Raw genomic sequence first — 112,329 nt, 5'->3', positions numbered from 1 at the left:
TGAATTCGTGGATGCTGATGGGAAGCTGGTTGGAAAAACGGTTGCTGAAATCTTCGCGCTCGAGCATCCGGGCGACGGTGTACTTGGAGGCGAGTCCGATCATGTCGGACGCGGAGAGCTTGCCTAACCATTCGGAGTTGAAGACCACCTTGGTGAGCTTGGGATCGAGGATCTTGAAGACCTGCTCCTTGTAGGTCTCGGCGTTCTTCAACACGTCCTCGCGGGTCAACACCTTGCGGGTTTCGGACTTGCCGGTGGGGTCGCCGATCATGCCTGTGAAGTCGCCGATCAGGAAGTGGACTTCGTGGCCAAGCTTCTGGAACTGACGCATCTTGTGCAACAGCACGGTGTGCCCCAGATGCAAATCGGGCGCGGTCGGATCGAAACCGGCCTTTATCTTGAGCGGCACGCCGGTCTTGACGGATTTCTCGAGCTTTTCAACCAGCTCTTTCTCCACCAGAATCTCTACGGCTCCCCTCTTGATTATTTCCATCTGCTCTGCAACGGTCATCACTTTCCCTCCAGATTTATTTCAAAAATGCCCTCACCCTGTCCCTCTCCCGCCGGGCGACGGGACGCGTCAGCCGCGTATTCAAGAGAGGGATTGATGCATCTACCCGCAGGCGATGTTGATTCTCTCGATACCCAAGGCCAAGCCGGTCATCTCGTCTACTTCGATGGCGACCGCGTTGATGCGTATATCCTTTTTCGCCACCTCGAATTTCGACGGACGCTGGCTCACGAATTTCAGGATGGCCTCTTCCTTTTTCACGCCGATTACCGAATCGAACGCACCAGTCATGCCGGCGTCGGTCATGTAGGCGGTTCCGGCGGTAAGGATGCGCTCGTCCGCGGTCTGCACATGGGTGTGGGTGCCGATGACGGCTGAGACGCGACCGTCGAGGTACCAGCCAAGGGAAACCTTCTCGCTGGTCGCCTCGGCGTGAAAATCCACCAGGATGACCGGCGTCTCTTCCTTCAGCTTCGCTATCTCGCGATCGGCACAGCGGAAGGGACAGTCGAGGTTGTTCATGAAAACGCGACCTTCCAGATTCAGGATGCCGACCTTCACTCCGCCCGGGGTCTTGACTATGGTAGTACCACGGCCGGGGGTCCCCTCCGGATAGTTCGCGGGGCGCACGATCCGCTCTTCCCTCTTGATGTACTCGAGCGCGTCCTTCTTGTCCCAGATGTGGTTTCCGGAGGTGATCATCTGGACGCCGCACTTGAACATGTCCTGAGCGGTTTCCTCGGTCAGCCCGAACCCGCCTGCCGCGTTCTCGCCGTTGGCAATGACCAGGTCGACCATGTGGCGGTCTACGATCCGGTGCAACTCACGGGAGAGGGCCTCGCGCCCCGGCTTCCCGATGACGTCACCGATAAAGAGAAGCTTAACGGGCATATTCGGTGGCCCTGGTTTCCCTGATCACGTTCACCTTGATCTGTCCCGGGTAGGTCATCTCGGTCTCGATTTTCTTGGCGATGTCCTTGGCCAAGACCAGCGCACGGTCGTCGGTCACCTGCTCGCTGGAAACCATGACGCGGATCTCGCGGCCTGCCTGGATGGCGAAGGAGGTCAGGACGCCGTCGAACGAGGTGGCGATCCTCTCCAGGTCGTCCAGACGCTTCACGTAGGTCTCCATCATTTCGCGGCGGGCGCCGGGGCGGGCTCCGGAGAGCGCGTCCGCTGCCTGCACCAGGACGGCGAGCACCGTCGCCGGCTTCTCGTCCTCGTGGTGCGCCATGATGGCGTGCACGATCTTCGGGGACTCGCCGTACTTTTTGGCGATGTCGGCGCCGATGACGGCGTGGGAGCCTTCGATCTCGTGGTCGACGGCCTTGCCGAGGTCGTGCAGAAGGCCGGCCCTCTTGGCCTGCTTCACGTTGATGCCGAGTTCGGCGGCCATGATGCCGCAGAGGAAGGCTACTTCCAGCGAGTGCTGGTAGACGTTCTGGCTGTAGGAGGTGCGGTATTTGAGCCTGCCGATCAGCTTGAGGATCTCGGGGTGAATGCCGTGCACGCCCAGGTCGAAGGCAGCCTGCTCGCCGGCTTCCTTCATCGCCTGCTCTATTTCCTCCTGAGACTTGGCAACGACCTCTTCGATGCGCCCCGGATGGATCCTGCCGTCGGCGATCAGTTTCTGCAGCGACAGCTTGGCGACTTCCCTTCTTACCGGATTGAACCCGGAAAGGATGACCGCTTCAGGGGTATCGTCGATGATAAGGTCGATGCCGGTGGCAGCCTCAAGGGCTCTGATGTTGCGTCCTTCGCGGCCGATGATGCGCCCCTTCATCTCGTCGGAGGGAAGGGTCACGACGGAGACGCTCCGCTCGGCGACGTACTCGCCAGCGTAGCGCTGCATGGCGAGGGCCAGAATCTCCTTCGCCTTCTTATCCGCGGTCTCTCTTGCTTCTTCTTCCATCGCCTTGATCAGCTTGGCGACGTCGAGTTTTGCCTCGTCCTCCATTGAGTCCATGAGGAACTTCTTCGCTTCGGCGGAGGTCATGCCGGCGATCTGCTCCAGCTTCGCCTTCTGCTCGCCGACCAGTGCGTCGAGCTTTTCCTCCTTCTGCCCGAGCGTCTGCTCTTTGGTAACCAGGGACTGCTCGCGAACGGCCAGCGCCTGCTCCCGTTTCAGGAAATCCGCGTCACGCTGGTCAAAAAGGTTGGTCTTCTTGTCGAGATTTTCTTCTTTTTGCTGCAGCCTCTTCTCCAGAGCCTGAAGATCCCGGCGTTTTTCGCGTGTTTCCTGTTCGAACTGTTTCTCCAGCTCTTCTTTTGCCTGGTACACCGCGTCTTTTGCCTGAACGGCGGCCTCCATGGCCATAACTTCAGTCTGCCGCTTGGCGTCCTCGATCATCTTGGCGGCCAGCGTCTCGGCGTCGGTCACCAGGGAGTTGGAGAGTTTTTTGCGCAGCACGTTCCCTATCGCGTAACCGATACCGGCCGCCACGAGCACGAGGATTATGGTTATCGTAATGTCAATACTCACTGTTATTCCCCCTCACATATATTTTTATTAACGCGAACCACCCGAAGCTCGGTGACGATCAAGTCCATCGTCACATCGTGCGGTTCGCCGGCTATCTCTTCAACCAGCTGAAAATCGTAACTAAACGCCGCCAGCCTGCCGCTTCTTTCCAAACGGTGCAGCGACCGGTCGTAATACCCCTTGCCGTAGCCGATCCGCCTGCCGCAGAGGTCGAAGGCGACACCGGGGACCACGATAAGGTCGGCGCCAGCAGGATCGACCGCGTCTCCCTGTGGCTCCAGTATCCCGAACTTGCCGGGAACCAACCGGTCCAGCCCGCAGACCCTGCGAAACTCCAGATCGTTGCCGACGACAGCCGGGTAAAGCAGCGTCTTCCCGGAGTTAAGTGCCGCCATGGCAACGGCGTCAGTCTCAACCTCATGATGGATGGGAGCATAAAGCGCCAGCACCTTGGCGGATTGGAACTCCGGGAGTCCAAAGAAGCGCTGGTGCAAGGCGAAGCTCAGGCTCGCCACCTGCTGCCGCGTCAACTCCCGCCTGCGGGCGAGGGTCGCGGCTCTAAGGCTGCGTTTGGGCATCTTTTCTTATCCGTGACAGGTGCAGAAAGGCAGACGGCAGGGGCCGTCCTAAAGACAGGTACTCTTGGTGGGGGACGCGGATGGTGTAACGGGTGCTGCGTTGACAGGTACGATAGAAAGGGCCGCGTTCAAGTGAGGCGCCATTGAACTTGTATATAATGCAGCCATTAACCCCAGGACATGCTGCTAAACGTCTTTAGGCTACTATCAACAAACACGGGGCAGGGAAAATGGGACCCCGCGCAGGTTCTGGCAAAGCCGTGCAACCGTACAACCGATCTGCTATATGTTGAATCTCCCGCAAGAGACCTGAAACTCTAAACCTGCTGCCGGTTCAAACGTCCGATGAGCCCGGCGATCCGCTCACTGCAGTTATGTCGCTCTTCAGCCAACTCTTTCTGAGCGCCCAACAGGCCCTCGGCCAGGTTCATTAAGGCCAGGATCACGACCACCTGGGTGTCGCCGCCACTTATTGCGGCTTCCGCTTCAGCTAATTTATCATTAACGAGGGCCTCGACCTGCGCCACATGCTCGGGGGACGAAACGCTCTTTACCTGGAGATCCCTCCCCAGAACCCTTATGCTGTGTGTCGAGATCAAGCTGTCAGACCCCTTCCAACTTCTTGAGAATGGAATCGATTCGGGATTTGAATCCCGCCCGCTCTTCGCAAAGCCTGACGTTCTCCTCTTTCAGCCTGACGTTTTCGAGTTTCAGCTCGGCGACGACATTCATTAGAGAAACTACCCGGCCCTCCAGCTCATCAAACAAGTCGTTACTCATTATTGCACCTTTTGCGGCGAAATCTTATGCAATAAGTACTCAAAAGTCAAGGCAATTATTGGAAAAGAGCCTCCACGAACTGGGCCGGATCGAACTCCCGGAGGTCATCGACCGACTCCCCCACGCCAATGAATCGAACCGGAAGCGCGTACTCATTACTCACCGCCACCACAACTCCACCCTTGGCGCTGCCGTCGAGTTTGGTGAGAACCACGCCGGAGACGAAAGCGGCCTCCTTGAAAAGCTTCGCCTGGGACAGGGCGTTCTGGCCTGTGGCCGCGTCCAGCACCAAAAGAGTCTCGTGCGGGGCGTCGGGGATCTCGCGGGTGAGCACCCGGCGGATCTTCTTCATCTCCTCCATGAGGTTCACCTTGGTGTGCATCCTTCCCGCCGTGTCGATGATGAGGACATCGGTGCCGCGCGCAACGGCCGCCTTGCAGGCGTCAAAGACGACGGCGGAGGGATCCGCCCCCTCCTTGTGGCGCACGATGTCGGCGCCGACGCGCTGCGACCACAGCTCAAGCTGTTCGGCGGCAGCAGCACGGAAAGTGTCAGCTGCGGCCAGGAGAACCTTCTTCCCCTCCCCAGCGTAGCGGGCAGCAAGCTTCCCGATGGTCGTGGTCTTGCCGACGCCGTTCACGCCTATCACCAGGATCACGAACGGTTTCTTGTCGGTCACCACAAGGGGCGCGGCATGGGCCATCAGGCGCAGTTGGATTTCCTCCTTCAGCGCTTTCTTCAGAGCCTCGCCGTCCTGCAGTTCGTCCCTCTTCAGCCGCTGCTCCAGGGTCCGGATCAGATCCACGGTGGTCTTCACCCCGAGGTCGGCCGTAATCAGGATCTCCTCGAGCTCCTCAAGGGTGTCCGTATCGATCTGCTTCTTGCCTAAAAGCAGCGTGTCCACCCGGCCGACGATGCTCTCGTGGGTCTTGCTCAGGCTTTTTTTCAGGCGCTCGAAGAAGCTGGGCTTGGCGGCCTCGGGCTCGGGGGGGGGCGGCACCGCGACGGCAGGTTCATGCCACGCAGGGCGCGACGCCGGCGCAGAGGGCTCGACCCATGGGGTGCGTGCCGGCTCCGCCGGTGCGGGGGGCTCGGGCGGCGCAACCGGTGCTGCCTGCTCCTGCTGCTGCGGCTGTACCGGGACCTGCTGCTCCTCGGCCGTCGACGCCTGGCCGGACCCGCCTTCTTGTTTCGCGTCCTCATCAGCGGGAACGGGTTCCTCTGCGGACCCCACACCGAGTTTCTTCAGCAGTCCCTTGAAAAAGCCCCTGTTGTCCTCGGCCATCAATAGATCTCCTTATGCAAAAGCGCCGCGGTCTCCCGGAACTTGTTGAGCGCCAGGAGCGGCAGTGCGTTTTTGTTCATGGTCATGACCAGGGAATAATCGTCACCCACCGCCCCGACGATCACGTGCTGCTGGTCCGTCGTTATCACGCTTTGCTGCACCGGCCCGGTCTCGTACTTATGGTGCAGCTCCTTGAAATGAGCCAGCAAGATGCCCCAGTGAGCGGCAGCCACCTTGATCTCGAAAGCGTCGCCATGGGTGTGCTGCTCCACGGCCTCCCCTTCCCAATCCGCGAGGATAGCCCCACTAGCACCCGGCACAGCCTCGACCAGTGAAGTCAGCAGTTTCTTGAACGGCACGTCAAGCTCCTAGGTTAAATAAGATAAGGTAGGTCCGGCGCCCCATGAAGGGGCAGCTAACGGTTGAGCCGTACCGATACCAGCTTCGAGACGCCCGGCTCCTCCATAGTGACCCCGTAGAGGGTATCGGCTACTGCCATGGTGGCGCGGTTGTGGGTGATGATGATGAACTGCGAGTTGGCGCTCATCTCGCGCACCATGTCGTTGAACCTGCCGATGTTGGCATCGTCCAGCGGCGCATCTACCTCGTCCAGCAGACAGAAGGGCGAGGGCTTGATCAGGAAGATGGAGAAGATCAGCGCGACGGCGGTGAGCGCCTTTTCGCCGCCGGAGAGAAGCGACACGTTCTGCAGCTTCTTGCCCGGAGGCTGGACCACGATGTCGAGCCCCGTATTGAGCAGGTCCTCCTCGTCGGTCAGGCGTAGCTCTGCGTGGCCGCCGCAAAAGAGCCTCGGGAAGATGGTTTGGAACTTCTCGTTCACCATCTGGAAGGTTTCGAGGAAGCGTTTGCGCGTGGTGCGGTTGATGCGCTGGATGGCCTTCTGCAGGGCGTTCATCGACTCTTCCAGATCGTCCTTTTGGCTGGAAAGGAAGGAGAAGCGCTCCTCCATCTCCTTGAACTCCTCGATCGCCATCAGGTTAACCTCGCCCATCTCGTTGATCGCCTTTTGCAGCTCGGCCTGGCGCACGGCGCGCTCCTCCTCGTCCCACTCCACCTTGGAGTAGTTCAAAAGGGCGTCCGCGATCTCCATGCGGTGCTTCTCGCGTAGAGTCTCCTCCAGGTGGGAGAGCCGCATGCTGACCTCGGTGAGCCGCATGCTCTTGGCGTTTAGCTGGTCCCGCAAAAGCGACGCCTCGCTGCGGGTCCCCTTCAGGCGCAGCTCCTCCTCCTGCACTGTTGCCGCCTCGGTCTCGTAGCGCTCCTTCACCAGGAGGAGCGCCTGCTCGCTTCGAAGCTGCTGCTTCACTATGTCGCGCAGCGCCTCCTCGCCGGCTGCGATGGCGTCAATCAGGCGGGTGCGCTCGGCGCCCGAGCCCTCAAGCTCGTTGCCGCGGGAGGAGATCCGGCTGGCAAGGTCGGCGCAAAGCGCCTCCACGCGCTGGTAAGCGCGCTGGGTCGACTCCCCCTTCTCCTTGAGCGCGGCGACCCGCACCTTGAGGGAGGTGACCATCTCGCGCGCCTCTTCCATCTCGAAACGAGATCCTTCCAGGCGTCCCTGCAGCGCCTCGACGTTCTTCTCCAGGGCCAGCTTGCGCTCTTCGGCTTCGCCCCGCCGGTTTTCCGCCTGGGAGATTTCTTTGGCGACCAGGTCCTGCTCTTCGGAGAGCTGCTCCTCCTCCATTTCGCGGACGGCGGCATTCTCCTCGAGCCTGCGGCACTCGGCCTGGGCGGACTGGAGATCCTTTTCCGCGTTTAGCACCCTGATCTCCAGGCGATGCAGCGACTGGCGCAGTTCGACCCGGTGCGCCTCGGCCTCGGCGATCTCGACCCTTCTGGTTTCTCGGGCCGTCGCGAGCTGCTGCACCTCGCCGGTGAGGCGCTCCACGTCGGCTCCTAGCCCCTTGATCTCGCGCTTTTTGTGGATGATCCCCTGCTGCGCGGGTTCGGCGGAGCCCCCGTTCAGGATGCCGCCGCCGTGGACCAGGTCACCGTCGACCGTGACGAAGGTAGCGTGGGGGAAGGAGGCTGCAAGTTCCAATGCGTGCGCAAGGTCACGCGCGAGATAAGCGCCCGACAGCAGCGGCTCGACCAGCTGCGCGTGCTTTGCGGGGACGGTGACCCGCTCCAAAAGTGGCGCGGCGCCGGAAGGCGTTGCACCTGGGTGATGCCAGGGTGGGGCGGTGATGAAACTGCAGCGCCCGCCGGAGTTCCCCTTGAGGTGCCGGACCGCGTCGAGAGCCAGGTCCGGCGAGCCGCAGAGAAGGTACTGCAGACGCTCACCCAGCACCGATTCGAGCGCCACCTCGAACTCCTCCTCGACCTCAATGGCATCGGCCAGCATGGTAAGGGATGCCCCCTTGAACGAGTCGGCCAGGAGCAGGTTCTTCACCCCCTGCCCGTACCCGGCGAACTGGGCCTCCAGTTCCTGCAGCGATTTGAGCCTCGACGACGCGGAGGAGAGCTGGTCGCGCAGCTGTTGCAGCAGCTTGTCCCCCGCCTCCTGCGCCTGTTTGAGTTCCGCCTCGCGGCTTCCGGCAAGCGTCAGTTCCTCGTCCAGCAGTTCTTTTTCCCGGGCCAACTGTTCGCGCTCGGCCTTGAGCGCGTCCACCTTCCCGTTCGACTCGAAGAGGCGCTCCCCGAGGAGCACGCGCTCCCGTTTACTTGCCTGCAGGCGCTCGTCGACGGAGGCGAGCCTTTTGACGGCAGCGGCATGCTGGTTGTTCGCCTGCGCCCCCTCGGAAAGTGCCGCGAACATTGCGCGGCGCGCCTCGTCGAGTTCACGGGTAACACCCGCCTCGCTCGCCGCCATTTCCTCCAGCAGCGCCTCCCGGTGCTCTAGCGCCTCGCTCTCGCGCGCGTGCTCTTCAAGAAACGATGCCTGCTGGGTCTCAAGCGAGACGAGTTCACGCTCGGAGGCAGCCAGCTGGTCCCTGAGCCCCTGGAGTTCCTCCTCGAACCGCGCGCCGTGGCGCTCCTGGTTGGCAAGCTCCCGCCGCTGGAATTCAAGCTTGTTCTCCCCACCCTGCAGCTCGCTCTTCCAGCGGAAGATCTCCTCCTGGGCGGCGGTCAGCGCGCGCTCGGTCTCCAGCAGGGTTATCCGCTTCCCTTCAATGGAAAGCTCTGCCTCGTTGAGCCGGGCGGTTATGTCGACCAGCTTGGACTCGAGTTCCGCGATCTCGCGCTCCAGCCCCTGCCGCTCCTTCTGCACCGAGCCGTACCCCTTGGCGGCGAAAAGCAGCTCGATCTCCTTCAATTCGAGCCGTATCTCCCTGAAGCGCTCGGCCTTCTTCGCCTGGCGCTGCAGACCGTTCATCTGGCGTTTGATCTCGGAGATGATATCGCCTAAGCGCAGCAGGTTCTGGCGGGTCGCCTCCATCTTCTTCATGGCGACGACCTTGCGCGCCTTGAACTTGGTGACACCTGCGGCTTCTTCGATCAGGAAGCGGCGCTCCTCGGGCTTGGCGTGCAGGATCATCCCGATCTTCCCCTGCTCGATGATCGAGTAGGCCTTGGCGCCGATACCGGTGTCCATGAAGAGCTCGGCGATGTCCAAAAGCCGGCAGGGGGTCTTGTTCAGCAGGTAATCGCTGTCGCCGTCACGGTAGAGGCGACGGGTGACCTGGATCTCGGAAAAGTTGAGGTATTTCGCGGGGACGCGGCCGTCCTCGGTGGAAAAGAACAGGGAAACCTCCGCCATGCCGAGCGGTTTCCTGAACTCGGTGCCGCCGAAGATGATGTCCTCCATCGACTTGCCGCGCAGGTTCTTGGCGGACTGCTCCCCCATGACCCAACGGATGGCGTCGACGACGTTGGACTTGCCGCAGCCGTTGGGGCCGACTACCCCGGTTATCGGCTGGTTGAAGTCCAGGACAGCCTTGTCCTGAAAGGATTTGAAGCCGTGTATTTCCAGTCTCTTGATCTTCATGAACTGGGCATATTATCAGAGAGGTGGTTTTAATGTAAAGGATAAGATGGGGGGATGGCGCCTGAGCAAAGGCATTTAACAGGGATGAAGGGGATGGAAGGGATAGAGCAGGGACAAACCCAAAGGGAGAAGGTTTTGGATCTGGGGTGATCGACCCTCAGGAGAGGGAAAACGGCTGTACGCCGCCTACACGAAAAGGGGCGCGGTTTCCCGCGCCCCTTTCATGTTTCAGTACCACCTGGGGCTTACGCCTCGGTGGTTTCTTCTGCTGCCGGAGCCTCGGCTACCGGTGCTTCTTCTGCCGGAGCAGCGGCAACCGGAGCTGCCTTGGCGGCCTTAGGCGCCTTGGCCGCCTTGGCGGCTGCTTTCTTCGATTTCATCTCGGCTTCCACCAGTTCGAGCACCGACACCGGAGCATTGTCACCCGGACGGATGCCGAGCTTAATGATCCTGGTGTAGCCGCCCGGACGCTCGGTGTAACGCGGAGCGATCTCGGTGAAAAGCTTGGTCACGACTTTCTTATCGCGGATGTAGGCGGCTGCCTGCCTGGTCGCGTGAAGGTCACCCCTTTTGCCCAGGGTGATCATCTTCTCGGCGATGGAGCGAAGCTCTTTCGCCTTGGCGTCGGTCGTGGTGATCTTTTCGTGCTGGAGAAAGGATGTCACCATATTCCTGAACATGGCGATCCTGTGGCTCGTGGTCCTGCCTAATCTTCTACCCGCGCTATTGTGACGCATATCTTTTCACTTCCTTTCTATCTATAAATAAAGTCTTGAGGACTATTCTTCTTTCTGCTCGCCGCGCAGGCGTCTCATGATCTCGGGATCCGGGAAGTTATCCAGTTTCATGCCGAGGGTGAGGCCCATGTCGACGAGGATGTCCTTGATTTCGTTCAGAGATTTCCTGCCAAAGTTCTGGGTTTTCAGCATCTCGGCCTCGCTTCTGGAAACGAGTTCGCCGATCAGCTTGATCCCCGCGTTCTTCAGGCAGTTCGCGGAGCGAACCGAGAGTTCCAGCTCGTCCACCGAACGGTACAGGTTCTCGTTGAAACGCTCGCGCTCCTCCTCCGGCTCCGCCTCCTCCTGGGGCTCCACGTCCTCATCGAAGTTGATGAAGATGGAAAGCTGGTCCTTGAGGATCTTGGAAGCGTAGGCCACGGCATCCTGCGGCTTCACGCTGCCGTCGGTCCAGACCTCGATGGTGAGCTTGTCGTAGTCGGTGATCTGACCTACGCGAGCGTTGGTTACGGTGAAGTTAACCTTGTGGACCGGGGAGAAAATCGCGTCGATGGGGATGGTCCCTACCGGCGCCTTCTCGTCGCGGTTGCGGTCAGCGGGGACGTACCCTTTGCCGACTTTCACCATGAGGTCCATCTCGAGGTTAGCGTCCTTGGAGCAGGTCGCGATGTGGTGCTCGGGGTTCAGGATCTCCACGTTGTTGTCCGTGATGATGTCCTTGGCCTTGACCACCCCTTCGCCCTTCTGGACGATCCTGATCATCCTGGACTCGTTGCCGTGCACCTTGAGGCGCACACCCTTGAGGTTCAGGATGATGTCCGTCATGTCCTCGGTGACGCCCGGGACTGCGGAGAACTCGTGCAGTACGCCCTTCGCTTTCACGGAGACGATGGCCGCCCCCTGCAGGCTCGAGATGAGGACCCGACGCAGACCCGTTCCCAGGGTGGTGCCGAAGCCTCTTTCGAAGGGTTCGGCAAAGAACTTCCCGTATGTATTTGTGAGCGATTCCGTCTCAACCTGGAGCTTCTTAGGTCTGATCAGATCGCGCCAGTTTCTATACATTTAGATCCCCCTGTATCGGTTGTAGTCAGCCTTTACTTGGAGTAGAGCTCGACAATTAACTGTTCCTGAATCGGCATGGTGATGTCCTCGCGTACCGGCATAGCCTTGACGGTGCCTTTGAACGCATCCTTTTCCAGTTCAAGCCATTGCGGGATACCCCTGCGTACTACGCCTTCGAGAGATTCGGAGATGGCGGCAACTTTGCGGCTCTTCTCGCGCAGTTGCAGGACATCGCCTGCCTTCACCTGAAGGGAAGGAATGTTGACCTTCTTGCCATTCAGGGTGAAGTGTCCGTGACGTACCAGCTGGCGTGCCTCGTCGCGCGAGGTTGCGAAGCCAAGGCGGTAAGCTACGTTGTCGAGCCTTCTCTCCAGGATGAAGAGGAGGTTCTCGCCCGTCACGCCTTTCATCCGGTCGGCCGTCTCGAAGTAACCGCGGAACTGGTTCTCGAGGATGCCGTAGATGCGACGCACCTTCTGCTTTTCACGCAGCTGAACACCGTAATCTGATACCTTTATGCGGCCCTGGCCGTGCTGCCCCGGGGGATAGCTTCTTCTCTTAATGGCACATTTGTCGGTGTAGCAACGCTCGCCTTTAAGAAATAGCTCCGAACCTTCCCGTCTGCACAGCCTGCATGAGGGCCCTGTATACCTAGCCAATTGAAGACCTCCTTGATCCTAACTGATTGTTCCGTAACTCCAGGCTTGATTGAAGCCTAGACTCTTCTTCTCTTCGGGGGACGGCAGCCGTTGTGCGGGATCGGCGTGACGTCGCGGATGAAGCTGACGGCGAAGCCGGCGGCCTGCAGCGCGCGCAGAGCGGACTCGCGGCCTGAGCCGGGACCCTTCACGTACACCTCGATGCTGCGCATACCGTGCTCCTGGGCCTTCTTGGCAGCGTCCTCGGCAGCCATCTGCGCTGCGAACGGCGTGCTCTTCCTGGACCCTTTGAAACCCTTGGCACCGGAGGTGCACCAGGCTACCACGTTACCGACCGGGTCGGTGATGGTGATCATGGTATTGTTGAACGTCGCCTGGATGTGCGCGACGCCGTTGGGAATATTCTTCTTCTCTTTTTTCTTCTTAACGACCTTCTTAGCCGGGCTCGCCATTATCCCTCCAGAATCTTATTTCTTCTTGCCAGCGACCGTACGAGCCGGCCCTTTGCGAGTGCGTGCATTGGTCTTGGTCCGCTGTCCGCGGCAGGGAAGACCTTTCCTGTGACGAAGGCCGCGGTAGCAGCCGAGATCCATCAGACGCTTTATGCTCATGGAAATGTCGCGGCGCAGGTCGCCTTCGACCTTCACGTTCTTATCGATATACTCCCTGATCTTGGTGACTTCCGCCTCGGTCAGGTTGTCGCAACGGGTGTTCATGTCAACACCGGCTGCCGTGAGAATTTCCTGGGACAGAGATCTGCCGATGCCGTAGATGTAGGTGAGTGCGATCTCTATTCTCTTATTTCTGGGTAAGTCTACCCCTGCGATACGTGCCAATGCCCGCTCCTCCTAATGGTTACTCTTAACCCTGTCTCTGTGAATGCTTGGGAGTCTCGCAGATAACGCGGACGATGCCCTTGCGCTTGACTATTTTGCATTTAACACAGATCTTCTTAACCGATGCCCGAACCTTCATAGTTCACTTCCTTTTGAAGACGTATTGCTGTTCTAAATTTGTGTAAGTATCAACGGACCGTTGTCCGTTACTGCCACCGTGTGCTCGAAGTGCGCCGAGAGCCCGCCATCCGCGGTGACCGCGGTCCAGCCGTCCTCCAGCACCCGCACGTCGTATCCCTTTTCGTTGATCATGGGCTCGATGGCGAGCACCATGCCCGGCTTCAGCTTGGGCCCCTTTCCGGCAACGCCGAAGTTGGGGATCTGCGGCCCCTCGTGCAGTTCCTTGCCGATGCCGTGCCCGACAAAGTCGCGCACCACGGAAAAGCCGCGCGCCTCGACATAGGCCTGCACCGCGTGGGAGACGTCCGAGAGGCGGTGCGAGGCGTCAGCGACCTCGATCGCCTTGTAGAGCGACTCCTCGGTGACCTTGATCAGCTTGGCCGCGGCCTGCGATATCTCGCCCACCGGAACCGTGATCGCCGAATCGCCGTAATAGCCGCCGTAGACGACTCCGAAGTCTAAACTGACGATGTCGCCTGAGACCAGGACGCGCTGCGTGGCAAACCCATGAACCACCTGCTCGTTCACCGAGCAACAAAGCGAAAAGGGGAAGCCGCTGTAACCCTTGAAGGCTGGCTTCGCCTTCCTCTTCAGCGTTTCCCTCTCCGCGAATGCGTCAAGTTGTGCCAGGGTAACCCCCGGCACCACTTTTTCCCTGAGCCCGGCCAGGATCTCCGCTACGATCCTTCCGGCAGCCGCCATCTTCTCGATCTCAGCCGGGGACTTTAGTACGATCACCGCTAGGCCCGTATCGCCGCGAGGATGCCCGACTGGACCCCTTCTACGGTCCCGAGGCCATCGACGGAGCGGAGCAACCCTGCCGCCTGATAGTAGGCGATCAAAGGCGCGGTCTGCGCTTCGTAAACCGCCAGGCGGTTCAGGATGGTTTCTTCCTTGTCGTCCTCACGCTGGACCAGTTGGCCGGAGCAGGCATCGCAGACGCCTGCCACTTTGGAGGGGGCGAAGTCGACGTGGTAGCCGGCGCCGCAATTGGCACAGGCGCGACGCCCGGTAAGCCGCTTCAGAAGCTCTCCCTTGTCCACCGAAAGCGAGACCACATGATCGATCGACTTCCCCATGCCGGAGAGGACCTGACCCAATGCGTCCGCCTGGGGTACCGTGCGGGGGAAACCGTCCAGGATGAATCCCTTCTGGCAGTCCGCCTGCGCCAGCCGCTCCTCGACGATGCCGATCACGACTTCGTCCGGAACCAGCGCGCCGGAGTCCATATATCCCTTGGCCTTGGCTCCCATGGGAGTCAGCTCTTTAACGGCAGCCCGCAGTATATCACCTGTCGATATCTGCGGGATACCAAATCTATCTATGAGAAGTTTTGCCTGGGTCCCCTTGCCGACGCCCGGGGGTCCGAGGAGGATGAGATTCATGATAACCCCTTACCTTCTGCCCTGGATGCGCACGCCCTTCATGAACCCTTCGTAGCTTCGGGTAATCAGGTGCGCCTCTATCTGCGACAGAGTGTCCATGCCGACACCGACGGCGATCAGCAGGGAAGTGCCGCCAAAATAGAAGGGGAGGTTGAATTTCCCAATCAGAATCGAAGGAAGCACGCAGACCGCGGAGATGTAAATGGCGCCGGCGAAGGTCAACTTGGTCAGCACCGCGTCGAGGAAGTCGGAGGTCTCCTTACCGGGACGGATCCCGGGCACATACCCCCCCTGTTTCTTGACGTTATCGGCGACATCAACCGGGTTGAAAGTCACAGCCGTGTAGAAGTAACAGAAAAAGACGATAAAGGCAACAAATAAAACCTCGTAAAGCAACTTTCCGGGGGCCAACTGCTTGGAGGCCGCCTGCACCCAGGGGACGTCGATGAAGTTGCCCACCGTGGCCGGGAACATGATGATCGACGAGGCGAAGATCGGCGGGATGACGCCGGCCATGTTCACCTTGAGCGGCAGGTGCGAGCTCTGCGCGCCTACGGTCTTGAGCCCCACCACCCTCTTGGCGTAGTGGATCGGAATCCTGCGCTGGCCGCGCTCCATGAATACCACCGCCGCGATCACCGCGAACATCACCGCGGCGATCAGGAGCAGCACGAACAGGGAGAGCTCGCCCGTCTTGATCAGACGGAAGCTGTTGCCGATCGCGGTCGGGATGCGGGCCACGATGCCGGCGAAGATGATCAGGGAGATGCCGTTGCCGATACCCTTCTCAGACATCTGCTCGCCGAGCCACATGATGAAGGCGGTGCCAGCCGTGAGGGTGATCACCGTCATCAGCCTGAAGCCCCAGCCGGGGTTCGGAACTACCAGCTCGCCGGCCGGACCGCGCATGGCCTCAAGGCCGATGCTGATGCCGAACGCCTGAACCACCGCCAGCACGATGGTGCCGTAGCGGGTGTACTGGATGATCTTCTTCCTTCCAGCGTCACCTTCCTTGGAAAGCTTCTCCACGGCCGGAAGCACAACGGTGAGGAGTTGGAAGATGATGGAGGAGGAGATATACGGCATGATGCCGAGGGCGAAGACGGTGAGCTTCTCGAGAGCCCCGCCAGAAAACATGTCGAACATACCGAGCAGCGTGCCCTGCGCAGCCTTGAAGAACTGGGCGAGGGCCTGGGCGTCGATGCCCGGGGTAGGGATATGACACCCTATCCGGTAGACGGCCAGCATGGCCAGCGAAAAGAGAACCTTCTTTTTAAGCTCGGGGATCTTGAAAATGTTCTGGAAGGCTTCTATCAAGACTAGATCTCCTCGATGGAACCACCTGCCGCAGTTATTTTTTCGCGAGCAGAGGCGCTGAATTTGTGGGCCTTGATGGTCAGTGCACGGGTGATGTCACCCGTCGCCAGCACCTTGATGCCGTCGCGCACGCCGGAGATGATCCCGCTTTTCAGCAGCGCTTCAGCGTCGATGACGCTCCCCGCCTCGAATACTTCGAGCTGGCAGAGATTCACCAGGGCGTAGTCCTTCTTGGAGAGCGGGGTGAAGCCGCGCTTGGGAAGCCTTCTGTGCATCGGCATCTGGCCGCCCTCGAAGCCGGGCTTCACGGAGCCGCCGGAGCGCGCCTTCTGGCCCTTGTGACCCTTGGTGGCGGTCTTGCCGTGACCGGAGCCTACGCCCCTGCCGATACGCTTTCTATTCTTGGTCGACCCAATGGCCGGTTTGATGGTATTTAATTGCATTTTTATCACCTTTAGGGGGATTACTCTTCGACTCTTACCAGATGGGCCACCTTGGCGATCATACCGCGGATCTCCGGGGTGTCCTGCAGGGTCACGGTCTTCTCACGCTTGGTGAGCCCCATGCCGAGCAGACGACCTTTCATTTTCTCGGACTGGCCGATGGCGCTCCGAACCAGGGTTATCTTCAGTTCTGCAGACATGTTCAACTCCTTAAATGCTATTCGGTGATGCCGCGGCGCGCCATCAGCTCTTCCGCAGTCTTGAGACGGGAGAGACCCGCGAATGCGGCCTTGACCACGTTGTGCGGGTTGTTGGAGCCCAGGCACTTGGCAAGGATGTTGTGCAGGCCTGCCGACTCGAATACCGCGCGGGCGGCACCGCCTGCGATAACGCCGGTACCCGGGGAAGCGGGCATCATGAGAACCTTGCCTGCGCCGAAGCAGCCGAGGATCTCGAACGGGATGGTCTGCCCGGCCACGATGGGAACCTTGATCAGGTTCTTCTTGGCCTGCTCGACCCCTTTGCGGATTGCTTCCGGCACTTCGTTGGCCTTGCCCAGGCCGTAGCCCACGCAGCCGTTACCGTCGCCTACCACCACGAGGGCGGAGAAGCTGAACCTGCGGCCACCCTTCACCACCTTGGCTACGCGGCTTATGTGGACGACCCTATCGGTAAGATTCATTTCACTGGCATTGATCTTAAGCAAACTAATTCCTCCTTACCTGCCCTAGAAGGACAGACCGTTTTCGCGTGCGGCGTCAGCCAGAGCTTTGATCCTACCGTGGTAGAGGAAGCCGTTGCGGTCGAAGACCACGGCGGTGATTTCCTTCTCCAGGGCCTTCTTGGCAATCGCAGCGCCCACCTTAGCGGCGGCTTCGGCGTTGCCGGTGTAGCTGAGCCCCTCGGCAACGTCGCCCGCCAGGGTGGAGGCCGAGGCGAGGGTTGCGCCGGTGGTGTCGTCGATCAACTGAGCGTATATGTGGCGTGCACTCTTGAAGACGTTCAGTCTCGGGCGTGCCGGCGATCCGGTAATTTTCTTCCTGACCCTGGTCTGTCTCTTAAGACGAGCTACCTGTTTTTGGGCTAAAGAACTCAAGGCACTTCTCCTTAGCAATTGCTATTTTTTACCGGTCTTGCCGGCTTTTCTCAGAATCGTTTCGTCAGCGTACTTGACACCCTTACCCTTGTACGGCTCGGGCGGACGGAACGCGCGGATCTTGGCGGCGGTCTCGCCGACCACTTCCTTGTCGATCCCCATCACTTTGAGCTTGGTCATCTTCTCGACCTCGACCGTGATGCCGGTCGGCAGCTCGAAGTTGACCGGGTGCGAAAAGCCCAGGGCCAGGTTCAGCACGTTGCCCTTCACCTCGGCGCGGTAACCGACGCCGTTGATCTCGAGCAGGGTCTCGAACCCTTTAGAGACGCCGATCACCATGTTGTTGATCAGGGTCCTAGTCAGGCCATGGGCCGAGCGGGACTTGATGGTGTCGTCGTGCCTGGTCACCGTTACCGCCTGCGCGGTCACGTCGATGGCGACGCCTTCCCCGATGTTGCGGGCGAGTTTCCCTTTCGGGCCCTCCACCTTGATCTCCGGGGCGTTGTATATGACTTTCACCCCCGCAGGAATCGCGATGGGAAGTTTTCCTATTCTAGACATGCAAAGCTCCTTAAAGCGAAATGACTACCAGACCGTGCAGAGAACTTCCCCGCCGATGCCCATTTCACGGGCGGTCTTGTCGGTTACCAGCCCCTTCGAAGTCGAGAGGATGGCGACGCCCAGTCCGTTCTTCACCTGCTTGATCTTGTCGGAGTTGACATAGACCCGGCCGCCCGGTTTGCTGATCCTCTTGATCTCGTTGATGACCGGTTCCTTCTCGTCGATGAACTTGAGGTAAACCCGCAGGATCCCCTGCTTGTTGTCCGCAATCACCTTGAAGTTCTTGATAAACCCTTCGGCGCGCAGCACCGTGGCGAGGCTCACCTTGAGGTTCGACGAAGGAATGTCAACTTTCTGGTGCTTTGCCATACCAGCGTTCCTGATTCTGGTCAGCATGTCGGCAACTGGATCTGTCATGCACATACAAACTACTCCTCTTTCCTAAATCGGAATCTTATTACCAACTGGACTTTATCACACCGGGAACCTGACCGAGGTTGGACAGCTTCCTCAGGCAGATCCTGCACATGTCAAATTTCCGGTAGTAAGCTCTGGGGCGGCCGCACAAAGGGCAGCGATTGCGCTCGCGCACCTTGAACTTGTTCCCTCTCTGAGCCTTTATGATCATAGATGTCTTAGCCACGGAGTTCCTCCAAACCTGTATTAGTTCCTGAACGGCAGACCCATCAGCTTGAGCAGGGCTTTCCCCTCAGCGTCGGTCTTTGCCGTGGTCACGATCGTGATATTGAGACCCTTGATCTTGTCGACCTTGTCGTAATCGATCTCGGGGAAGATCAACTGCTCCTTGACGCCCAGGGAGTAGTTACCCTTGCCGTCGAAGGCCTTGCCGGAGATCCCCTTGAAGTCGCGCACGCGCGGCAGCGAGACGCTTACCAGGCGGTCGAGGAACTCGTACATCTTCTCGCGGCGCAACGTCACGGCGCAGCCGATAGGCATCCCCTGGCGCAGCTTGAAGCCCGCGATGGACTTCTTCGCCTTGGTGATGACCGGGCGCTGCCCGGTGATGGCGGCGAGCTCTTCGGCTGCGGAATCCAGGATCTTGACGTTCTGGATCGCTTCGCCGAGGCCCATGTTGACCACGATCTTCACCAGCTTGGGGACTTCCATGATGTTCTTGTAGTTCTGGTCCTTCATGAGGGCCGGAACCATCTCTTTATTGTAAAGCTCAGCTAGCCGTGCCATTGCAATCCTCCAAACTATTTATCGAAAGACTCGCCGCATTTTACGCAGCAGCGCGCCTTTTTACCGTCTTCGAGTACGGTGGTTTTGGTCCTGACCGGCTTGTTGCACTTTCCGCAGAGCAGCATGACGTTGGAGATGTGCACCGGAGCTTCCTTCTCCAGGATGCCCCCCTGCTCGGACCCGCGGGGCTTCTGGTGGCGCTTGACCACGTTGACCCCTTCGACGATGACCCCGTCCTTCTTGGGATGGATGGAGATCACCTTGCCGCTTTTGGAGCGATCCTTGCCCGCGATGACCACGACGGTGTCGTTTTTCTTAACATGTAATTTTTTGCCCAGCATCTCTTATTCTCCAGGATCTTGTCTAAAGTACCTCGGGGGCGAGGGATATGATCTTCATGAACTTCTTGGCGCGAAGTTCCCTGGCGACCGGCCCGAAGATACGAGTGCCGACCGGCTCCTTGGCGTTGTTGATGACCACGCCGGAGTTGGTGTCGAAACGGATGTAGGAGCCGTCAGGACGTCCCACAGCCTTGGCGGTGCGCACCACGACAGCCTTCACCACGTCGCCCTTTTTCACCTTCGAATTGGGGAGAGCTTCCTTCACGGAAGCGACGATGATGTCGCCAATTCCGGCGTAACGGCGCTTGGAGCCGCCGAGCACTTTAATGCAAAAGAGCTTCTTCGCGCCGGAGTTGTCCGCCACGTCCAATAGTGTCTGCATCTGAATCATTGTTTAACTCCCGGCGAGCCCTTAACCCTTGGACTCGATAATCTGTCTGATTTTCCAGCGCTTGTCCTTGGAAAGCGGACGCGTCTCGACGATGAGGACGCGGTCGCCGATCTTGGCGGCATTGTCCATGTCGTGCGCCTTGTACTTGGCGGAGCGCTTGATGTACTTGTTGTAGACGGGGTGCTTCACCAGACGGTCGACCTTCACTACCGCGGTCTTGTCCATCTTGTCGCTGACGACCACACCGACCTGAGTTTTCCTGTTGCCTCTTTCGCTCATATATATCTCTTAGCCTCTCTTTTCACGGAGTATGGTCTTCACGCGGGCGATATCCTTCCTCAGGTTGGAAACCTTGGAAGTGTTTTCCAGCCGCCCGGTGTGAAGCTGAAACTTCACGTTGAAGAGTTCCTTGGTCAGCTCCGTGCCTTTGGCCTCGAGCTCAGCAGCCGTCGCGTTTTTTAGTTCATTAGCCTTCATTGATTTCCGTCCTTGTGATGAACTTGCTGGCTACGGGGAGCTTGTGCGCCGCGAGCCTGAATGCCTCGCGCGCCACTTCCTCGGTGACCCCTTCCATCTCGTAAAGGATCCTGCCCGGCTTAATGACGCAAACCCATGAGTCCGGGGATCCTTTCCCCTTACCCATACGGGTCTCGGCGGGTTTCGAGGTGAGTGGCTTGTCCGGGAAGATGCGGATCCAGATCTTGCCGCCCCTCTTGATATAACGGGTCATAGCGATACGGGCCGCTTCGATCTGGCGGGAGTCCAGCCAGCCGCACTCGGTAGCCTGCAGGCCGAAGTCGCCGAAGGCGAGCTCGACGCCGCGCTGCGGAGTACCGGTCATGCGCCCCTTCATCTGCTTTCTATACTTAACTTTCTTGGGCATTAACATCGCAAAAAACTCCTGTTCCTATTTTTTAGCGGAGAGTACTTCACCCTTGAAGAGGAGCACTTTTACGCCGATGATCCCGTAGGTGGTCTTCGCCTCGGCAAAGCCATAGTCGATGTCCGCGCGCAACGTGTGCAGCGGCACCCTTCCCTCGCGGTACCATTCCGTCCTGGACATCTCTGCGCCGCCCAGACGGCCCGAGCAGGTAATCCTGATACCCTTGGCGCCGAACTTGAGCGTCGAGGTGACGCTCTTTTTCATGGCACGGCGGAACGCGATACGGCGCTCCAGCTGCATGGCCACGTTCTCGGCGACGAGCTGTGCGTCCAGCTCGGGCTTCCTGACTTCCTGTATATTAAGGTAGACCTCTTTGTCGGTGAGCTTGGCCAGCTCCTTCTTCAGAGTCTCGACCTCCGAGCCCTTCTTACCGATGATGAGGCCCGGACGAGCGGTGAAGATGTTGATCTTCGCCTTGCCCGCAGCGCGCTCGATCTCGATCTTGGAGACGCCCGAATGATACAGCCTTTTTTTAAGGAAATTGCGCAGCTTCAGGTCTTCGTGAAGAAGCTTTGCATAATCTTTTTCCGCGTACCATTTCGAATCCCAGGTTTTAATAACCCCGAGTCTGAACCCGATAGGATTTACTTTCTGACCCAAAACATCACCTCCGACCCGTTTCTTATTTCTTTTCCGCAAGGACCACGGTAATGTGGCTCGTCGGTTTTCTGATCTTGCTGGCCCGGCCCATGGCGCGGGGGGTGAAGCGCTTAAGTACTGCGCCGCCATCGACGAAAATCGTCTTGACGAAGAGCTTGTCCACATCGGAGCAACCCTTCTGCTCGGCATTGGCCACGGCAGAGGAGAGGAGCTTCGAGATGAGCTTCGCCGACGGTTGCGGTGAGAAACGCAGAGTGTTCAGCGCAGTCTGAATGCCCTTGCCCCTGACGAGATCCACGACCAGGCGTGTCTTTCTCGGAGAGAGGCGGACAGAGGATAATTTAGCCGATGATTCCATTACAAAACTCCTTTAGGGACCTTACTTCTTCTTGAGCTTGCTCTTCTTGTCAGCAGCGTGGCCGTAGAAGGTCCTGGTGGGTGAGAACTCGCCCATCTTGTGGCCGACCATGTTCTCGGTGACGAACACAGGGATGAACTTCTTGCCGTTGTGCACCGCAAAGGTGAGCCCGATGAACTCAGGGATGATAGTGGACCTGCGGGACCACGTCTTGATCACCTTCTTGCTGCCGGCCTGTTCTGCCTGGGCTTTCGCTTCGAGATGTCCGTCGACGAAAGGCCCCTTCTTTATAGATCTTGCCATCTTTTAAAATCCTCTATCCAGATGATTTATTTGGTGCGCTTCTTCACGATGAACGGGGTGGACCGCTTGTTGGTGCGCGTCTTGTAACCCTTGGTCGGGATGCCCCACGGGGTTACCGGATGACGGCCGCCGGAGGTCCTGCCCTCGCCACCGCCGTGCGGGTGGTCGACCGGGTTCATTGCGACACCCCTTACGTGGGGGCGTACGCCGAGCCAGCGGGAGCGGCCAGCCTTGCCGATGGAGACGTTCTCGTGATCCGCGTTGCCCACCTGGCCGATGGTAGCCTTGCAGTCCATCAGGATCATGCGGACTTCGCCGGAGGGGAGCTTCACCTGACCGTACTTCCCTTCCTTAGCCATCAGCTGCGCGAAGGTACCGGCGGAGCGCGCCAGTTGTGCGCCTTTGCCGATCTTCAGCTCGATGTTGTGGATGATGGTACCCAGCGGGATGCACCTGATGGGGAGCGCGTTGCCAGGCTTGATGTCGGCCTGCTCGCTGGAGATAACGGTATCACCCACTTTCAGGGAGAGAGGAGCCAGGATGTAGCGCTTCTCGCCGTCGGCGTAGTTCAAAAGGGCGATGCGTGCGCTGCGGCACGGATCGTACTCGATGGTGGCGACCTTCGCCGGAATCTCGGTCTTGTCACGGCGGAAGTCGATGATCCTGTACTTCTGCTTGTGACCGCCACCAACGTTCCTGGAAGTGATGCGGCCGTTCGAGTTCCTGCCGCCGCTTTTCTTGAGGTTCTCGACGAGGGACCTCTCGGGCTTGCAGGCAGTGATCTCCTCGAAGGTCGAGCAGGTCTGCGCCCTTCTACCCGGAGAAGTAGGTTTGTAAGTTTTTATAGCCATTATCTAAATCCCCACAGATATTTTTATGCTTCGAAGAAATCGACGTTGGAACCCTCTTTCAGGGTCACATATGCCTTCTTCCAGTTAGAACGCTTGCCGATGCCCTTGGCGGTGCGCTTGGTCTTGCCGGCGACGTTGACGGTATTCACGGCGGAAACCTGCGCGTTGAAGAGCTTCTCGACGGCCGCCTTTATCTCTATCTTGTTGGCCGCGCCGTTCACCACGAAAGCGATGACGTTCTTGTCGTCTTTCTCAACCGTGGTCTTCTCAGTGATGAGAGGTTTCTTTATGACGTCATAAATGTTCATGACTGTAATGCTCCTTCAACACGACGAACGGCTGCCTCGGTAAAGACGACGCTCTGGTATTTCATAATGTCGAAAATATTGAGACCTTCAGGACCCAGCACCTTGACGTGTTTCACATTGCGGGCGGACAGTTCTAAAGTGGGAGTCGCAGTATCAGTGATAACGAGCGTCTTGTCAAGGTTAAAAGCAGTTAGTACCTCAACAAATGCCTTTGTCTTGATGGAGGGAAGCTCCAGACTGTTTACCACAGTGATTGCGTCCTTCTTGTAGAGCATCGAAAGAGCGCTTCTCAGTGCCGCCTTCCTCGCCTTCTTGTTCATGGAGAGGTTGTAGTCTTTCGGCTGCGGACCGAAGGCTACGCCGCCGCCCGGGTACTGCGGAGCCCTGCGGCAACCCTGGCGGGCCTGGCCGGTTCCCTTCTGCTTGAACGGCTTCTTGCCGGAACCTGCCACCAGGGCGCGGTTCTTGACGGCAACGGTACCCTGCCTGCGGTTAGCGAGCTGGATCTTTACGGCCTCGTGGATCAGGTACTCGCGGACGTCGTCGTTGAAGACTGCGTCGTCGAGCTCGATCTCACCGACCTTTGCTTTCTTGATGTCAAATACGTCTAGCTTTGCCATAACTATCTCCAGCCCCCGTTATTTCTTCGCCTTGACGGAGTCCTTGATCAGGACGACGCCGTTGGCGGAACCGGGGATCGCTCCACCGAGCAGAATCAGATTGTCAGCAGCGTCAACGCGAACCACCTTGAGGCGCTGCACGGTCACCTTCTCGTTACCGAGCTGGCCCGGCATCTTCTTGTTCTTGAAAACCCTGGAGGGGGTCGCGGAGCAGCCGATGGAACCCGGGGCGCGGTGGAAACGGGAGCCGTGGCTCGACCGCCCGCCTTTGAAGCCCCAGCGCTTGATGACGCCGGCAAAGCCCTTACCGATGGAGGTGCCGGTCACGTCGACCAGGTCGCCTTCCTCGAAAACCGCAGCCTCGATCACGTCGCCCAATTTGTAGGCGTCCGTGTTGTCCATGCGCAGTTCGCGGTAGTGGGTGAACACGCCGGCGCCGGCGCCTTTGCAGTGCCCGACCTGTGCTGCGTTCGCCCTGGAGGCGTCCTTCGCTCCGAAACCGACCTGTATGGCGGAGTAGCCGTCCTTTGCCACGCTCTTCTTCTGGACGACGACGCACGGCCCAGCCTCGACGACGGTCACAGCGATGCGCCTGCCGTCTTCGGCGAATATCTGGGTCATCCCCAGCTTTTTCCCAATCAATCCCTTATTCATGGTCGACTTCCTATCCTTGTATTAAAGCTTGATCTCGACGTCCACACCTGCGGAGAGGTCGAGTTTCATCAGAGCGTCAACGGTCTGCTGAGTCGGCTCGAGGATGTCGATCAGGCGCTTGTGGGTCCTGATCTCGAACTGCTCGCGCGACTTCTTGTCGACGTGCGGTCCACGAAGCACGCAGTACTTGTTGATCACGGTCGGCAACGGAATCGGGCCGGCAACGCGTGCGCCGGTTCTTTTCGCGGTGTCGACGATCTCGCCAACAGAGGTATCAAGCAGCTTGTGGTCGTATGCTTTCAAGCGAATTCTAATTTTCTGACTAGGCATCTCTTCCTCGTGATGAAACAAGTTTTCAGTTTACAGCCGAAGTTTCCGGCGGGACGCAGGAGCGGCCCGCCGGAAACCGGATGAAAACCGTATGTTTTTTCTATTCTTATTCGATGATGGAGGCTACGACACCGGCGCCGACGGTACGGCCGCCTTCGCGGATTGCGAAGCGCAGACCTTCGTCCATGGCGATCGGGGTGATCAGGTTGACGGTCACCGAGACGTTGTCGCCCGGCATAACCATCTCGACGCCTGCCTCGAGGTCGACCACGCCGGTCACGTCGGTGGTCCTGAAGTAGAACTGCGGACGGTAGCCGTTGAAGAACGGGGTGTGACGGCCACCTTCCTCTTTGGAGAGGATGTAGGCTTCTGCCTTGAACTTGGTGTGCGGGGTGATGGAGCCCGGCTTGGCCAGAACCTGGCCGCGCTCGATGTCCTCACGCTTCACGCCACGCAGCAGCGCGCCGATGTTGTCGCCTGCGCGACCTTCGTCGAGGAGCTTACGGAACATCTCGACGCCGGTGACGGTGGTTTTGGTGGTGGTCTTGATGCCGACAACCTCGACTTCCTCGCCGACTTTCACGATGCCGCGCTCGACACGGCCGGTTGCGACGGTACCGCGACCGGAGATGGAGAACACGTCCTCGACCGGCATCAGGAACGGCTTGTCGATGGCGCGAACCGGCTCCGGGATGTAGGTGTCGACAGCTTCCATCAGCTTCATGATGGCCTGCTCGCCCAGCTCGCCGGTGTCGCCTTCGAGCCCTTTGAGAGCGGAACCCTTGATGATGGGGATATCGTCGCCCGGGAAGTCATAGGAGGAGAGGAGTTCGCGAACTTCCAGCTCGACCAGCTCGAGGAGCTCCTCGTCGTCCACCATGTCGGCCTTGTTCAGGAACACGACGATGTAGGGGACGCCGACCTGACGCGCGAGCAGGATGTGCTCACGGGTCTGCGGCATCGGGCCGTCTGCTGCGGAAACAACCAGGATGGCGCCGTCCATCTGCGCCGCACCGGTGATCATGTTCTTTACGTAGTCGGCGTGGCCCGGGCAGTCGACGTGAGCGTAGTGACGCTTGTCGGTCTCGTACTCGACGTGGGCGGTAGCGATGGTGATACCACGCTCGCGCTCTTCCGGTGCGTTGTCGATCTGGTCGAACGCCTTGAACTCGGCCTGGCCTTTGCCTGCGAGTACCTTGGTGATTGCCGCGGTCAGGGTAGTCTTGCCGTGGTCGACGTGGCCGATGGTGCCGATGTTAACGTGCGGCTTGGTTCTTTCAAATTTAGCTTTTGCCATTTCGGAATCCTCCTCGATAGGGAAATTGAATAATTAGCCTTTGACCTTCGCTACTATTTCCTCGGCGACCGACTTCGGCACCGGCTCGTAATGATCGAAGGTCATGGAGTACGTTGCACGACCCTGGGTTGCGGAACGCAGGTCGGTGGAGTAGCCGAACATCTGTGCCAGCGGCACCATCGATGCGACCACCTGTGCGCCTGCGCGCCCTTCCATGCCCATGATGCGGCCGCGGCGGGAGTTCAGGTCGCCGATGACGTCACCCATGTACTCCTCCGGAACCACGACTTCCACCGACATGATCGGCTCCAGGATGATCGGGGAGGCCTTCTGGCAGCCTTCCTTGAAGCCCATGGAACCTGCGATCTTGAACGCCATCTCGGAGGAGTCGACCTCGTGATAGGAACCGTCGACCAGGGTGACCTTGATGTCGACGACCGGGAAGCCGGCCATGACGCCGTTGTCCAGCGCTTCCTTGATCCCCTTGTCGACCGCCGGGATGTACTCGCGGGGAACGACGCCGCCCTTGATGGCGTCGACGAACTCGTAGCCCTTCCCTGCTTCCTGCGGCTCGACCTCAAGCCAGACGTGGCCGAACTGACCGCGACCGCCGGACTGGCGCACGAACTTCCCTTCCGCCTTGACCTTCTTGGTGATGGTCTCGCGGTAGGCGACCTGCGGCTTGCCGACGTTCGCCTCTACCTTGAACTCGCGGAACAGACGGTCGACGATGATCTCCAGGTGCAGCTCGCCCATGCCGGAGATGATGGTCTGGCCGGTCTCCTCGTCCGTCTTGACGCGGAAGGAGGGGTCCTCGGAAGCGAGCTTGCCGAGCGAGAGGCCCAGCTTCTCCTGATCGGCCTTGGTTTTCGGCTCGATGGCGATGGAGATGACCGGCTCGGGGAACTCGATGGACTCGAGGATAACCGCATGGTCCTCGGCGCAGAGCGTGTCGCCCGTGGTGGTGTATTTCAGGCCTACCGCGGCGGCGATGTCGCCGGCGTAGACTTCCTTGATCTCTTCACGCTTGTTGGCGTGCATCTTCAGGATGCGGCCGATCCTCTCGCGCTTGCCCTTGGTGGCGTTGTACACGTAGGAGCCGGACTGGATCACGCCGGAGTAGACGCGGAAGAAGCAGAGCTGGCCTACGAACGGGTCGGTCATGATCTTGAAGCCCAGAGCAGCGAACGGCTCGGAGTCGGAAGCATGACGCTCGATCGGCGCGTCGGTGTTGGCGTCGACACCCTGGATAGCGGGGATGTCGGTCGGAGCCGGCATGTAGTCGAGGACGGCGTCCAAGAGGTGCTGCACGCCCTTGTTTTTGAATGCGGAACCGCAGATGACCGGGCAGATCTTGATGTCGAGGGTAGCCTGGCGGATGGCCGCCTTCAGTTCGGCGTTGCTGATCTCTTCGCCGCCCAGGTACTTCTCCATCAGCACGTCGTCGTGGGAAGAAACTTCCTCGATCAGCGCCTCGCGGTACTCCTGAGCCTGCTCGAGCAGGTCGGCCGGGATCTCGATGGTGTCGAAAGTAGCGCCCATGCTCTCGTCGTTGAAGACGATGCCCTTCATCTCGATGAGGTCGACGAGGCCCTTGTAGTTCTCTTCGCTCCCGATCGGGATCTGCAGCGGAACAGGGTTCGCCTTAAGCCGATCCTTGATCATGGCGATGCCGCGGAAGAAGTCTGCGCCCACGCGGTCCATCTTGTTGATGAACGCGATGCGGGGAACGCGGTACTTGTCAGCCTGGCGCCAGACGGTCTCGGACTGGGGTTCTACGCCACCGACCGAGCAGAACACGGCGACAGCGCCGTCCAGAACACGCAGGGAGCGCTCGACCTCGATGGTGAAGTCGACGTGACCCGGGGTGTCGATGATGTTAATGCGATGGTCTCTCCAGTTGCAGGTGGTAGCAGCGGAGGTGATGGTGATGCCACGCTCCTGCTCCTGCTCCATCCAGTCCATGGTAGCGGCGCCGTCGTGGACTTCGCCGATCTTGTGGGAAACACCGGTGTAGTAGAGGATACGCTCCGTGGTGGTGGTCTTCCCTGCATCTATGTGAGCCATGATCCCGATATTACGGGTCATTTCCAACGAAACCTGACGTGCCACTTACAATCTCCTTCGAGTTGCTCTCTAACCCTTAATGTGTGCCGCCGAAAACTACCAGCGGTAGTGGGCGAAGGCGCGGTTGGCCTCTGCCATCTTGTGGGTATCCTCGCGCTTCTTCACCGCGGAACCGCGGTTGTTGTACGCGTCGAGGATCTCACCGGCCAGCTTGTCGGTGACGGTCTTCTCGCTCCTGGTGTTGGAGTACTTCACCAGCCAGCGCATTGCCAGGGAGACGCGGCGCTCGGGGCGCACTTCGACCGGAACCTGGTAGGTCGAACCGCCGACCCTGCGGGACTTGACTTCGAGCATCGGCTTGATGTTGTCCAGGCACTTCTTGAGCACCTTGACCGGCTCTTCGCCTGCCTTGCCGGCCGCGATTTCCATCGCTCCGTACAGGGCCTTCTCTGCGGTCGACTTCTTGCCGTCCAGCATGATTATATTGATGAGCTTGGCAACTACCCTATCCGCATATTTAGGATCCGGAAGAATTACCCGCTTGGCTACTTCTCTTCTTCTTGGCATGTCAAACCTCTCACTTTAATCGGTTACTTGGGTCTTTTGGCCCCGTACTTCGAACGACTCTTCATCCGACCCTTGACGCCGACGGAGTCGAGCGTGCCGCGGACGATGTGGTAACGAACACCCGGAAGGTCCTTGACCCTGCCGCCCCTGATCAGGACAACGGAGTGCTCCTGGAGGTTGTGACCAACACCGGGAATGTAGGAGGTCACCTCAACGCCGTTGGTAAGCCTTACCCTCGCCACCTTACGGAGTGCGGAGTTCGGTTTCTTCGGGGTTGTGGTGTAAACCCTAGTGCAAACGCCCCTCTTCTGCGGGCAGCTCCTGAGTGCCGGAGCAGTGGATTTATCACCCTTTGACTCCCGACCATGACGAATAAGCTGATTAATAGTTGGCATACATTCCTCTCACGCAATTCTTCCCGCAAAGGAGCTGGTCTCCCGGCGGAAGCGACGAAAATAACAGCGCATACGGCGCTTGTCAAGTTTTATTTTGAAAAAAGTGAGAAATCGGTCGAAGGATTCAGGGGAGCCCCTCTTCCTCCGACCGAGCATTCAGGCTAGGCTTCTTCTTCGTAGATTTCTTCATCTTCCGGTTCTGCTGGCTCCGGAATGATTACTGGCTCCTCAGCAACCATGCGTAGGTTGCGGTAAAGAGCCAATCCCGTTCCCGCCGGGATCAAGCGGCCCATAATCACGTTCTCTTTGAGACCGCGAAGACTATCGACCTTACCTTCAATCGATGCTTGTGTCAATACTTTTGTTGTCTCCTGGAAGGAAGCAGCAGAAATAAATGACTCGGTAGAGAGCGACGCCTTGGTTATGCCAAGGAGCAATGACTCAGCAGTTGCAGGACGCCCGCCTTTGTCCATCGCCTTTTCGTTTTCTTCCTCAAAGACCCAGCGCTCGATCTGATCGTCGATGAGCAGATTGGTATCGCCGACATCCTTGACCCTGACGCGGCGCAGCATCTGACGTACGATGGTCTCGATGTGCTTGTCGTTGATCTTGACGCCCTGGAGTCGATACACCTCCTGGACCTCGTCGACCAGGTACTTGGCCAGTTCTTTCTGGCCGAGGACGCGCAGGATGTCGTGCGGGTTGGAGGAGCCGTCCATGAGCGCCTCGCCGGCGCGGACATGGTCCCCTTCGTGGACGCTGATGTGCTTCCCCTTGGGGATCAGGTATTCCTTGGGCTCGCCGAGTTCCGGAGTGACCAGTACCTTGCGCTTACCCTTGGCGTCCTTGCCGAAGGCGACCACGCCGTCGATCTCGGTGATGACCGCGAAGTCCTTCGGTTTCCTCGCTTCGAAGAGCTCGGCAACACGCGGCAGACCACCGGTGATGTCCTTGGTCTTGGTGGTTTCGCGCGGGATCTTGGCGATTACGTCGCCTGCGTTCACCTCGATTTCTTCCAGCACGTTGATGTTGGAGCCGACCGGGAGGTAGTAGCGGGCCAGAAGGTTCTCGCCGATCTTGGCGGTCTTGCCGCTCTCGTCCTTGATGGTGATGCGCGGACGCTTGTCGGTGTCGCGGGTCTCGATGATGACCTTCCTGGAGAGACCGGTGACTTCGTCGACCTGCTCCTCCATGGTGACGCCCTCGATGACGTCCCCGAACTTGACCCGGCCGGCGACCTCGGTGAGGATCGGCATGGTGTACGGGTCCCACTCGGCGACCGACTGCCCCTGGGCGACCTTCTCTTGCGGGCTCACCTTGATCTTCGCACCGTAGACGACGCCGTACTTCTCGCGCTCGCGCCCGGTCTCGTCCACGATGGCGAGCTCGCCGTTGCGGTTCATGACGATGTGGTGCCCTTCCGAGTTGGTGACGTAGTTGATGTTGATGAACTTGGCGAAACCCTCGTTCCTCGCCTCCAACGCGGTCTGCTCGGCGCGCCTCGAAGCGGTACCACCGATGTGGAAGGTACGCATGGTGAGCTGGGTGCCCGGCTCGCCGATGGACTGGGCGGCGATGACGCCGACCGCCTCGCCGCGGTTCACCAGGTGCCCGCGTGCCAGGTCGCGGCCGTAGCACTTGGCGCAGATGCCGCGGCGGCTCTCGCAGGTGAGCACCGAGCGGATCTTGACCTTCTCGAGGCCGGCGGCTTCGATCTTCGCCACCAGCGTCTCGTCGATCTCCTCGTTGGCCGGGACCAGCACGTCGCCGGTGACCGGGTCGAGGATGTCGTCGAGAGCCACGCGCCCGAGGATACGGTCGCCGATGTGCTCGATCACCTCGCCACCCTCGGTGAGGGAGGAGACGGTGAGCCCGTCGATGGTGCCGCAGTCGGCCTCGGTGATGATGGCGTCCTGCGCGACGTCGACCAGACGGCGGGTAAGGTAACCGGAGTTCGCCGTCTTGAGCGCGGTATCGGCCAGACCCTTACGTGCGCCGTGGGTGGAGATGAAGTACTGGAGCACGGTGAGGCCTTCGCGAAAGTTCGCCGTGATCGGGGTCTCGATGATCTCGCCCGAAGGTTTGGCCATGAGTCCCCTCATCCCTGCCAGCTGGCGGATCTGCTGCGCGCTACCCCTTGCGCCCGAGTCGGCCATCATGTGGATCGCGTTGAAGGAGGGAACCTTCACTTCCTTCCCTTCCGGGTCCAGGATGGTGTCGCGGGAGAGGTTGTCCAGCATCTCCTTGGCGATGTCCTCGGTGGATTTCGCCCAGATGTCGATGACCTTGTTGTAGCGCTCGCCGTCGGTGATGAGACCCTCGGTGTACTGGTTCTGGATCTCCTGCACCTCTTCGGTGGCGCGGTTGATGATGGCGGGCTTTCCTTCCGGGATGACCATGTCGTTGATCGAGATGGAGATGCCGGCTTTCGCCGCGTAGCGGAAACCGATCGCCTTCAGCTTGTCGGCGAGGATGACCGTCTCCTTGTTCCCGGCCAGACGGTAGCAGACGTCGACCAGGTTGGAGAGCTCCTTCTTGGTCATGACCTTGTTGATGGTTGCATACGGCACGGCATCCGGCAGGATGTCGCGCAAAAGCACGCGGCCGGTGGTGGTCTCGATCAGGGTCGGCTTCTCGTCCGAGACGAGGTTCTTCATCCTGACCTTGATACGCGCCTGCAGGTGGATCTCACCCGCGTCCCAGGCGATGTTGACCTCGTCCGGGGAGGCGAAGATCTTCCCTTCCCCCAGCGCGAAGTGCTTATCGCGGGTCATGTAGTAGATCCCGAGAACCATGTCCTGCGACGGCACGATGATCGGCTTGCCGTGCGCCGGCGACAGGATGTTGTTGGTCGACATCATGAGGACGCGCGCCTCCACCTGGCTCTCAACCGAGAGGGGGAGGTGGACGGCCATCTGGTCGCCGTCGAAGTCGGCGTTGAAGGCGGTGCAGACCAGCGGGTGGAGCTGGATCGCCTTTCCTTCGATGAGCACCGGTTCAAAAGCCTGGATGCCCAAGCGGTGCAGGGTCGGGGCGCGGTTCAGCAGAACCGGGTGCTCCTTGATAACCTCCTCGAGCACGTCCCAGACTTCCGGCTTCTCCTTCTCCACCATCTTCTTGGCGCTCTTGATGGTGGTGACGAAACCGCGCTCCTCGAGCTTGTTGTAGATGAACGGCTTGAAGAGCTCGAGGGCCATCTTCTTCGGCAGACCGCACTGGTGCAGGCGAAGCTCCGGACCGACGACGATAACGGAACGGCCGGAGTAGTCGACACGCTTACCGAGGAGGTTCTGGCGGAAACGGCCGGATTTCCCTTTGAGCATGTCGGAGAGGGACTTAAGCGGACGCTTGTTCGGGCCTGCGATGGCGCGGCCGCGGCGGCCGTTGTCGAACAGCGCGTCGACCGCCTCCTGCAGCATGCGCTTCTCGTTCCTGATGATGACCTCGGGGGCCTGCAGTTCCATCAGGCGCTTCAAGCGGTTGTTGCGGTTGATGACGCGACGGTACAGGTCGTTCAGGTCGCTCGTAGCGAAGCGGCCGCCGTCGAGAGGGACCAGCGGACGGAGCTCAGGCGGCAGGACCGGGATGCACTCGAGGATCATCCACTCGGGCTTATTGCCGGAGTTTTTGAAGGCCTCGATAACCTTCAGGCGCTTGGCGGTCTTCTTGCGCTTGGCCTCGGAGGTCGCCTCCTGCATCTCGATACGGAGCTGCTCGGAGAGTTGGTCCAGGTCCATCGAGGTGAGGCAGGTGCGAATCGCAGCGGCGCCCATGCCGGCCTCGAAGCCGTAGCTGTATTCCTCGAGGGCCTTCTGGTACTGGTCCTCAGAGAAGACGGTACCGAAGGCAAGGCCGGTGTCCTTCGGATCGGTTACCACGTAGGCCTCGAAGTAGAGCACCTTCTCGAGGTCCTTAAGCGTGATGTCCATCAGGTTGCCGATCCTGGACGGGAGCGACTTCAGGAACCAGATGTGCGCCACCGGGGTGGCCAGGTCGATGTGCCCCAGGCGCTCGCGGCGCACCTTGGAGGGGATGACCTCGACGCCGCACTTCTCGCAGACGATGCCGCGGTGCTTCATGCGCTTGTACTTGCCGCAGTTGCACTCGTAATCCTTGGTCGGTCCGAAGATCTTGGCGCAGAAGAGGCCATCGCGCTCCGGCTTGAAGGTACGGTAGTTTATGGTTTCCGGTTTCTTCACTTCCCCGAAGGAACGCTCGCGGATCTTGTCCGGCGAGGAGATCGAGATCTTGATGGAAGAGAAGTGGAGCGGGTCCTTCGGCTTATCGAAAAAGTTAAAAATGTCTTCCAAAATATATTCCTCCTTAGTAGTAGGAGTTACGTAATCAGATTAAGAGGCCGTTCAACGTTCCGCGTTCAACGTTCGGCGAAAAACCGGCAGTGGGTTTAAACGCCGAACGTTGAACGTTGAACAGTTTTTAGTCCTCGTCGCCTTCCAGGAGTTCCACGTCGAGGCCAAGGGACTGGAGTTCCTTGATGAGGACGTTGAACGACTCGGGCAGGCCCGGCTCCAGGGTGTGCTTCCCTTTGACGATGGCCTCGTACATCCTGGTGCGGCCGGCCACGTCGTCGGACTTGACGGTGAGGAATTCCTGCAGCGCGTATGCGGCGCCGTAGGCCTCCATCGCCCAGACCTCCATCTCCCCGAGCCTCTGACCGCCGAACCGCGCCTTGCCCCCCAGCGGCTGCTGGGTGACCAGAGAGTAGGGCCCGATGCTCCTCGCGTGGATCTTGTCGTCGACCAGGTGGTGCAGCTTCAAGAAGTACATGATCCCGACGGTGACCTGGTGCATGAACTTGTCGCCGCTCTTGCCGTCGTAGAGGGTGACCTGACCGGTGGTGCTGAAGCCTGCATGGGTCAGCATCGACTGTATCGACTCCTCGCTCGCACCCTCGAAGACCGGCGACGACATGGGGATGCCGCGCTTCAGGCGTCGTGCCAGGTTGAGGAGCTCCTCACCTTCCAGAGTATCGAGGAAGCGGTCCATTTCCGGGTTGTCGTACGCCCCCTTCAGGAACCTCTTGATCTCATCGTGCGGGGCGTTCTTCTCGAGGAACTCCTCGATCTTCCAGCCGAGCCCCTTGGCGCCCCAGCCGAGGTGCATCTCGAGGATCTGCCCAACGTTCATACGGGAAGGTACGCCCAGCGGGTTCAGCACGATCTCTACCGGACGGCCGTCTTCCATGTACGGCATGTCCTCTTCCGGGAGGATCCTGGAAACGACACCCTTGTTACCGTGGCGGCCCGCCATCTTGTCGCCCACCTGGAGCTTACGCTTGATGGCGATGTAGACCTTGACCATCTTGATGACGCCCGGCGGCAGATCGTCGCCGCGGCGCAGCTTCTGCACCTTGTCGTCGAAGACGTACTTGATGATGTCGATCTGCTGGTTCAGCGTGGAGAGCGTCTGGGCCACTTTCTCGTCGATGGTGTCGTCGTCGGCGATGGAGATCTCGTCCCAGCGGTCCATGGAGAACGATTTCAGCATCTCCTCGGTGATGGCCGCCCCTTTCGGGATCAGCACCTTGCCGTCGCTCCCTTCTATCTTCACTGCGGCGGCCTTGCCCACCAGCAGTTTCTTCAGCTTCCCGATAGCCGAATCGCGGATGATCCGGATCTCGTCCTGCTCGTCTTTCCGAAGCCGCATCTCCTCGGCCTTCTCGATGATCTCGGTACGGGCGTCCTTGTCGGCACCCTTACGGGAGAAGATCTTGGCACCGATGACGGTACCTTCCACCCCCGGCGGTACGCGCAGCGAGGTGTCGCGCACGTCGCCCGCCTTCTCGCCGAAGATGGCGCGCAGGAGTTTCTCTTCCGGGGAGAGCTGGGTCTCGCCCTTCGGAGTGATCTTGCCGACCAGGATATCGCCCGGACGGACTTCAGCGCCGATCCTGATGATGCCCGACTCGTCCAGGTCCTTCAGGGTCTCTTCGCCCAGGTTCGGGATGTCGGAGGTGATCTCCTCCTTGCCGAGCTTGGTGTCGCGGGCCACGGCCTCGAACTCCTCGATGTGGATCGAGGTGTAGCGGTCGTCTTTTACCAGGCGCTCCGAGATGAGGATGGAGTCCTCGTAGTTGTAGCCGCCCCACGGCATGAACGCGATCAGCACGTTCTGCCCCAGAGCCAGCTCGCCCATGTCGGTGGAGGGGCCGTCGGCGATGATGTCGCCAGCCTTCACGTGGTCGCCTACCTTTACCACCGGCCTCTGGTTGATGCAGGTGTTCTGGTTGGAGCGGGCGAACTTGATCAGGTTGTAGATGTCGACGCCGGTGCCGGTCGCGTCGTACTGATCCTCGTCGATTTTGACGACGATGCGGGAGGCATCGACGCTCTCCACCACCCCGTTATGGCGGGCAACCGAGGAAACACCGGAGTCGCGTGCGACGACGCGCTCCATCCCGGTTCCTACCAGCGGAGAGTCGGCGCGCAGAAGCGGAACGGCCTGGCGCTGCATGTTGGAACCCATCAGTGCGCGGTTCGCGTCGTCGTTCTCGAGGAACGGGATCAGCGATGCCGCGACGGAAACCAGCTGCATCGGGGCCACGTCCATAAGCTCCAGCTCGTCGCGTCCCACGAGGACGAACTCGCCGGATTTCCTGGCCGAGATGTAGTCAGCTGCGAAGCGCCCGTCTTTATCGATCTCGGCGTTGGCCTGGGCGATGGCGTGCCCTTCCTCCTCGAGAGCCGAGAAGAAGCGGACCTCGTCGGTCACCTTCCCTTCACTGACCACGCGGTACGGCGTCTCGACGAAGCCGTGCTCGTTGATCCTTGCGTAGGTAGAGAGCGACGCGATGAGACCGATGTTCGGACCCTCAGGGGTCTCGATCGGGCAGACGCGGCCGTAGTGGGTCGGGTGTACGTCGCGGACTTCGAAGCCCGCGCGCTCGCGGGTTAGGCCCCCCGGTCCCAGAGCCGAGAGACGGCGCTTGTGCGTGACCTCGGAGAGCGGGTTGGTCTGGTCCATGAACTGGGAGAGCTGCGAGGAGCCGAAGAACTCCTTCACTACTGCGGAGACCGGCTTGGAGTTGATCAGGTCGTGCGGCATCAGGTTCTCGACTTCCTGCAGGCTCATGCGCTCCTTGATGGCGCGCTCCATCCTGACCAGGCCGATGCGGTACTGGTTTTCCAAAAGCTCGCCCACGGCGCGGACACGACGGTTGCCCAGGTGGTCGATGTCATCGATGTTCCCCTTGCCGTTTTTCAGCTCGATCAGGTAGCGCACCACCTCGAGGATGTCCTCGCGGGTGAGCGTCATGCAGTCAAGCGGCACGTCTACGCCCAGCTTGTAGTTGAGCTTCAGGCGGCCGACGGCGGAGAGGTCGTAGCGCTCCGCGTTGAAGAACAGGTTCTCGAAGAGAACCAGCGCGCTCTTAAGCGTCGGCGGGTCGCCCGGACGCAGACGGCGGTAGATCTCGATCAGCGCCTCGTCGGTGGAGCCGATCTTGTCGATCAGGATGGTGTCGCGGAAGCTGGAGGTGACGTGCAGGTTGTCGATGAAGAGCACCTGGAAGGTGGTGATCCCCTTCTGGATGATCTCCTCGAGTTTGGCCTGGGTGAGCTCCTCGTTGCACTCCACGATGATCTCGCCGGTAGCCGGGTCGTAGATGTCGTGCGAAGCGACCTTTGCAACCACCTCCTCCTCGGAGATGGGGATCTCCTTGATCCCGTGCTCGGCCATCTTCCTGAGCGCCGCCTTGGTGAACTTGCGGTTCGCCTTGAGGATCACCTCGCCGGTAGCCGGGTCGACGATGTCAGCGGTAGCCTTCTGGTTCGAGAGAAGCTCAGCGTCGGCGAGCTTGGTCATGGCGCCGTTGTCGCCGAGCTTTACCTCTTCGGACTTGTAGAAGTAGTTGATCAGCGCGTCATTGGAGTAGCCGAGCGCCTTGAGGAGCACGGTGGCCGGCATCTTGCGCCGTCTGTCTATGCGAACATAAAGGATGTCTTTATGGTCAAATTCAAAGTCAAGCCACGAGCCGCGGTACGGAATCACGCGAGCGGAGTAGAGCACCTTGCCGCTGGAGTGGGTCTTCCCTTTGTCGTGGTCGTAGAAAACGCCCGGAGAGCGGTGCAGCTGGCTCACGATGACGCGCTCGGTGCCGTTTATGATAAAGGTCCCGTTGTCGGTCATCAGCGGGATTTCGCCGAAATAAACCTCCTGCTCCTTGATATCGCGGATCGATCTGGTACCGGGGTCCTTCGCCACATCCCACACCACCAGCCTCACCTTCACCTTCATCGGGGCCGCGAAGGTCATGCCGCGCTGGTGGCACTCCTCCACGTCGTACTTGGGCGCGCCGAGCGAATACGAAACGTACTCAAGCGAGGCGGTGTCGCTGAAGTCCCTGATCGGGAAGACGCTGCGGAAAACGGCTTCGAGGCCGGAATTTTTGCGTGCGTCTACGGGAGTGTCTAGTTGGAGGAATCTCTTGTAGGAATTTTTCTGGATGTCGATGAGGTTCGGTATGTCGATGATCTTGTGGATCTTGGCGAAGTTCTTGCGCAACAGGGGGTTATTCGCGATTGAATAAGCCATATCTTCTCCTTGTGGTGAACGCCTTGGAAGACCTCCACCCCCTTGAATTTCCTGCTGTGGTAGTTGTGGCGGGTACAGCGGGGTGAAGCGGCCTCAAACTAAAATAGAACAGCCAAGGCCGCATGAAGCGACCTTGGCTTTGGTAAAGATCGGTGCAGGACTACTTATTTCACTTCCACTTCTGCGCCTGCCTCGACCAGCTGCTTCTGTGCGTCGGCAGCTTCTTCTTTGGAGATGCCAGTCTTGACCGGCTGCGGTGCGCCGTCGACCAGGTCCTTGGCTTCTTTCAGGCCCAGGGAGGTCAGGCCGCGGACGACCTTGATGACTGCGATCTTGTTGGCGCCAGCGGCCTTCAGGATGACGTCGAACTCGGTCTTCTCTTCAGCGGACTCAGCCGGGCCGGCAGCCGGGCCTGCAGCAGCGACAGCAACCGGAGCTGCTGCGGAAACGCCGAACTTCTCCTCGAGCTCTTTCACGAGGTTAGCAAGTTCGAGGACGGACATGTTTTCGATGAAGCTGATTACTTCTTCTTTGGTGATAGCCATTTCTTTATTCCTCCACAGAATATTTTAGATGGTTGAGCGAAAGTGTGTGTGAACTGTGACTAGGCTTCTTTCTGTGCGCGGATCGCGTCCAGCGCGCGTACAAAGCCGCCCGGGACTGCTGCCAGAACGCGTACGAAGTTGCTTGCCGGTGCCTGCATGCTGCCCAGCATCTTGGCGATAAGCACTTCACGGCTCGGCAGGTCTGCGAGAGCCTGGATGTCAGCCACGTTGATGGTCTTGCCGGTGAGCACGCCGGCTTTCAAGGTAAACGGGTTGGTGTTTTCCTTGTTGAAGCGGGACAGCACCTTGGCCGCTGCGACGGGATCGTCGTAGCAAAGAGCGATAGCCGTAGGGCCGGCGTAGTAGGGGTTGAGCCCTTCCTTGTCGGTCCCTTTGGAAGCGATCTCGAGCAGGGTGTTCTTGACGACCTTGTACTCGGCGTTCGCTTTCCTGAGCTCGTTTCTGAGCTCAGTGGCTTGGCCGACGTTCATCCCGCGGAAATCCGCGAGAAAGACCGCCTGGGCCCTCTGGAGCTTGTCGTGCATCTCGGCAACAAGTTCTTGTTTGTTTTCCTTATTCAAGCGCCTTCCTCCTTTCTTTTGGTATACGGGTACGGAACCCCGCCAAAGTCAGGAAGTTGCGGGAACATGCATTTTCGCGCAACGTCTTGCAAGTCTCGGTTGGCCGCCGTGAGGCGTTTAACCCTTGAGAAGCAGATTAAGATAAAGGTTTCTCTCTCAATCTGTCTTTCAGGCACCTACTGTCTTTGACTTTGGCTTTACAGCTTTACTGCTATTTATTTCAAGATCGCGCTGATGTCAGCGAGATCGATGTTGACGCCGGGGCCCATGGTGGAAGATACGGAGACCTTCTTCATATAGGTACCCTTGGCGGCAGCCGGCTTAGCCTTCTGGAGGGCTTCCACCAGGGCGACCACGTTCTGCTTCAGGGTGTCGGCGGCGAAGGAGACCTTCCCTACCGGGGCGTGGACGATACCGGCTTTCTCGACGCGGAACTCGACCTTACCGGACTTGGATTCCTTGATGGCGCGGGCCAGGTCGAAGGTCACGGTACCGACCTTCGGGTTCGGCATCAGGCCGCGGGGACCGAGGAGCTTACCGATCTTGCCGACCACACCCATCATGTCCGGGGTAGCGATGGCGGTGTCGAACTCGAACCAGCCGCCCTGGATCTTGGCGACCAGGTCATCGGCGCCAACGTAATCGGCACCGGCCTCGCGGGCCTCCTTCTCCTTCTCGCCCTTGGCGAACACCAGGACGCGTACGTCCTTGCCCAGGCCGTTCGGGAGCACCACGGCGCCACGAACCATCTGGTCGGCGTGACGGGGATCGACGCCCAGCTTCACCACGAGGTCGACGGTCTCGTCGAACTTGGCGAATGCAGCGCCCTTGACCAGCTCAATGCCGTCCGCGAGGGGATAGGTTTTGGTCCTGTCGACCTTGGCGCGAGCCTCTTTAAGCTTCTTTGACATAGACATTTCTAGTTACCCTCTCTTTACTTAAACTATTTCAACGCCCATGCTGCGCGCGGTGCCTTCGATGGTCTTCATGGCAGCCTCAAGGCTAGCTGCGTTGAGGTCGGGCATCTTCTTGGTAGCGATCTCGCGAACCTGGTCCTTGGTGAGCTTGCCGACCTTGGTCTTGTTGGGGACCGCGGAGCCGCTCTGGAGGCCGAGAGCCTTCTTGATGAGAACCGGAGCCGGCGGGGTCTTGGTGATGAAGGTGAAGGACCTGTCGGCGTAGACGGTGATGACGACCGGGGTGATGGTACCCTCGTCCGCCTGGGTCTTCGCGTTGAATGCCTTGCAGAACTCCATGATGTTGACGCCGTGCTGACCGAGTGCGGGACCGATCGGGGGAGAGGGGTTAGCCTTTCCTGCGGGTACCTGCAGCTTTATATAACCGGTAATTTTTTTCGCCATTTTCCTACTCCTTTATCATTCCTTCGAACTGCCTGAAGCGTCTTATAGGTAACAGCCGGGTCGCCCCTACTGCTTTTCTACCTGCATGAACTCGAGCTCGACCGGGGTGGCGCGCCCGAAGATGCTGACCATGACCTTGAGTTTCCCCTTGTCGGGTTTCACGTCCTCGACTACGCCGGAGAAGTTGAGGAAAGGACCGTCGATGACCCGCACCGTCTCGCCCACCTCGAAGAGAACCTTGGGACGGGGCTTCTCGGCGCCCTCCTCCATCCTCTTCGTGATCTTGGCAACTTCGTCGTCCGGGATCGGGAAGGGGTTGTTGCCTCCGACGAACCCGGTCACTTTAGCGGTCTCTTTGACCACGTGCCAGGTGTCGTCGTTCAATTCCATGTTAACCAGGATGTAGCCGGGGAAGAACTTCCTGGACGAAGTCTTCTTCTCACCCTTTTTCAGTTCGACGACGGTTTCGCACGGGATCAGGATCTCGCCGAAGAACTCCTCCATCTCGAGGTTCTTGATGCGCTCGGCAAGCGAGAGGCGCACCTTGTTCTCGAATCCGGAGTAGGTGTGTACGCCGTACCATTTATGTGCCATTTTTCAGTCCCCTAGCGAAGTATCGACCTGATGAGCTTAGTAAGGACCGCGTCGCAGGCGCCAAGATACAGAGAGATGATCACGATGATGACGACGACTACCTGAGCTGTAGAGATGGTCTCCTTGCGGGTCGGCCAAGTCACCTTGGCGAGTTCCGCCTGTACGTCCTCAAAAAAAGTCTTGGCTTTAGCGAGCACTTGTCACTCCCACTTGGTGAAATCGAAATAAAATGGCAGGCCAGGAGGGATTCGAACCCCCAACACCCGGTTTTGGAGACCGGTGCTCTAGCCGTTAGAGCTACTGGCCTGCGGCGGGGATCCCAGAACACCGGGATCCCAAACTGTACTATTTGGTTTCTTTGTGCAGAGTGTGCTTCTGGCAGAAACGGCAGTACTTGTTGAACTCCAGTTTCTGAGGCGTATTTTTCTTGTTCTTGGTGGTCGTATAGTTACGCTGTTTGCACTCGGTGCAACCAAGGGTGATGATGTCTCTAGGCATGTCTTTGTGTCCTTTTCAAACTAATTTAAAAAGAGCATCGCGTTTCGCACCGGGGAAACCGGCAACGAAACGCGCGCTCGATGTACCTTACTCGATGATGGAGGCTACGACACCGGCGCCGACGGTGCGGCCGCCTTCGCGGATTGCGAAACGCAGACCTTCGTCCATCGCGATCGGGGTGATCAGGTTGACGGTCACCGAGACGTTGTCGCCAGGCATAACCATCTCGACGCCTGCCTCGAGGTCAACGATCCCGGTCACGTCGGTGGTCCTGAAGTAGAACTGCGGGCGATAGCCGTTGAAGAACGGGGTGTGACGGCCGCCTTCCTCTTTGGAGAGGATGTAGGCTTCTGCCTTGAACTTGGTGTGCGGGGTGATGGAGCCCGGCTTGGCCAGAACCTGGCCGCGCTCGATCTCTTCACGCTTCACGCCGCGCAGCAGCGCGCCGATGTTGTCGCCTGCGCGACCTTCGTCGAGGAGCTTACGGAACATCTCGACGCCGGTGACGGTGGTCTTGGCGGTGGCCTTCATGCCGACGATCTCGACCTCCTCGCCGACTTTCACGATGCCGCGCTCGACACGACCGGTTGCGACGGTGCCGCGACCGGAGATGGAGAACACGTCCTCGACCGGCATCAGGAACGGCTTGTCGATGGCGCGAACCGGCTCCGGGATGTAGGTGTCGACAGCTTCCATCAGTTTCATGATTGCCTGCTCGCCCAGCTCGCCGGCGTCGCCTTCGAGCCCTTTGAGAGCGGAACCCTTGATGATGGGGATATCGTCGCCCGGGAAGTCGTAGGAGGAGAGGAGTTCGCGAACTTCCAGCTCGACCAGCTCGAGGAGCTCCTCGTCGTCCACCATGTCGGCCTTGTTCAGGAACACGACGATGTAGGGGACGCCGACCTGACGCGCAAGCAGGATGTGCTCGCGGGTCTGCGGCATCGGGCCGTCAGCTGCGGAAACAACCAGGATGGCGCCGTCCATCTGCGCCGCACCGGTGATCATGTTCTTAACGTAGTCGGCGTGACCCGGGCAGTCGACGTGAGCGTAGTGACGCTTGTCGGTCTCGTACTCGACATGGGCGGTAGCGATGGTGATACCACGCTCGCGCTCTTCCGGTGCGTTGTCGATCTGGTCGAACGCCTTGAACTCGGCCTGGCCTTTGCCTGCGAGTACCTTGGTGATTGCTGCGGTCAGGGTGGTCTTGCCGTGGTCGACGTGACCGATGGTCCCTATGTTCACATGCGGTTTAGTTCTTTCGAATTTAGCTTTAGCCATGAGGAATCCTCCCTGATGTATCGACAGCTTTTTATGGATAGCTTTTGTTTGTTTTTTAAAAAAGAGAGTGGAGCCCACAACCGGATTCGAACCGGTGACCTCTTCCTTACCAAGGAAGTGCTCTACCTACTGAGCTATGTGGGCTTATTCAATTTTTGGAGCGGGAAACGGGACTCGAACCCGCGACCCTCAGCTTGGAAGGCTGACGCTCTAGCCAACTGAGCTATTCCCGCCCATTCCCTGCTTGAAGTTTTTTGACTCGATTCGCCACCCACTCACCCAGTACCAGCGACCTCACGATCTCCTGGATTGAGCAGACGTTCATCTCATCTGAAGTTTGTATGGTGGAGGGAGGAGGATTCGAACCTCCGAAGTCGATGACGACAGATTTACAGTCTGTTCCCTTTGGCCGCTCGGGAATCCCTCCAGACAGAAGTGCTTGCTAATTGTCAGTTGGAGCTGACGATGGGACTCGAACCCGCAACCTGCTGATTACAAGTCAGCTGCTCTACCAGTTGAGCTACGCCAGCCGATTCCGCTACCATCGCGTCCTACTTTGCTTCGAAACCTTGCGTTGCGAAGCGAATCCCTTTTCTAAAGCAAAACCCCTTTGGTGTCAATCTCTTTTTTTTCAGGGATGAATTTTTTTTCGAGCATCACCGTATACGTCGATCGACTCATAGTACCCACCCCCCCAGTGCATTGGGAAAAGAAACACTATATCGGCCGTTTCCAGTTGCGCAAGAAAAACCCTCGCACTCTTCCTGTCCCGTTTGCATTTAGATCACAAGTCTCACCCGCGAGTCAGAATAATTCGCCGGAGTCAAAAAAAAGGAAACACCCCTCACAAGAAGACGAGAAAATACCCGGGGTACAGTCAGCCCCGTTTCCCCTGGCAACAGTTGCCATCTGCTGCAACTGTAACGGCGACATATCGCAAGCCCTGTGTCTGTACTCATCCCCCGCTCACCGCTATAGTTGATCCAGCTAACGCCATAAGGGGGAACCGGACATGGACTTGTGTCTCGACAAAGGGGAGTTGCTGAGAGTAGAAGCCGGCACAGAAGGCTTGACGCTACGCTGCCTGAAGGGAACCATCTGGCTCACCGTGGGGAACGGCAGGGATTACCTGTTGCAACCCGGAGCGAGGTTCGAGGTGAAGCGAGAGATGTCTGCCATAGCCGAGGCTCTCGACCCGGTGGAGATGCGGCTGTATCCGGCCCTCTTCGATGGGGCCGCCATAGCACCCATCGCCAACCACATCCAGGTTCGTCTGGCCCTCTAAGCCTCGCTCTCCCCACTGGCGCCTAGAAGACAGCGGCGGGCCTTACGCCTACCCCTGGCGCACCGGCGCCTGCGCGAGGGGCCCGACCACCGTGGTCCAGGCGCGCACGCTCCATTTGGCAACGAGGCCGTTCAGCACGTAAGGGTCCGCCTTGGCAAACGCCTCGGGGACCTCGGGCGAATCCGCCTCGAAGAGCAGCACGGCGCCATCGGCAGGATCGGCCAGAGCACCTCCCAGCAACAACTCGCCCCGTTCCACCGCGCCCCACGCAAGCGCCAGATGCTCGGCGCGATACTCGCCGCGGCGCTCCAGGTAATCGGGCGCCACCTCGTAGAACAACAAGTAGTGCATCCCTATCTCCTTCCCGGCCCGAAGAGTTCTTCCGCCGCGTCTTCCCTGCCGCATTCCCTGAGCGCCTGCAGGCAGCTCTTCCTCTCCTCCGGCACATGGTAGAGCAGCAGCGATTTCTGCAGCCCCTTCTCACGGTCGGTCTTCGCCACGTACATCTTCTCCCCGGTATAGGGATCGACGCCCGTGTGGTAGATGCAGGTGGAGAGGGTGCCCGGTGTCGGGGTGAAATCCTGCACCTGCTCTACCTTCATCCCCCAGCGCTTAAGCATCAGGGCCAAATCCACCATGTCGGAAAGGGTGCACCCGGGATGCCCGGAGATGAAGTACGGGATGATGTACTGCCTTTTCCCGACTCTCGCGCTCTCCTTCATGAAGGAGTCGCGGAAGCGCTCGAAGCAGGCTTTTCCCGGCTTGCGCATCGCGGAGGTGACACGGTCGGTCAGGTGCTCTGGCGCCACCTTCAAAAGGCCGCTCACGTGATGCGACACCAGCTCGCGCAGGTAGTTGGGCTGGCGCTCCAACAGGTCGTAGCGCACGCCGGAAGAGACGGCAACATTTTTCACCCCGGAGATCTTCCGGGCCTTGGCGAGAAGCCTGGAGCTCCTGGCGTCGGCGGTGACCAGGTTGCCGCAAAGTTTGGGATAAAGGCAGCTCTCCCGGCGGCACTTGCCCCCCGCCTCCTTGTTGCCGCAGGAAAGTCCGAACATGTTGGCCGTCGGTCCGCCCAAATCGCTCACGCTCCCCCTGAACCAGGGGAGCGCCGCCAGCCGCTCCAGTTCGCGCAGGACACTTTCCTCGCTTCTCGACTGGATGGTCTTTCCCTGGTGATGGGTGATGGCGCAGAAGGCGCAGCCGCCGAAGCACCCCCGGTGCGTGGTGATGGAGTTCCTGATCTGCTCGTAGGCGGGGATCGCCTCCTTGTATTTCGGGTGCGGCGCCTTCACGAAGGGGAGCGCGTAGATCGCGTCCAGTGCCTGCTCGGAGAGGGGCCAGGCCGGCGGATTGCAGACCAGAAAACGCTCCGCGTGGCGCTGCACCACGACCCTGGCGCAGGCAGGGCTCTGCTCCCCCGACAGAAGCCGGAAAGATTGGCCGTAGGCAGCATTATCGGAAGCGACCGTCTCAAAGCTGGGAAGCTCCAGCAATTCCTCTGCATCCGGAGGGGTGGCTGCGACATAGGCTGTCCCCCTGATGTCCCTTATGGAGGCGAACGGCTCCCCCTTCTGAAGCCGCCGCACCAGTTCCAATAGCGGCGTCTCCCCCATGCCGTAGACGAGCAGGTCCGCCTTCGCGTCCAAGAGCGCCGAGCGGCGCACCTTGTCCTCCCAGAAGTCGTAATGGGCAAAGCGCCTGAGACTCGCCTCGATGCCGCCGATGACCACGGGGACGTCGCGATAGGCTTCCTTGAGCCTGGAGGTGTAGACGATGATGGCGCGGTTGGGGCGGGCGCCGTGGCGGTTGCCGGGGGTGTAGGCGTCATCCCGGCGCAGCTTTCGGGCCGGCGTGTAATGGGCGACCATGGAGTCCATGGCGCCGGCCGCGAGCGCGAAGAAAAGGCGCGGGCGCCCCAAGGCCATGAAAGGCTCCTTGCTGCGCCAGTCCGGCTGGGGGATGATGCCCACGCGTAACCCCTTCGACTCTAAGAGGCGCGCTAAAAGCGGCACCCCGAACGAGGGATGGTCCACGTAGGCGTCGCCGGTCACGAAGATGACGTCGAGTTCGTTCCAGCCGCGCGCTTTTGCTTCGGAGAGGGAGATGGGGAGAAACTTGCCGGGAGATTGCTTAGGTCGTGCGTGTTTCATAAAAACCTTGAACCTTTAACACGGAGAACATCTGAGGACGTCTGAGAATAACCGAAGCTGGAGCTTTGTTTCTCTCCGTCTTTGCTTTTCTCAGATCCTCTCAGATGTTCTCCTTGCCAAGGGTTTTGACTTTAAGGAAAGACCGGCAGGAGATCCAGCCCGAGGGTCTCGGGTAGGCCGCACATCAGGTTCATGTTCTGCACCGCCTGCCCGGAAGCACCTTTCACCAAGTTGTCGATGGCGGAGATCACGATGACCCGCCCGGTCCTCTGGTCGACTGTGATGCCGATGTCGCAGAAGTTGGAGCCCCTGACGTGTGCCGTAGAGGGAAGAACCCCTTCCGGCAACACCCTGACGAACGGCTCGCCGTCATAGAACGCCTGATACAAAGCGATCAGGTCGGCGGCCTTGACGCTCCCGGTCGGCTGGGAGTAGATGGTCGAGAGGATGCCGCGGTCCATGGGAACCAGGTGCGGGGTGAAGGTGATGTTGAGCGGGTTTCCTGCCAGAAGCGACAGCTCCTGCTCTATCTCCGGGATGTGCCTGTGCACCCCCCCCACGCCGTAGGCGCGGAACCCTTCGTTCACCTCGCAGTAGAGGTTATCCACCTTGGCTCCGCGCCCCGCACCCGAGGTGCCGGACGCGGCGTCCACGATGATGGATCTGGGATCGATCACCTTCCCCTTCAAAAGCGGCGCAAGCCCCAGGATGACACTGGTCGGGTAGCAGCCGGGGTTGGCGATCAGCGAGGCCTCGGCGATCTCGGCGCGGCGCAGTTCCGGGATGCCGTACACAGCCTCCGGCAAAAGCTCGGGGTTCAGGTGCGGCTCGTACCATTTGCCGTAGGTATCCGCATCGTGAATGCGGTAGTCGGCGGAAAGATCGATGACGTCCTTGCCCATCTTCATGAAGGTGGGCACCACTTCCATGGCGGCCTTGTGCGGCAGCGCCGTGAAGACGATGTCGACCTTCTCCGCGATCCCTACCGGCTCCAGGTTCTCCAGGACGATGTCGCACCTGCCGCGCAGGCTCGGGAAGACGGAGCTGACCGGGCGCCCGGCGCTTTGTTCGGAGGTGACGCAGGTGACGGCGACCTCGGGGTGGGAATGCAGGATACGGATAAGTTCGACGCCGGTATAGCCGCTGGCCCCGACGATGGCAACCTTGATCATGAAAAGCCTCCCTTCTCACAACGGAAAAAAATAAGCCCGATGTTAGCACACCAAAACCATTAACAAGGAGGAAATCTGAGGATGTCTGAGAAAAAGACAGAGAACAGCAAAAGCTTTTCTCCTGTTTCTGCTTTTACTCAGATTTTCTCAGATGTTCTCCGTGTTAACGGTTTTGAAACAGCAAAAGGAGGAACCCTTGCGGATTCCCCCTTTGTAAAGCTGAAACAGCCTGTCCCGGCAGCGGATTAACGCTTGGAGAACTGGAAGCTTGCGCGAGCAGCCTTCTTGCCGTATTTCTTTCTTTCCTTGATACGGGAGTCGCGGGTGATGAAGCCCGCTTTTTTCAGCGTGCCACGCAGATCGGCATCGGCCTCGATGAGAGCCTTGGTGATGCCGTGCTTGATGGCGCCCGCCTGGCCGGAATCGCCGCCGCCCTTGACGGTGCAGAAGATGTCGAACTTGCCGACGTTCTCGGTCAGTTCGAGCGGCTGCATGACTACCATCTTGGAGGTCTCCCTGCCGAAGTAGTTGTCAAGAGTCTTGGTATTTACAATGATCTCGCCGTTGCCGGGCTTGATCCAAACCCTGGCGATCGACGACTTCCTTTTCCCAGTTGCGTAAAAGCTGACTGCCATTTTATATCTCCTGATGAACGAATTAAATGTTCAGATTCTTCGGGTTCTGAGCCGCATGCGGATGGGCTCCGCCACTATAGATCTTAAGCTTCTTCAGCATGTGGCGGGCAAGCTTGTTCTTGGGAAGCATGCCTTTGACAGCCTTTTTCAGAAGCTCTTCCGGCTTCTTGTCGAGAAGTTTGCCGGCAGTGATCTCTTTCAGGCCGCCCGGGTACGAGGAGTGGCTGTAGTAGGTCTTGTCGGCGAGCTTTCTGCCGGTCAGGGCGATCTTCTCCGCGTTCACGACGATGACGAAGTCGCCGGTATCGACACTCGGGGTGAAGGTCGGCTTGTTCTTACCGCGCAGCACGTTGGCGATTTCAGTCGCAACACGGCCGAGCACCTTATTATCCACGTCAACCAGGTACCAATCCCTGGTTACTTCTTCTTTTTTGGCAACTTGCGTCTTCATCGAAACCTCACAGCTATCTGGAATTAGCACATTAACTTACGGAAGTTTGAGAATCTAATCCATTCCCCACTTCATGTCAAGACAAAAAACCGAAAGGAAAGATTAACGGTTTATAAAAAGCAGTATCAGTCGCACTTTTCCTGATAGTAGACCTGCATCAGGCAAAGCCCCTGCGGAGGCACAGTCATGCCGGAGTTCTGCTGCCGGTCGCCCCCTTGAAGCAGTCGCGCCACGTCCTCGACGCTTTTCTTCCCCTGCCCCACCTCGATCAGGGTCCCGGTGATGATGCGGACCATGTTCTTCAGAAAGCCGCTCCCCTTCACGTCCAGATGCAGCAAGCACCCCTCCTGCACCAGGTCCATGCTGTAGATCCTGCGCACCGTGGTCTTGGCGGCGCAGTTGGAAGCACGGAAGGCGGCGAAGTCGTGCTCGCCGACGAAAGCGGCGCAGGCGGCTCTCATCGCCTGGATGTCGAGCTTTCCCTTAAGGCGCCAGACCGTGAGGCGCGACAGCGGGGAGCGCAGGTCGTCCAAGAGAATGGTGTAGCGGTAGTGCTTCGCGTGCGCGTCGAAGCGGGGATGGAATTCCAGCGGGACCTCGCACGCCTCCCGCACCGCGATGTCGCCTGGAAGGAGGCAATTGAGCCCCTCCCGGAAGGCGCGCAGCGGCATGGCCTTATCGGTTTTAAAGCAGGCCACCATGCCGCGGGCATGCACGCCCGCATCGGTGCGGCCGGAGCCGTGCAGGGGGGTCTTCTCCCCCAGCATGGCCGCCAAGGCCTCCTGCAATACCTCCTGGACCGTGCGGCCGTTCGGCTGCACCTGCCAGCCGCAATAGGCGGTGCCATCGTATTCTATGATCAGCTTGATGTTACGCATAACTCTTTCCGCGGACCTGTCTGACCTGTCTGACCTGTCTGACCTGTCTGACCTGTCTGACCTGTCTGACCTGTCTGACCTGTCTGACCTGTCCGACAGCCTTACTTCAGGTACTCCTCCACCAGCAACTCCGCGATCTGGACTGCGTTGGTGGCGGCGCCCTTTCTGAGGTTGTCGGCGACGACCCAGAGGTTGAGGCCGTTGGCGACGGTGTCATCCTCGCGGATGCGACCTACCAGGGTCAGGTCCTCGCCCGCCGCGTCCATCGCCATCGGGTACTCGCCGTTGGCGGGGTTGTCCACAAGTTCCACGCCGGGCGCGTCTTCCAAAAGCTCGCGCGCCTTGGCCACGGTGATCTTTTTCGCGGTCTCTATGTTCACCGACTCGGAATGCCCGTAAAAGACGGGAACCCTGACGCAGGTGGCGGTGGTCTTGATCTCCGCCTCCATTATCTTCCGGGTCTCGTTCACCATCTTCATCTCTTCCTTGGTGTAGCCGTTGTCGCAGAAGGAGTCGATCTGCGGCAGGCAGTTGAAGGCGATGCGGTGCGGGTAGACCTCGTTCTTGGGCGGACGCCCGTTCAAAAGCTCGCCGGTCTGCTTGCGCAGTTCGTCTATCGCCTTGTTACCAGTGCCGGAAACCGCCTGGTAGGTGGAGACGACGATCCGCTTGATGGAGCCGAAATCGTGCAGGGGCTTCAAGGCGACCACCATCTGGATGGTGGAGCAGTTGGGGTTGGCTACGATCCCCTTCTTGCGGTAGCCGGCAAGCGCGTGCGGGTTCACCTCGGGGACAACCAGCGGCACCTCCGGGTCCATGCGCCAGGCGCTGGAGTTGTCGATGCAGACCGCACCCGCCTTGGCGGCGGAGGGGCAGAATTCTTCGGAGCGCGCCCCCCCTGCGGAGAAAAGGGCAATGTCGATCCCCTCGAAGGAGTCGTGCTTCAGCTCTTCCACCGGCACCGGCTTGCCGTTGAACTCGAGGACCTGCCCGACGCTGCGGACGCTGGCCAGGAACTTTATCTTCCCCACCGGGAACTTCCGTTCCTCCAGGCACTCGATCATCTGGGTCCCGACCGCGCCGGTCGCGCCTACCACTGCCACGTTCCAAAGTTTCTTCATACTGTTACATCTCCTCAAGACAAAAACGGGAGCGCGCCACCCTTGAAACCGGGGACGCGCTCCGTTTATCATCGTTTCGGTCGACAATCGCTCATCGTCAATTGTCAATTATCCATTGTCAATTGCAGTTTACCGCTCCTTCAGGATCTGCAGCATGCGGCGCAGCGGCTCGGCGGCACCCCAAAGGAGCTGATCGCCGCAGGTGAAGGCGGAGAGGTACTGCGGCCCCATCTTCATCTTCCTCACGCGGCCGACCGGCACGGTGAGCGAACCGGAAACGGCTGCCGGGGTGCACTGAGCCAAAGTCTCCGCCTTGGTGTTGGGAACGAACTTGACCCACTGATTGTCGTTCTTGATCATCTCCTCGATCTCGCCGATGGGGATGTCCTTGTTCAGCTTGATGGTCAGCGCCTGGCTGTGGCAGCGCATGGCCCCCACGCGGACGCAGATGCCGTCGACCGGGATCGGGTTCGCGGTGCCGAGGATCTTGTTGGTCTCGGCATACCCTTTCCATTCCTCGCGGCTCTGCCCGTCCTCGACCTCGCGGTCGATCCAGGGAAGGACGCTACCCGCGAGCGGAAAGCCGAACTCCTTGGTGGGGAGATCGCCCCCCCTCAGGGTCTGGGTCACCTTGCGGTCGATCTCCAGGATGGCGGAGCCCGGGGTGGCCAAGAGATCGGCTACCGAGCCCTGCAATACGCCCATCTGGGAGAGGAGTTCGCGCATGTTGGGAGCGCCCGCGCCGGAGGCTGCCTGGTAGGTCATGGAGGTGATCCACTCGACAGCACCCGCCTTGAAGAGCCCGCCCAGGCCCATGAGCATGAGGCTCACGGTGCAGTTGCCGCCGATGTAGTCCTTGACCCCTTTGGCAAGGGCAGCGTCGATGACGTTGCGGTTGATCGGGTCGAGGATGATGACGGCGTCCTTCTCCATGCGGAGCGTGCTGGCCGCATCGATCCAGTACCCTTTCCATCCCGCCTTGTTCAGTTCCGGGCGCACCGCCTTGGTGTAGTCGCCACCCTGGCAGGTGATGATCACGTCCAGCTTCTTCAGCTCGTTTATGTCAGAGGCGTCCTTGAGCGTCCCGGCGTTCATCGGGGCGGGCTGCCCCACCTGCGAGGTTGTAAAGAAAACCGGCTCTATTCCCTGGAAATCGTTTTCCTCCTGCATACGCTGGAGAAGAACGGAGCCTACCATGCCACGCCAACCGACCAGTCCGACTTTCATAGGCGACCTTCCTTTTCTGTCTGTATTTAAATATATGCACCGGCGGGAGAGTCCCGCCTCTACCGTGTTGCGCGTCGAGGGGACTGGCTCCGCCAGGTGCCTGTCCCCCTGAATCTGTCCCCTTGAATTAGAGGTTGGCGATGATGGCGTCGCCGATCTCCTTGGTGTTCACCAGCTTCTCGCCTGCCTTCTCCTGATAGATGTCCCTGGTGCGGTACCCGCCGTCCAGCACCTTGGCGACCGCCTTGTCGATGGCGTCGGCCGCCTCGATCATGCCGAAGGAGTAACGGAGCATCATCCCCGCCGAGAGGATCTGGGCGATCGGGTTGGCGATCCCCTGGCCTGCGATGTCCGGGGCGCTCCCGCCGGAAGGCTCGTACATGCCGAAGGTCCCCTCGGCCAGGGAGGCGGAGGGAAGCATCCCCAGAGAGCCGGTCAGCATGGCCGCCTCGTCGGAGAGGATGTCGCCGAACATGTTCTCGCAAAGGATCACGTCGAACTGCTTGGGCCACTTCACGAGCTGCATCGCGGCGTTGTCGACGTACATGTGGGAGAGCTCGACATCCGGGTATTCCTTGGCGATGTTGATCACGATCTCGCGCCAGAGGACGGAGCTGGAAAGGACGTTGGCCTTGTCGATGGAGCAGACCTTCTTGCCGCGCTTTCTCGCCGCCTGGAATGCTACGTGCGCGATGCGCTCGATCTCCGGGACGCTGTAGCGCATGGTGTCGACGCCGACGCGGTTACGCCCCTCGCCTTCGATCCCTTTGGGCTGGGAGAAGTAGATGCCGCCGGTCAGCTCGCGGATCACCAGGATGTCGAAGCCTCCTGCGATGACCTCTTCCTTCAGCGAGGAGGCGCTGGTGAGCGACGGGAAGATGATGGCCGGACGCAGGTTGGCGTAAAGGCCGAAGATCTTCCGAAGCGGCAGCAGGGCGCCGCGCTCGGGCTGCTCGTCCGGGGGAAGTGTTTCCCACTTGGGTCCGCCGACGGAGCCGAAAAGGATGGCGTCCGAAGCCTTGCATATGTTTACGGTGGTCTCGGGAAGCGCACGACCTTCCTGGTCGATTCCCGCCCCGCCTACGTTGGCGTGGGTCCGCTCGAAAGTGACATCGTAACGTTTCTCGACTGCATCGAGCACCCTCAGTGCTTCAGCCATAACCTCGGGACCTATGCCGTCTCCTGGCAATACCGCCACTTTAAAAAGCTTTCCCATCACATGACCTCCCAGATGTATTAAATTAGCGATTCTATTTGCGACCGGCCGCTATTGTCAACATAAAAAAGCCCGTCAAACATACGTTTAGCGACCCAAACCAAGAGAGGGGAACGGCTTAGTCATAGAGAGCGGATCCGAGCATGGTACAGACAGTCGCCACTGACTGCATCGCTCAATCTCCTCGACAAGAGTTGGATAAAGCTCAGTGCGGTGAAGTAATGGTCCTGTATACCTTTTACCCGTTCCTGCGCCTATGCTTTTTAGTTCCTATTCATGAAAAGTTATGATATATGCTTCCAACCTTGATACAGTAACCTGAGCGCGGTCCCCTCAAAGGTCGACCAGCTATGTCAGGACCCATTTTTGCCGGCGCGGGCAAAACGGCCTAGACAAGCTCATTAAAGACGGTATGATACCCCTTTAACCTAGAAGGGGCGACTACGCCGCCGCCAGCCGTTGCCGGCAGGACGGCCGTTTCCGGACAACTCTCCGGTCCGCCGACAGGGGGTTTCCTTGCCCGACTACCAAAGGCCCGTTGGGCCGGCATGCTATCAGGAGGCACCATGCTTTCCCCTTCCCACTTACGGCATCTCGTTGCCGCCTTCTCCCTCTTTGCCATGACCGGTTGCTGCACGACTTCAGGAAAACAGGTCATCGGCAACCCCGAGGTGCCCTATCCGCTTCCGTCTGCGCCCAAGGTGGGGGACATAATCCACCTCCCCACCGGGGTCCTGGTGACCCCGGAACAGATGAAGAAAGTCGCCACCGACGCACGGGTGGTCTACGTGGGGGAGACCCATGACAACCCCGCCTCGCACCGCCTGGAACTGGACATGCTGAAGGCCCTGGAAGAGCGCTACCCGGGAAAGGCCGCGCTCGGCATGGAGATGTTCACCAGGTCCCAGCAGCCCGTCCTGGACCGCTGGAGCGCAGGCGAGCTGGACGAAAAAACCTTCGTGAAGGATTCACACTGGTTCGATACCTGGAAGATGGATTTCGACTATTACCGCGACCTGCTGCTCTACGCCAAGGAAAAGCGCATCCCCATTATCGGGTTGAACGCTGAGAAAAGCCTGGTGCAGGCGGTGCAGAGCAAGCCCCTGGAGGACCTAAGCGCCGAGGAAAAGGCGCAGCTCCCCGAGCTCGACCTCTCCGACCCCTATCAACGGGCGCAGACCGAGAGCATCTTCGCCGGGCACAGCCACGGCAAGATGGCGGCCGAGGGTTTTCTGCGCGCTCAGACGCTTTGGGACGACACCATGGCCGAGACGGCGGCACGTTTCCTGGAGAGTCCGCAGGGGCAGGACCGTCACCTCCTGGTGGCGGCCGGCGGCAACCACGTAAGCTACGGGTTCGGGATTCCCCGCCGCGTCTTCCGCCGCGTGCCGAGTTCCTATGTAACCATTGGAGGGCACGAGGTGGTCGTCACCAGGCAAGTGCAGCCGGAAACCATGGATGTTGAGCTCCCGGGGTTTCCCATGGTGGCCTTCGACTTCCTGGTCAACTTCGCCTATGAGGAACTACCGAAGAGAGACGTGATGCTGGGGGTTGCCTTCGATAACGACCCGAACAAGCGCGGGCTGCTGGTTAAAACCGTGATCCCCGAATCGAATGCGGCGCGCGCCGGAGTCAAGGAATGGGACCTGCTGCTAAGCCTGGACGGAGAGCCTCTTACTGAGGCCTTCGACCTGATCTACGCGGTAAAGCAGAAACACGTGGGCGACCGGGGCACGCTGAAGCTTGAGCGAAACGGGGCACCGCTAAGCGTCGAGGTCGAATTCAAACAGAGCGAGCCTTACCAGCACGGCAAGCAGGAAAATGCGGCCCCCCAAAAGGCGCCATGACACCGAAATCTTTTGGAGGATAGGATATGTATGCCATGAGTAATGTCGGAAACACGATTGCAATGGTGCTGGCAGGCGGCAAAGGGGAAAGGCTCAGCCCGCTGACGACACGCAGGGCAAAACCGAGCGTCATGTTCGGCGGCAAGTACAAGATCATCGACTTCGTGCTGAGCAACCTTTTCAACTCAGGGATCAAGAAGGTCTACATCCTGACCCAGTACCGCGCCTACTCGCTCACCAAGCACATCCGGGAGTCCTGGGGCAAGTGGACCGGGCTTGGGGAGTTCTTCGTCTCCATCTCGCCCGAGACCAGCTCCGAGAGCGAAGAGTGGTTCAAGGGGACGGCCGATGCGGTCCTGCAGTACCTGAGGTTCGTCGAATCCTCCGACGCGGACTACGTCGCCATCTTCGGCGGCGACCACATCTACAAGATGGATGTGAGCCAGATGATCGACTACCACCGCAGAAACCGCGCCGACCTTACCGTCGCCGCGCTGGAGGTCCCGGTCGAGGAAGCCAGCCGCTTCGGCGTCTTCTCGGTCGACGAGGATTACCACATCACCGCCTTCGCCGAGAAGCCGGCACATCCTGAGTGCATCCCGGGGCGGAGCACCTGCTTCGCCTCCATGGGGAACTACATCTTCTCCACCAAGAAGCTGATCGAGGTGCTGCAGGAGGGGAAGAAGCGTTACGAGGATCTGGATTTCGGCAAGCACGTCATCCCGATGATGCTGGAACACCGGGACAAGGTGTTCGCCTACAACTTCAACGACAACATCATCCCCGGGATGAAGGCGGAGGAAAAGGGGTACTGGAAGGACGTAGGAACCCTCGACTCATACTACGAGGCCAACATGGACCTCATCAACGTCTCGCCGCAGCTGAACCTGTACAACTACAAGTGGCCCATCCTCACCAACCAGGGGAACCTCCCCCCCGCGAAGACCGTCTTTGACGAAGAGGGAAGGCGCGGCATGAACATAGACTCCTACGTCTGCGCCGGGTGCATAACCAGCGGGGCCACGGTGAGAAGGACCATCCTCGGCCCGCGCTGCAAGGTGAACAGCTTCAGCCTGGTGGAGGACTCCATCCTGTTCGAAAACGTGACCGTGGGGCGCAACGTCACTATCAAGAAAGCGATCATCGACAAGAACATAGTCATCCCCGACGGCACGCAAATCGGCCTCGACCATGACCAGGACCGGCTAAAAGGGTACCGGGTGACCGAATCGGGGATCGTCGTGGTGTCGAACCCCGACGCGAGGTAAGCCCCCGCCCGCGGGGTAAAAATCGCAGGCGACCGGAGCGCTGATGGGAAGCGAATCCAAAAAGAGAGCGGCACGGGAGATAGGGAAGATAGTCGGGATCTACGCGCTTTTCGGAAGCGCCTGGATCTACCTCTCCGGGTATGCCCTCGTCTGGCTGGTAACGGACCCGCACCTGGCGAACCAGATAGAGGTGTACAAGGGGCTCCTCTTCATCCTAGTCACCTCCGCGCTTTTGTACCAGTTGATCACCCGCTTCGCCAAAAGGCTCGCGGAATCGGTAGAAAAGCTGGAGGAGAGCGAGGCGCGCTTCCAGGCCATCTACCACAACGTGAACGACGCCCTGCTGATTCACGAGCCGGGCGGACGGGTAACCGACGTGAACCGCACCATGTGCAGCATGTTCGGCTACAGCAGGGAAGAAGCGCTGCAACTTGGCGTCGGGCAGTTAAGCCAGGGGGAGCCACCCTACTCCGAGCAAGAGGCGCGACACCTGCTCACGCTTGCGGCGCAAGGGGTCCCGCAGACGGCCCAGTGGCGCAGCAAAAAGAAGAACGGGACCTTGTTCTGGTCCGAGGTCAGCCTGCGCCGGGCCACCATCAACGACGAAGAGCGGATCATCGTCATGGTGCGGGACATCGCTGCCCGAAAGGAAGTCGAGGAGGCGCTTAGGCAAAACGAGGAAATTCTCAAGCTATTGATGGAGGAGATGCCGGCGGGGGTGGGATGGTCGGACGAAGGGAGGGTAATCCAGTACCTGAACGGCCTGCTCAGCGAATGGCTGGGCCTTGCCTGTTCCGGGAAGCCAACCCTGGAAGACCTGCTGCAACGCGCCCTGCCCGACCCTGAGTATCGCGCCCGGGTCCAGCGGCTGTGGGACGCCGGCATCGGCGAAACCCTGAAAAACGGCACCCCCATCCCCCCCATCGAAGCGAAGCTGACCTGCAGCGACGGCTCCATCAAGCACGTCATACTCAACACCCGCCTGATCCACCACCGCATACTCTTCATCTTCACCGACATCACCAAATGGGAAGCGCTGCAAACCGAGATCCTCAAGGCGCAGAAGCTGGAATCGCTGGGGATCCTGGCCGGCGGCATAGCCCACGATTTCAACAACATCCTCACCGGCATCCTGGGCAACATCTCCTTTGCCGGTCTGTTGACGGCAAGCGATCACCCGGCGCGCAGGCCCCTGGAGCACGCGGAAAAGGCGTCCCAGCGCGCGGCGGAACTGGCGCACCAGCTCCTTACCTTCTCCCGGGGAGGGGAGCCGCTGAAGAAGGTGGTTTCCGCGGCGCAACTGGTACGGGAATCGCTCGCCCTGTCGCTGCACGGGTCCAAGGTGCAGACCGAGGTGGAGATCCCCGAGTCCCTGCACGCGATAGAGGCGGACGAAGGGCAGATGAGCCAGTCCTTCAACAACGTGATCATCAACGCCTGCCAGGCCATGCCGGATGGGGGGGTATTGAAGGTGAAGGCGGGAAACGTCTCGCTAGATGCGCAAAACGAGTTGGGGCTGGCAGCGGGGGAGTACATTTGGATCTCGTTCATCGATGAGGGGTGCGGCATACCGTTCGAGGAACAGAAGATGATCTTCGACCCCTATTTCACCACCAAGGCAGACGGCACCGGGCTGGGGCTGGCCTCCGTGCACTCCATTGTTTCCAGGCATGCGGGGAAGGTGGAGGTGATCAGCGCGCCCGGGAAGGGCACCACCCTCACCTTCTACCTCCCCTCGACGGGAGGAGTCATGCCCGAACAGGAGAAGAAGTCTGCAGTGCCCTGTCCCGCGGAGGGCGGCGAGGGTCCCGTGCTGGTCATGGATGACGAGGAGGCGATCAGGACGCTGGCCGAAGATCTGCTGACCCATCTGGGGCACGCTACGGTCACCTGCGGCACAGGGGAAGAGGCGGTCCGGCTCTACAGGGAGGCAAGCGAGGCAGGGCACCCGTTTTTCGCCGCCATCATGGATCTGACCGTACCGGCTGGCATGGGGGGGCGGGAAGCCGCCCGGGAGATCCTGGCCTTCGATCCCCAGGCCCGGCTCATCGTCTCCAGCGGCTATTCCAACGACCCGGTCATGTCGCGGTACGCCGATTACGGGTTCTGTTGCGCCGTGGTGAAGCCGTACCGTTGGGCGGACCTGCAACAGGCACTGCAAAAAAAGAGCTAGCCGCGCCTGTCCGACCCCTGGCCGGCCAGCGCCCTACCCCGTGACTGCAATCACCTCTTCGTAAGTGGAGATCCCCTCCAGCATCTTGCGGATGGCCTGCTCCCTGAGCGTGACCAGGCCGTCGCGGCGGGCGACCGCCTGCAACTCGGCCAGGTCGAGCCGCTCCGAAATAACCCCCTTCACCGCTTCGTTCACGTCCAGCACCTCGAAGATCCCGGTCCTCCCCTTGTAGCCGGTGCCGCGGCACTCTGCGCACCCCTCGCCGAACCAGACGGTTCCGGCGCGCTTGAGCCCCAGGTATTCGAGCTCGTCGGGGGCAAGCCGGCGCTCCTTCTTGCAAGCCGGACATATCTTGCGCAGCAGCCTCTGCGCGATGATCCCGACCACGGTGGAAGAGATGAGAAAGGGGGGGACGCCCAGGTCGATGAGCCTCGTCACCGAAGAGGGAGCGTCGTTCGTGTGCAGGGTGGATAGCACCAGGTGCCCGGTGAGCGCCGCCTGCACCGCGTTCTCGGCCGTCTCCTTGTCCCGGATCTCCCCGATCATGATGATGTCCGGGTCCTGCCTCAGCACGTTTCTCAACACCTTGTCGAAGGTCACCCCGATCCCGGACTGGACCCCCACCTGGTTGAACTCCTCCATCACCATCTCGATGGGGTCCTCCACGGTGACGATGTTGACCTCGGGCGAGGAGAGGGTGCGCAGGGACGAGTAGAGCGTCGTGGTCTTGCCGCTGCCGGTAGGTCCGGTGACGAGGATGATGCCGTTGGGCCTGCGCAAAAACGAGCTGTAGAGCTGGTACTCCCGCGGATAGAAGCCTATCTGGTCGAGCTCCTGCATCAGCACGTCGGGATCGAAGATCCTGATCACCACCTTCTCGCCGAAGGCGACAGGGAGCGTGGAGACGCGCAGCTCAACCTCCTTTTCCTGGTGGTTGGTCTTGATCCGGCCGTCCTGGGGACGCCTCTTTTCGGCGAGGTCCATGCGGGAGAGCATCTTGATGCGGGAGACGATGGGGGGGTGCAGCTGCTTGGGTACCACGTGGACGTTGTGCAGCACGCCGTCCACCCTGAGCCGCACCAGGGATTTCTCCCTCTTGGGCTCGATGTGGATGTCGCTGGCGCGCTGGTCGAAGGCGTACTGCAAGAGGAAATCCACGGCGGAGATGATGTTGCGGTCCGTTCCCTCGATCTCGTGCCCGGTCTTCATGCGCACGAACTGCTCGAGGTTGCCGAGGTCCACCCCCGCCGTTACCTCGCTCTCGGCGGCCTGCACCGAGGCGCGGAAGCCGAAGAACTCCCTGAGTATCTTGAGGATGTCGTTTCTGGAGGCTAAGACGCGGCGGAACTCCATCCGCTTGATGGATCTGAGCTCCTCGACGACCTCCTCGTTGAAGGGGTCGGCTACCGCCAGCACCACCACCCCCTCCTCGTATCCCACCGGGACGATGAGGTGCTTCAAGGCGAAGGGGCGGGAGATGTGCGCCGTGACCAGATCGAGATTGAGCTTCATCGGGTTGATCTTGAGATAAGGAAGCCCGACAGCCTGTGCCAGCACCTCCGTGATGGCGTCCTCGGTCAGAAGCCTCCCCCCCGCTCCCGGAATCTCCAGGTTGAAGGAGGCGATCACCTCGGCAGGAGAGGCCTTTTCCGGCGCATGCAGCACCCGGCGAGAATAGCCGGCCTGCTGCGCGCCGGCCAGCCGCTGGGCCTGCGCCTCACCTTGGGCGAGCAGCACCTGGAACTGCTCCTCGCTGATCATCTGGCGCTGCAGGAGTATCTGTCCCACATTCTTAATGGTGAACATCTTCTTCCTGTGCATGCGTGCGGTTCCTCTCTCATTATCTTAAAGCTGGGAGTATCAGCGAGAACCTTAATAATGTCAAGGGTGTCCAAGATTGACAATGGACGGCCGACCGATATCATTAGATTGTGCCTAATAACCGGCGCGAATTCAGATGCCCAAGGAGGGGTACCATGTTTGAACTTTTCGAGAAGGTAATGCTCACGGCGCTCGGCGCGGCGGCGATCACCCAGAAAAAAGGGGAGGAGTTGGTCCAGGAGATGAAGTCCCGCTACAAGATCAGCGAGGAGGAAGGAAGGGCGTTCCTGGACCGGATCCAGGAGATGGTCAAGACGGGGCAGCAGCGCTCCGCGGAGATGGCGGAGACCGAGGTGAAGAAAGCGCTCGACCGTATGGGAATGGTGTCCCGCGAGGAGTACGACCGCCTGGAGCGGCGCGTGCGGGCGCTTGAGGCGCTCCAGGTGCAAAACCTGAGCGTCGAGGCGGAGGAAGAGTGTATAGAATCCTGAACATCAACCGTAACGTCCGGAGCATCCGGCGTTACCGGCAAATCATCACCGTGATGGGCGGGTATGGCCTCGGTCAGTTGCTGGAGTACCTGAACCTGGGGCACGTCGTGGCCCTGTCGCGCCGTATGCTGCGCCGCCCCAACAAGGCGGCTAACCTCTCGGCACCCGAGCGCCTGCGCCTAGCCCTGGAAGAACTCGGGCCGACCTTCATCAAACTGGGGCAGCTCCTCTCCACCCGCGCCGACATCATACCCCCCGCATTCGTGCAGGAACTGGCGCGCCTGCAGGACGAGATACCCTGCATCGACTTCGAGGAGATAAAGGTACAGATCGAGCACGAACTGGGGGTCCCGCTGGAAAGCCGGTTTCTCCACGTGGATCAGGTGGCGATCGCCGGGGCGTCGATTGCGCAGGTGCACCGGGCCACGCTGATCACCGGCGAGGACGTGGTGGTGAAGGTGCGCCGTCCGGGCGTGATTGAGGCGGTCGAGACCGACATCGACATCCTGATGGGAGTGGCGCTGCTTTTGGAGCGCCACATGGCCAGAAGCGACATCTACGACCCGGTTGGGGTGGTGCGGGAATTCTCCTACACCATCCGGCGGGAGATGGACCTCTCCCGCGAGGGGCACGCCATCGAGCGCATCCGCGACAACTTCAAGGGGGGGCCCGACCTTTATTTCCCGCAGGTCTACTGGGAGGCGACCGCCAAGGGTGTGCTCACCACCGAGTACGTGGACGGCATCAAGGTGAGCGACATCTGCGCCATCGAGAAGGCGGGGCTGGACCGGCGCGAGATTGCGCGGCGCGGCGCGACGGCGTTTCTGAAGATGGTATTGGAGCACGGTTTCTTCCATGGCGACCCACACCCGGGCAATGTGATGATCCTCCCCAACAACGTGATCTGCCTGCTCGACTACGGCATGGTGGGAAGACTCGACCCCGCGGTGAAGCGCTACCTGACCGACGTCCTCGGCGCGGTGATACACCGGGACGTCGAAGGGCTCGCCTATATCGTGGCGGAGGCCGGCGACGCGGGCGAGAACGTCAACATGCACGCGCTCAAAAAGGGGCTCGCCGAGTTCATCGACAGCTACTTCGAGATCCCGCTCAAGGAGATCGTGGTGGGGCGCATGCTCCTGGAGTTCATCGACCTGATCTCCACGCATCGCATCAAGGTGCACCCGGACCTCACCATGCTGGTCAAGGTGCTGGTAGTGGTGGAGGGGATGGGGAGAAAGCTCGATCCCGATTTCGACATGGTCGGGCACCTGCGGCCGTTCCTGGAGAGGGAGTACAGGGAGCAGCGCTCCCCTGGGCGACTGCTGCGCGAGATGGAACAGGGGCTGGAGGGATACCTGACCCTGGCGCGCAACCTGCCGCGGGAGCTGAAGGAGATCCTGAACAAGATCAACCGGAACAAGTTCCGCATCGACCTGGAACACCGGGGGCTGGACCGCTTCAGCCGTGAGCTCGACCGCTCCGCGAACCGGGTCTGCCTGAGCCTCATCATAGCGGCGCTCCTGATCGGCTCCTCCATCGCCATGCAGACCAACCACGGCCCGATGCTCTGGGGGCTCCCCGTATTCGCCTTTTTCGGCTACAGCTGCGCCGGAGTAGTCGGCATCTGGTGGATGATCGCCATCCTCCGCTCCGGCAGACTGTAGCAAAAAAGCCACACCCGCCGTTGCTTTTCCACCACACGGGCATTTTCGCCACAGCTCCCGCGAGCCCCCCGTCCCTGCCCCACACCTCTATACCGCCGGAATGTCTATACTTTTAACCCTCACGAGCAAGACCGACGCTTTGGCGCGCTCCTTGCTTGATAGTCCGCATACTGATTATCAGGGAGCACGCAGATGATATTCCAGCAGACCTTGGGCAACAAAGCAACATTCAGCGGCATCGGACTGCACACGGGTAAGACCATTACCCTGACGCTGCGCCCGGCCGAGGCCGGAACCGGCATCGTCTTCCACAGGGTTGACCTCGCCCCCGCCGTCTCGATCGAGGCGCACGCCTCCAACGTCGTCAACACCAGGCTCTCCACCACCATCGGCCGCGGCGACGCGAGCGTTTCGACCATAGAACACCTGATGGCAGCCCTCTACGGCTGCGGCATCGACAACGCCCACGTCGACATTGACGGCCCGGAAGTCCCGATCATGGACGGCTCCGCCGCCCCCTTTGTGGCCGCGATCACCAAGGCCGGGGTTAAGGTTTCCGGCAAGGCGCGCAAGTACCTCGTGGTTAAGAAACCGGTGACCGTCGTGGACGGGGACAAGAAAGCGACCATCATACCCTCGCGCCACTACAAGATCTCCTTCGACATGCAGTTCGCCCACCCGGCGGTAAAGAGCCAGTTCCGCTCCCTGGAATTCAGCCAGGAAAGCTTCATCGGCGACTTCGCGGCGGCCAGAACCTTCGGCTTTCTGGCCGAGGTGGAGATGATGAAGTCCCACGGCCTGGCGCTGGGGGGGTCCTTGGAGAACGCCGTGGTAATCGGCGATAACGGCGTCATCAACCCGGAAGGGCTCAGGTTCCAGGACGAGTTCGTGCGCCACAAGATCCTCGACTCCGTAGGCGACCTCTCCCTCACCGGCCACCGCCTCATCGGCCACGTGAAGGCGACCAAGTCGGGGCACGACCTGAACCACAAGCTGGTCACCGAGCTTTTGAAGCGCCCGGACTGCTACACGCTGATCGAGTTCACCCCCCAGGCCTTCAACGCTCCGTTCAACATCGGCATACCGGAACTCTCCTGGCTGGAGGCTTAGAGGCAGATAGAGATAAAGATTAAGATTGAGACTAAGACAAAGATTAAGCGAATCGGAGCAGCCACCAGACAGGGGCTGCTCTTTTCGTTTACAGCTCCTTTTGCACTACTTGAAATCCCGCAACCTTTCGTATAGAGTGCCCAAATGCCGATTTCAGCCGAAAAAGGGGGAACGCCCCCGCAATACCAGGGGCCGGAACTTTCCGCCGGTGAAGTAAGGAAAAGAAAGCGCGAGGCCATAATCGTCTGCCTCTCGCTGTTAACCATCTGCCTCCTCACCTACCTGGAGATCCACCTCTCCCGCCTAAGCGAGCAGGTGCCGATGGGCAGCAACATCGCCATCTTCGGCATGGTAAACCTGATCATCCTCCTCATCATCCTGCTGGTCTACCTGGTCTTCAGAAACATAGCCAAACTGGTCCTGGAGCGGCGCAAGAACACGCCGGGGGCGAAGCTGCGCACGAAGCTGGTGCTTGCCTTCGTCACCCTCTCGCTGGTCCCGACCATGCTGCTGTTCTTCGTCTCCGCCGGCTTCATCAAGAACAGCATCTCGAACTGGTTCAACAAGCAGGTGGAGACCTCGCTCAACGAGTCGATGGAGGTGGCCCAGGTCTATTACCAGACCTCCGCGGCCAACGCCCTCTACTACGGCGAGCAGATCAGCACCGCCATCAAGGAACGTAAGCTTCTGAACGAGGAGAACCTCCCCAAGCTGAAGGCCCTGGTGCGCCAGAAACAGACCGAATATAACCTGGGGGTGGTCGAGGTCTTCTCGGCGCAGCGCGAGGAGCTGTTCCGGGCGGGCAATGCCAAGCTGCCGCTGGGTGAATTCACCAACCCCTCGTCAGAGGATATCCAACGCGTCCTCTCCGGGGCCAGGCTTACCCGCGTCAACGCCATCGGCAAGGCCGACCTGATCCGCGGCATAGTCCCCATCCACAGCAACTTCAACGAGAACGACGTGGTCGGGGTGGTGGTGGTCAACTACTACGTTCCCTACTCGCTGGTGTCCAAGATGCGGGAGATCTCCTCCTCCTACCAGGAGTTCCGCCAGCTGAAGATCCTGAAAAACCCGATCAGGACCGGATACATACTCACCCTGTTCCTGATCACCATGGTGATCCTATTCCTGGCCGTGTGGTTCGGGATGTACCTCGCCCGAAGCCTCACCATCCCGATTCAGGAACTGGCGGAGGCGACCCGGCAGGTGGCCGAGGGGAACCTGGACGTACACCTGGGCCAAAGCGGGGGGGACGAGATAGGGATGCTGATCTCCTCCTTCAACCGGATGACCGAGGACCTCCGGGCGAACCAGCTCGCGCTGCAGCACACCAACGAGGAACTGCAAAAGAGCAACCTCGAGTTGGAGCAGCGCCGCCGCTACATGGAGGCGGTGCTCGCCAACGTCACCGCCGGCATCATCTCGGTGGACAAGAACGGCCTGCTCACCACGGTGAACAAATCGGCCGAAAAGCTGCTCCTCATCGACACGGACAGGGTCACCGGGCAGAACTTCCGCGAGGTGCTGCGCCCGGAGCACCTGGACATCGTCAAGGGGCTCCTGCGGGACATGGTGCTTGCCAAGCACGACTCCATCGTGCGGCAGGTGGTGATCCCGATGCGCGACGCGGAGCTCACCCTGCTCACCAACCTCACCGTCCTGAAGGACGAAAATGACGCCTTCATGGGAATGGTGGTGGTGCTGGACGACATGACCTCGCTGATCAAGGCGCAGCGCATGGCCGCCTGGCGCGAAGTGGCCCGAAGGATCGCCCACGAGATCAAGAACCCGCTCACCCCGATCCAGCTCTCCGCCCAGCGGCTGAGGAAGCGCTACCTCACCCGGTTCGAGGGGGAGGAGGAGGTGTTCGACCAGTGCACCGCCATGATCATCAAGTCCGTGGACGAGCTGAAGGGGCTGGTGAACGAGTTCTCCAACTTCGCCCGGATGCCGGCCGCGGTGCTGAAGCCAAACGACCTGAACGGGATACTCAAGGAGGCGCTCACCCTCTACGACGAGGCGCACCGGCACATACGCTTCGTGCTGAACGCCGACGAGGCAATCCCCCCTATCCTTTTGGACCGCGACCAGATCAAGCGGGTAGTGATCAACCTCTTGGACAACGCCGTCGCCGCCATAGAGGGGGAGGGGGAGGGAGTGGTCGAGCTCAGCACCAGCTACGACAGCCAGTTGAAGATGGTCACTTTCACCGTTTCCGACACCGGTCACGGCATATCCGCCGAAGACCGCCCGCGGCTCTTCGAGCCGTACTTCTCCCGCAAGAAGAGCGGCACGGGGCTCGGGCTTGCCATCGTCAACACCATCATCACCGACCACCACGGCTTCATCAGAGCCAAGGAAAACTACCCCAAGGGGAGCAGGTTCGTCATCGAGCTCCCCGCTGACGCGGCATAACAGAAGCAGATAGAGATAAAGATAAAGATTGAGAAAACGAATAAAAAGCAGATTGACTTAAGATTGAGATTTAAGAAAGTTTTTGACTCTCCTTTATCTTTATCTCTATCTTTATCTGGTTTTTCCCGGGACACCCATGTTGCTGAAAAAAATACGAAGCTGGCTCTTGCCGGCTCTGGCCACCATACTCACCGTGATAGTTCTCGCCGCGGCGCTCCTGCCTAGGCTCCTGGACCTCGATACTTATAAGCAGGAGATCCTGGCGCAGGTGAAGAGCTCCCTGAAACGGGACCTGCAGTACCAGACGGGAGAGTTCTCCCTCCGCCTCACCCCCGCCTTCACCTTCACCGGCGTCACCGTGAAGGAAAAGGACGGATCCAGCGACTTCATCACCGCGGACCGGCTCACGGTACGCATCGCGATCCTCCCGCTTTTGCGCAAGAAACTCGTCGTGTCGCGGCTGCAACTGGAGCGCCCGGCGATGAGAATCGTGCGCGACCGCCAGGGGACCTTCAACATCGCCGACCTCCTCACCCCCTCTGCCGGCGGGGAAGCCCCCGGGATCAGGGGGCTGGAACTGAAGAAGGGGCATATCCGCTTCACCGATTTCGCCTTCTCGGAAAAGCCCGTAGTCACCGAACTCTCCAATGCCGATCTCTTCCTTAGCCGCCTGGTGCGTGGCAAGAGCTGCGATTTCAAGCTCGCCGCGGCGCTTGGTTCGCCAAAAGGCCCGGTCCCGGTTTCCCTCTCCGGTTCCGCGAAGATCCCGGAGGCCGGGACGCCCTTCTCCGGCATGGAGGTGAACGGCAAGGTCGCTACCGGCCCGCTGGACGCCGGGCACTTCTGGCCTTACTACAGCAAATGGGTCCCCTTCAAAAGCCTCGCCGGCGAACTGGCGCTCGACGCCTCCTTCAAGGGACGGCTGAACGCCTTCAAGAGCAAGGCGGAGTTCCGGATCACCCGGCTCAACCTCGACTACCCGCAGGTGTTCCACGCAAGGCTCACCCCGAGGCTTTTGAAGGGATCCTGCGCGCTCACCCTCACCGCCAACCAGCTCGACATCGAACACGTCAAGGTCGACCTGGACGGGTTCAAGGTAAACGGCGGGGTGCGCCTTTCCGACATCCACTCTGGGGACCTGCGCATCACCGCCAACGCGTCCAGCAACAGCTTCAACCTGCGCGACTTCCACCAGTACATCCCCTACGGCATCATCGTCGACGACACCTCGCACTTCATCGAGCAGAAGATCAAGGGGGGAGTTTACCGGCTGGAGCAGGGGCACCTGGACGGCAGGGTGAGCCAGATCCTGCACATGGAGCGGGGACAGAACTACAACGTGCTCGCGATAAAGGCTCATGTGCAGGAAGGTGTGGTGGATTACGGCTCCGGCATCCCCGTATTCAGCGGGATCCGCGGCGAGTTGCAGCTAGCCGGCAAGGACTTCCTTTTAAAGGGGATGAGCGGGAATTTCGGGAGCTCGCCGCTTCTTCTGGAAGGGCGCATCACAGACTACCCCCTGACGGTCCCCTGCCAGTACCTCTTCAACGCCAAGGTCCAGCCCAAAAAGGCCGAGGCCGTATGGCTTTTGGGAAAAGGGCTCACCTCCTTCTCCGACGGCTCCACCTTGAATCTCAAAGGAGAAGGTACCACCGCCCTCTATAAGCTCTCCGGAGACGCGAACCTCACCGCTACCACCTACGCCTTCCGCGACATAGTGGCCAAGCCCGTGTCGCGCCCGAACGCCCTCTCCTTCGCCATGAACTTCGACAAGGAGCAGTTCCGGATCACCGCGCTCAACTACCAGCTCGCTCCGGCAGCCCTCTCGGCGACCGCAGTCAGCCGCTACGACGGTCCGGTCAGCTTCGACATCAGGAGCAACCGCTTCCAGTCCGGGGAGGTCGGCTACATGGTGCCGATGGCGCGCGACTACCGCCCGGCGGGCCTGGTGCAGCTGCAGTTGCACGCGGCCGGTCCGGACATGGAGCGGCTTTTCTGGAGCGGCAACGCGGCCCTCTCCAACGTCTCGGTGAAGGCGGGCGACAAGGTGCGGCCGGTCTCCGGGGTTAACGGGAACGTCCGGATCAACGGCGAGAGTTTCGAGAGTACGCAACTCTCGCTCAGGGTCGGCGGGTCGAGCATCAGCGGCAAAGGGACCGTGACGGGGCTGGACCATCCGAGCTTCCTCATCTCCTTCAGCTCGCCCTCTCTGTATCTGTCCGACCTGGGGCTTGTCCCCGCGAAGAACCCGGTGCGGGTGGAGCGCGTGCAGGGGACCCTAGCCTACCAAAACGACAACCTCCAGATCGCCGCCCTATCCGGGACCCTCGGCAAGAGCCCTCTTTCGCTGAAAGGGAGCGTGAAGGAACTCAAGAACCCGGTAGCGGACCTGTCGGTTAGCTCGCCGCACCTCGAAGTCGAGGACCTGTTCCCGCTCTTTGGCGGCTCGGGCGAGGGTGAGAGCCGGGTCACGCTCAAGGCGCACTTAACCGCCAGCGAAGGGAAATTCAGCGACCTCCCCTTCCAGCACCTGCGCTGCAGCGTGCTTCTGGAAAACAAGGTGCTGCACCTGCAGCCCTTCGACTTCGCCGCTTTCGAGGGGGAGGTCTCCGGGAGGCTCAAGAGCGACTTCAACCAACTGCCGGTGCGCCACACGCTTAGCTACAACGTGCAGAAGGTTTCTGCGGACCCGCTGATGCGGAGCATGGGGGTGAAAAAACAGGAGATTACCGGGGCAATGACGCTCTCGGGTGAGCTCGCCGGGAGGGGCGACACCTCCGCCGAATGGAAGAGGAGCGCGCAGGGGAACCTGAAGCTCAAGGTGGAGCGCGGCAGCATCAGGAAGTTTTCGACCCTCTCCAAGGTCTTCTCCATCCTGAACGTCTCGCAGCTCTTCAAGTTCCATTTGCCCGACATGGTGTCGGGGGGAATGCCCTTCAACAAGATAACCGGCGACTTCACCTTTAAAGATGGCATCGCCTCTACGGATAACCTCTTCCTGGACAGCAACGCCATGAACATCTCGGCGGTGGGAAGACTGAACCTGGTCAAAAACGAACTGGACCTGAACATCGGGGTGCAACCGCTGCAGACCGTGGACAAGGTGGTGAGCAAGATACCGATCGTGGGGTGGGTGCTGACCGGCAAGGACAAGTCGCTGATCACCACCTACTTCGAGGCCAAAGGGCGCATCGACGACCCGCAGGTTACCGCGGTTCCGGTAAAGTCGCTCGCCAAGGGGGTATTCAACATTTTCAAGAGGGTTTTCGAACTCCCGGCCCGGCTCTTCACGGACACCGGAGAGGTGGTGATAGGAAGATAGCCTGCTCAAGCCCCTCAACCGTCTACACCTTTTTTAGTTGTAATGACGGCTAAGGTTGTGCTATTTTGCCTCGTCGTTGTGAAGCTTAATATAATCCAACACGGAGGAAGACTGTGAAGAAGACTTTGGTACTGTTGGCAATCGTTGCTGTGGCAGCAGTCGGCTGCAAGAAGAAAGAAGAGGCACCCCAGACCACCGCTCCCGCGGCAGCACCCGCAGGCCAGATGCCCGCAGCAGCACCTGGCGGCGATCCCCACGCAGGCCTTAAGCCCCAGGAAATAAAGCCGGGCGCAGGGCACAAAGGGAAGGTCCTCGAGACCATGGACTCCGGCGGGTACACCTACGTGCAGATCGAAGAAAATGGCCAGAAACTGTGGGTTGCCGCAATGCAGACCCCGGTGAAAGTCGGCGACACCGTTGAGTTCCCGGACTCCCCGCCGATGATCAACTTCCAGAGCAAGACTCTGAAGCGCACCTTCGACAAAATCATCTTCGCGCCGGGCCTCGCCGTCAACAAGTAGGCTTCCCTGCAGCAGTGATAAAAAAAGGCGCCCTCCTAGATGGAAGGCGCCTTTTTTATTTCCCGCGCTTGCCCTTTTGCTCCCTGCCAGCGCCGGCTGCGGCCGCGCCTTCCAGCGCGACGGGATCGGCGGGGTCGAGCTTGAGCGCTTCGGCGAAGTGACGGGCAGTCCCGGGCCGATCACCCTGCGCCAGGGCCAGCTCTCCCAATGCCAGCAACGCGGGGAGGTGCCGCGGCACCAGCTGCAGGGCCTTTTGGTAGGAGCGGGAAGCCCCCTTCATATCCCCCATCCGCGCCTGCAATCCACCGAGTTGGAGCAACCCCCAGGGGTTGTCGGGCTCGGCCTTCACCATGCCGCGATATAACCTGAGCGCCCCGTCCCAGTCCCCTTGCTGCTCCAGGGATTCCGCACAAAGCATCTCGGTCACGAAGCAGTACCCCAAAAGGGCTCGCTGCGCCGCATACGAAGCCTGTGTGAACACGGCTTTGCGTCCCGCCTTCTCCAGCGCCTTCAGCATCGCCTGGCGCGACCGCTCCACGAACGGGTCGCGGCGCACCAGGAACCCTTCGCCACGCTCCTCCTCGAAGAGGTCGGACGGCACCCCCTCTTCCCGCACCGCGCGGGCCAAAAGCTCGGTACCCGGGTAGTACACCAGCGGCGAGACCTGCCCGTCGTGCGGGCGGATGCTCTCGATAAGCCGCACCGTCTGCCGCAGGTCCTCCTCCCCTTCCCCCGGAATCCCCGTGATGAGGTATACCGACAGGTTGATGCCCGCGCGCCGCACCGCCGCGGCTGCACGCTCCACTTCAGGGGGAAGGATCCTCTTGCCGAGTGCTTTCAGCATCTGCGGCGATCCCGACTCCACGCCGAACTGGATGCATTCGCAGCCCGCTTGCTTCATGGCGATGAGCATCTCCTCGTCCACTGCGTTCACCCGGGACTGGCAGTTCCACATGACGTGGAGCCGCTCCTGCCGGAGCAGGCGGCAGATCTCCAGCACCCGCCCCCGGTTGGCCGTGAAGGTATCGTCGCGGAAGGAGAAGTAGATCAGCCCGTAGCGCTCCTTCAAGGAGCGGATCTCTTGCACCACCGACTCGGGTGACCGAAAGCGGACGCCGCGCCCCCAAAAGAGCGGTGAGGAGCAGAAGAGGCAACTGGCGGGGCAGCCGCGGGAGGTGATGACGAACTCCAGCTGACGCCGGAAATCGACCCCTATGCTGTCCCCTTCGGCCGCTCCCGGCAGAGGCAGGAGGTCCAGGTCGGTAATGGGCGCTCGCGGCGCGCTGAGGCTTGCTTTTCCTGCGGCGCGGAAAGCGAGCCCGGCGACCTTGTCCCAGGGTGTGCCGAGAGCCTTCGCCTCAACCAGTTCGCAAACAGTCGCCTCACCCTCGCCGAGAACCACCAGGTCGACTTCGGGGTGCCCCTCCAGGAGCTCGCGCCAGCAATGGGTCGCGTGCGGCCCCCCGAGCGCCACCAGGCAGCCCGGGTCGAGCTCCTTGGCAAGAGCGGCCAGGCGCAGCGACTCCACCCGGTTGTGGGTGAACTGCGACACCCCCAGGACCTCGGGGCGCAGCCGCTTGAAAAGCGCGCGGACCTCGCCCCAAGTGAAGCCGGAAAGGTTGGCCAGGGTGACCTGATGCCCGGCTTTGAGCAGCACGGCATGCAGGGAGAGAAGCCCTGCCGGCAACAGGGAGGTGAAAGGGTCTTCAGCGCCTTCGGGATGGCATTTGTACGCAAGGAGGATCTTCAAGCTGCACCCATAAAAAAATCCGGCCCTGAGGGCCGGATTCGGAAGTTCTGTGGTTCTGTTTAGCCTAGTTGCTGCTCGTCAACCCGAGCGAGTCGTTTTCCAGCATCTCCTCCGGGCTCTCCTCCTCGACCCCCAGGATCAGGTCGTCCAGTTGGAACACTTCCGGATTCACCTTGGCGATCCTTTTGGCCCCCAGAAAGCGGGAACGGTAGTAGGAGGTGTTGAGCGAGGAGATGACCACCCTGCGGTCGCGGGAGGAGGCATGGATCATCTTGTTGTTGCCCAGATAGATCCCTACGTGGGACGGATAGGAGGCGTAGGTGGCGAAGAAGATCAGGTCCCCCTTCTGCAGGTCGCCCGGCGCCACTGCATTCCCCACCTCGAACTGCTCGCGAGCGGTGCGCGGCAGGGAGACCTCGAGGTCGCGGAACACGTGCTGCACGAAACTGGAACAGTCGATGCCGGAGCGGGAACTCCCGCCGAAGCGGTAGCGGGTCCCGAGGAAGCCGTAGGCGGATTTCTTCAGTTCCTTGAGGTTGTCCACCTTGAGCTCGGCGTTCTTGGCCAGATCCACCTGCTGCTCAGGCTCGAGCGCGGTCAACTCCTGAAGGCTCTGCTCGTAATCTTTCTCGTTGAAAAGGTCGCCATGGCGCAGCTGCAGCTTTTTGACCACCTTGACCTTCGGCTCGTCGGCGGGAGCGCTCTCCTTGAGAACCAGCACCTTCCCGGCCTTGACCCGGCTGCTGCTGAGTCCGTTCAGGCGCTTCAGCTCCGCCACGGACACGCCGGTCTTCTTCGAGATGCGGGAGAGGCTTTCGCTTTTCTTCACCTTGTAAGTCGCGTCGCTCGACGCCGTCTCGTTTCTTCCCTCGGAAACGGAGCGGGCGGGGATAACCAGGACGACGCGCGGCTTCACGCTGTTGCCGACCAGGTTGTTCGCAGCCTTCAGTTCTTCAACGGTGACATGATACTTTTTGGCGAGGGAATATAGGGTTTCGTGCTTTTTAACGCGATGGGTCTTGGCAGCGAAGGCGAGCGAAGGGACGGAGAGCATGAGAAGGCATAAGGCTATTAGCTTGACGCATTTTATCATGAATCCTCCTTCATTGTTTTAGAAAATACCGCAAGGCCTTAAATTTGTATAACAAAAGTTGCGCCCTGTCAACCTAATGATCGTATTGCTAGGAAATATTTTTTAAAGTAACAATGAATACAGCTATTTAACGACGTCGTTTTTCCTCCCTCAAGGGCTTGCGCTCGGCCGTAACACGGATCAGGGAGCGGTCCATGTTGACCACCACGACCCCCGGCGGAAGCTTGATCAGCTCCTTGCTGATCTGTATGTTGTTGTTCCCTTCCTTGACCTTGGAAAGGTCGAGATCCACCACGATGTCGAGCTGTTTCGGGGAGACGAGGTTCGAAAACGACTTGAGCTGCAGATCGACCTGGTCCGGATAGCTGCGAGTCAAGGTGAGCGAGTCGGGGAGGTTGTGGAAGGTGACCGGCGCGGTTATGGTCAGGATCTCCCCCTGGCGGAAGGTGATCAGCAGCCAGCAGACAACCACCATGCAGAGGATGGCCACCTTGGGCCAGAGGTTGGCGAAGAGCCGGGACTTGAGCCCCACCCTTTGTTCCTCGGGAGATAGGGGCTGCAGCAGCGAGGTGAGTTTTCCGTGGAGCTGCGCGGCGGAGGCCATCGGCTGCAGTTCGCCCGCAAGGGAAAGGGAGACCTCCCCCCGCTCCTCGGAAACCACCACGATCACGGCGTCTGAGCGCTCCGACAGCCCGAGTGCGGCCCGGTGCCTGGTTCCCAGGTGCTGCGGCACGTCCGCGCTTACCGACAGCGGCAGGTGGCAAGAGGCGAGCGAAACCCTGTTGTCCTTGATCAGTACCGCGCCGTCATGCAGCGGCGAGGAGGGGATGAAGATGCTGGTCATCAGCGAGCCGCTCACCAGGGAGTCCAAGGGGACGCCGTGCAGGATGTGGTCGTCCAGCAGTTCCTCGCGCTGGAAAACGACCAGCGCCCCGATGCGCTGCGAGGCCAGGGAGAAGACGGTGGCCGAGAACTCCAGGAGGTCGATGCGCAAGGCGCTCTCCTCGCGGTCGAAGAAGTTGCGCAACAGGCTCAGCCGGTAAAGGGCCTGACGGATCTCCGCCTGGAACACCACGATCAAGAGCACCAGCAGCACGGTTCCCAGCTCCTGCAGGATCCAGCTGGTCATGAACAACCCGAGGTTCTTGGTGATGAAGTAGATCACCCCCAAAAACAGCAGCCCCAATACGACCTGGAGCGCCTTCGAGTTCTTGAACCAGCTGTAAAGCTGGTAGACCAGGAAGGTCATGATGAGGATGTCTGCGATGTCCTGGGGCCGGAAATGCGGGAGCAACGGTTTCCTCCTTGAGGAGATGACGCCGGGGAGTGAGCTGCCCTGCCGGGGCAGGCGGCGTGCCGGCTCTGTCCGGAAACCGCATTTGCAGAGAATCCGTGGAAGAGGGAGGCCGCTTTTTACTGGCAAGAGGGGGCGCTTTATGTTAAAAATCAAAGCTCGCTAACCCTGTCCGCTAGGGGAAGGGGCTAAAATTTATAGCATTTCACGCACCAAAAAGGTAGGAAAATATGTACGCATTGTCGGAAAAGGGTGAACGTATACGCGCCATGTTCGGGAGCATCGCCCCGCGTTACGATCTTTTGAACAGACTTCTTTCCCTGGGTATCGACCGCCGCTGGCGCCGCTTCGCCGTAAAGAAGATCGGGCTTAACGGGTCCGGGCGCGTGCTCGACGTCGCCACCGGCACCGGGGACGTGGCGCTGGAGATCGCTTCGCAGACCCCCGCCTCGGTCAGCATCGTCGGCATCGACTTCACCCCCGAGATGATCGAACTGGGGCGCGTGAAGGTAAAGGATTCGCGCCATTGCGGCCGCATTACGCTGCAGGTGGCGCCTTGCGAAGAGATCCCCTTCGACGACGGGAGCTTCGACGCAGCCACCATCTCCTTCGGGATCAGGAACGTGGTGGACCGGATCAAGGGACTCGCCGAGATGCACCGGGTGCTGAAAAACGACGGCAAGATCGTCATCCTGGAGTTCTCCACCCCCACCCTCCCCGTGTTCAAGGATCTGTACCACTTCTACTTCCTGAAGGTGCTCCCGAAGATCGGCGGCGCCTTCTCCAGGTTCAGCGCCTACCAATACCTGCCGGATTCCGTCCTGGAGTTCCCCTCCAGGGAGGTGTTCAAAGGGATGATGACTCAGGTGGGATTCAAGGACGTGCGGCACTTCGACCTGACCGGCGGCATCGCCACCGTCTACGTCGGCACGAAGTAGATAATAGATAAGGTAGATAATCGTTCCATGGGTTGAGGCCGGGAGCTGCATGCTCCCACTCAACCCTTTTTTTACAGCCGTTTTTGAAACAGCACCCGCGCCACCGGGATCTCCTGAGCGCCGTCCTCTTCCAGAAGCAGCACCTTCCCCTCGAACTCCTCGAAGATGTTCCCCAACTCCCCAGGTTGCAGCAGGTAATCCCTCCGGTGCTCCCCTTGCAGGCCCGGCGCGTCCAGTATGGTCTCCATCAGCACCACCCCGCCCGGCGAGAGTGCCTCGATCAAAGCCGGGATCAGGTCGCGCATCAGGAAGTTGAAGTTAAGGATCAGGTCGTAGCTTTCCTGCGGTCGCCAATGATCCAGGTCGGCCTCGATGAACTCCACCGGGACGCCCAGCTCCGCCGCCCTCCTCTTCCCCCGTTCAAGCCCCACCGGCGAAATGTCCACGCCGCTCACCTCGAAGCCTTGCTGCGCCAGATAGATGCTGTTGCGCCCTTCGCCGCAAGCGAGGTCCAGCGCCCTCCTCCCCCGGACCAGGGAGAGTACCCGCGCAAATGAATCGGCGAGAAACCTCGACGGACCTAGGGAAAAGAAGCGTTCGACGTCGCGGTAACGCTGGTCCCATTTGATGCGATCTCCGTCCATACCCCACCCCCTCCACGTTGTTCAAGGACATAGGCGTACAATCCGGCCGCGCAATTGTCAAGACTTTCTCCTCCCCCGGCGGGGGTCGAGGGATGAGGGTAGCCTCTCCTTAGATGTGCGACGTTATCTGTCACCACCTCATGGTTTGATATAGAAAAACGAGGAGGTGCACCATGATCTACCTTACCAACGACGCGCTGGACCAGGCTGTGTATTTCGAGATGAGAGGGAAAGAGGCATTCCGGAGCCGCAACGGCCTGGACCAGGTCTACTACGGGCTCCTCGGCAACGGTGTCCACGAGGTGGACGTCACCCTGAAAAAAAGACGAGGGTGCGTCGAGGTCGCCTTCGGCAGGAGCGACCTGTTCAGCTTCGTTGAGGAAGACGAACTGCGCCAGATGCTCGGCCGCATGGTCCGGGAGAAGACGGTGCACTGATCAACAACTAAATATGAGCTGAGTCAGGCGGCGGCAGTTAGGCACTCCCGCGGACACCGGCGTCTCTCTTGACTTCACCACAGGGGGCTGTAGCATTGGCAAATGCTAATTATTGCCGACGGCCGGGGCTTCACATGGAAATCCCGCTGCCGAGAACGGCACTAAGCCTCAGGCGCAAGTGGCCTATTTTGCTGCACTTTCACGATGCAGCGATATGGGCTCAGTCACGTGGTCGTCAAGGAGAATCTAATGATAAGATCTGTGTGCTATGCGGGCGCGGCCTGCGCCTTATTGGGGGCGGCCGGCATCTGCCATGCGGCAGGGTTCAAGGTGAGCGAGCAGGGGGCCAAGGCGATGGCGATGGGAAACGCGTTCGCGGCGCAGGCGGACGACCCGAGCGCGCTGTACTTCAACCCGGCAGGGATCTCGTTTCTGCGCGGCGCGCAGGCGAACTTGGGCTCGCTGGTGATACTGGTGCCCCAGACCGAGTTTCACGGCACCACGCCACTAAGCGGCACACCTCCACTGGACACAGGAACTACCCACGTGACGGAGAAGTCCAGAAGGGACATCGTCGTGGCGCCGACCCTCTACGCCACCTACAGCATGGATCGCTTACCGCTTTCCTTCGGCCTGGGCATCAACGCCATGTACCCTCTGGCCAAGAGCTGGGACGACTCCAGCGTCTTCAGGAATCAGGTGCAGACTGCCTCAATCAAACCGATCAACTTTCAGCCAACGGTTGCGTACCGCTTCGACGACCTGAAGCTGGCCGTCGCCGGCGCTCTCGACGTCACCTACGCTGTAGTGTCGCTGCAGAAGATGACCTATGCCCCGGCGATTGATCCCACCGCGCCGGCTCCTCCGTTCGGCGCCTACGAGCTCGGCTCGCTGGGGCTGGACGGGACAGCGACCGGCGTCGGGTACAACTTCGGGATCCTTTGGAAACCGCGGCCGCAGTACAGCTTCGGCGTCGCCTACCGGAGCCGGATCACCCTCGACGTGAACGGCGACGCCAACTTCCTCGCCACCACCCCTACGGGGCTTGGTGCCATAGGCTTCACGGCGGCCGCCCCCTTCCCCTACACCAGGGCCCGCGCCACCAGCGCCGCCTCGACCCGGATCGTCCTCCCCGACACCCTGGACTTGGGCGTTGCCTGGCACCCCACGGAAAAACTCACCCTCGAGTTTGACGCCACCCGGACCGGCTGGAGCAGCTTCGACCAGTTGCTGATCGAGTTCGACTCGCCCGAATTTGCCGCCTTCAACAACCGCCCGGACCCGAGAGACTGGCGCGACGTCTGGGGTTACAAGTTCGGCGGGCAATACTCCCTGAACGACGTCCTCGACCTGCGCGCCGGCTACTCCTTCGACAACACCCCCGTTCCCGACGCCACCCTCGATCCGCTGCTCCCCGACGCCGACCGCCACAGCTTTGCCGTCGGTGCCGGCATTCATCACAGCATGGGCACCTTCGACCTGACCTACATGTGGGTGCACTTCGTGGACCGCACGGTCAACAACCAGGACATGGCTGCGCTGCGCGGGTCCAACGGCACCTTCAAAAGCGACGCCTACCTGCTGGCGGCGAACCTTAACTTCAAGTTCTGACGCCAGACGAGGAGGTCATATGACAAGGCAGACGCAACGTGTGCTTTGCTGCATCATCCTGCTCCTGGCGCTCGCCGGGTGCGGTTACGACGGCGCGGTCTCCCAGGAGGCGAGCCCCAACACCGCCCTCTTCGACCCCGCCAGCGGCACTATCCCGCTCCCCAACGTCCTCGCCACCGCGAACGCCAAGGACCCCCTCACCCAGTACACGGACCCCGTTACCGGCAACGTCGGGCTACGCCCCCCCAACACGCCCATGAGCCCGCTGGAGGCGCTGGCCTACGTCAACATCTACGAGGTCGGCGGCAGCGGCGCCGTCGCCGGCGTCAACGCCCCGATCTACATCCGGTTCGCCAGCCCCCTGGTCCCAGCCAGCGTCACCGGCGACAACATCAAGGTGTTCCGGATCCAAGCCGACACCCCCGCACCCGATGCGACGGAGAACCAGCCGCTGCGCTTCGCCGATGTCACCGGCAACTTCAGCTTCAGCTACACCCCCGGCAGCAGCGACGTCTCTTTATTCCCGAGGTTTCCACTGCTTCCGGCCACCCGCTACCTCTACCTGGTTTCCGACCGGGTGCGGGACGCCTCGACCGGCGGCGCGGTGAGCAGTTCGGTCTACTTCGCAGCCCTCAAGTCCCCGCTCCCGCTGGCAGGGCCGTTCCAGCCGCTGGAGGCAATCCGCGCCAACCGCACCGACCAGGCCGGCAACGTCGTCTTCTCCGGATACCGGAAGGTCCTCGACGATCTCACCGCCGCCCCGGCTCAAACCAGCGTGTCGAGCCGGGACCAGGTCGCGCTGATCGGGCGCTTCAATACCACCGCCGCGCAGTTCATAGCCACGGACCCGGCGGCGCCGGTGGCAAGTATCGTCCCGGTGGAGAGCGCCTTGCGCGCCTTCGCCGCGGGGAGCGGGGTGCCCGGGGGGCTTCCCGGCAAGAACTGGATCGGCGCCGGCCTCAACTCGGTCACCGTAACCACCCCAGCCGGCCTTACCCCGCAGGGTTACTGGTCAGCTGTGCTTGCGGGGACAGGTCTCAGCGCCTCCCCACCGGCGAGCGTCGGCGCCGTCGCGACCGGCAGCTTCACCAGCGCCGATATCTCGGTGAGCCCTACGGTCGCGCGCGGGAGTACTACCATGAATCTCAACCTCCCCTTCGGGCGCTACAGCGCGGCCAGCGCCGTGCTGCAGCCGTTCAGAGATCCGGCGACGCACAGGCTCACCGGCTTCTACCACTCCGAGCGCCAGATCCCCTTCGTGTACCTCGCACCGGCCGGCGCTCCCCCTGCAGGGGGATGGCCGCTCGCCATCTACCAGCCCAGCATCAACCGCCCCAAGGAGGACGTCATCGCCCTGGCCGGGAGTCTCACTGGGGCGGGTTTCGCTGTGGTCGCCATCGACCTCCCGCTGCATGGCGCACTCGCCCTCCCGGGGCACACGACCGGCACCGCATGGGGGGAGGACTTCATAGCGCTCGGCGCGCCGCTTGCCACCCGCACCAACATACAGCAGGCGGCCTTGAACCTGCACCGGTTAGAACTGGTGGCGGCCCCCCCCTCCTTCGACCCGGCGCTCGCCTCGCAGGGGTTCGCGGCGCTCGGGGCCAACGCCCCCAACCCGCTCGTGAAACCTAAGTTCGTCGGCATGAGCCTGGGCGCCATCGTCGGCGCCTACTTCCTCGCCGGGAACACCACCTTGTCGGCAGCGCCGGGTACCCCTCCCTACACGCAGGCAACGCTCGACGCCGACATGAAAGGGCTCCTGAACGTCCCCGGCGGCCGCGTCGCCTACCTCTTGAGGGACAGCCCCGACTTCGGCCCGGGAATCGTCGCCGGGCTCGCGGCTCACGGCATCGAGCCGGGGACGCCGCTCTACCACCAGTTCTTCCAGCTCACCCAGTCGGTTGTCGACCCGGCCGACCCGGCCACCATGACCACGCCGCTTCCCAACCTAGCGAACGGGACTCCGCTGCCGTCGCGCCTCTCCGGAAGGGTCCTGATGCAGGAGGCGACCAGCACGAGCTTCGACGCCTCAGGCCGCCCTACTAACGGCGACATAGTCATCCCCAACTCCAGCACGCGCTATCTCGGCAACGCGCTTGGGGGGCGCGAGGTGCTGGGAACCCCGGAGGCGCGGGCGACGGCACCGGGCTTCGACCAGTTGAGCTACCTCTCCGGGCGGGTCCCCGCCCCCTTCATGATGACCCTCGCCGGCGGCCTGCCGGTCCCCAAGGTGGCGCCCGCCGCCGGGAGCGCGACGGCGACCGCCCCCCGCGAAGGGTACTTCCAGTTCGACCAGCCGGACGCCAAGCACGGCTCCTTCATCGACCTCGCCGGCTCGCCGGAAACGCTCAGGCTCATGCAGAGGCAGATGGTGTATTTCGTCCTGAACGGGATTGCCGTCGACCCGACCGTGGTCTCGCCTGCCCTCCCCAAGGTCCCGGTCGGGACCGGAGGGAGGATAGAGTACCGCATCACCCCGCCCCGTACCATGAAGGTGTTCGGCTCTCCCAAGTAGACGGAGAGCTCCGCCTCCCGCCGCAGTTCATGAAAGCCCCCCTCCGCCCGGCAGGGGGGCTTTTCTGCTCCAGGGGCGCGCTTGGCTTCAATTCCCTCTCGACAAAGTGAGCCTTTTGCAATATATTCCGGGATACTGTATACAAATTTTTCCTGCCTTCAGTCCCGGCAGGAGCCGATAGAGTAGATTGTCACCATCATCCCAGCAAAAGGAGAAGAGAATCGATGGCAACTCCAGAGTTCAAGTACCAGGAAGCCTTCCCGCTCGGACCGGACAGCACCAAGTACCGCCTGATCCCGGATTCCAAGCAGTACGTGTCGGTGTCCAACTTCGAGGGGCAGGAGATCCTCAAGGTGGCGCCCGAGGCGCTTACCATCGCGGCCAACGCCGCCATGAAGGACCTCTCCTTCATGCTGCGCCCGGAGCACAATGAGCAGGTAGCCAAGATCCTCGCCGACCCGGAAGCCTCCCAAAACGACAAGGGTGTCGCCCTCGCCTTCCTGAGAAACGCAGAGGTCGCAGCGCAGCTCGAACTCCCCATCTGCCAGGACACCGGCACCGCCATCGTCATGGGCAAGAAAGGGCAGCAGGTCTGGACCGGCGCCAACGACGAGGAGTACCTCTCCAAGGGGGTCTACAAGACCTACACCGAGGAGAACCTGCGCTACTCCCAGACCGTGGCTCTGGACATGTACAAGGAGATCAACACCGGCACCAACCTCCCGGCCCAGATCGACGTCTACGCGACCAAAGGGGCCGAGTACAAGTTCCTTTTCATGGCCAAGGGGGGCGGCTCCGCCAACAAGACCTATCTCTACCAGGAGACCAAGGCGCTCCTTAACCCGGACAGCCTGATCAAGTTTCTGGTCGCCAAGATGAAGACCCTCGGGACCGCGGCCTGCCCGCCGTACCACTTGGCCTTCGCCATCGGCGGCACCTCCGCCGAGGCGTGCCTGAAGACCGTGAAGCTCGCCAGCGCCAAATACCTGGACGCCCTCCCCACCTCCGGCAACGACGGTGGCCAGGCGTTCCGCGACGTCGAGCTCGAGCAGCAGCTCCTCAAGGCGGCCCAGGAATCCGGCATCGGCGCGCAGTTCGGCGGCAAGTACTTCGCCCACGACGTGCGCATCGTCCGCCTGCCCCGCCACGGCGCCTCCTGCCCGGTCGGCATGGGGGTCTCCTGCTCCGCTGACCGCAACATCAAGGCGAAGATCAACAAGGAAGGGATCTGGGTCGAGCAGATGGACGACAACCCGGGCCGCCTGATCCCCGAGCGTTTCCGCGGCAAGCACGAGCACGGCGTCAGGATCAACCTGAACCAGCCGCTCAAGGACGTCCTTGCCGAGTTGACCAAGCACCCGGTCTCCACGCCGCTGCTCCTCTCCGGAACCATCGTGGTCGGCCGCGACATCGCCCACGCCAAGTTCAAGGAGATACTCGACTCCGGCAAGCCGCTTCCCGAGTACCTGAAGAACCACCCGATCTACTACGCGGGCCCGGCGAAGACCCCGAAAGGGAAGCCCTCCGGCTCCTTCGGCCCCACCACCGCCGGTCGCATGGACTCCTACGTCGACCTCCTGCAGGCAAACGGCGGCTCCATGATCATGATCGCCAAGGGCAACCGCTCCCAGCAGGTCACCGACGCCTGTAAGAAGCACGGCGGCTTCTACCTGGGCTCCATCGGCGGCCCGGCTGCCATCCTGGCCGAGGAGAACATCAAGAAGGTCGAGTGCATCGACTTCCCCGAGCTCGGCATGGAGGCGGTTTGGAAGATAGAGGTTGAGGACTTCCCGGCGTTCATCCTGGTGGACGACAAGGGGAACGACTTCTTCAAGCAGCTGGGCATCTAGGCGCCTTCGCGCCTAGGGCTACGGCCCCCAAGCTGTAACAGCGAAACGGAAAAGCCCCCGTTGCCGTCAAGGCAGCGGGGGCTTTTCCGTTGGAGGAGTAGCTGAGGAGGAGCCGTATAAACAGGACCGGTGGCCGTGCAGTCTATCCAGCCCCTAGCCCCTAGCCCCAGCCGTTACATGTAGACCATGACCCGGAACGTGAGCCTGCCGTCCATGGTGGTGAAGGGGATGGTTACCCCCTTGCATTGAACCACCATGCTCCCGTCGCTAGCCGCCTGCTCGGGAGGGTCGGTGATCGGCCTCAGGCGGCCGGAGAGTACCAGGGGAAGTCCCAGCGCCACGCTGCCGTACTGCTCGTGGTACTTGGTCTTGAACACGCCGGCGATGTTGTTGACCACCTCGCCCACCGCGTCGTTGATCGATTCGTCGTCCGCCTCGTCCATCATCATGAGTTCCTTCGCTATCTGCTCGGCCGACCCTTTCTCGGTGGCGAAGAGGATGTAGCCGACCCGGTCTCCGGCGACCCCGACGATGCCGACCACGTCGCTATGCAGCGGGTTTATCTTCTTTTCCACCTTCCCCGCGAAGATGTCTGTGTTCATGTAGCTCTTGAAGGTATCCTGCGTGGCGGACATGATGGTGAACATGATTTCTTCGAACGTGATACTGCTCAAGGCAACCTCCTGAGGTTCAATTGGCAATTGACGCTTGGTCTTAAACCAATTGACAATTGACAATTGATAATTGACAACTAAATGCCGTGGTATTCATAACTAGCGCCAGGCCCGTCCCTTTTTCATTATCCCCAATGCTTCAAGTTGGACTGGACACTGCCCGCTGCGTGGTAGTGGTTTGTATTTCGTTGTCAATTGTCCATTGTCAATTGTCAATTGGTTCACAAGAACTGCGCCGGGTTTTCGGTGCAGACGATCCCTTCCAGTACATCGAGCAGCCGCTCGTTGAACGAGCCCTTCATCTCCTGCTTCATGATGGAGACGGCAATGGCGGAACTGAGGGCCTTACGGCAGGCACGGTCGATGGTTAAGGTGCAGTAGACGTCGCAGATGGCGGCGACCTGCGCGCTGCGGGAAATGGCCGGCCCTTTCAGCCCCTGGGGATACCCGTTGCCGTTGTTGCGCTCGTGATGACAGCGCACGACTCCGAGGGAGATCTCGGAAAGCCTGGTGTTTTTCTTGAGGTACTGGTACCCCTCTTCCGGATGCTTGCGGTATTCCTCGATCTCGGCCTTGGAGAGCTTCCCTTCGTTGTTCAGGATCGCTGGCGCAACGAATACCTTGCCGAAATCGTGCAGGAGAGTCCCGATACCGACGTCGAGCATTTCGTCGTGGGACAGAAGGTAGGCCTCCGCATGCAGCAGCACCGACAGCGCGGTCACCTGCAGGCTGTGCACGAAGGTGTAGTAGTTGTGGGCCATCACGCTTTCCAGGGAATTGAAGGAATCGCGGTCGCTGGCCAGGTACTGCAGCAGGTTTTCCACCAGCCGCTTGCTACGGGAAAAATCCGAGACCTTCTCTGGGTGTTCGAAGATGTCCCCCACGAAGTTGATGGAGGTCTGGTAGATGATCTTTCCCTTGGTCTTCGCCTGCAGCGTATTGTCCTTCAACACGCGCTCGGCGTTGTTCTCCATGAAGGTCGTGATCACCTCCAGGTCGGCCGGACTTACGAAGAGGAACTCCACCTTGTTTTCCATGAGCCGTTCCTGGTCGCTGGCGGTGAAATTGCGGCCATGGCTCTTGTAAAGGATGTATTTTTCACCACTTCTGATGTAAAGGGCCACATCCGGGAAAAGATCGGCCTGGATGCTTTCTATGCTGACGGGTACGTACATCTCCCCCATGGCGCCACCTCCGTTGTTACCGTTGCCCCCCTGCGTTGGTGGGCACAGGAACTATATCGGCAGCACGCTCATGAGCTTAAGGGCCAGCAGGGCTTTTTCCATTTTAACGGCTATATCCCGGTCAGTTCCTCGATCTTCAATTCCAAGTCGTCCCCGTTTACCCGGACCACCCCATTTTCCTCCTCGGTCCGGATCACCCCCTCCTCGATCCACACCCTGAGCCGCTCCTCTTCCACCCCGAATTTCTGGGCCGCTTCCGAGATGGTGTACCAGGTCTTCGTTATCAGCATGGTCTACCCCTTTGCCAGCTCTTCCCGAAGATCGAGAAATTAAGAAAACAAAACCGGCGTCGTTTTAATTACAGCTCCCAGATGCATGGTACCGCTCTTGCCTAGCGTGTCAAGCGGCGCCAAGCGCAGCTTCCCGCTGAAATATCACCGAGATCGCCAGCCTTAATTTTTTTCCCTTTTCTCATGGGAACTTCTGCCGATAAGTACAAGGCACACTGCTTAATGAACTGTGCCTGCCGGAGATAAACCAATGCCCAACAAACAAGAACGCGAAACCATCCTTTTCGTCGATGACGAGAGAAGCTACCTCGCCTACACCAGAGGGGTCTTCGAGAACAGGGGGCTCAACGTACTGACTGCTGCGTCCGCACTGGAGGCGCTGAAGATCGTCGAGGAGCAGAATGTCGCCGTAGTCATTTCGGACAACGAGATGCCGGGGATGCGTGGAATAGAACTGCTGTCAAAGATCAAGGAGGTCTCGCCGCACACGGTGAAGATCATGATGACCGGAAGCGCCGACCTCTCCACCACACTGGCCGCCATCAACAGCGGCGAAGTCTTTCGTTTCGTGCTCAAGCCGTGGAAGAAGGCGGACATGCTGCGTGCGGTGAAAGACGGCATCCGCAGGTACCGCGTGCTGCAGTCGCTCAAGCGCGAGGACGAGTTCATCCTGTTCTCGCTGGCGCAGACCATCGAGCTGAAGGATGCCTCCACCAAGGGGCACTGCGATCGCGTGGCCACCCTCGCCATTAAAATCGCGGAGCGGCTGGGGGTGTCCGAGGAGATAAAGCAGGAGATCAGGTACGGCAGTTGGTTGCACGACTGCGGCAAGATCGGGGTGCCTGAGGCGATCCTGAACGCGGAGCGCGGCTTGACCGACGAGGAGTTTCAGGTCGTGATGAAGCACCCGGAATGGGGATGCGAGGTGGTGCGCAAGGCGAACCTATCGAAGACGGTGCAGAACATCGTCCTTTACCACCACGAACGCTACGACGGCAAGGGGTACCCACAGAAGCTGGACGGAGACCGGATACCGATCGAGGCGCAGATAGTGGCGACCGCCGACATCTGCGACGCCCTGACCATGGACCGCCCCTACCGCAAGGGATTCACCCGTGACGAGACGATCGGGACCATGAACGAGATGAAGGGAAACCACCTGGCGCCGCGCCTGGTGGAGGTCCTTCTGGAGGTTCTGGCCGAAGAGGCCGAAGTGCAGGGATAAAAAAAGGGAGCGCATCGCGCCCCCCTTCGTGTGCCTCTCATGCTGCCCGCCAGGTTACTTCTTCCGGTATTGATCCAAGGCCTTTCGCACCCGCCCCTCGTCGAATCCCTTCAGCACCTGGGCGTCATCCCCAATCACGATGACCGGCACTCCCTGGCTTTTGTACTTCCCGGTCAAAAGCTCCATCGCATCGCTGTCGAGTTCGACGTCGCGGTTGATGAAGGGGATGTCGTTGCGGGTGAAAAATTCCTTCGCGGCCTTGCAGTGCGGGCACCACGAGGTCGAGAACAGTACTACCTTGGGATACTTCTGCGCCGGAGCGTGCTGACCTAGCGGGCTCTGCGGCATCTGCCCCGCGGCTAGGCCCGAAAGCGGAAGCAGAAGGAAAACCGCCAATGCTGTTGTCATGAATCTACGCATGTCACTCCCCCTTTTGGGTACCTTTTTTCCCGGCCCCATCAAGCTTCAACTGCCGCCGCACCATGTTGAAACTGAGCGTCTTCGGGTTCCCCGGCCGCCGCACCAGGATGAGCACGGGGCTTCCGGCCCGCCCGCGCAGCCTGCGCTCTACGATGAACTTGAAGTCGCTCCCAACAGTCGGCGTCCCGTCCACCTGGGTTATCACGTCCCCCGCCTTGATTCCGGCCAGATGCGCCGGCCCGCCAGCCACCAGCTGCCTCACCACGATGGTGCCGTCGGCCCTGGGGACGCCGTCGATACCGACTCCTCCGAAACCGGGCTCTTTGCCGGAAGCGGCCGGCGCCATCAGGAACAGGCAAAGCAATAGGGCGAAAATACTCTTCATCATAGGGAGCAAACCTATACGAACCCCGGGTGGATTGTCAACTATGCTTTTGCTGTGGCCTGACCTGTATGCTATAAATGGTCATTAAAATCTACCAGCGGAGCGGCTCACATGACAGCGAGAACCAGGGTAAAACAGGCACTGAGCGAGGGACGGCCGGGCGAGACTTTACTGCTCAAGGGGTGGGCGAGGACGGTGCGGACCGGCAAGGGAGTGACCTTCATCTCCCTGAACGACGGATCGACACTGGCGGGGATACAGGTGGTGGCCGAGCCGGAGCTTGCCAATTATGCAGAGGTTGCCGCGCTTGGCACAGGAAGCGCGCTCACCGTGACCGGCGTGCTGCAGGAGTCGCCTGCAGCGGGGCAGGAACTGGAGCTGAAGGCGCTCTCGGTAGAAGTGGTGGGTACGGCGGACCAGGAATACCCGATGCAGAAAAAACGGCACAGCTTCGAATACCTGCGCACCATCGCCCACATGAGGGTGCGCAGCAACACCTTCGGCGCCGTGTTCCGCGTCCGGTCGGCGCTGGCCCAGGAGGTGCACCGCTTCTTCGCCGAGCGCGGCTTTCTATACGTGCACACCCCCATCATCACTGCCAACGACTGCGAGGGGGCGGGGGAACTCTTCCGCGTCACCACGCTGGACCTGAACAACCCGCCCCGGGTCGAGGGTGAGATCGACTTCGCGCAGGACTTCTTCGCTAAAGCCACCGGCCTTACCGTGAGCGGGCAACTGGAGGGGGAACTCTTCGCCCAGGCCTTCTCCGACATCTACACCTTCGGCCCCACCTTCCGCGCGGAAAACTCCAACACGGCGCGGCACGCCGCCGAGTTCTGGATGATCGAGCCGGAGATGGCCTTCGCCGACCTCTCCGACGACGCCGACTTGGCCGAGGCCTTTCTGAAAAGGCTCTGCCGCTTCGCGCTGGACAACTGCGACGACGACATGCGGTTCTTCAACGCACAGATCGACAAGGGGCTCATCGAGCGGATAGAGGGGGTGGCGCAGGCCTCCTTCGCCAGGATGGATTACGGCGAGGCGATCGAGCGGCTCAAGAAGGCGCCGGTCTCCTTCCAGTTTCCGGTGGAGTGGGGGCTCGACCTGCAGTCCGAGCATGAGCGCTACCTGACCGAGCAGGTGGTCGGCGGCCCGGTCTTCATAATGAACTACCCCAAGGACATCAAGGCATTTTACATGAGGCTCAACGACGACGGCAGGACCGTCGCCGCCATGGACCTCTTGGTCCCCAAGGTGGGAGAGATCATCGGGGGGAGCCAGCGCGAGGAGCGGTTAGAGCCGCTGATCGGCCGGATGATGGAGGTCGGGATCGAGCCGGAGTCGCTTTCCTGGTACCTCGACACCAGGCGCTGGGGCTCGACCCCGCATGCGGGGTTCGGCCTCGGGTTCGAAAGGCTGATCATGTACCTGACCGGGATGGAGAACATCAGGGACGTGATTCCTTTCCCCAGGACGCCGAGGCACGCGGAATTCTAGGATAGCAATTAACAATTGACGATTGACAATTGACAACGAAACACCACCTACCGAAGGCTCAACGAAAAGGGGCCGGCGGGTCAGCTTGTAGCTGCTTTGCCGGCCCTTCTTTGTTTTTTTTTGCGGTGCTGTCTCTATTGGCGTCTTTGGTTCTAGTTGCTGGCGGTGCGGTCGCCGTTGGCGGGCCAGTAACTGCCGCCGGAAATGGTGGCGGTGATCTTGCCGATTTTCACCTTGGTGGTCATCTTCACCGGGATACGCAGGGAATCGTCGGTAAGCCAGACGGTGACGTCGCCGGTACGGGAGAAATAACCTTCGGCCTTCATAATCGGCTTCACCACGATGGTCTTGAACCTGCCCAGCGGGGTGCTGATTTCCTCGCGCCTGAGCACCTTCACTTCGGTATTCCAGAGCGTGTTGAAGTCGTAGATGTCGACGTAGACGGACCTCCCGGGGACCAGCTCCAGGGTCCTGACGTAGTAGACGCAGGAAAGGGAATCAAAGGTATTGGCGCTGATCTTGTCGACATGCTTGGACTTATCCAAAAGGTTCCGCGACTCCACCTTTAACTCCTGCGGGTCGAAGAAGGCCTCTTTCAACCTGCGGTGGCTCCCCTCCTGGATCTTGTTGCGGGAGTACTTCGGGGTCCCGAAGCGGTCGCCGCTGCCGCGGATGATCACGGATTCGGCGCGGTCGTCGACCTTGAAGAAGGTGTCGATCCAAGAGTTGGAGCGCGTGGTGGAAACGATGTGCATCTCGTTTCCTTTGGTGGAAACCTCGTGCACGGAGGTGGCGGCCTTCAAGCCGGTCCAACTTACGTCGTAGACCAGCTTTTCGTTGTTGCTGAAGGCTGAGGCGGGAAAAGCATGCAGGGGAATGAGTAATGCGGCCAGTATAATGAGGACGGAAATTTTCATGACTACAGCTTATATCCACTTGGAATTATTTTTCAAGGGAAAAAGCCTAGGTTTTATCTAATGTTACACAGCTACCCACGACAGGCGCTTCTTCTATGATCGTCTTAAAAGAAGATTAGGCGCCGGAACTCTTGGTTATCATTATAACGCCGACCGCCACCAGGATGGTTCCGGCCCAGCGCATGGGGCTCACTATCTCGTGCAGGAAGTACTGAGACAAAAAGGCCACCAGTATATAGTTTAAGGCCTGCATCGGCAGCGCCACGGATAAGTCTTCCCAGGATAGGACCGCGAGCCACAGGAAGAAGAAGATGGCGAGCATCGCGGTTCCCAGCACCAGTTTCGGCGTGGTCAGCGCCTGCTGGGAGACTTTCAGTATCCCCCTGAAATTCATGGTAGAGAGATCGCCCAGCTCTTTCATGCCGCTGGCGAGCAGCACGTCCCCGATGGTTCCGGCGGTGACCGCCATCAGCATGACCACAACGGTCTTAAGCATACGTCTTTTCCTCTCCACGGTAATTTCTGAGCCGTATCCCCAACTGGGCCAGCTTCTGCGCCGTTTTCGGACTGGTCAAAGCGGCCAGTTCCTGGTCGTGCAGGTAATCCGGCATCCGGCGCTCCAGCGTCTCGCAGGGACGGCGGCCTGGATGGAAATAGATCTCGGTGAGACCTTCCCCCACGCCCTCCAGCGCCCGCAGCAGGTACTGTTCCGTCATCCGCCCCGAATTGAGCAGCCCCTTCACCTCGGCGGCGTACCGGATACCGAGCCGGTCGAGCATCGGGCGGCAGCGCTTGGCGAGCGAGGCGAAGATGAAGGCGTCGGCGCATTTCCCGACGACCCTCTTTCGGTCGAGGGCGAGGTTCGCAGCCAAGTTCTCCCGGGTGAGCCGGAAGCTTTTGATGCCATAGCGCGGCATCAGCTCGCAGAGGATGTCGAACACCACCGGGTGCATGTGGATGTTCAGGTGCCCGTCGATGTGGCAAAGTTCCACCCCGGCATCGAGGCACTTCCGGATCTGCGCCTCGATCTCCTGGTGCAGCTTCTTTCTCAAGGGCTTCAGGAAGAAAAAACGCATCCCCGCCAGCACCGGGTCGTCGCCGAAGCAGCCGCTTGCGTCGGTCAACGGCGGCAGTCCGTGTTGCGTCAGCACGCCGCTTCCCTGCACCAGGGTCAGGTGCAGCCCGACCTGCAGGAGTGGATTGGCGCGGGCGTACGCCACAGCCTCGTCGAAGGCGTCCCCCCCGACCATGAGCGAGGCGCTGGTCAGTACCCCGTCCTCCCACCCCCGATAGACGCCCTCGTTGGCGCCATTGGAAAGACCGAAGTCGTCCGCGTTGATCACTAGCTCTTTCATCGACTTCCTAGGCGCAGGTCTGCTTGCGCTTTCTCATGTAGCTTAGGTACTGCGCCCCCTCCTTGAGAAGCTTCTTGCGCTGGGCGGAGTCGACCAGCATGCTGAAGAGGCTGCGCGCGATGTAACGGGGGCGGAAATAGAACTTGTTGTAGAAGAGTTCGACCGCGTCGAAGATCTCCTTATTGGAGAGGTCGGGATAGTTGATGACGCATTTCTGGTGCCCGCTGGCATCCAGGAAGCTGTCCGAGGCGATCCACCCCTCCTTGAGCGCCATATCGTAGAACTCGGTGCCGGGATAGGGGGAGGCGAGCGAGACCTGGATCGAGGTGAGGTTGAGATCTATGGCGTAGGCGATGGTCTCCTTGATGGTCTCCCTGGTCTCCCCGGGGAGCCCCAGCACGAAAGCGCCATGTATGGTGAGGCCGAGCTTGTGGCAGTTGCGGGTGAACTCGATGGCCTGCGCCTTGGTGACCCCTTTCTTGATGTTCTTCAGGATCTGCTCGTTCCCCGTCTCGTAGCCGACCACCACGTGGTGCATCCCGGCGTCGCGCAACTCCTTGAGCGTCTCGTAGTCGCAGTTGGCCCGCGCGTTGATCACCCAGGAGACGTTGAGCGGCTTGATGGCCCGGGCAATCGCCTTGGCGTGCTCGCGGTCGGCGGTGAAGGTGTCGTCGTCGAAGGAGATCTCCTTCACCTGGGGGAGGTTCTCCTTGATCCAGCGCACCTCTTCATACACGTTCTGCGGGCTCCTCTTCCTCAGGGTCCGCCCGGAGAAGGTCTGGGGCCACAGGCAGTAGATGCAGCGCGAGGGGCAGCCGCGGGAGGCGTAGATGGAGACGTAAGGGTGCCGGAAATGCGGGATGACGTACTCATCGATGGGAAGGTCGCGATGGTAGACCTGGCTTGCAAAGGGGAGGCTGTCGAGGTCGGCGATGGGGGGGCGGTCCTTGGTGTGCACCACCTTCCCGTCCTGCAGAAAGCTGATGCCCTCCACCTCCGCACGCGGCTTCCCTTCGCAAAGCTCCTTGGTGGAGTAGTCGAACTCGCCGCGGCAGACTATGTCGACGGCGCCGGCGGCGAAGCGAAGCGATTCCTCGGGGAGGACGCTCACGTGGGGGCCGGTCAGCACCGTGACGGTGGCGGGGTTCTGGGCCTTGACGCGGCGGGCGGTTTCTACGTCGATGGCGAGCGTCGGGGTGGAGGTGTACATCACCACCATGTCGAACTCTTTGGCGATCTTCAGGCAGGCATCGAGATCGAGCCGCTGCACCGGGGCATCCACGACCCGGGCTCCGGGGATCATCCCTGCGGGATAGGTAAGCCAGCCGGGAAACCAGAAGGAGGTAACCTCGCGGGAGGCTTGGTAGCGCGCACCGGCCCCCCCGTCGAAGTCCTCGAAGGTCGGCGGGTTCAGAAATAGCGGCTTCATGATTCACCCTCCAGATTAGCAGTATCACACAAAAATTAGAGGCCTGACTATATGTCGGCGCATCCAGTTTGTCAAGTTAACCCTCTTTGACATTGCGGCAAAAGCCCCGCTCTGTTAAAGTGCGCGAACCAAACTACAGGAGCGCCTGGCCATGAAGACAGAGTGCCTCGGGGCGGTGGCCGCCATGCCCCAGGAGATAGCCCCGCTTTTGCGACGGGTGCGGCGGTTCCAGAAGGAAAAGATCTCCGGGTTCAACCTGTACCGCTTCGACTGCGGCAGTACCCGCGTCGCCCTGATCGAATCCGGGATGGGGCCCGACCACGCGGCTCTTGCCACGGCAACCCTGATCCGGAGCGCCTCGCCGCATGTGATCCTCAACTTCGGGTTCTGCGGCGGCGTGCTCCCCGGCCTAACCGTAGGCGACCTGGTGCTGGCCGAGCGGGTCTTCGCGCTTGCCGGGGGGAGACTGAGCGAGGTGCTCACACCTCCTCTGCCGCTGACCTCCCCGATCCTGGAAAGCTGCCGCAAACACGGGCTCTCTTCCCGGCCCGGCTCCTTCATCACCGCCACCGGTGTGGTGAACAAGCGCGCGCTCGCGCAGACGCTGGAGGGATCGATTCACGAACCGGTGCTGGAAATGGAGAGTGCTGCGGTGTTCCGGGAGGCCGAAAAAGCCGGAATCGAAGCAGTGGCGCTCAGAGGGGTGAGCGACCCGGCAGAGGAAGAACTTGGCTTCGACATCGCCGAGATCTGCGACTCGGAGCTGAACCTGAGCCCGTGGCGGCTCGTGCTCACCCTGGCCAAGAGACCTTCGCTGGTACCGCAGTTCATCCGGCTGGCGCGGAACTCCAAGGTAGCGGGGGCAAACCTGGCGCTCGGGGTGGAGCTGGCGCTTTTGGTGCTTAGCGAAACGCAGTAAACAAAAGGGTCAATCGAAGCTTTCGGAGAAGCGTGCCGCTATCTCTCCCTTCAAGTAGGCGTCCGCTTCGGCCGCGGTCGAAAAGGAAAGGGCGCGCGAGGCGACCTGGCGGGCCTCCTCCATGCTGCAGCGGCGCAGGATCTTCTTGACCCGCGGTATGGAGACCGCGTTCATGGAAAGCTCGTCGAAGCCGAGACCGAGAAGGACCGGGAGGTACTCCGGCTCCCCCGCCATCTCGCCGCAGATGCAGGCGTCGATTCCCGCGCCGTGGGCCGCGTCCACCACCATCTTCAGGGAACGGAGCACCGCCGGGTGCAACGGCTCGTAAAGCGAGGACAAATGTTCGTTGGTGCGGTCGATGGCGAGGGTGTACTGGATGAGATCGTTGGTGCCGACGCTGAAGAAGTCGACCTCCGCGGCTAAGAGGTCGGCGATGACCACGGCCGACGGGATCTCGATCATGATGCCGACCTGGATCTTTTCATCGAACGGATGGCGCCCGCGCAGCTCTGATTTTGCTTCCTCCAGGAGCGCCTTGGCGGCGCGTACCTCGGCCACCCCGGAGACCATGGGGAAGAAGAGGCGGACTTCGCCGAAGGCGCTGGCCCGGAGGATGGCCCGGAGCTGGGCCTTGAAGGCCTCGGGCTGACGCAGCGAGAAGCGGATCGCCCTTACCCCCAGGGCCGGGTTCATCTCGTCGGTAAGTTCCAGGTCGGTAAGGCACTTGTCGCCGCCTATGTCCAGCGTCCTGATGGTCACCGGTTGCGGGGCCATATTCTTCACCAGCGCCGCGTAGGCCTCGAACTGCTCCTCCTCGCCGGGAAGCGTGCTCCGGTTCAAGAAGAGCATCTCGGTGCGGTACAGGCCGATCCCCTCGCCGCCGTGCCGGTGGATGCCGGCCACTTCCTCGATGAACTCGACGTTCCCCTTTAGCCGCATCCGGTGGCCGTCGAGAGTCACGGCCGGCAGGTCCCGCAGCTTCAGCAGTTCCCTTTCCACGTACTCGTAGCGCTGCTTTTTCTGCAGGTAGTCCCTGAACTGCTCGACGCCCGGGTTGACTATGACCACGCCGGTGGCGCCGTCGACAATCAGGGTATCGCCCTCCCCCACCTCGAGCGTGGCCCGCTCCAGACCCACCACTGCCGGGATCTCGAAGGCGCGCGCCAGGATGCAGGAGTGGGAGGTCTTCCCCCCAGGTCGGTGATGAAGCCGATCACCTTCTCCTTGTCGATCTGCAGGATGTCCGCCGGGGAGAGGTCGTGGGCCACCACGATCGCCTTCCCTTCGATCTTGGCGATGGACTCCTGCTTCTGCCCTACCATGTTCCTGAGCACCCGCTCGACCACCGTCTCCACGTCGTTGCCGCGCTCGCGCAGGTAGTCGTCCTCCACCCCGTCGAAGAAGGACTTGAAGCGCGTCAGGGTCCTTTTGAGCGCCCCTTCGGCGTTGATGCCGAGCCGTTCTATGTACTGGGTGGTCTCGCCCACCAGCATGGTATCGTCCAAAAGCATCAGGTGCGCGTCGATGACACAGAGGTGTTCCGGGCCGTGGGTGCTGGAGAGCTGGTCCTTGAGGGCGCAGAGCTCCCCCTTGGCCCGCTCGATCGCCTTGGCGAAGCGTGCCACCTCTCCCGGGATCTCCTCGTGCGCCACCACCACCTCGGTCACCGGCACCCGGCGCCGGTCCGTGATGCGGACCTCGCCGATGGCGATCCCGGCGGAGGCGCCGATCCCCTTCAGCTCTTTGGAATCACTCCTCTCCAAACCCATTGCGGATCAGCTCCCCGATAGCCGCGAACGCCTCGGCGTCGTCCGGCCCCTCGACCTTGAGCACGACGGTGCTCCCCTTCCCCGCGGCCAGCATCATGATCTCCATGATGCTCTTGCCGTTCACCTCGATCCCCTCGCGCTCAATCCTGATCTCGGAGGCGAAGCGGCTCGCCGTCTTGACCAAGAGCGCGGAGGCCCTGGCGTGCAGTCCCAGCTTGTTAGGTATGACGAATTCACCCTGAATCATAGTTGACCTTTTATTTCTTCAGGTAGTCACCGGCTACGGTGATCCCCTCGACGGCGCTCTCTTTGAGCTTGAGACCCAATTCCCCCACGGTGCAGCGGCCGCGCTCCTGGGTGAAGCGGATCAGCATGGGGAGGTTCACGCCGGTAAGCACCTCGACGCGCCCCTCCTCGAGAAAGGAGATGCTCATGTTGGAAGGGGTCCCCCCGAACATGTCGGTCATGATGATGGCGCCCCCCTCCGAGACCCGGGCCACAGCGTCCTTGATGGCGGCCATCACGTCCGTTGCGGAAGCGTCCGGGGTCACCCCCACTGCCTCGGCAAGTTCCAGCTTGCCTACTATCATCTCCGCCGCGGCCAAGAGCTCGCTGGCCACACCGGCATGCGCTACCAAAAGCAATCCTATCATCCCAACCCCTTATCTATGTCCCTGTGTGTAATCTTGATGTTCACGTTTCTCTGGCGGAAGTAGTTGTAAAGCTCCTCCGCGATGGCGACCGAGCGGTGCCTGCCGCCGGTGCAGCCGATGGAGACCGAGAGGTACGACTTCCCCTCCCTGCGGTAACTGGGGAGCAGGAGTTCCAGCATGTCCCTGAAGTGCTCCAGGAAGACCACCGTTTCCTTGTGCCCCATGACGTACTCCCGCACCCCCTGGTCCAGCCCCGAGAAAGGGCGCAGCGTGGCCACGAAGTAGGGGTTCGGGAGAAAGCGCACGTCCATGACCAGGTCGCTCTCCAGCGGCAGGCCGTAGCGGAAGCCGAAGGACTGCAGGTTCACCTGCATCTCCAGCACACCCTCCCCCCCCTTTACCAGCCCGATCACCAGCTCTTTCAGGCGGTGCACGTTCATCTCGGAGGTGTCGATGATCGCCGTGGCGATGCGCCTTAGGCCCGCTAGCTGGTCGCGCTCGAAGCGGATACCCTCGGGGACCGTCGCCCCCTCAAGCGCCGGGTGCCGGCGCCGGGTCTCGGAGAAGCGGCGGATCAGCACCTCGTCGGTCGCGTCGAAGTAGAAGATCTTGACGCTGTGCCCGGCGGAGGCGATGGCCTGGAAGACCTGGTCGTACCCCTTGATGAAGTCGCGGGAGCGGATGTCCATCACGAGAGCTACGTCTTTTATGTCCTCGCGCGAGTGCTCTACCAGTTCGATGAAGGTGGTAACGAGGGAGACCGGGAGGTTGTCCAGGCAGAAGAACCCCTCGTCCTCCAGGGCGCGCACGGCGGTGGATTTTCCCGAGCCCGAGAGCCCGGTTATGATGACGATGCGCATGCTATTCCACCTCGTTGCCCAACGGCCGGAATTCCAGGCGGGCCAGGAGCTTTTCGTGGAATTCCCGGGCGGAGTGGTACCCCATCCCCTTCAGCAGGAAGTTCCTGGCGGCCACCTCGATGATGGAGGTGAGGTTCCTGCCCGGACGTACCGGGATCTTCAGGTGCGGCAGGTCCACGCCCAGGATGGTCTTCATCGGCTCGTCGATCCCCAGGCGCTCGTACTCCTGGCTTGCGTCCCACTCCATGAGCTCCAGGACCATGTCGATGATCTTCTTTTCCCGGATGGAGGAGACCCCGTAGAGGTCCTTGACGTTGATGATCCCTAAGCCCCGGATCTCCATGTGGTACTGGATCGACTCTCCCGCCTGCCCGACCAGCGCCGCCGGCATCTTCTTCTTGATGTGGATCACGTCGTCGGCGACCAGCCGGTGTCCGCGGATCACCAGGTCGAGGGCGCACTCGCTCTTGCCTATGCCGCTCTTGCCTAAGAGCAGCACCCCCACCCCCAGGACGTCTACCAGCACGCCGTGGATGTGGGTCGAGGGGAGCAGGCTCTCCTCCAGGAACTTGGTGATGAGGGAGATGAAGGTGGAGGACTGGTGGTGCGTGCCCAGAAGCGGGATTCCGGCATCCTGGGCACTCTTCTTAAGGAATTCGGGGGGATCGAGCCCCTTGGTGACGATGAAGCAGGCGATGGGGTAGCTGCAGAGCTTCTCGATGTGCCGGCTCCCCACTTCCTCGGGGATCTGGCTCAGGTAGGAGATCTCGGTGTTGCCCAGTACCTGGACCCGATCCGGGTGCAGGTGCTCCGTGTACCCGGTGAGCGCGAGCCCCGGTTTCTGGATGCGGGAACTGTAGAGACGGTTGGCCAGTCCCGCTTCGCCGCCGAGCAGCTGCAGGTCCAGGCCGTAGGCCTTGTCTTCCAGAAGATCCTTGATGCTGAGGCTCATGCTTGTCAATTGCGTCGACCTTTCCCCCGTGCAAGCGAAAAGCCCCAGAAGGGGCCGTAGATGATGGGAGGCGCCACGGGGGGCGCCTCCCTATCCTTTACCGGGAGCTAAAAGCTCCCTTTTTCAGCATGGCTGCCGGCGTGCCGGCGATCAGGCGATCTCCGGGGAGATCAGGCCGTAGTTGCCGTCTTTCCTGCGGTACACGACGTTGATCTTCTCGGTGGAGGACTCGGTGTAGACCAGGAAGTCCTTGTGCAAAAGTTCCATCTGCATCACGGCTTCCTCGACGGACATGGGCTTCATGGAGAAGCTCTTGGTCTTGATGATGACCGGGGCCTGTGCCCCTTCTTCGATGCTCTGGGCCTCGACGATGCTCTTTTGCACCTGGCGCTCGCGGGCGTCGGGGGCGGGCTTGTGGGCCTTGATGCGCTCCTTGAAGCGGCGCAGCTGGCGCTCGATCTTGTCCGAAACTGCGTCGATGGAGGCGTACATGTCGTTGGTTTCTTCTGCGGCCTTGATGGTGATCCCCTTGGCGGTGATGGTTACCTCGGCCATGTGACGGATCTTCTCAACGGTCAAAAATACCTGGACGACGATCGGCTCGTCTATATATTTCTTAACCCGCTCCAGTTTCTCTTCTGCGTAGCTCTTGAGAGCGTCGCTCGGCTCCATGTGTCTGAACGTCACGGTTGTTTGCATAATAAGTACCTCCCTTTATTGTCAATACACGCGGCTCACGCGCCGGCCGACGGCGGCGCCCGCGTTTAGAAATGCTTCTTGCGCTCCGAAGACGAGCCGATCCGAAGCATCTCGCGATACTTGGTAACGGTGCGGCGGGCTATGACGATGTTGTGGTCCGAGAGGAGTTCCGCCAGGCGCTGGTCGCTGTAGGGGCGCTTGGAGTCCTCGTTGTCCACCAGTTCCTTGATCTTGCTCTTCACGCTCTCGGAGGCGATGAAGTCCCCCTCCCCGGTCGAGATGCCGGAGTTGAAGAAGTACTTCAGCTCGAAGAGCCCCTGCGGGGTCTGCATGTACTTGTTGGTGGTGACACGGCTGATGGTGGACTCGTGCATGCCGATGTCCTCGGCGATGTCCCTCAGGACCAGCGGGCGCAGGTGCTCGATGCCGCGGTCCAGAAATTCGCGCTGGAACTTCACGATGCTCTTGGCCACCTTGAAGATGGTGCGCTGGCGCTGCTGGATGCTCTTGATGAGCCACAGGGCGGAGCGCATCTTCTCGCCGATGTAATCCTCGGCCACCTTGTCCACCGGGCGGCTGCTCTTGGCGTCGGGGGCGTAGATGGGGTTGATCCTCAAGTTGGGCATCCCCTCGTCGTTCAGCATCACCACGTACTCTTCACCCACCTTGTGCACGAAGATGTCGGCCGAGATGTACTGCACGTCGTCGCTGCCAAAGACCCGCCCCGGCTTGGGATCGAGTTCCGCGATGATCCTCGTGGCGGCGAGGATGTCGTTCACCTCCACCCCCAGCACCTTGGCGGCCTGCTTGTACTTGTGGCTCTCCAGGTCCTTAAGGTGGTCGCGCAACAGCGACTCCACGAGGCTCCCCCCCATGCCGAGGCTGCCGACCTGGATCAGGAGGCACTCGCGCAGGTCGCGAGCCCCGACGCCGACCGGGTCGAATTCGTGGATCCGCTTCAACACCGAATCGACCAGCGGAACCAGCACGGCAGTGGAGAAACCGCCCGCAGCATCGGCGATCTCTTCCTCGCAGGCGTCAGAGCCGAGCCCCGACCACTCGAGCATCTCTTCCTGAAACGGGGCAACCTGCACGCAGGCGGAAGCTACGTCCTCGAGGGAGGCGCGGAGGTAGCCCTCCTCGTCGATGTTGCCGATGATTTCGGCTCCTACCACAATCTCGCGCTCGGTGAGGCGGGTGAGGCTCAGCTGCCACATCAGGTGGTCGAACAGGGTGGATTTCTTGGTGAGGAGGTTCTCGAAGGAGGGACGGTCCTCGTCGTCGTAGTACTGCTCGCCGGAGCTGTAGTTGTAGCCGTCTATGTAGGAATCCCAGTCCGCCTCGCGCGTCTCCTCGCCGGCCCGCACTTCCTGGAAATCGCTCGCTGCGGCCTCCGGCTCGGCTTCCTTCTCGCGCAACTCGATCTGCTCGGGTTCCCGGATCTCCTCCTGCTCGATCACCTCGTCGAGTATGGGGTTCTCCTCCAGCTCCTGACGTACTACGTCCTGCAACTCCAGCCGGGAAAGCTGGAGGAGCTTGATGGCCTGCTGCAACTGGGGCGTCATCACCAGTTGCTGACTCATTTTCATCTGCTGGCGCATCTCTATTGCCATAAGTCCTCGCTGAATCCGTGTACTGCTACGACAGTTCCTTTCTAAGCGGATGAAGTTCTACGTGCTGTTTATGCGTTGTTAGTTGCCGGTTTAACAGTTACAAGCTGCCGGTTCTCCGCTTGCTGTGCGTTATTCGGCTACAGTCTGCCTCTGTTATGACTTGCGCCTACGCTCATTATAACCGCGGAAAGCGATTTGGAAAACGGGGAAAGCATTATTTTTTTAAAACGAAAGAATTAAAAACAGAACAAAGAACGTCGCCGCCGTCAAAGCCTGAATTTATCGCCCAGATAGATCTCGCGGGCCTTCTTGCTCTGGGATATCTGGACCGGGTCCCCGCATTCCAGCACCTCTCCGGCGCTCATGATGTAGGCCTTGTCGCAGACCCCGAGGGTCTCCCGCACGTTGTGGTCCGAGATCAGCACCCCGAGCCCCTTTTCCTTCAGGGTGGTGATGATGCTCTGTATGTCGATCACCGCGATCGGATCGATGCCGGCAAACGGCTCGTCCAGGAGGATGAAGGCCGGATCGGTCGCGAGCGCCCGGGCTATCTCGACCCGGCGCCTCTCGCCGCCCGAAAGCGCGTAACCCTTGCTCCCGGCGATGTGCTCGATGCGGAATTCTCCCAAAAGCTCCTCGACCCGCTCCCGGCGCCTAACCTCTTCGAGGTCCATGGTCTCCAGTACCGCCATCAGGTTGTCCCTCACGCTCAGGCGCCTGAAGACGGAAGGCTCCTGGGGAAGATAGCTGATGCCGCGCCTGGCGCGCTGGTACATGGGAAGCGCCGTGATCGGCTCGCCGTCCAGGATGACCTCCCCCTGGTCCGGGCGGCACAGCCCCACGACCATGTAGAAGGTGGTCGTCTTGCCGGCCCCGTTGGGCCCCAAAAGCCCAACCACCTCTCCCGACGAGACCTCGAGGTCCACGCCGCGCACTACCATGCGCTTGTTGAACCCCTTCTCAAGCCCCTTGGTGCAGAGGGTGCTACGGTTTTGCGCCGACATTTTTCCCTCCGGGGTGAATGACCGCTTCCACCCGCTCCTTCGGGCCGCCGGTTACAATGCTTCTCTGCTCGTTGATGAAGTAGGTAATAACCTTCCCGGTCACCACGTCATCCCCTACCACGACCCTGGGGTTGCCGTCCAACAAAATCACCCCCCGCTTCGGGTCGTAGACCGCGTGCCCCCCGGTAGCCTGCCGAATCCCCTGCAGAATCCTGACGTTGCCGAATGCCTCCACCTTGGAGAGCTCGTTGCCGTCGCCGGCGGAACTCACCACCAGCCGGTCCGTGTACAGGGTCAGCTCGCCCTGGTGGGCAACCACCTTCCCCTCGAAGGTCGCCGTCTTCTTCTCGTTATCGGCAGTTAAGTTGTCGGACTTAACCTTCAGGGGCTCATTTCCGCTTATCGGCGCGGCAACAGCCCCCGAAACGAGCAGCAGCAACAGTATTAATTGGCAAAAGACGCTCCGCATCACCTGGCCTCCTGCTGCCGAAATACGGCGCTCACGTCCTTTTTCAACTTGAACCTCCGTGTCTGCGTCTGAAACTCCATCCCTACCCCTTCCAGTTCGTTGCCCCCGTCGCTGAAGCGGACCCGTTCCTCGCTCACCAGCAGGGAGCGAGACGCCAAGTAGCTCAGGTTGGAGGCGGAGAACCGAAGCCCCTTGCTGCTCACCCCTGTTACGTTGCCGGACAGGACCACGTCCCGGGTCCCGTTATGGTACAGCGCACGGTCAGCAGTGATCACCAGGTCTCCGAACTTCGCTGCACCTGCCACCGTAAGCCGTACCGTCGCAAGGGAGGTCAGGTCCTTTTTCTTGTTGTACTCGGCTTTCTCGGCCGCAAGGTCCCACCGCTTCACCCCCTGTTTGGTTTCCGTGTAGTGGAACTTCTGCAGCGAGATGTCCACCTGCAGCGGAAGCTTCCTTACAGGCAGCTTCGGCACCATACCGTGATCCATTCGCAACAGAATTGTTCCTACCACCAAAAGGGATGCTACGATGGCCACCAGACCGAGAAATCGCTTGATATTATTGAAGTTATTCATAATTCCGCTGCAAAGTATAGCATCATAAAATTTCACTGTAAAGCCAATTTTGGCCAAACCGTTACTTTTGGCACAAAGTTTGAAAAAGGGTACAAAACAGTGGTTGCAGCCGGTCAGCAGAGGTTGCCGAGGTACCAGGCGTAGGTGTCACGGAGCCCCTGCACAAGCTCGATGCCGTGCCTCCAGCCAAGCTGGTGGATGCGGCTTACGTCGCTGAGTTTTCGGGGAGTGCCGTCCGGTTTGGAGCTGTCGAAGACGATCTCCCCGGTGAAACCGACCACCTCCCGGATCTTTTCGGCCAGCTCCCGTATGGTCAGCTCCTGCCCGCTCCCTATGTTCACCGGTTCCCATCCCTCGTAGCGCTCCATGAGAAAGAGCGATGCCCGCGCCACGTCGTCCACGTGGACGAACTCGCGGTAAGGGGTGCCGCTCCCCCAGACGGTGACGCTCTGGCTGCCGGAGACCTTCGCCTCGTGGAACTTCCTCATCAGCGCCGGGAGCACGTGCGAGGAGTCGAGGTCGAAGTTGTCGTTGGGGCCGTAGAGGTTCGTCGGCATGGCGCTGATGAAGCGGGTGCCGTACTGGCGGTTGTAGGACTGGCACAGCTTGATTCCCGCTATCTTGGCGATGGCGTAAGGCTCGTTAGTCGGCTCCAGCGGACCGGTCAGAAGCGCCTCCTCCCGGATCGGCTGCGGCGCGAGCCTCGGATAGATGCAGGTGGAGCCCAAAAGCAAAAGTTTGATGACCCCGTTCAGGTAGGCGGAGTGGATCACGTTGTTCTGGATCATCAGATTGTCGTAGATGAAGTCGGCCGGGAAGCTGTTGTTGGCCGCGATCCCGCCCACCTTGGCCGCGGCGAGAAAAACGTATTCCGGACGCTCCGCCTGGAAGAAGGCCAGCGTATCCGCCTGGTTGCGCAGGTCAAGCTCACGGCTTTCGCGCAGCAACAGGTTTCGGTAGCCAAGGCGAGCGAGCTCCCGCACCAGGGCGGAGCCGACCAGGCCGCGGTGGCCGGCGACGTAGATTTTCGCGTCTTTATCCATCGCTTCTATCCCCCTCCCCCCACTCTCAATACGAGGAAAGGATCTTCTCGATGATGCGGCTCGTGGACCTGCCGTCGACGAACTGGATCAACTCCACGCGTCCCCCGCGGGCCTCCACCACCTCGCGCCCGACCACCCCTTCGATGCTGTAGTCGCCGCCTTTCACCAGGATGTCCGGCCCAAGCGTCTCGATTACCTTCAAGGGGGTGTCCTCGTCGAAGAGCACCACGTAGTCGATGCAGTCCAACGCCGCCAGGATGTGGGCCCGCTCCGTCTCCTCGATGAGGGGGCGCTTCTCCCCCTTGAGGCGGCGGACCGAGGCGTCTGTATTTAGCCCCACCACCAGGATGTCCCCGAGCCCCCTCGCCTTTTGCAGGTACTTCACGTGCCCGACGTGCAGAAGGTCGAAGCAGCCGTTGGTAAAGACCACCTTCTTGCCGCGGGAGTGCTCGCGGGCTATGGCGTGCGCCAGGACGTCCAGGTTCTTGATCTTGGAGTCGCTGTCCTTAGCACCGTGCCCCACCTCCGCGACGATCTCCTGCGGGGCGACCGTCGAGGTACCGAGTTTGCCGACCGCGATCCCCGCCGCCACGTTGGCGATCCAGGCTGCGTCAGCCATGGTGAGGCCGCAGGCAAGCCCCAGCGAAAGGACCGAGATCACGGTGTCCCCGGCGCCGGTCACGTCGAACACCTCGCGGGCCACGGTCGGGATATGAACCGCCCCCCCGGCCGCCGGGAAGAGCGACATCCCGGCCTCGCTGCGCGTGATGAGAAGCGCGTCCAGCTCCAGGCAGGACAAAAGCCCGCTCGCTGCGCACTGCAGCGATTCCTGGTCCGTGATGGCTACCCCCGAGGCAATTTCCGCCTCCTTGCGGTTCGGGGTCAGTATGGTGGCGCCGCGGTACTTGCCGTAGTCGTTTCCCTTGGGGTCGACCACCACCGGGATCCCCAGTTCCCTGCCGCTGCGGCAGACCGCCGAAAGGACCGCCGGGGTCAGGACCCCTTTCAGGTAATCCGAGACCACGATCACGTCGAAGTCGCCGCTTCGGGCGGCAAGGTAGTCGATAATCCCCTGCTCGCTGGCGGCTGCTATGGACGACTTGGTCTCCCGGTCGATCCTGACGATCTGCTGGTTCGCCGCGAGCACGCGCGTCTTCTTGCTGGTCCTTCTCTCGCCTTCCTCGAAAAGCCCTTCCAGTCCCGCCCCTTTCTCCTCCAGGGCGCGGCGCAGGAGCGCTCCGTTCTCGTCGCTACCAATCACCGAGCAGACGCTGACCTGGCATCCCAGGGCGGCGAGGTTATTCACCACGTTGCCGGCGCCGCCGAGACGGAGGTCTTCTCTGGCCACCTCCACCACCTGCACCGGGGCCTCCGGCGAGATCCGTTCCGCCCGTCCCCAGAGGTACTCGTCCAGCATCAGGTCGCCGACAACGAGGGCCCGGATCGAAGTGGCCCGCTCGAAAAAGGATTCTACTTCCCTACGTTCCACAAAACCTCCAGAAACCCGTTCAAGGTTCAACGTTCAATGTTCGACAGACGGCTAAGGCTAAAGGTCATATCTGTCTTACTATCTGACTTCGTCCTGAAAACCGCTCAAGGTTCAACTTCAATGTTTGACGAATGACTTAGGCTAAAAGCCATTGTGCCCTTACGATCCGACTTCGTCCGCAACTTAGGTTACTGAGGGTTATGCCTTACGTTCCGATGCCTTCAGGAACCTTATGAACCCGTTTAAGATGTTGCTGATCTTGTTACAACGCGCGATTACCGCCTCAAAGGCGGCATGATCGAAATATCCGATGTCGAGAGCTGCATAGGTCAGGCTTTTCACCTCGGAGAGGGAACCGCGAGAGACTATAAGGTACTGCACGAACTCCCTGTTGCTGCCTCGGTCGAAACCTTCTGCAATGTTCGACATGACCGAAACCGTGGCACGCTGGATCTGGTCTTTAAACCCATAATCCCTGCAATTATCGAGTAGTTTATATACCTCACTCACCAACAAACGAGCTTCTTTCCAAGAGTCAACATCCTCAAAGCGCTCAATTTTCACGCCCCCCCCCGGAACAATAAAAGCACACAGAAGCTGAACGTAGAACATTGGAACAGGTTTGCTTCAGATTCTCCCGTCACGCATCATGCGACAATATAAAGGAGGAACAATCTGAACGTTGAACGTTGAACCTTGAACGGGTTCTAGATCCTATCCAGTATCCCCGCAGCCAGAAGGGGGATCATGATCTCGTGGTGGCCGGTGACGGTGTAGCCGCGGCTCTCACCGGAGGTGGGACGCTTCACCACGTTGGTGAGAGGACGGTAGTGCTGCTGCATGTCGAAGTTCGCGGTGGTGAAGTGATCGACGTGATGCCCGAGGTTCTGCGCTATGGAGAGCGCCTTCAAAAACACCTCGGGAAGGAGCACAGCGCTCCCGATGTTCAGATAGACCCCGCCGTCGCCAAGCTCTGAGACGACGGAGGCGAAGGTGCGGAAATCGGTGAAACTCGCCGCCCCCAAGACGGCCCCGTCGGCGGACGGGTGCTGGTGCGTGATGTCGGTGCCGATGGCGACGTGCACGGTGACGGGGATCCCGTTCTTGACGCAAGTGGCCATGAGGCTCTGCTCGCGGTAAGGGAGCTCGCGCTCCAGGATCATACTCCCTAACGACTCGCCGTGGCCCATCCCCTGGGCCACCCCTTTCTTGAGCGCCTCGTTGATCTGACTCCCGGTCTCCTCGGCCATGCCGAAGTTCCCCGCGTGGAGCACGGCCCCCACATCCTCGCTGGTGGCGCCGATGAGGGCGATCTCGAAGTCGTGGATGGAACCGGCACCGTTGAGTGCCACTGCGGTAACGACGCCCGCCTCGATCAACGATTTAAGCACCGGCTGCAGCCCGCACTTGATGACGTGCCCCCCCATCGCCATCACCACCGGCTTCCCCTTCCGGCGCGCCGCGACCACGGCGTCGATCACCCGGTTCAGGGACTGGGAGCCCAACTGGTTCGGCATCGCGGCCAACAGGTCGGCTACAGTCATCCCCGGCCGCACCGGCAGGGCGAAGTCGTCCTTGACGTTCATCTTGTTCTTCCGCGTGGCGAGGGGGTAGGTGCTGACACCTGAGAAATCGAGCGGGCGGTATTTCTTCACGAGCTATCCTTTTCGCATTTTAGCGCCGGCTGCCAACTCCGGAACTTCGGCTGGCCACCGAACGCGCCCCTGGGAGAATGCCCCTTCTAGACCTTGTAGAAATCCCGGTACCAGGCGACGAAGCGGGCTATTCCGTCCTCGATGGAGGTGGCCGGCTTGAAGCCGACGTCCCGCATCAGATCGTCCACGTCGGCGTAGGTCGCCGGGACGTCGCCGGCCTGGATCGGAAGCAGGTTCTTCTGCGCCTCTTTCCCCAGCGCCTTTTCCAGCACCTCGATGAAGCGCAAGAGCTCCACCGGGTTGTTGTTCCCGATGTTGTAGATCTTGTAAGGGGCGTAGCTCGTCCCCGGATCCGGGGTCGCCCCGCTCCAGCCGGCTTCGCCGGGAGGAACGCTGTCGATCACGCGGCTTACGCCTTCCACGATGTCGTCGACGAAAGTGAAGTCGCGCTGCATCTTCCCATAGTTGAAGACGTCGATCGGCTTCCCCTCCAGGATCGCCTTGGTGAAAAGGAACAGCGCCATGTCGGGACGCCCCCACGGTCCATAGACGGTGAAAAAGCGCAGCCCCGTGGTGGGGAGCCCGTAAAGGCTGGAATAAGTGTGGGCCATCAGCTCGTTCGCCTTCTTGGTGGCGGCGTAGAGCGAGACCGGATGGTCCACGTTGTGGTGCACCGAGAAGGGCATCGTGGTGTTGGCGCCGTAGACCGAGGAGGACGAGGCGTAGACCAGGTGCTTCACCTTGTTGTGGCGGCATCCCTCCAGGATGTTGATGAAACCGGAGATGTTGCTGTCGATGTAGGCGTAGGGGTTCTGGATCGAGTAGCGGACCCCGGCCTGGGCGGCCAGGTTCACCACGGAATCGAACTTCTCTGCGGCAAAGAGGCGGGCTATCCCCTCCCGGTCCTCAAGGTTCATCCGCACTAAGCGAAAGCCCGGCTTCCCTTCCAGCCTCGCCAGCCTCCCCTCTTTCAGGCTGACATCGTAATAGTCGTTCAGGTTATCGAGCCCAACCACCTCGTGCCCCTTGGCGAGGAGCCTGTGGGAAAGGTGCGAGCCTATGAAACCCGCTGCGCCGGTAACAAGTATCTTTGTCATCTGACCTCCAGAAATTGCCATATTGAAGGGAATAAAACATCATCGTCACTTGCAAACGCTTCCGCTGGTGCGGCACGGCTGCAGCAGCATCTCCTTGACCGCCTCGAACACTTGCTCCGGCGTGATCCGGTTCATGCACTCCAGGTAGTTTTCATTGGCGCACTTGCGGCTGCGGCAGGGAACGCAGGCCACCTCGCGCGCCTGCATGACCCTGTGCCCCTCCCCCACCGGGCCGGTCCTCTCGGGATCGGCCGCGCCGAAAAGCGCCACCACTCGAGTACCCACCGCCGTAGCGATGTGCATCGGCCCCGTATCGCCGGTGACCAGCAATGCGGATTTCTGCAAAATGGCTCCCAGTTGCAGCAGAGAGGTTTTTCCGGTCAATACTACAGGGGAGGACGTCGCCTTAGCCACAATCTGGTCCGCGAGGACAGTATCGTCTGCACCGCCGACAATAATGACCTTCGCCCCAAGCCGCTCAGAGAGAAGGTCGCACAGCCCGGCAAAATGCTCCACGCCCCACCGGTTCACCGGGTGGCTCGCCCCCGGGTTCACTGCCACCACGTCCCTCCCCTCCAGCCACAGCGGCCGGAGGAGATCGGCAGCAAAGGCTTCGTCTTCCTTTCCTACTCCGATTTGAAGCGAGATCTCGCAGTTCGCCGGTTCTATCCCCAGGGGCTTCAACGTCTCCAGATGGTTCACCACGGCGTGCACGATCCTTCTTTTCGCCTTATGGTAGACGAGGATTCGGCTGGGAAGAGCCGCACTGGCCAGGAGCCACCCCTTTAGGTTGCTGCGCTGGAAGTTCAGCACCAGATCGAACTTCTTTTCCCTGATGCGCCGCCAGAGCTGAAACAGACTGCCCCAACTGCTGTGCTCCCCCTTTCTGTCGAAAACGATGACGTCGTTCACCAACGGATTGTGGCTGAAAAGCGAGGCGGTCCCCCTGGAGCTGACCACGAGGGTAACCCTTGCCGACGGATAGATCCCACGCAGTGCCCGCACCACAGGCGTGATAAGCAGGAGGTCGCCAATGGCGCCCGGCTTGATAATCAATATGTTCATCCGTCCTCTTCTGTTGAAGCAGGGGCAGCTGCCCCATGGTAGCCATCCTGTTGGCACCAAAATGCAAGTCAACCTGCCAGCGTTGCCATAGCGGATCTGCCTCCGATTAAGCCGCTCAGCCAAGCGATGGTCGGATCAATGGCCCAGCACGCGGCTGGTCCATTCCAGCATCCTGGCCACGCCCTCGGAAGCGGAAACCCGTGGCTGCCAGCCGATCAAAGCGGCGGCCTTGCCGATATCGGCCACGAAGACCCGCTGGTCGCTCTCGCGGGGGGCGAGCTTCAGGTAGTCAAGCGCCCCCCCGATGTGCCCCTGCAGCAGCTCGAACAGCTCCAGAAGCGACAGGCTGTTCTCGATCCCCCCCCCGATGTTGAAGACCTGGCCGCGTAGCAGCTCGGCGCGCTCCAGCGCCCCGAAATAAAGGGTGATCATGTCGTCGGCGTGCAGAACATCGCGCACCTGCTTACCGGTCCCGGAGATCGTGAAAGGCTCCTTAAGCAAACCGAGTCTGGTCTCCGCCGCCTTTTGGCAGAACCAACCGATCCACCCCTGGTCGTAGGTGGCAAACTGGCGCCCCCCGTACATGCTGGAGTGCCGAAATACGGTGGTCTTCAGGCCGAAGATGCGGGCGTAGTCGAGCATGTATTGGTCGGCGCCCCCCTTGGAACAGCCGTACGGCGAGTGGAACTCAAGCGGAGTCGACTCGTCGAACCCGTTCGGCCTGTCGCTGCAGACAAAGCGCGTCTCGGTCTCAGCATAGCTGTACTGCTCCAGGTCTCCGTACACCTTGTTCGTCGAAGAATAAAATACGCTTGCCTCCGGCGCGAACAGGCGGACGGCCTCCAGGAGGTTGTGCGTACCCACTACGTTGACCTCGAAATCCATGCGGGGATTGGCAATGGAGGTTGTCATCGCCACCTGTCCAGCAAGATGGAAAATGGCGTCAGGCTGGAACTCCTGGATCAACCGAGTGACATCATTTTGGTTGCGGATGTCACCATGGATGAAATGAAAATGGCCCTGTGTTTCAAGCCACTTCCGGTTGGCCACGGACCCTTGCCGGTACAGGCTGTCAAAGACGACGAGTTCGTCCCCGCGCTTGAGCGCGTGTGCTGCCAAATTGCTTCCGAGAAAACCGCACCCGCCGGTTATCAGTAATTTCATGACATGCTCCCTTCAGCTTCACTGCCGTTTTTGTCTTCCTGTTGCTGGTAGGCTACGGTGCGCGCAAGCCCTGCCGAGAGATCCACAGTTGCCTTCCAGCCAAGCCGCTCAAGTGCAACGATGTCCGCAACTGAGTGCATGGCCTCGTTTTGCCGGTACGGGAGCGCGCCGAAGTTCAGTTTCGTCGTCGATCCGGTCAGCCGGCCGATCATCTCCACCAGGGCGCGCAGTGATACTGTTTGCCCGGATCCCAGTGGATAGTCAGCGCATGCCGGCTCAGAGCAGCCCGTCTCCTGAAGCAGGAGTAGATAAGCGGAAACGACGTCATCGATGTAGATGAAATCCCGTTCCTGTTCCCCCTTGGTGAGCTTCAGTTCCGGCACTCCCTGGCGACAGCTCTTGATGACATGGGAGACGAATTTGCCGTCATCGTCCCCTGGCCCATAAAAATGCTCGAGCACCACGTTCACGAAACGGATCCGTCCGCTCTCCGCCGCAAGCTTCCCCCACTCCGAAAACTGCTTCTTGGACAGGGCGTAGGCGTTGATGCCCCTGTACAGGCTGGTATCGGTATTGATAAACCGAGCGGTTCCATGACTGCATGCGGCTTCCAGAAGACGTAACGGAAAGGCCACGTTTGCTTCGCAGATCTCGCTGGAACTCTCGCCCCGGCGGCCGTAGCAGGTGGCGGCATGCAGCACCGCGTCGAGCGTGCCGTGCTCCCGGAACGGGTCGGCCAGGGGGGACCGGTCCAAATCGTAAAGGGCAATCGAAGAGAGCATCCCCTTCAGCCGCCGCGTATCGGAAAAACTGCGCTTCAAGACGATGACCTGGTGCCCCTGTCGGAGCAGGGCTTCTACCAGACGGCTTCCCAGGAAACCGGTCGCACCGGTGACGAGGATCTTCATGCCCCAGCAACTTCCCTGATTTTCTCGATCATCTGCGCGAGCATGGCTTCCGTCATCCCCGGATAGACGCCGATCCATAAGGTGTCGTTCATGATCCGGTCGGTGTTGGCAAGAGACCCAGCCACCCTATAGCCTGTGCCGCTTTTCCTCATCTCGTCGAAACAGGGGTGCTTGATCAGGTTCCCGGCAAAGAGCATCCTGGTCTGGATGCCGCCCCGCTCCAGGTGGGTGACGATCTGGTCGCGGTTCAGGCCCGCATCGGGCCGAACGGTCAAGAGAAAGCCGAACCAGGAGGGGTCCGAGTTTTCCGTGGGCTCCGGGAGTATGAACCGGCCTTCGAGGTCGGCGAGCCCATCGCGCAGTAACTGCCAGTTCCGTCTCCGCGCGGCGCCGAATCCTCCGAGCTTATCGAGCTGGGCACAGCCGATGGCGGCCTGCATCTCGGTCACCTTCAGGTTGTAGCCGAAATGCGAATAGACATATTTGTGGTCGTAGCCATAGGGGAGCTCGCCGAACTGCTGAGTGAAGCGCTTGCCGCAGGTATTGTCACGGCCGGAGGGGCACCAGCAGTCACGCCCCCAGTCGCGCAGCGATTCGACCACCCGCTTTAGCGTGGTGTCGTCGGTGTAGACCGCTCCACCCTCCCCCATGGTCATGTGGTGTGGCGGATAGAAGCTGGAAGTCCCCAGGTGCCCGATGGTCCCGGTGTGGCGCCACTCGCCGCGGTGGAAATAGCGGGAGCCGAGTGCATCGCAGTTGTCCTCGATGAGCCACAGGCCGTGGCGGTCGCAGAACGCCCGGACCTTCTGCAGATCGAAGGGGTTTCCCAGGGTGTGCGCGATCATCACCGCCCTGGTCTTCTCGGAGAGGGCGCTTTCCAGCATGGAGCAGTCGATGTTGTAGGTGGGGAAGGTGACATCCACGAAAACCGGTACGGCGCCGTACTGGATCAGCGGGGCCACAGTGGTGGGGAACCCTGCGGCCACGGTGATCACTTCATCGCCGCGGCGCACCTGGCGGTCGCCCAGCAGGGGGGAGGTGAGCGCCATGAAGGCCAGCAGGTTCGCCGAGGAGCCTGAGTTGGTCAGCGAACAGTGCTGCACCCCGAGGTAATCGGCGAACTCCCTCTCGAATTTCTCCGCGTATCTACCGGCAGTCAGCCAGAAATCGAGGGAAGCGTCGGTGAGCGCGGTTATCTCCCGTTCGTCAAAGATCCGCCCGGCGTAAGGCACGCGATCACCGGCGGCGAAGGGCTTCTTGTCGGCATGCCGAAACCGGTAGTATTCGACTGCGGCAGCGATGGCCTTTTCCCTCAGGATCTTTTCTTTGTCTTTGGCTGTTTCCATTCACCCCTCGTTTGCTTGCACTTCAATGCAGGTTTTCGCGCTTCAGCTCCCGGCGTATGCCGTTATCTGTTGAAAACAAACCTCGCGCAGGTCCTCGTCGTTTAGATAGGCCCGGGTCCAGTCGACGATCCTCTCCAGAGCCTCCTCCAGCTTCCAGCGCGGCTGCCAGGCGAGCTCGCTGCAGGCCTTCGAGCAGTCGAGTTTCAGGTAGTGCGCCTCGTGGGGATGCTCCCCGTCGTCGACCTGGTAGGATGGGTCCCCACCCCAAACGGCGCAGAGGTTGCGCACGATCCATTCCACGGGCTTGGCATCGTCATCGGACGGACCGAAGTTCCAGGCCGAGGCGAAGCGCGGCCCCTCCTCGTAAAGGCGCTGTGCCAGCAGCAGGTAGCCGCTTAAAGGTTCCAGGACGTGCTGCCAGGGCCTGATCGCGTGAGGGTTCCTGATCCTGATCGGTTCACCGCGCATCAGCGCGCCAATGGCGTCGGGTACGAGCCGGTCGGCAGCCCAGTCGCCTCCGCCAATCACGTTTCCGGCGCGTGCGGTGGCGACGGCAACGCCGTGGCTTTGGTAGCTTGCAGGGTTGAAAAAGGAGTTGCGGTAGGCGGAGGTGACAAGCTCCGAGCACCCCTTGCTGTTGGAGTAGGGGTCGTACCCCCCCATCGGCTCGTTTTCGCGGTACCCCCAGATCCACTCCCTGTTTTCGTAACACTTGTCGGTGGTGACGTTGACCACCGCCTTGACGCCCTGGCAGCGACGCACCGCATCCAGCAGATGGACCGTTCCCATGACGTTGATGCCATAGGTCTCGACCGGATTCAGGTAGGAATCGCGCACCAGCGGCTGGGCGGCCATGTGGATCACGATCTCCGGAGCCGCGGCCTTGAGTGCGGCGGCGAGCTTTTCGGCATCCCGGACATCGCCGATGACAGAATCGACAGTTTCCCCGACCCGACAGAGTTCGAAAAGACTCGGGACAGTCGGCGGCGTCAGGGCGTACCCCGTGACCTGCGCTCCCAGCATGGAAAGCCAGAGACTGAGCCAGCCCCCCTTGAACCCGGTGTGCCCGGTCAGAAACACTTTCTTGCCGCGCCAGAAGCAGCTGTCCAGCAGGCCCCCTTCCTCACCGTGTCTCTTCACTACCATAATTTCCACGGGGCCTTCCCGCTCTCCCAGAGATCTTCCAGGTGCATCTTGTCCCTGAGGGTGTCCATCGGCTGCCAGAAACCGCCGTGCTTGTAGGCCACCAACTCCCCCTCGGCTGCCAGCCTCTCCAGCGGCTCTTTCTCGAAGACGGTGGCATCGCAGGCGATATGGTCGATCATGCTGCGCTGCAGCACGAAGAAGCCACCGTTGATCCAGGCGCCGTCACCGACCGGTTTTTCGTGAAAGGAAGCTACGGAGTTGTCCGCGGTGAGGTGCAGCGCGCCGAAGCGGCCGGCCGGCTGGGTGGAGGTTACCGTCGCCAGCTTGCCATGCTGTTTGTGAAAGGCGACAAGCTCGGCGATGTTCACGTCAGCCACCCCGTCGCCGTAGGTCAGCATGAAGGTCTCTCCATCGAGGTACGGGGCCACGCGCCGCACCCTGCCGCCGGTCATGGACTCCTGGCCGGTATCCACCAAGGTGACCCGCCACGGCTCGGCGTACTGCTCGTGCACCTCCATGGAGTTGTTGGCGAAGTCAAACGTGACATTGCTCATATGCAGGAAATAGTTCGAGAAGTACTCCTTGATCACGTACCCCTTGAAGCCGAGGCAGATGATGAAGTCGTTGAACCCATAATGGGAGTAGATTTTCATAATATGCCAGAGGATAGGCTTCCCGCCGATCTCCACCATCGGTTTGGGCTTCAGCACCGTCTCCTCGCTCAAGCGTGTGCCCAGCCCTCCCGCAAGTATCACCACCTTCATGTTCCCTCCGCATCCAGTTCCAGACGACTATCATTACTCTAAAGCGAGTACCTTATCAAGAACTGTACTTTGCAAATACTTTGCGCATGTTATCAAACAACCTCATTACCGCCAGCCAGAGCAGACTTAACCTCACATAACGGCAACTCACCGGCTGCACACTCAGAGACTTCCAGGTCATACCGCTTGCCGCCAAAAGATGCTTCAGGCGTTGACAGTCCCCCTGGTTTCCCTGATGGAGAAACCTGGACATCAGTTGTTTCACAAGCCCAAAAGTGGTGATCCGGTGCACCAACCGAAGAACCATTCTGTGCTCCGGCGAGTCGGACCCGAAGACGTGCCGGGAGATGGTCAGGTAC

General features: G+C 60.5%; 116 protein-coding genes, 5 tRNA genes and 1 pseudogene (2 of these 122 running past the window's edge). 19 read left to right on the top strand and 103 right to left on the bottom strand.

Going from position 1 to position 112,329, the window contains the following annotated elements:
- The 58 genes from tyrS to GBEM_RS04565 all read right to left on the bottom strand — a co-directional run.
- A protein-coding gene (gene tyrS / locus GBEM_RS04840; RefSeq protein WP_012529403.1) for a tyrosine--tRNA ligase crosses the window boundary here: on the bottom strand, positions 1–511 show its start. The gene continues 701 nt to the left of window position 1, outside the view; only the first 511 of its 1,212 coding nucleotides appear in the window; the start codon lies at positions 509–511; the stop codon falls past the left edge of the window.
- A gap of 102 nt (positions 512–613) precedes the next feature.
- Positions 614–1,402 carry a TIGR00282 family metallophosphoesterase gene (locus tag GBEM_RS04835; RefSeq protein ID WP_012529402.1) on the bottom strand — a complete coding sequence of 263 codons (789 nt, stop codon included), beginning with the start codon at positions 1,400–1,402 and terminating at the stop codon, positions 614–616.
- Positions 1,392–2,987, bottom strand: coding sequence for a ribonuclease Y (gene rny, locus GBEM_RS04830; protein ID WP_026842555.1), 1,596 nt, complete (start codon positions 2,985–2,987; stop codon positions 1,392–1,394). Before rny ends, GBEM_RS04835 begins: the two co-directional genes overlap by 11 nt.
- An 8-nt stretch (positions 2,988–2,995) precedes the next feature.
- On the bottom strand, positions 2,996–3,571 hold the full coding sequence (locus tag GBEM_RS04825) for a 5-formyltetrahydrofolate cyclo-ligase (protein WP_012529400.1): 576 nt from the start codon (positions 3,569–3,571) through the stop codon (positions 2,996–2,998).
- A 317-nt stretch (positions 3,572–3,888) separates the two neighbouring features.
- Entirely contained in the window at positions 3,889–4,170 is a 282-nt protein-coding gene (locus tag GBEM_RS04820) for a cell division protein ZapA (RefSeq protein ID WP_012529399.1), read from the bottom strand.
- A 4-nt stretch (positions 4,171–4,174) separates the two neighbouring features.
- Complete coding sequence (locus tag GBEM_RS21415; protein ID WP_012529398.1) at positions 4,175–4,351, bottom strand: hypothetical protein; 177 nt, start codon at positions 4,349–4,351, stop codon at positions 4,175–4,177.
- 55 nt (positions 4,352–4,406) lie between these two features.
- On the bottom strand, positions 4,407–5,636 hold the full coding sequence (gene ftsY / locus GBEM_RS04815; RefSeq protein ID WP_012529397.1) for a signal recognition particle-docking protein FtsY: 1,230 nt from the start codon (positions 5,634–5,636) through the stop codon (positions 4,407–4,409).
- On the bottom strand, positions 5,636–5,995 hold the full coding sequence (locus GBEM_RS04810) for a roadblock/LC7 domain-containing protein (RefSeq protein ID WP_012529396.1): 360 nt from the start codon (positions 5,993–5,995) through the stop codon (positions 5,636–5,638). Before GBEM_RS04810 ends, ftsY begins: the two co-directional genes overlap by 1 nt.
- Before the next feature lie 56 nt (positions 5,996–6,051).
- Positions 6,052–9,582 carry a chromosome segregation protein SMC gene (gene smc / locus GBEM_RS04805; RefSeq protein WP_012529395.1) on the bottom strand — a complete coding sequence of 1,177 codons (3,531 nt, stop codon included), beginning with the start codon at positions 9,580–9,582 and terminating at the stop codon, positions 6,052–6,054.
- Between the two features lie 245 nt (positions 9,583–9,827).
- Positions 9,828–10,319, bottom strand: a complete 492-nt coding sequence (gene rplQ, locus GBEM_RS04800; protein WP_012529394.1) for a 50S ribosomal protein L17 — start codon at positions 10,317–10,319, stop codon at positions 9,828–9,830.
- A gap of 42 nt (positions 10,320–10,361) precedes the next feature.
- A complete protein-coding gene (locus GBEM_RS04795) occupies positions 10,362–11,381 on the bottom strand; it encodes a DNA-directed RNA polymerase subunit alpha (RefSeq protein ID WP_012529393.1) in 1,020 nt (339 codons plus the stop codon).
- A 32-nt stretch (positions 11,382–11,413) separates the two neighbouring features.
- Positions 11,414–12,040, bottom strand: a complete 627-nt coding sequence (rpsD, locus tag GBEM_RS04790) for a 30S ribosomal protein S4 (RefSeq protein ID WP_012529392.1) — start codon at positions 12,038–12,040, stop codon at positions 11,414–11,416.
- Positions 12,041–12,096: 56 nt separating this feature from the next.
- Positions 12,097–12,492: a 30S ribosomal protein S11 gene (gene rpsK / locus GBEM_RS04785; RefSeq protein ID WP_012529391.1), complete on the bottom strand. Its 396-nt coding sequence runs from the start codon at positions 12,490–12,492 to the stop codon at positions 12,097–12,099.
- 15 nt (positions 12,493–12,507) lie between these two features.
- Positions 12,508–12,876, bottom strand: a complete 369-nt coding sequence (gene rpsM, locus GBEM_RS04780) for a 30S ribosomal protein S13 (protein WP_012529390.1) — start codon at positions 12,874–12,876, stop codon at positions 12,508–12,510.
- A gap of 25 nt (positions 12,877–12,901) precedes the next feature.
- Complete coding sequence (rpmJ, locus tag GBEM_RS20610) at positions 12,902–13,015, bottom strand: 50S ribosomal protein L36 (protein WP_012529389.1); 114 nt, start codon at positions 13,013–13,015, stop codon at positions 12,902–12,904.
- A 32-nt stretch (positions 13,016–13,047) separates the two neighbouring features.
- Positions 13,048–13,794: a type I methionyl aminopeptidase gene (map, locus tag GBEM_RS04775; protein WP_012529388.1), complete on the bottom strand. Its 747-nt coding sequence runs from the start codon at positions 13,792–13,794 to the stop codon at positions 13,048–13,050.
- A 2-nt stretch (positions 13,795–13,796) separates the two neighbouring features.
- Positions 13,797–14,441, bottom strand: a complete 645-nt coding sequence (locus GBEM_RS04770; protein ID WP_012529387.1) for an adenylate kinase — start codon at positions 14,439–14,441, stop codon at positions 13,797–13,799.
- Positions 14,442–14,450: 9 nt separating this feature from the next.
- Complete coding sequence (secY, locus tag GBEM_RS04765) at positions 14,451–15,758, bottom strand: preprotein translocase subunit SecY (RefSeq protein ID WP_012529386.1); 1,308 nt, start codon at positions 15,756–15,758, stop codon at positions 14,451–14,453.
- Positions 15,759–15,760: 2 nt separating this feature from the next.
- Positions 15,761–16,201, bottom strand: coding sequence for a 50S ribosomal protein L15 (rplO, locus tag GBEM_RS04760; protein WP_012529385.1), 441 nt, complete (start codon positions 16,199–16,201; stop codon positions 15,761–15,763).
- Positions 16,202–16,221: 20 nt separating this feature from the next.
- Complete coding sequence (gene rpmD, locus GBEM_RS04755; protein WP_012529384.1) at positions 16,222–16,401, bottom strand: 50S ribosomal protein L30; 180 nt, start codon at positions 16,399–16,401, stop codon at positions 16,222–16,224.
- A gap of 17 nt (positions 16,402–16,418) precedes the next feature.
- Complete coding sequence (rpsE, locus tag GBEM_RS04750; RefSeq protein WP_012529383.1) at positions 16,419–16,907, bottom strand: 30S ribosomal protein S5; 489 nt, start codon at positions 16,905–16,907, stop codon at positions 16,419–16,421.
- A 21-nt stretch (positions 16,908–16,928) separates the two neighbouring features.
- On the bottom strand, positions 16,929–17,297 hold the full coding sequence (gene rplR, locus GBEM_RS04745; protein WP_012529382.1) for a 50S ribosomal protein L18: 369 nt from the start codon (positions 17,295–17,297) through the stop codon (positions 16,929–16,931).
- A 21-nt stretch (positions 17,298–17,318) separates the two neighbouring features.
- Positions 17,319–17,858: a 50S ribosomal protein L6 gene (rplF, locus tag GBEM_RS04740; protein ID WP_012529381.1), complete on the bottom strand. Its 540-nt coding sequence runs from the start codon at positions 17,856–17,858 to the stop codon at positions 17,319–17,321.
- Between the two features lie 24 nt (positions 17,859–17,882).
- The gene (gene rpsH / locus GBEM_RS04735; RefSeq protein ID WP_012529380.1) at positions 17,883–18,281 is read right to left on the bottom strand and encodes a 30S ribosomal protein S8; all 399 of its coding nucleotides are present in this window, start codon (positions 18,279–18,281) and stop codon (positions 17,883–17,885) included.
- A 34-nt stretch (positions 18,282–18,315) separates the two neighbouring features.
- A complete protein-coding gene (locus tag GBEM_RS04730) occupies positions 18,316–18,501 on the bottom strand; it encodes a type Z 30S ribosomal protein S14 (RefSeq protein ID WP_012529379.1) in 186 nt (61 codons plus the stop codon).
- Between the two features lie 20 nt (positions 18,502–18,521).
- Positions 18,522–19,061, bottom strand: coding sequence for a 50S ribosomal protein L5 (rplE, locus tag GBEM_RS04725; protein ID WP_012529378.1), 540 nt, complete (start codon positions 19,059–19,061; stop codon positions 18,522–18,524).
- Between the two features lie 14 nt (positions 19,062–19,075).
- Positions 19,076–19,402, bottom strand: coding sequence for a 50S ribosomal protein L24 (gene rplX / locus GBEM_RS04720; protein ID WP_012529377.1), 327 nt, complete (start codon positions 19,400–19,402; stop codon positions 19,076–19,078).
- Between the two features lie 22 nt (positions 19,403–19,424).
- The gene (rplN, locus tag GBEM_RS04715; RefSeq protein WP_012529376.1) at positions 19,425–19,793 is read right to left on the bottom strand and encodes a 50S ribosomal protein L14; all 369 of its coding nucleotides are present in this window, start codon (positions 19,791–19,793) and stop codon (positions 19,425–19,427) included.
- 21 nt (positions 19,794–19,814) lie between these two features.
- Complete coding sequence (gene rpsQ, locus GBEM_RS04710; RefSeq protein ID WP_012529375.1) at positions 19,815–20,072, bottom strand: 30S ribosomal protein S17; 258 nt, start codon at positions 20,070–20,072, stop codon at positions 19,815–19,817.
- A gap of 9 nt (positions 20,073–20,081) precedes the next feature.
- Positions 20,082–20,270 carry a 50S ribosomal protein L29 gene (gene rpmC, locus GBEM_RS04705; protein ID WP_012529374.1) on the bottom strand — a complete coding sequence of 63 codons (189 nt, stop codon included), beginning with the start codon at positions 20,268–20,270 and terminating at the stop codon, positions 20,082–20,084.
- Positions 20,260–20,682, bottom strand: a complete 423-nt coding sequence (gene rplP / locus GBEM_RS04700; RefSeq protein ID WP_012529373.1) for a 50S ribosomal protein L16 — start codon at positions 20,680–20,682, stop codon at positions 20,260–20,262. Before rplP ends, rpmC begins: the two co-directional genes overlap by 11 nt.
- Positions 20,683–20,700: 18 nt before the next feature.
- A complete protein-coding gene (rpsC, locus tag GBEM_RS04695) occupies positions 20,701–21,336 on the bottom strand; it encodes a 30S ribosomal protein S3 (protein WP_012529372.1) in 636 nt (211 codons plus the stop codon).
- Positions 21,337–21,358: 22 nt separating this feature from the next.
- Positions 21,359–21,694: a 50S ribosomal protein L22 gene (gene rplV, locus GBEM_RS04690; protein ID WP_012529371.1), complete on the bottom strand. Its 336-nt coding sequence runs from the start codon at positions 21,692–21,694 to the stop codon at positions 21,359–21,361.
- A 21-nt stretch (positions 21,695–21,715) separates the two neighbouring features.
- Entirely contained in the window at positions 21,716–21,997 is a 282-nt protein-coding gene (gene rpsS, locus GBEM_RS04685; RefSeq protein WP_012529370.1) for a 30S ribosomal protein S19, read from the bottom strand.
- Positions 21,998–22,023: 26 nt separating this feature from the next.
- Entirely contained in the window at positions 22,024–22,848 is an 825-nt protein-coding gene (gene rplB / locus GBEM_RS04680; RefSeq protein ID WP_012529369.1) for a 50S ribosomal protein L2, read from the bottom strand.
- 23 nt (positions 22,849–22,871) lie between these two features.
- Positions 22,872–23,156 carry a 50S ribosomal protein L23 gene (locus tag GBEM_RS04675; protein ID WP_012529368.1) on the bottom strand — a complete coding sequence of 95 codons (285 nt, stop codon included), beginning with the start codon at positions 23,154–23,156 and terminating at the stop codon, positions 22,872–22,874.
- The gene (rplD, locus tag GBEM_RS04670) at positions 23,153–23,776 is read right to left on the bottom strand and encodes a 50S ribosomal protein L4 (protein ID WP_012529367.1); all 624 of its coding nucleotides are present in this window, start codon (positions 23,774–23,776) and stop codon (positions 23,153–23,155) included. The genes GBEM_RS04675 and rplD overlap by 4 nt, the downstream gene beginning before the upstream one ends.
- An 18-nt stretch (positions 23,777–23,794) precedes the next feature.
- Positions 23,795–24,430, bottom strand: coding sequence for a 50S ribosomal protein L3 (gene rplC, locus GBEM_RS04665; RefSeq protein WP_012529366.1), 636 nt, complete (start codon positions 24,428–24,430; stop codon positions 23,795–23,797).
- 21 nt (positions 24,431–24,451) lie between these two features.
- On the bottom strand, positions 24,452–24,760 hold the full coding sequence (gene rpsJ / locus GBEM_RS04660; RefSeq protein ID WP_012529365.1) for a 30S ribosomal protein S10: 309 nt from the start codon (positions 24,758–24,760) through the stop codon (positions 24,452–24,454).
- A 106-nt stretch (positions 24,761–24,866) separates the two neighbouring features.
- On the bottom strand, positions 24,867–26,057 hold the full coding sequence (gene tuf, locus GBEM_RS04655) for an elongation factor Tu (protein ID WP_012529364.1): 1,191 nt from the start codon (positions 26,055–26,057) through the stop codon (positions 24,867–24,869).
- Between the two features lie 33 nt (positions 26,058–26,090).
- The gene (gene fusA, locus GBEM_RS04650; RefSeq protein WP_012529363.1) at positions 26,091–28,169 is read right to left on the bottom strand and encodes an elongation factor G; all 2,079 of its coding nucleotides are present in this window, start codon (positions 28,167–28,169) and stop codon (positions 26,091–26,093) included.
- Between the two features lie 51 nt (positions 28,170–28,220).
- Positions 28,221–28,691, bottom strand: coding sequence for a 30S ribosomal protein S7 (gene rpsG, locus GBEM_RS04645; protein WP_012529362.1), 471 nt, complete (start codon positions 28,689–28,691; stop codon positions 28,221–28,223).
- Positions 28,692–28,714: 23 nt separating this feature from the next.
- The gene (gene rpsL / locus GBEM_RS04640) at positions 28,715–29,086 is read right to left on the bottom strand and encodes a 30S ribosomal protein S12 (protein WP_012529361.1); all 372 of its coding nucleotides are present in this window, start codon (positions 29,084–29,086) and stop codon (positions 28,715–28,717) included.
- Between the two features lie 161 nt (positions 29,087–29,247).
- Positions 29,248–33,396 carry a DNA-directed RNA polymerase subunit beta' gene (gene rpoC, locus GBEM_RS04635; RefSeq protein WP_012529360.1) on the bottom strand — a complete coding sequence of 1,383 codons (4,149 nt, stop codon included), beginning with the start codon at positions 33,394–33,396 and terminating at the stop codon, positions 29,248–29,250.
- A 127-nt stretch (positions 33,397–33,523) separates the two neighbouring features.
- A complete protein-coding gene (rpoB, locus tag GBEM_RS04630; RefSeq protein ID WP_012529359.1) occupies positions 33,524–37,639 on the bottom strand; it encodes a DNA-directed RNA polymerase subunit beta in 4,116 nt (1,371 codons plus the stop codon).
- Positions 37,640–37,803: 164 nt separating this feature from the next.
- Entirely contained in the window at positions 37,804–38,184 is a 381-nt protein-coding gene (gene rplL, locus GBEM_RS04625; RefSeq protein ID WP_012529358.1) for a 50S ribosomal protein L7/L12, read from the bottom strand.
- Positions 38,185–38,243: 59 nt separating this feature from the next.
- Positions 38,244–38,765: a 50S ribosomal protein L10 gene (gene rplJ / locus GBEM_RS04620; RefSeq protein WP_012529357.1), complete on the bottom strand. Its 522-nt coding sequence runs from the start codon at positions 38,763–38,765 to the stop codon at positions 38,244–38,246.
- Between the two features lie 215 nt (positions 38,766–38,980).
- A complete protein-coding gene (rplA, locus tag GBEM_RS04615; RefSeq protein ID WP_012529356.1) occupies positions 38,981–39,682 on the bottom strand; it encodes a 50S ribosomal protein L1 in 702 nt (233 codons plus the stop codon).
- 21 nt (positions 39,683–39,703) lie between these two features.
- Positions 39,704–40,126: a 50S ribosomal protein L11 gene (rplK, locus tag GBEM_RS04610; RefSeq protein ID WP_012529355.1), complete on the bottom strand. Its 423-nt coding sequence runs from the start codon at positions 40,124–40,126 to the stop codon at positions 39,704–39,706.
- A gap of 66 nt (positions 40,127–40,192) precedes the next feature.
- Positions 40,193–40,720 (bottom strand): transcription termination/antitermination protein NusG, encoded by a 528-nt coding sequence (gene nusG / locus GBEM_RS04605; protein ID WP_012529354.1) that lies wholly within the window; start codon positions 40,718–40,720, stop codon positions 40,193–40,195.
- 11 nt (positions 40,721–40,731) lie between these two features.
- Positions 40,732–40,917, bottom strand: a complete 186-nt coding sequence (gene secE, locus GBEM_RS04600; RefSeq protein WP_012529353.1) for a preprotein translocase subunit SecE — start codon at positions 40,915–40,917, stop codon at positions 40,732–40,734.
- A gap of 33 nt (positions 40,918–40,950) precedes the next feature.
- A tRNA-Trp gene (locus GBEM_RS04595) sits at positions 40,951–41,027 on the bottom strand.
- A 38-nt stretch (positions 41,028–41,065) separates the two neighbouring features.
- Positions 41,066–41,218 (bottom strand): 50S ribosomal protein L33, encoded by a 153-nt coding sequence (rpmG, locus tag GBEM_RS04590; RefSeq protein WP_012529352.1) that lies wholly within the window; start codon positions 41,216–41,218, stop codon positions 41,066–41,068.
- Positions 41,219–41,305: 87 nt separating this feature from the next.
- Entirely contained in the window at positions 41,306–42,496 is a 1,191-nt protein-coding gene (gene tuf / locus GBEM_RS04585; RefSeq protein WP_012529351.1) for an elongation factor Tu, read from the bottom strand.
- A 68-nt stretch (positions 42,497–42,564) separates the two neighbouring features.
- Positions 42,565–42,640 (bottom strand) — tRNA-Thr (locus GBEM_RS04580).
- Positions 42,641–42,652: 12 nt separating this feature from the next.
- Positions 42,653–42,729: transfer RNA gene (locus GBEM_RS04575), tRNA-Gly, on the bottom strand.
- A gap of 109 nt (positions 42,730–42,838) precedes the next feature.
- Positions 42,839–42,923: transfer RNA gene (locus GBEM_RS04570), tRNA-Tyr, on the bottom strand.
- A 27-nt stretch (positions 42,924–42,950) separates the two neighbouring features.
- Positions 42,951–43,026, bottom strand: a tRNA-Thr gene (locus GBEM_RS04565).
- A 482-nt stretch (positions 43,027–43,508) separates the two neighbouring features.
- On the opposite strand from GBEM_RS04565, the gene GBEM_RS04560 reads away from it, so the two are divergent.
- Positions 43,509–43,781 (top strand): DUF2917 domain-containing protein, encoded by a 273-nt coding sequence (locus GBEM_RS04560; RefSeq protein ID WP_012529350.1) that lies wholly within the window; start codon positions 43,509–43,511, stop codon positions 43,779–43,781.
- Positions 43,782–43,829: 48 nt separating this feature from the next.
- On the opposite strand, the gene GBEM_RS04555 is transcribed toward GBEM_RS04560, so the two are convergent.
- The 3 genes from GBEM_RS04555 to argC form a co-directional block, all read right to left on the bottom strand.
- Positions 43,830–44,132, bottom strand: a complete 303-nt coding sequence (locus tag GBEM_RS04555; protein ID WP_012529349.1) for a YciI-like protein — start codon at positions 44,130–44,132, stop codon at positions 43,830–43,832.
- Between the two features lie 2 nt (positions 44,133–44,134).
- The gene (locus GBEM_RS04550) at positions 44,135–45,934 is read right to left on the bottom strand and encodes a YgiQ family radical SAM protein (protein ID WP_012529348.1); all 1,800 of its coding nucleotides are present in this window, start codon (positions 45,932–45,934) and stop codon (positions 44,135–44,137) included.
- Between the two features lie 131 nt (positions 45,935–46,065).
- Complete coding sequence (argC, locus tag GBEM_RS04545; RefSeq protein ID WP_012529347.1) at positions 46,066–47,106, bottom strand: N-acetyl-gamma-glutamyl-phosphate reductase; 1,041 nt, start codon at positions 47,104–47,106, stop codon at positions 46,066–46,068.
- Positions 47,107–47,187: 81 nt separating this feature from the next.
- Between argC and GBEM_RS21410 the strand changes: the two genes are divergently transcribed.
- A complete protein-coding gene (locus GBEM_RS21410) occupies positions 47,188–47,355 on the top strand; it encodes a hypothetical protein (protein WP_169308683.1) in 168 nt (55 codons plus the stop codon).
- Here GBEM_RS21410 and rpsI read toward each other — a convergent pair.
- From rpsI to leuB, 6 genes are all read right to left on the bottom strand, one after another.
- Positions 47,352–47,741 (bottom strand): 30S ribosomal protein S9, encoded by a 390-nt coding sequence (rpsI, locus tag GBEM_RS04540; protein WP_012529346.1) that lies wholly within the window; start codon positions 47,739–47,741, stop codon positions 47,352–47,354. The two genes, GBEM_RS21410 and rpsI, sit on opposite strands and share 4 nt — an antisense overlap.
- A gap of 22 nt (positions 47,742–47,763) precedes the next feature.
- Positions 47,764–48,192 carry a 50S ribosomal protein L13 gene (rplM, locus tag GBEM_RS04535; protein WP_012529345.1) on the bottom strand — a complete coding sequence of 143 codons (429 nt, stop codon included), beginning with the start codon at positions 48,190–48,192 and terminating at the stop codon, positions 47,764–47,766.
- 125 nt (positions 48,193–48,317) lie between these two features.
- A complete protein-coding gene (truA, locus tag GBEM_RS04530; RefSeq protein WP_012529344.1) occupies positions 48,318–49,070 on the bottom strand; it encodes a tRNA pseudouridine(38-40) synthase TruA in 753 nt (250 codons plus the stop codon).
- 101 nt (positions 49,071–49,171) lie between these two features.
- Positions 49,172–50,191: an aspartate-semialdehyde dehydrogenase gene (locus tag GBEM_RS04525; protein ID WP_012529343.1), complete on the bottom strand. Its 1,020-nt coding sequence runs from the start codon at positions 50,189–50,191 to the stop codon at positions 49,172–49,174.
- 129 nt (positions 50,192–50,320) lie between these two features.
- Positions 50,321–51,418: an aspartate-semialdehyde dehydrogenase gene (gene asd, locus GBEM_RS04520; protein WP_012529342.1), complete on the bottom strand. Its 1,098-nt coding sequence runs from the start codon at positions 51,416–51,418 to the stop codon at positions 50,321–50,323.
- Between the two features lie 127 nt (positions 51,419–51,545).
- On the bottom strand, positions 51,546–52,634 hold the full coding sequence (gene leuB, locus GBEM_RS04515; RefSeq protein WP_012529341.1) for a 3-isopropylmalate dehydrogenase: 1,089 nt from the start codon (positions 52,632–52,634) through the stop codon (positions 51,546–51,548).
- 566 nt (positions 52,635–53,200) lie between these two features.
- Between leuB and GBEM_RS04510 the strand changes: the two genes are divergently transcribed.
- From GBEM_RS04510 to GBEM_RS04500, 3 genes are read left to right on the top strand one after another with little or no spacing between them, the layout of a single operon-like run.
- Positions 53,201–54,481: a ChaN family lipoprotein gene (locus GBEM_RS04510; RefSeq protein ID WP_012529340.1), complete on the top strand. Its 1,281-nt coding sequence runs from the start codon at positions 53,201–53,203 to the stop codon at positions 54,479–54,481.
- 26 nt (positions 54,482–54,507) lie between these two features.
- The gene (gene glgC, locus GBEM_RS04505; RefSeq protein WP_012529339.1) at positions 54,508–55,749 is read left to right on the top strand and encodes a glucose-1-phosphate adenylyltransferase; all 1,242 of its coding nucleotides are present in this window, start codon (positions 54,508–54,510) and stop codon (positions 55,747–55,749) included.
- A 43-nt stretch (positions 55,750–55,792) separates the two neighbouring features.
- Positions 55,793–57,922: a hybrid sensor histidine kinase/response regulator gene (locus GBEM_RS04500; RefSeq protein ID WP_012529338.1), complete on the top strand. Its 2,130-nt coding sequence runs from the start codon at positions 55,793–55,795 to the stop codon at positions 57,920–57,922.
- A gap of 33 nt (positions 57,923–57,955) precedes the next feature.
- Here the strand turns inward: GBEM_RS04500 and GBEM_RS04495 are convergent, their stop codons facing one another.
- Complete coding sequence (locus GBEM_RS04495; protein ID WP_012529337.1) at positions 57,956–59,743, bottom strand: GspE/PulE family protein; 1,788 nt, start codon at positions 59,741–59,743, stop codon at positions 57,956–57,958.
- Positions 59,744–59,898: 155 nt separating this feature from the next.
- Between GBEM_RS04495 and GBEM_RS04490 the strand changes: the two genes are divergently transcribed.
- The 6 genes from GBEM_RS04490 to GBEM_RS04465 all read left to right on the top strand — a co-directional run bounded on the left by GBEM_RS04490 (position 59,899) and on the right by GBEM_RS04465 (position 69,269).
- A complete protein-coding gene (locus GBEM_RS04490; protein ID WP_012529336.1) occupies positions 59,899–60,234 on the top strand; it encodes a phasin family protein in 336 nt (111 codons plus the stop codon).
- Positions 60,219–61,901 carry an ABC1 kinase family protein gene (locus GBEM_RS04485; protein WP_012529335.1) on the top strand — a complete coding sequence of 561 codons (1,683 nt, stop codon included), beginning with the start codon at positions 60,219–60,221 and terminating at the stop codon, positions 61,899–61,901. The genes GBEM_RS04490 and GBEM_RS04485 overlap by 16 nt, the downstream gene beginning before the upstream one ends.
- A 192-nt stretch (positions 61,902–62,093) precedes the next feature.
- Positions 62,094–63,011 (top strand): UDP-3-O-acyl-N-acetylglucosamine deacetylase, encoded by a 918-nt coding sequence (lpxC, locus tag GBEM_RS04480; protein ID WP_012529334.1) that lies wholly within the window; start codon positions 62,094–62,096, stop codon positions 63,009–63,011.
- A gap of 144 nt (positions 63,012–63,155) precedes the next feature.
- Positions 63,156–65,426: a sensor histidine kinase gene (locus tag GBEM_RS04475; RefSeq protein ID WP_012529333.1), complete on the top strand. Its 2,271-nt coding sequence runs from the start codon at positions 63,156–63,158 to the stop codon at positions 65,424–65,426.
- A gap of 136 nt (positions 65,427–65,562) precedes the next feature.
- Positions 65,563–68,748: a DUF3971 domain-containing protein gene (locus GBEM_RS04470; RefSeq protein WP_012529332.1), complete on the top strand. Its 3,186-nt coding sequence runs from the start codon at positions 65,563–65,565 to the stop codon at positions 68,746–68,748.
- 113 nt (positions 68,749–68,861) lie between these two features.
- On the top strand, positions 68,862–69,269 hold the full coding sequence (locus GBEM_RS04465; protein WP_012529331.1) for a hypothetical protein: 408 nt from the start codon (positions 68,862–68,864) through the stop codon (positions 69,267–69,269).
- A 55-nt stretch (positions 69,270–69,324) separates the two neighbouring features.
- On the opposite strand, the gene GBEM_RS04460 is transcribed toward GBEM_RS04465, so the two are convergent.
- From GBEM_RS04460 to cdaA, 3 genes are all read right to left on the bottom strand, one after another.
- Complete coding sequence (locus tag GBEM_RS04460; RefSeq protein WP_012529330.1) at positions 69,325–71,019, bottom strand: B12-binding domain-containing radical SAM protein; 1,695 nt, start codon at positions 71,017–71,019, stop codon at positions 69,325–69,327.
- 64 nt (positions 71,020–71,083) lie between these two features.
- Positions 71,084–72,112, bottom strand: a complete 1,029-nt coding sequence (locus GBEM_RS04455) for a C40 family peptidase (protein WP_012529329.1) — start codon at positions 72,110–72,112, stop codon at positions 71,084–71,086.
- 127 nt (positions 72,113–72,239) lie between these two features.
- Positions 72,240–73,406 carry a diadenylate cyclase CdaA gene (gene cdaA / locus GBEM_RS04450; protein ID WP_012529328.1) on the bottom strand — a complete coding sequence of 389 codons (1,167 nt, stop codon included), beginning with the start codon at positions 73,404–73,406 and terminating at the stop codon, positions 72,240–72,242.
- 230 nt (positions 73,407–73,636) lie between these two features.
- On the opposite strand from cdaA, the gene ubiE reads away from it, so the two are divergent.
- On the top strand, positions 73,637–74,344 hold the full coding sequence (gene ubiE / locus GBEM_RS04445; RefSeq protein WP_012529327.1) for a bifunctional demethylmenaquinone methyltransferase/2-methoxy-6-polyprenyl-1,4-benzoquinol methylase UbiE: 708 nt from the start codon (positions 73,637–73,639) through the stop codon (positions 74,342–74,344).
- A 71-nt stretch (positions 74,345–74,415) separates the two neighbouring features.
- Here ubiE and GBEM_RS04440 read toward each other — a convergent pair whose 3' ends face one another.
- The gene (locus tag GBEM_RS04440; protein WP_012529326.1) at positions 74,416–74,988 is read right to left on the bottom strand and encodes a class I SAM-dependent methyltransferase; all 573 of its coding nucleotides are present in this window, start codon (positions 74,986–74,988) and stop codon (positions 74,416–74,418) included.
- A gap of 173 nt (positions 74,989–75,161) precedes the next feature.
- Here GBEM_RS04440 and GBEM_RS04435 point away from each other — a divergent pair, with 173 nt between their 5' ends.
- From GBEM_RS04435 to GBEM_RS04420, 4 genes are all read left to right on the top strand, one after another.
- Positions 75,162–75,425: a hypothetical protein gene (locus tag GBEM_RS04435; protein WP_012529325.1), complete on the top strand. Its 264-nt coding sequence runs from the start codon at positions 75,162–75,164 to the stop codon at positions 75,423–75,425.
- Positions 75,426–75,674: 249 nt separating this feature from the next.
- A complete protein-coding gene (locus GBEM_RS04430) occupies positions 75,675–77,036 on the top strand; it encodes an OmpP1/FadL family transporter (protein WP_012529324.1) in 1,362 nt (453 codons plus the stop codon).
- 19 nt (positions 77,037–77,055) lie between these two features.
- Complete coding sequence (locus GBEM_RS04425) at positions 77,056–79,554, top strand: lipoprotein (protein ID WP_012529323.1); 2,499 nt, start codon at positions 77,056–77,058, stop codon at positions 79,552–79,554.
- A gap of 224 nt (positions 79,555–79,778) precedes the next feature.
- A complete protein-coding gene (locus GBEM_RS04420) occupies positions 79,779–81,404 on the top strand; it encodes a fumarate hydratase (RefSeq protein WP_012529322.1) in 1,626 nt (541 codons plus the stop codon).
- Positions 81,405–81,577: 173 nt separating this feature from the next.
- Here the strand turns inward: GBEM_RS04420 and GBEM_RS04415 are convergent, their stop codons facing one another.
- The 3 genes from GBEM_RS04415 to GBEM_RS04405 all read right to left on the bottom strand — a co-directional run bounded on the left by GBEM_RS04415 (position 81,578) and on the right by GBEM_RS04405 (position 83,552).
- Positions 81,578–82,078, bottom strand: coding sequence for a chemotaxis protein CheX (locus GBEM_RS04415; protein ID WP_012529321.1), 501 nt, complete (start codon positions 82,076–82,078; stop codon positions 81,578–81,580).
- A gap of 221 nt (positions 82,079–82,299) precedes the next feature.
- Complete coding sequence (locus GBEM_RS04410; protein WP_012529320.1) at positions 82,300–83,262, bottom strand: HD-GYP domain-containing protein; 963 nt, start codon at positions 83,260–83,262, stop codon at positions 82,300–82,302.
- 110 nt (positions 83,263–83,372) lie between these two features.
- Positions 83,373–83,552, bottom strand: coding sequence for a MerR family transcriptional regulator (locus GBEM_RS04405; protein ID WP_012529319.1), 180 nt, complete (start codon positions 83,550–83,552; stop codon positions 83,373–83,375).
- Positions 83,553–83,802: 250 nt separating this feature from the next.
- Here GBEM_RS04405 and GBEM_RS04400 point away from each other — a divergent pair, with 250 nt between their 5' ends.
- Positions 83,803–84,777, top strand: a complete 975-nt coding sequence (locus GBEM_RS04400) for an HD domain-containing phosphohydrolase (RefSeq protein ID WP_012529318.1) — start codon at positions 83,803–83,805, stop codon at positions 84,775–84,777.
- A 54-nt stretch (positions 84,778–84,831) separates the two neighbouring features.
- On the opposite strand, the gene GBEM_RS04395 is transcribed toward GBEM_RS04400, so the two are convergent.
- The gene (locus GBEM_RS04395; RefSeq protein WP_012529317.1) at positions 84,832–85,197 is read right to left on the bottom strand and encodes a glutaredoxin domain-containing protein; all 366 of its coding nucleotides are present in this window, start codon (positions 85,195–85,197) and stop codon (positions 84,832–84,834) included.
- Position 85,198: 1 nt separating this feature from the next.
- The gene (locus GBEM_RS04390; protein ID WP_012529316.1) at positions 85,199–85,585 is read right to left on the bottom strand and encodes a S41 family peptidase; all 387 of its coding nucleotides are present in this window, start codon (positions 85,583–85,585) and stop codon (positions 85,199–85,201) included.
- Positions 85,586–85,693: 108 nt separating this feature from the next.
- Between GBEM_RS04390 and asnS the strand changes: the two genes are divergently transcribed.
- On the top strand, positions 85,694–87,079 hold the full coding sequence (gene asnS, locus GBEM_RS04385) for an asparagine--tRNA ligase (protein ID WP_012529315.1): 1,386 nt from the start codon (positions 85,694–85,696) through the stop codon (positions 87,077–87,079).
- A gap of 152 nt (positions 87,080–87,231) precedes the next feature.
- On the opposite strand, the gene GBEM_RS04380 is transcribed toward asnS, so the two are convergent.
- The 4 genes from GBEM_RS04380 to hpnJ form a co-directional block, all read right to left on the bottom strand.
- Positions 87,232–87,996, bottom strand: coding sequence for a DUF3108 domain-containing protein (locus tag GBEM_RS04380; protein WP_012529314.1), 765 nt, complete (start codon positions 87,994–87,996; stop codon positions 87,232–87,234).
- Between the two features lie 115 nt (positions 87,997–88,111).
- Positions 88,112–88,492: an EamA family transporter gene (locus tag GBEM_RS04375; RefSeq protein ID WP_012529313.1), complete on the bottom strand. Its 381-nt coding sequence runs from the start codon at positions 88,490–88,492 to the stop codon at positions 88,112–88,114.
- On the bottom strand, positions 88,485–89,351 hold the full coding sequence (gene hpnK, locus GBEM_RS04370; RefSeq protein ID WP_012529312.1) for a hopanoid biosynthesis-associated protein HpnK: 867 nt from the start codon (positions 89,349–89,351) through the stop codon (positions 88,485–88,487). Before hpnK ends, GBEM_RS04375 begins: the two co-directional genes overlap by 8 nt.
- A gap of 7 nt (positions 89,352–89,358) precedes the next feature.
- Positions 89,359–90,780 (bottom strand): hopanoid biosynthesis associated radical SAM protein HpnJ, encoded by a 1,422-nt coding sequence (gene hpnJ, locus GBEM_RS04365; protein ID WP_012529311.1) that lies wholly within the window; start codon positions 90,778–90,780, stop codon positions 89,359–89,361.
- Positions 90,781–90,931: 151 nt separating this feature from the next.
- Here hpnJ and GBEM_RS04360 point away from each other — a divergent pair, with 151 nt between their 5' ends.
- On the top strand, positions 90,932–91,699 hold the full coding sequence (locus GBEM_RS04360; protein ID WP_012529310.1) for a phosphorylase family protein: 768 nt from the start codon (positions 90,932–90,934) through the stop codon (positions 91,697–91,699).
- 9 nt (positions 91,700–91,708) lie between these two features.
- Here GBEM_RS04360 and ptsP read toward each other — a convergent pair.
- The 22 genes and pseudogenes from ptsP to GBEM_RS04250 all read right to left on the bottom strand — a co-directional run.
- A pseudogene (ptsP, locus tag GBEM_RS04355) lies at positions 91,709–93,468 on the bottom strand (phosphoenolpyruvate--protein phosphotransferase).
- Entirely contained in the window at positions 93,449–93,715 is a 267-nt protein-coding gene (locus GBEM_RS04350; protein ID WP_012529308.1) for an HPr family phosphocarrier protein, read from the bottom strand. Before GBEM_RS04350 ends, ptsP begins: the two are co-directional and overlap by 20 nt.
- A 10-nt stretch (positions 93,716–93,725) precedes the next feature.
- The gene (locus GBEM_RS04345; protein ID WP_012529307.1) at positions 93,726–94,121 is read right to left on the bottom strand and encodes a PTS sugar transporter subunit IIA; all 396 of its coding nucleotides are present in this window, start codon (positions 94,119–94,121) and stop codon (positions 93,726–93,728) included.
- Positions 94,118–94,981, bottom strand: coding sequence for an RNase adapter RapZ (rapZ, locus tag GBEM_RS04340; protein WP_012529306.1), 864 nt, complete (start codon positions 94,979–94,981; stop codon positions 94,118–94,120). Before rapZ ends, GBEM_RS04345 begins: the two co-directional genes overlap by 4 nt.
- A gap of 1 nt (position 94,982) precedes the next feature.
- Positions 94,983–95,933, bottom strand: coding sequence for an HPr(Ser) kinase/phosphatase (gene hprK, locus GBEM_RS04335; RefSeq protein ID WP_012529305.1), 951 nt, complete (start codon positions 95,931–95,933; stop codon positions 94,983–94,985).
- A gap of 150 nt (positions 95,934–96,083) precedes the next feature.
- Positions 96,084–96,632 (bottom strand): ribosome hibernation-promoting factor, HPF/YfiA family, encoded by a 549-nt coding sequence (gene hpf / locus GBEM_RS04330; RefSeq protein WP_012529304.1) that lies wholly within the window; start codon positions 96,630–96,632, stop codon positions 96,084–96,086.
- A gap of 65 nt (positions 96,633–96,697) precedes the next feature.
- Positions 96,698–98,245, bottom strand: coding sequence for an RNA polymerase factor sigma-54 (rpoN, locus tag GBEM_RS04325; protein WP_012529303.1), 1,548 nt, complete (start codon positions 98,243–98,245; stop codon positions 96,698–96,700).
- Positions 98,246–98,511: 266 nt separating this feature from the next.
- The gene (lptB, locus tag GBEM_RS04320) at positions 98,512–99,249 is read right to left on the bottom strand and encodes an LPS export ABC transporter ATP-binding protein (RefSeq protein ID WP_012529302.1); all 738 of its coding nucleotides are present in this window, start codon (positions 99,247–99,249) and stop codon (positions 98,512–98,514) included.
- Entirely contained in the window at positions 99,230–99,718 is a 489-nt protein-coding gene (gene lptA / locus GBEM_RS04315; protein ID WP_012529301.1) for a lipopolysaccharide transport periplasmic protein LptA, read from the bottom strand. The genes lptB and lptA overlap by 20 nt, the downstream gene beginning before the upstream one ends.
- The gene (gene lptC, locus GBEM_RS04310; protein WP_012529300.1) at positions 99,718–100,293 is read right to left on the bottom strand and encodes an LPS export ABC transporter periplasmic protein LptC; all 576 of its coding nucleotides are present in this window, start codon (positions 100,291–100,293) and stop codon (positions 99,718–99,720) included. The genes lptA and lptC overlap by 1 nt, the downstream gene beginning before the upstream one ends.
- 113 nt (positions 100,294–100,406) lie before the next feature.
- Positions 100,407–101,336: a GDP-L-fucose synthase gene (gene fcl / locus GBEM_RS04305; RefSeq protein WP_012529299.1), complete on the bottom strand. Its 930-nt coding sequence runs from the start codon at positions 101,334–101,336 to the stop codon at positions 100,407–100,409.
- A gap of 25 nt (positions 101,337–101,361) precedes the next feature.
- Positions 101,362–102,825 (bottom strand): bifunctional D-glycero-beta-D-manno-heptose-7-phosphate kinase/D-glycero-beta-D-manno-heptose 1-phosphate adenylyltransferase HldE, encoded by a 1,464-nt coding sequence (hldE, locus tag GBEM_RS04300; protein ID WP_012529298.1) that lies wholly within the window; start codon positions 102,823–102,825, stop codon positions 101,362–101,364.
- 198 nt (positions 102,826–103,023) lie between these two features.
- Complete coding sequence (locus GBEM_RS04295; protein ID WP_012529297.1) at positions 103,024–103,389, bottom strand: four helix bundle protein; 366 nt, start codon at positions 103,387–103,389, stop codon at positions 103,024–103,026.
- 143 nt (positions 103,390–103,532) lie between these two features.
- Entirely contained in the window at positions 103,533–104,480 is a 948-nt protein-coding gene (locus GBEM_RS04290; protein WP_012529296.1) for a hypothetical protein, read from the bottom strand.
- Between the two features lie 86 nt (positions 104,481–104,566).
- The gene (locus GBEM_RS04285; RefSeq protein WP_012529295.1) at positions 104,567–105,577 is read right to left on the bottom strand and encodes an NAD-dependent epimerase; all 1,011 of its coding nucleotides are present in this window, start codon (positions 105,575–105,577) and stop codon (positions 104,567–104,569) included.
- Between the two features lie 45 nt (positions 105,578–105,622).
- Complete coding sequence (locus GBEM_RS04280; RefSeq protein WP_012529294.1) at positions 105,623–106,642, bottom strand: glycosyltransferase family 9 protein; 1,020 nt, start codon at positions 106,640–106,642, stop codon at positions 105,623–105,625.
- A 135-nt stretch (positions 106,643–106,777) separates the two neighbouring features.
- Positions 106,778–107,806, bottom strand: a complete 1,029-nt coding sequence (locus tag GBEM_RS04275) for a GDP-mannose 4,6-dehydratase (protein WP_012529293.1) — start codon at positions 107,804–107,806, stop codon at positions 106,778–106,780.
- On the bottom strand, positions 107,803–108,714 hold the full coding sequence (locus tag GBEM_RS04270; protein WP_012529292.1) for an NAD-dependent epimerase/dehydratase family protein: 912 nt from the start codon (positions 108,712–108,714) through the stop codon (positions 107,803–107,805). The genes GBEM_RS04275 and GBEM_RS04270 overlap by 4 nt, the downstream gene beginning before the upstream one ends.
- Positions 108,711–110,060: a lipopolysaccharide biosynthesis protein RfbH gene (gene rfbH, locus GBEM_RS04265; RefSeq protein WP_012529291.1), complete on the bottom strand. Its 1,350-nt coding sequence runs from the start codon at positions 110,058–110,060 to the stop codon at positions 108,711–108,713. Before rfbH ends, GBEM_RS04270 begins: the two co-directional genes overlap by 4 nt.
- Before the next feature lie 42 nt (positions 110,061–110,102).
- Positions 110,103–111,206 (bottom strand): CDP-glucose 4,6-dehydratase, encoded by a 1,104-nt coding sequence (gene rfbG, locus GBEM_RS04260; protein ID WP_049762617.1) that lies wholly within the window; start codon positions 111,204–111,206, stop codon positions 110,103–110,105.
- The gene (gene rfbF / locus GBEM_RS04255; protein WP_012529289.1) at positions 111,200–111,970 is read right to left on the bottom strand and encodes a glucose-1-phosphate cytidylyltransferase; all 771 of its coding nucleotides are present in this window, start codon (positions 111,968–111,970) and stop codon (positions 111,200–111,202) included. Before rfbF ends, rfbG begins: the two co-directional genes overlap by 7 nt.
- 55 nt (positions 111,971–112,025) lie before the next feature.
- Positions 112,026–112,329 carry the 3' end of a glycosyltransferase family 2 protein gene (locus tag GBEM_RS04250; protein ID WP_012529288.1) on the bottom strand. Its footprint extends 761 nt past the window's final position, so only the last 304 of its 1,065 coding nucleotides appear in the window; its start codon lies beyond the right edge, outside the window — the gene reads right to left on this strand; its stop codon occupies positions 112,026–112,028.

The organism is Citrifermentans bemidjiense Bem (genome assembly GCF_000020725.1).
Lineage (GTDB): Bacteria > Desulfobacterota > Desulfuromonadia > Geobacterales > Geobacteraceae > Geomonas > Geomonas bemidjiensis.
This window is presented reverse-complemented; position numbering and strand designations above follow the sequence as displayed.

Excerpts from the sequence above, each read along its gene's own strand:
- GBEM_RS04835 (WP_012529402.1), bottom strand. The coding sequence starts at position 1,402 with ATGCCCGTTAAGCTTCTCTTTATCGGTGACGTCATCGGGAAGCCGGGG.
- GBEM_RS04825 (WP_012529400.1), bottom strand. The coding sequence starts at position 3,571 with ATGCCCAAACGCAGCCTTAGAGCCGCGACCCTCGCCCGCAGGCGGGAG.
- GBEM_RS21415 (WP_012529398.1), bottom strand. The coding sequence starts at position 4,351 with ATGAGTAACGACTTGTTTGATGAGCTGGAGGGCCGGGTAGTTTCTCTA.
- ftsY (WP_012529397.1), bottom strand. The coding sequence starts at position 5,636 with ATGGCCGAGGACAACAGGGGCTTTTTCAAGGGACTGCTGAAGAAACTC.
- smc (WP_012529395.1), bottom strand. The coding sequence starts at position 9,582 with ATGAAGATCAAGAGACTGGAAATACACGGCTTCAAATCCTTTCAGGAC.
- rplQ (WP_012529394.1), bottom strand. The coding sequence starts at position 10,319 with ATGCGTCACAATAGCGCGGGTAGAAGATTAGGCAGGACCACGAGCCAC.
- GBEM_RS04795 (WP_012529393.1), bottom strand. The coding sequence starts at position 11,381 with ATGTATAGAAACTGGCGCGATCTGATCAGACCTAAGAAGCTCCAGGTT.
- rpsK (WP_012529391.1), bottom strand. The coding sequence starts at position 12,492 with ATGGCGAGCCCGGCTAAGAAGGTCGTTAAGAAGAAAAAAGAGAAGAAG.
- rpmJ (WP_012529389.1), bottom strand. The coding sequence starts at position 13,015 with ATGAAGGTTCGGGCATCGGTTAAGAAGATCTGTGTTAAATGCAAAATA.
- GBEM_RS04770 (WP_012529387.1), bottom strand. The coding sequence starts at position 14,441 with ATGAATCTCATCCTCCTCGGACCCCCGGGCGTCGGCAAGGGGACCCAG.
- rplO (WP_012529385.1), bottom strand. The coding sequence starts at position 16,201 with ATGCAATTAAATACCATCAAACCGGCCATTGGGTCGACCAAGAATAGA.
- rpmD (WP_012529384.1), bottom strand. The coding sequence starts at position 16,401 with ATGTCTGCAGAACTGAAGATAACCCTGGTTCGGAGCGCCATCGGCCAG.
- rplF (WP_012529381.1), bottom strand. The coding sequence starts at position 17,858 with ATGTCTAGAATAGGAAAACTTCCCATCGCGATTCCTGCGGGGGTGAAA.
- rpsH (WP_012529380.1), bottom strand. The coding sequence starts at position 18,281 with ATGTGCATGACAGATCCAGTTGCCGACATGCTGACCAGAATCAGGAAC.
- rplE (WP_012529378.1), bottom strand. The coding sequence starts at position 19,061 with ATGGCACGGCTAGCTGAGCTTTACAATAAAGAGATGGTTCCGGCCCTC.
- rplX (WP_012529377.1), bottom strand. The coding sequence starts at position 19,402 with ATGCTGGGCAAAAAATTACATGTTAAGAAAAACGACACCGTCGTGGTC.
- rplN (WP_012529376.1), bottom strand. The coding sequence starts at position 19,793 with ATGATTCAGATGCAGACACTATTGGACGTGGCGGACAACTCCGGCGCG.
- rpsQ (WP_012529375.1), bottom strand. The coding sequence starts at position 20,072 with ATGAGCGAAAGAGGCAACAGGAAAACTCAGGTCGGTGTGGTCGTCAGC.
- rpmC (WP_012529374.1), bottom strand. The coding sequence starts at position 20,270 with ATGAAGGCTAATGAACTAAAAAACGCGACGGCTGCTGAGCTCGAGGCC.
- rplP (WP_012529373.1), bottom strand. The coding sequence starts at position 20,682 with ATGTTAATGCCCAAGAAAGTTAAGTATAGAAAGCAGATGAAGGGGCGC.
- rplV (WP_012529371.1), bottom strand. The coding sequence starts at position 21,694 with ATGGAATCATCGGCTAAATTATCCTCTGTCCGCCTCTCTCCGAGAAAG.
- rpsS (WP_012529370.1), bottom strand. The coding sequence starts at position 21,997 with ATGGCAAGATCTATAAAGAAGGGGCCTTTCGTCGACGGACATCTCGAA.
- rplB (WP_012529369.1), bottom strand. The coding sequence starts at position 22,848 with ATGGCTATAAAAACTTACAAACCTACTTCTCCGGGTAGAAGGGCGCAG.
- GBEM_RS04675 (WP_012529368.1), bottom strand. The coding sequence starts at position 23,156 with ATGAACATTTATGACGTCATAAAGAAACCTCTCATCACTGAGAAGACC.
- rplD (WP_012529367.1), bottom strand. The coding sequence starts at position 23,776 with ATGGCAAAGCTAGACGTATTTGACATCAAGAAAGCAAAGGTCGGTGAG.
- rplC (WP_012529366.1), bottom strand. The coding sequence starts at position 24,430 with ATGAATAAGGGATTGATTGGGAAAAAGCTGGGGATGACCCAGATATTC.
- rpsJ (WP_012529365.1), bottom strand. The coding sequence starts at position 24,760 with ATGCCTAGTCAGAAAATTAGAATTCGCTTGAAAGCATACGACCACAAG.
- tuf (WP_012529364.1), bottom strand. The coding sequence starts at position 26,057 with ATGGCAAAAGCTAAATTTGAAAGAACCAAGCCGCACGTTAACATCGGC.
- rpsG (WP_012529362.1), bottom strand. The coding sequence starts at position 28,691 with ATGCCAAGAAGAAGAGAAGTAGCCAAGCGGGTAATTCTTCCGGATCCT.
- rpsL (WP_012529361.1), bottom strand. The coding sequence starts at position 29,086 with ATGCCAACTATTAATCAGCTTATTCGTCATGGTCGGGAGTCAAAGGGT.
- rpoB (WP_012529359.1), bottom strand. The coding sequence starts at position 37,639 with ATGGCTTATTCAATCGCGAATAACCCCCTGTTGCGCAAGAACTTCGCC.
- rplL (WP_012529358.1), bottom strand. The coding sequence starts at position 38,184 with ATGGCTATCACCAAAGAAGAAGTAATCAGCTTCATCGAAAACATGTCC.
- rplA (WP_012529356.1), bottom strand. The coding sequence starts at position 39,682 with ATGTCTATGTCAAAGAAGCTTAAAGAGGCTCGCGCCAAGGTCGACAGG.
- rplK (WP_012529355.1), bottom strand. The coding sequence starts at position 40,126 with ATGGCGAAAAAAATTACCGGTTATATAAAGCTGCAGGTACCCGCAGGA.
- nusG (WP_012529354.1), bottom strand. The coding sequence starts at position 40,720 with ATGGCACATAAATGGTACGGCGTACACACCTACTCCGGATTCGAGAAC.
- rpmG (WP_012529352.1), bottom strand. The coding sequence starts at position 41,218 with ATGCCTAGAGACATCATCACCCTTGGTTGCACCGAGTGCAAACAGCGT.
- tuf (WP_012529351.1), bottom strand. The coding sequence starts at position 42,496 with ATGGCTAAAGCTAAATTCGAAAGAACTAAACCGCATGTGAACATAGGG.
- GBEM_RS04560 (WP_012529350.1), top strand. The coding sequence starts at position 43,509 with ATGGACTTGTGTCTCGACAAAGGGGAGTTGCTGAGAGTAGAAGCCGGC.
- GBEM_RS04555 (WP_012529349.1), bottom strand. The coding sequence starts at position 44,132 with ATGCACTACTTGTTGTTCTACGAGGTGGCGCCCGATTACCTGGAGCGC.
- GBEM_RS04550 (WP_012529348.1), bottom strand. The coding sequence starts at position 45,934 with ATGAAACACGCACGACCTAAGCAATCTCCCGGCAAGTTTCTCCCCATC.
- argC (WP_012529347.1), bottom strand. The coding sequence starts at position 47,106 with ATGATCAAGGTTGCCATCGTCGGGGCCAGCGGCTATACCGGCGTCGAA.
- GBEM_RS21410 (WP_169308683.1), top strand. The coding sequence starts at position 47,188 with ATGTCTGAGAAAAAGACAGAGAACAGCAAAAGCTTTTCTCCTGTTTCT.
- rpsI (WP_012529346.1), bottom strand. The coding sequence starts at position 47,741 with ATGGCAGTCAGCTTTTACGCAACTGGGAAAAGGAAGTCGTCGATCGCC.
- rplM (WP_012529345.1), bottom strand. The coding sequence starts at position 48,192 with ATGAAGACGCAAGTTGCCAAAAAAGAAGAAGTAACCAGGGATTGGTAC.
- truA (WP_012529344.1), bottom strand. The coding sequence starts at position 49,070 with ATGCGTAACATCAAGCTGATCATAGAATACGATGGCACCGCCTATTGC.
- GBEM_RS04525 (WP_012529343.1), bottom strand. The coding sequence starts at position 50,191 with ATGAAGAAACTTTGGAACGTGGCAGTGGTAGGCGCGACCGGCGCGGTC.
- asd (WP_012529342.1), bottom strand. The coding sequence starts at position 51,418 with ATGAAAGTCGGACTGGTCGGTTGGCGTGGCATGGTAGGCTCCGTTCTT.
- leuB (WP_012529341.1), bottom strand. The coding sequence starts at position 52,634 with ATGGGAAAGCTTTTTAAAGTGGCGGTATTGCCAGGAGACGGCATAGGT.
- GBEM_RS04510 (WP_012529340.1), top strand. The coding sequence starts at position 53,201 with ATGCTTTCCCCTTCCCACTTACGGCATCTCGTTGCCGCCTTCTCCCTC.
- glgC (WP_012529339.1), top strand. The coding sequence starts at position 54,508 with ATGTATGCCATGAGTAATGTCGGAAACACGATTGCAATGGTGCTGGCA.
- GBEM_RS04500 (WP_012529338.1), top strand. The coding sequence starts at position 55,793 with ATGGGAAGCGAATCCAAAAAGAGAGCGGCACGGGAGATAGGGAAGATA.
- GBEM_RS04495 (WP_012529337.1), bottom strand. The coding sequence starts at position 59,743 with ATGCACAGGAAGAAGATGTTCACCATTAAGAATGTGGGACAGATACTC.
- GBEM_RS04490 (WP_012529336.1), top strand. The coding sequence starts at position 59,899 with ATGTTTGAACTTTTCGAGAAGGTAATGCTCACGGCGCTCGGCGCGGCG.
- lpxC (WP_012529334.1), top strand. The coding sequence starts at position 62,094 with ATGATATTCCAGCAGACCTTGGGCAACAAAGCAACATTCAGCGGCATC.
- GBEM_RS04475 (WP_012529333.1), top strand. The coding sequence starts at position 63,156 with ATGCCGATTTCAGCCGAAAAAGGGGGAACGCCCCCGCAATACCAGGGG.
- GBEM_RS04470 (WP_012529332.1), top strand. The coding sequence starts at position 65,563 with ATGTTGCTGAAAAAAATACGAAGCTGGCTCTTGCCGGCTCTGGCCACC.
- GBEM_RS04455 (WP_012529329.1), bottom strand. The coding sequence starts at position 72,112 with ATGATAAAATGCGTCAAGCTAATAGCCTTATGCCTTCTCATGCTCTCC.
- ubiE (WP_012529327.1), top strand. The coding sequence starts at position 73,637 with ATGTACGCATTGTCGGAAAAGGGTGAACGTATACGCGCCATGTTCGGG.
- GBEM_RS04440 (WP_012529326.1), bottom strand. The coding sequence starts at position 74,988 with ATGGACGGAGATCGCATCAAATGGGACCAGCGTTACCGCGACGTCGAA.
- GBEM_RS04435 (WP_012529325.1), top strand. The coding sequence starts at position 75,162 with ATGATCTACCTTACCAACGACGCGCTGGACCAGGCTGTGTATTTCGAG.
- GBEM_RS04430 (WP_012529324.1), top strand. The coding sequence starts at position 75,675 with ATGATAAGATCTGTGTGCTATGCGGGCGCGGCCTGCGCCTTATTGGGG.
- GBEM_RS04425 (WP_012529323.1), top strand. The coding sequence starts at position 77,056 with ATGACAAGGCAGACGCAACGTGTGCTTTGCTGCATCATCCTGCTCCTG.
- GBEM_RS04420 (WP_012529322.1), top strand. The coding sequence starts at position 79,779 with ATGGCAACTCCAGAGTTCAAGTACCAGGAAGCCTTCCCGCTCGGACCG.
- GBEM_RS04410 (WP_012529320.1), bottom strand. The coding sequence starts at position 83,262 with ATGGGGGAGATGTACGTACCCGTCAGCATAGAAAGCATCCAGGCCGAT.
- GBEM_RS04405 (WP_012529319.1), bottom strand. The coding sequence starts at position 83,552 with ATGCTGATAACGAAGACCTGGTACACCATCTCGGAAGCGGCCCAGAAA.
- GBEM_RS04400 (WP_012529318.1), top strand. The coding sequence starts at position 83,803 with ATGCCCAACAAACAAGAACGCGAAACCATCCTTTTCGTCGATGACGAG.
- GBEM_RS04395 (WP_012529317.1), bottom strand. The coding sequence starts at position 85,197 with ATGCGTAGATTCATGACAACAGCATTGGCGGTTTTCCTTCTGCTTCCG.
- GBEM_RS04390 (WP_012529316.1), bottom strand. The coding sequence starts at position 85,585 with ATGATGAAGAGTATTTTCGCCCTATTGCTTTGCCTGTTCCTGATGGCG.
- asnS (WP_012529315.1), top strand. The coding sequence starts at position 85,694 with ATGACAGCGAGAACCAGGGTAAAACAGGCACTGAGCGAGGGACGGCCG.
- GBEM_RS04380 (WP_012529314.1), bottom strand. The coding sequence starts at position 87,996 with ATGAAAATTTCCGTCCTCATTATACTGGCCGCATTACTCATTCCCCTG.
- GBEM_RS04375 (WP_012529313.1), bottom strand. The coding sequence starts at position 88,492 with ATGCTTAAGACCGTTGTGGTCATGCTGATGGCGGTCACCGCCGGAACC.
- hpnK (WP_012529312.1), bottom strand. The coding sequence starts at position 89,351 with ATGAAAGAGCTAGTGATCAACGCGGACGACTTCGGTCTTTCCAATGGC.
- hpnJ (WP_012529311.1), bottom strand. The coding sequence starts at position 90,780 with ATGAAGCCGCTATTTCTGAACCCGCCGACCTTCGAGGACTTCGACGGG.
- GBEM_RS04360 (WP_012529310.1), top strand. The coding sequence starts at position 90,932 with ATGAAGACAGAGTGCCTCGGGGCGGTGGCCGCCATGCCCCAGGAGATA.
- GBEM_RS04350 (WP_012529308.1), bottom strand. The coding sequence starts at position 93,715 with ATGATTCAGGGTGAATTCGTCATACCTAACAAGCTGGGACTGCACGCC.
- GBEM_RS04345 (WP_012529307.1), bottom strand. The coding sequence starts at position 94,121 with ATGATAGGATTGCTTTTGGTAGCGCATGCCGGTGTGGCCAGCGAGCTC.
- rapZ (WP_012529306.1), bottom strand. The coding sequence starts at position 94,981 with ATGCGCATCGTCATCATAACCGGGCTCTCGGGCTCGGGAAAATCCACC.
- hprK (WP_012529305.1), bottom strand. The coding sequence starts at position 95,933 with ATGAGCCTCAGCATCAAGGATCTTCTGGAAGACAAGGCCTACGGCCTG.
- hpf (WP_012529304.1), bottom strand. The coding sequence starts at position 96,632 with ATGCAAACAACCGTGACGTTCAGACACATGGAGCCGAGCGACGCTCTC.
- rpoN (WP_012529303.1), bottom strand. The coding sequence starts at position 98,245 with ATGGCAATAGAGATGCGCCAGCAGATGAAAATGAGTCAGCAACTGGTG.
- lptB (WP_012529302.1), bottom strand. The coding sequence starts at position 99,249 with ATGTCGGCGCAAAACCGTAGCACCCTCTGCACCAAGGGGCTTGAGAAG.
- lptA (WP_012529301.1), bottom strand. The coding sequence starts at position 99,718 with ATGCGGAGCGTCTTTTGCCAATTAATACTGTTGCTGCTGCTCGTTTCG.
- lptC (WP_012529300.1), bottom strand. The coding sequence starts at position 100,293 with ATGAATAACTTCAATAATATCAAGCGATTTCTCGGTCTGGTGGCCATC.
- fcl (WP_012529299.1), bottom strand. The coding sequence starts at position 101,336 with ATGGATAAAGACGCGAAAATCTACGTCGCCGGCCACCGCGGCCTGGTC.
- GBEM_RS04285 (WP_012529295.1), bottom strand. The coding sequence starts at position 105,577 with ATGACAAAGATACTTGTTACCGGCGCAGCGGGTTTCATAGGCTCGCAC.
- GBEM_RS04280 (WP_012529294.1), bottom strand. The coding sequence starts at position 106,642 with ATGAACATATTGATTATCAAGCCGGGCGCCATTGGCGACCTCCTGCTT.
- GBEM_RS04275 (WP_012529293.1), bottom strand. The coding sequence starts at position 107,806 with ATGAAATTACTGATAACCGGCGGGTGCGGTTTTCTCGGAAGCAATTTG.
- GBEM_RS04270 (WP_012529292.1), bottom strand. The coding sequence starts at position 108,714 with ATGAAGATCCTCGTCACCGGTGCGACCGGTTTCCTGGGAAGCCGTCTG.
- rfbH (WP_012529291.1), bottom strand. The coding sequence starts at position 110,060 with ATGGAAACAGCCAAAGACAAAGAAAAGATCCTGAGGGAAAAGGCCATC.
- rfbG (WP_049762617.1), bottom strand. The coding sequence starts at position 111,206 with ATGGTAGTGAAGAGACACGGTGAGGAAGGGGGCCTGCTGGACAGCTGC.
- rfbF (WP_012529289.1), bottom strand. The coding sequence starts at position 111,970 with ATGAAGGTGGTGATACTTGCGGGAGGGCTGGGCACACGCTTGAGCGAG.